An 86199-nucleotide genomic window follows, 5' to 3' on the forward strand; every position below is an offset into this window, starting at 1 on the left:
GAAGTTTCTTTCTATTTTCCGTAAATAAGGTGCCTTATAAAAGGCTCTTTTTTTTGCTTTTATTAGAAGAACAGCGTAATGAATAAAGTTTACTTTTCTCGAGAAAAAGACCCCATTTTAGGGCCGAGTTTGAGGTAGAGTAACAATCGCCATGAATAGCTAGTGCTTATGTTAGGAGATCTTTCGTATTTCTTCTTCCAAGTGATCATACAGGTTGGCCAATAGTTGGCTATAACTGCCCTTAATTTTTTCGTAAATCAGTTTAGCTTCACTTTCGTCGTAAAGGTGGGAAGTTTTATTACGGTCTACCATCATATCGATCCATTGGTCTCCGTCCTCAATCAAACCATAGGCAAATGCCTCTCGGATTGTTGCTCTGGGACTTTTTATTTCAGTTATCCCTGTATATTCTAAGAACATTTCCATAAGTTTCCAGCTCAATTCAAAAGTGAACTCAAACCGCTGAATGACACCGTCGTAGACAATATCTGAATCTAGTTGGATTTTGGTAGCTTCACTAAGCCTTGAGGTTGCACGTTTGTAATCATTAAGCTTCTCGTAGAGCCTGTCCTTGTTCATAGATAACCACACCTTCACTTTTTATATTAGAAATTAGTTTTTCTTTTGTTAAACGGTCCATAAAGACAACGTCGATTTTTAAGGGAGTGGGCAATTCCTGTATTGTTTGTACGATTAGATTTTGCTCGGTGGGTGAACTATTGCTTGTAAAAACAGCTAAATCAATATCGGAAGCTCGGTGGTAATCCCCTCTTGCTCTTGAACCAAATAATAGAACTTTTTCAATTTGATCACTCATTAAGCAATATCTTTGTAATTCACGAATAAAGCGGCTTGAAATTCCTGTTGTATTCCAATAAGAATTTTTCACAATACCACCTCGATTCTTTTTATTTTATTTATGTTCCTTTATTTCCACTATATGGTTCATTTAATAAAGAATCAATCATTGAAGCGAAGTTTTTTCATTGTCAATCAGTGCTGGGGTGCATGTATTGATGTAATGCCTTATCCGACCAGGGAGCATACTCTATTTATTTCCAAAATTTCAAAAAACAAAAGCCAAATACAGAACCAGTTCGTCTAATAAGCAGATTGACCAACAAACAAGGGGGTGGCGGCATGCTTGAGTTGATTAGCAGAGCACAAGAAGGGGATGATGAAGCCTTTTTGGAGCTGTTTCAAACATATGAAAATGATTTGTACCGAATGGCGTATGTGTATGTGAAAAATCAGGACGATGCACTTGATGTGGTGCAGGAGACGGCGTATAAGGCGTTTAAAAACTTCGGTTCATTAAGAGAACCGCGGTATTTGAAAACATGGTTATTAAAAATTGCAATCAGCTGTGCGACCGATTTGCTGCGAAAAAATAAAAAGGTCGTCCATTTAAGTCCGGATTATGCTGAGTGGATTGGAAAAGAGTCAGGAGATGTACCGTTGACGATTACGATGCAACAGATTCTTGAAACATTGGACGAGCATGAAAAATCAATTGTGTTTATGAAGTATTATCAGGACTACACTTTTAAGGAAATTGCCGATGTGAAGGAGATGCCATTGGGAAGTGTCAAGACGATGCTATACCGGGCGTTGGAGAAGCTGCGTGTTCAAGTGAAAGGGGCGGATTTGATATGAGCAATGAGATTAAGCGTGAGTTAGAGAAAATTGAAATTCCTGCGGAACTACATAATCGAGTGAAACTGGGGGTGGACAAGGCCAAGCAAGAACAGCTGGACGAGCAGGGAATTCCTCCAAGAAAAGAGACACATAAGAAAAGAAACAAAGGGAAACTTGCCGGCCTTGTTGCGGCTGCACTCGTGGGCGTTACGCTTTCCTCTGGCTTTATCTTTCCGAGCATGAACAAGGTACTGGCAAGCACGCCGTTACTAGGCGGTGTTTATGAGAAGTTTGGCGACAAAATCGGAATGCATTTGGCGGAACAAAACTTGGTCACTGAGCTTGATCAGGAAATGACCAAGAACGGTGTGACGGTCAAGTTAACGCATGCCTACTTTGACGGCGATGTGGTGAGTGTGACTGGGCAAGTGAGTGGTGACCTCGAAAAAGGCAAGAACGAACCGGGAGAAGTCAGCTTGGATGTGAATTTTGATTCTAACAAAGGTGACAGCGATCCATGGTTAAATGGGATGTCAACGGGAATGCAGGAAGCAGAGGATGGTTATGAGTTCCAATGGAAGATGAATTACCCTCATAAAAATATTGAGGAAGAGTTCACGCTGCCAATCACGATTCATTCAATCAAGGGAATTGCTGGCGAGTGGAACTTTGAAGTACCGCTTACGCAGGAAGCAAGCACCGTATTTGATCTTGAGCATGTACAAAAATATGAGGATGTTACTATCAAGTTAAAAGAGTGGAAACAATCGAATGCTTCATCAACCGTTACCTTTGAAACGGTTGCCGCCCATGAAGGGGATTACATCGACTTGTATAAAGCGGAGGACGTTGATGGGAACGTGTTGTTCCATTATGCAAATAATACCGAGCTTTCACGCAGCCAAGAAGATGATGGGTATCACCAAACTCTACGGAAAACTGTGGATCAGATAAAAGAGGGGACTAAAGCGATTACGTTCTATCCTTCTGTTGACATTGAAGACCCAGTCGTGGAGCATCGACTAAATAAAAAGAGCTTCACATTGGAAAGTGAGCGGTCTGATTTAGCGATTAAGGTGAACAGCGTGAAGCAGAAAGACGGTCAGCTAATCCTTGATTATGAGTTCCAAGGGTTGTCTGACAATCTGAGCAAGCATGAGTTTGAGATGATTCATCATAACTTGTCTTATGCATTTACACTGGTAGACAAAGAGTTTATCGATAAAATTGATCCTGAAAATCCAGTTCCGCCTGAGGGACATAGTATTTCAAGGAATGAAGTGATTATAAAGGATAAGGACGAGTACCAGTTCCAGTCCGTGTTTAAGTTGGATGGGGAAGAAACGATTAAGGACTTCACTTTGAAAGAAACCGTTTTGCAGATGGATTTTGATAGTTTTATTCCGGTGAAGGAGTTAAAGCCGTTTACGGTGGAGTTGTCTAGAGATTAATGTAGGTGGGTCAGGCGTGCTAGGGTAGCCTGGCCTTCGATAATTTCTTAGCTTTTTGTGTACAAAAATAACAAGGCCAAATAAATAGCTACCTCATTTTGGTTATAGGTAGCTATTCAATCCTCATACTCATATTTATAAATGTATCTTTTAATCCAGTTAACTACTGCTTCAAACTCAGGGCGATTGTCATCTGCTAATCGCAAGGTCCATTGGAAAACTTCTTCATCGTCTACTAATAAACTATAACCCTTTAAATCACCAAGAAGGTAAATGTTGCTAAATAGGAAGTACGTTTATTTCCATCTGTAAAACAATGTCCGCTGGCTAAATGATAATAATAGACAGCTGCTTTTTCCTCAATGGTAGGGTATCTTTCATAGTCACCATTTCCTTACATAGGTAGAGCTAACTTTGCCTCAAGTTTCCCTTTTTCTCTACCTGGAACACCCCCGAAATCCCGAAGGGCCATATCGTGTAATGCCTCTACATCTTCTACTTGAAGATAATCAAATTCCATTAATTTTTGCTAAGCTTCTCCAGGGCCTTGCCATTCGCTTTTACTGCTCGATTATAACTAGCCTGGATGCTTTTTTTGCGATCAGTGGTTTGTGTGTTTCTGATAGCAGTAGCATTCATATTCTCATCATCCCTTTTCTTCTTCATAAGGTACCACCTCTTATAAGTATATATATATGAGAGGATACCCAATTTAGAAATAATTATTCAGACTATTAAAATTATTTATCCTGCTATTTCTACTTTACACTTTTTTCTTACCAAAAATCTACTAGTCTATGTTCTTTAAAACAAATTTCTAAGAAGATTTTGTTTCGATAAAATCCTGTCTCAAAAGAGGGTAATAGTAGGTTATTGCACATAACCAACTACCAGTTTTAGTGGTGGGGAAGAAACGATTAAGAAATTCACTTTAAAAGATACCGTCTTGCAGATGGATTTTGATAGTTTTATTCCGGTGGAGTTGCCTAGATAAAAGAATGTTGAGGGTGAACGCTTTATTGAGGTTCATCCTCTTTTTTGTGCATACCACTAGGGGTGTTTGTTTGCAGTAGGGTGAATATTTATTCTCCCTACTGCAAATAAACCACTGCTGACGGCGAATAAATCCACGTTAACGGCGAATAAATCCACGTTAACGGCGAATAAATCCACGTTAACGGCGAATATATTGATGCTTGCTGGGAATCAAATAGTCAGATCCAGGTCTGAAGGGGGTAAATACCCTGGTTATTTAGTCTTCAACCTTTAAAAGAATGAAAACTTGATTACATAAACGACGCTTTGTATCTTTTTTTCGATTATAGGACTCTAGAAAGTAAAAAGGGGGTCATAAAACCTAGTATTTTGAATGCAGATGTAGGGTTTTGTGTAAAAAGTCCTGAAATTTAACATATTCCCTATTGAAATGGTAAAAAATACCCTTTATTCTAATAGAGTCGTATAGAAATAAAGACCTATAAAAGGAGAGAGAAGAGATGGGGAAGACGTTTATTAAGATTGCTGTGGTTTATTTTGCAATTGGTGTGTTGTTGGGCATGACGATGGGGATGATTCATGATTTCCGCTTCACGTCGCTACATGCGCATGTGAACCTATTAGGATGGGTATCAACGGCAGTGTTTGGGTTGATTTATTCGGTTTATCCTTTTGCGGCGGAGACCAAACTAGCGAAGTCGCACTTCTGGTTACATAATATCGGGTTACCTGTAATGATGATTGGGTTGCTTTGTGAGTCACTGGGCGTGGCTACAGGACTTCCTGTGATGATTGTCGGGTCACTTGCGGTTGTGATTGGCACATTGATTTTCATGGTGAATGTGTTGAAGAACTTAAACACAGGTTCCGTTCAACGGGCGAACCAGGATTTTAAGGCGTAATAGAGTTCGGTGCTAAAATTGGGCCCAGCTCATTCAGTGGGAAAAGAAGAATTGGCTGAATGGAGTTAAATTCAACCTTAAATAGTGACCAATATAGGAAATTTCGGGAGAAGGCCTGGTTGAGGGCCTTTTTTCTATGTTTTTGGGTAAAAGTCGAACCTTGATTTGAGGTGATTATTTTTTACTCTACGAAAATAGGGTTTGCTCTACGAAAAGTGCCAAATACTCTACAAGATTTGAATTTGTTCTACGAAACTGGACGTTTTCTCTACAAAAACAGCAATTTACTCTACAAACGGGAGTTATTACCAATTCCGGAGGTGGAGGGACGACCTTGCGGTCATGCTCCACGCAAAAGAGGAACAGCATGACTGGCTGTTCCTCCCTAAACAAACTTATTTATCCCACTTATCGACAACAGTTACACCAAGGTTCTGGTAGTTCTGCATTTCGTTGAAGATGCGTGGGGCATCTTCTAATGAAATCGTCTGGGTGACGAGCTGGCCTGGGTTGAGTTTGCCTTTTTCGACCATTTCGAGCATGTTTGGATAGCGTGATGGCTGCATGCCGAGAGATCCGACGAACTGGATTTCGTATTGGACGATTAAGTCCACCGGTAAGGCAATCATGCCTTCCTCGTCGCGTGTGGTTAAGCCGATTTGCAGGTGACGGCCACGTTTGCGTAGGCTCGACACCGAAGACTGACATGTTTGCGCGATTCCAAGTGCATCAATTGATACATGTGCGCCGCCTTTGGTGATCTCACGGATTGCTTCTGGTGCAATCTCATCGCGAGCGTTAACTGTAGCTACAGCACCAAGCTGCTTTGCGAACTCCAATTTATCCTCGCCAATATCTACCGCAATGACGTTTGCTCCTAGTGCAGTCGCAATTTGAATAGCAGACAAACCTACACCACCACAACCATGAACGGCAACCCACTCACCAGCTTTAACTTGCGCTTGGTCGGTGACACCGTGGAATGCAGTCATGAAGCGACAACCCATTCCGGCAGCTTCGACGAACGAAATGTTTTCAGGCAAACGCGTTAAGTTAGTATCGGCATTTGGCACGTGGGCATAACGACCAAAGCCGCCCCAGGAAGAGAACCCTGGCATTAAAATGTTTTCACAGATGTTGTGATGGCCACTTACGCAGTACGGGCAGGTGCCATCGCCGATCGTAAATGGCACAATGACGCGGTCGCCTTTTTGGAAGTTCTTCACGTTTTTGCCGACTTCTTCGACAACACCACTGAACTCATGGCCTAATACATGTGGAAGCGGCAGCTCGATGCCGATCCAATCCCAATCGCCTTGCCATGCGTGCCAGTCACTGCGGCAGACCCCATTCGCTTCTACCCGTAACACAACACCATCTGGTGAGCACTCTGGATCAGGCATCTCTCTTACCACTAAAGGTTTTTTGAACTCTTCTAAGACTAATGCTTTCATCTCATAATTCCCCCTAACAAATATAAATAAGCCATTCGAAAAGAATGGTGGAACACAAAGAAAGCTATGTGTATTCTAAGGTGGGGAAGATAAAGACAATACTAGAAGTTAATATTCAGATTATTCAGTTTACTATATTCTAGTATATCCTTTTTAATTACCAAAATCTAGTATTATACACGACAATTACCAAATTTTTCATTCACTCTAAAATGGAATGGTAGGTAACATGTTTACAGAGGTTGGGAAGTTAAATATTATATAATAGAAGAAACTAGGTAAACGCTTACAAATAAGGCGTGCTATGAGTATGTAAGTACACGCAAAACGAAGGGCCATTTCATTTTCCCTTTACATGGTATGAGGCATTTCCTCTCAATAGAACCGTTGATGGTAAAAATTACACGTGCGAGCCAAGCTAGTTTCCGGGTAACTAAAAAGCACCTGAACCAAATTCAGGTGCTTGTGCTGTATTAATAGAAGCGCTTAAAGCTATCGAAATGCTTTTTATAATAGCTGTTATTCAAACTAGAAATCTCAACTTTGTCGTTGCCGGCATGGATGAACTGATTGTTTCCAAGATAAATGCCGACGTGGGAGATGCCTCTTTTATACGTATTTTCAAAGAATACAAGATCGCCAACGGCTGGCTTGTCTACGTAATAAGAGCGGCTAAAGTAACCTTCTGCCGACGTACGTGACACATCATAACCTGCTTGCTTATACGCGTAATAAATAAACCCGCTGCAGTCGAAACCACTTGGGCTGCTGCCGCCCCATGCATATGGCGTGCCAAGCAGGGATTTCGCAATGGAAATCAGTTGATCTGCATCATTGGAAACTGACGCCACTTCCTCTTTTACAGTCTGAGTAGTGCTTGCTTGAACAACGGTATTGCTGCTAGCTTGCCCAGAAACCTTTAGTGTTTGTCCTGCATAAATTAAATCTGAGGAAAGATTATTTAATGCTTTTAGATTGTTTACTGTTGTCCTGAACTGGGAAGCGATTTTGCCTAATGTGTCACCAGACTTAATTTTATAGGTCGAAGTGGAGGCAGATTTTGATACTGTCGTGCTGCTGCCAGTTGACGGTGTAGCTGCGGCTGTTGTCGTAGATGAACTTGTCCCTGAAGCGGAAACTTTCAGCTTCTGACCAGGGAAGATCAAATCACTCTTTAAATCATTCCAGCTTTTTAACTTTGCCACGGTTGTTTTATGTTTACTTGCAATGCCACTTAATGTGTCACCAGAAACGATTGTATATGTACTTTTAGCAGTAGTGTTTGTGTTCGTGGTTGTTGCTGGACGTTTGTCGCTGCTGCTTGTTGTTGTACTAGTCTTTGAGACTTTGAGCTTTTGATTCGGGAAAATGAGATCCGAACTTAACCCGTTCAAGTTTTTTAGTTGAGGCACTGAAATCGAATGGTTTCGCGCAATATGCGACAAAGTGTCTCCTTTTTTCACGGTATAGGTGTCAGCAAATGCCGTCGAGGCGAATGCTGATGACAGAATCGCGGCCGTCGCGAGGGTTGTGACTTTTTTCTTCATCGTTTTCCAATCACTCCTTTTTCTCGTAGTTTTCTATCAATATTCTATCACAGGTGCCATAGGGAAGGTATAAGTTTCTGTCAAGTGTTCCCGTGATTGCCAGGCTGTTCACAAGAAAAAATGGAAATCTATTTACAAATGAGTTCGAATCTAATAGAATAATGTCATATTGTGTTGGAGGATTAGAGAATTGACTAACCAAATGTCAGAATTGCAAGTTAAGCAAGACGAGTTCTTTGACTTGCTGAAACGAACCTATGAAAAAGGAACTTCAGAGAAAGATATAACCGTTGAACGGTTATTAGAAGATTTGAAGATGGATATTCGTCGAGTGATTGCGAAGTAGGAGCGCTTAATAGCGCTTCTTTTTTTTGATTTTTTAGGTAGAAATGTCTAATTTATGACTTTTGAAAAATCCCTAAACATTTCCTAAACCTAAGCCGATATAATAAATATGTTTTGAAAGGCAAAATCACTGAAAGGTGATGACGCAAAACTATAGGGGCCTCCGCAGGATCTGCAAGGCTAGCCAGTTGCCATCATAATCGAAAGGAGAAGAAATGATGTCAAAAACGTATTTTCTCACACCGGAGGAAAGAGCGCGAAAGAAACAGCGAAACAAGGTTGTTCTATATGCGACTTTAATCCTGTTAACGGCTGTTCTTAGTACAGCGGTGACCATTCTTGCCAATCAGATGTAATCAATAAAAAAGGAGCGGTTCCTTAGTGGACGGCTCCTTTCTGTTTCTATAAAAATAAGTTTTTGCCCTATAAAAAGCTAAAAATCATGAACGAATCCAAATTACCTAAACAAAGGGGAAAATATCGTATTACATTTCCTGAGTTCTTTATCTATAATAACTTTGTTATTCGTTGATTTACCAAGAGGAAGGAACCTTTTCGTTGCTATCAAAAGATCTACTAGCTTTAGAAGGAGAAGGCTCATGTCGAGTTCGTATTATATGACGCCCGAAGAGAGGGCGAGAAAGAAAAAGCGAGACAAAGTGTGCTCAATGTTTCGTTGATCGTCTTAACAGGCGTCTTAACAATGGGTTTTACTTTTTTGTTAGGCAATCTATATTGAGCACAAATGCAAAAGGAGCGACCAATAAAAGTCGCTCCTTTTGCATTTAATCAGCAATAAAGTAATCAAGCAAATACTCATACCAGACTTGGTGGCCTTTTTCATTTGGCAGTGTTGTGCCATCTTGTTCGACAAGATAGTCTTCGATTTCTTTACTTTCAGGATCTGGCCATGCAGTCCAATGATTCAAATAAGGAATCTCTTCTTCTTCGGCAAACTGTTTCAAAGCATCGACTTGAACAGGATAATAGTTGGCGTTATAAAGAGGGTTCGGCGGTTGAAGCAGCATAACATGCTCAGGATTAGCTTCACTTAACCCAGAACGGATAGCCTCAATGTTCTGATGCGAGTTGCTGATCATTACAAGGCCGTTATCCATTAAGGTAAATGGTTCAAGTAAAGTCAGATCTGGTTGAAGTGAGACCAACTCATCCAATTTCTCTTCAGACATAAATTCAGATGAAGTCAGTTCATAACTTTTAACTTCAACTTCAATGGTATCGCCGTAGGCTTCTTCAAGTGAGTGTTTCAACTGTATGCTCCAACCTTCGTCATCTGTACCGAGAGCATTTGATCCGGCTAGTAAAATCGTAAAGGGACGTCCTTCTTCTAAAGCCATTTTGTAATGTTCTCTCGCGGCTTTTGGCCAGTTTTCTGTTAGCTTAAGGAGCTTTTCTGTATCAACCTTCGCTGGTGTTTCCTGTTGTTCCGGTTCTTCCTTTGTTTGTTCTTGGGTATCCGCCTTTTCTGCTGAGACCGATGTTTTCTCTTTCCAATGCAGGCTTCCGTAGATTAGAGTACCTACACAAATCAGAGCGAGCAGCAGAACAAGAAATCGTTTCATCTTGCTATCCCTCATTTCCAGTTAAATGTAAAATCTGCCATTTGCATAAATCTATTTTAAAATCTTGAGAAACTTGTTTTAATAGAATAGTACTTAAGGCACAGAGAAAATGATATAGATATTGAAATTATGACAAATACTGCTATTATTATCAAGTTTTCATGATATAATACTCAAAGATTTGTAGAAAAAGAGCGGAGGAGAAACATGGAAGAAACAATTAGTTTAAAAGAGTTGCTTTTGACCCTAAAAAAACGCATGGCTTTGATCATTGCGATTACTTTAACAGCAGTGATTATTTCAGGAGTAGTCAGCTTTTTTCTTTTAACCCCGATTTATCAGGCATCTACACAATTATTGGTCAATCAAAAGAATGAAGATCAGACGCAATTCAACTCAAATCAAGTTCAAACAAACTTACAGTTGATCAATACGTACAATGTCATCATTAAAAGTCCAGCGATTCTTGACCTTGTGGCAAAAGAATTAGGTACTGGACTCACTTCACAACAATTAAATGGAAAAATCACAGTTGGAAGCGAAGCAGATTCCCAAGTGGTGAATATTTCCGTTCAAGATGAAAATCCTCAAACAGCGGCGGAGATTGCCAACACCATTGCGACCGTTTTTTCAAAAGAGATTGTAAACTTAATGAATATTGATAACGTGAGTATCCTTTCACAAGCCACGGTAACGGATGGGCAAGCTCCAATTAAACCACAGCCAGTATTGAATATTGCGATTGCATTGGTTGTTGGCTTAATGGCCGGCGTAGGTCTAGCGTTCTTGTTAGAGTACTTTGATAACACCGTTAAGAATGAACAAGATATCGAGAAAACATTAGGCATGCCGATCCTTGGCGTCATTTCCGTGATTGACGATAGCAAAATAGAAGGCCGCGCTGCCCGTAAATCAAATGTAAGAGGTGAGTCAATTGGGTCTTAAGAAACAAGGGAAACAAATGCTATTGAATCAAAAACGAAAATTGGTCACACAAATTGACCCTAAATCACCGATTTCAGAACAATACCGAACAATTCGGACGAACATCCAATTCTCTTCTGTAGATGAAGAAATGCAAGTCATTATGGTTACTTCTTCAGGTCCAATGGAAGGGAAGTCTACCACAGCAGCCAATCTTGCCGTTGTGTTTGCCCAACAAGACAAGAAGGTTTTATTAGTGGATGCAGACTTACGGAAACCAACGATGCATTATACGTTTAACCAAACCAATACATTTGGGTTAACGACTGTTTTAGCGGGACAAATGCCGTTAAACGAAGCGGTGAACTCAACAGATGTGCCGAGCTTATCAATTTTAACCAGTGGACCAATCCCTCCTAACCCTGCAGAATTGATGGGATCAAAGAGCATGGAACGGTTCTTAAATGAAGCCAAACAAAAGTATGATGTGATCTTATTTGATACCCCGCCGATTGTAGCGGTGACTGATGCGCAAGTGTTGGGAAATTTATGTGACGGTAGTGTATTGGTTGCCTATAGTGGCAAAACCGACATGGAAGATGCGGCTAAGGCAAAAGACCTACTTTCGACAACGAAATCCAAATTACTAGGAGCTGTTTTGAATGGTAAAAAGCTCCAAAGCTCGGATTATTACTATTATTACGGTACTAAATAATAAAATTACAGAGAGAAAACGCTATTCGACTTTGTTCGACAAAATACACCCTTTGACCTATTGTTGGGTCGGTGGTAGCATAATGTCAGACAGAATTTTCGACAAAAATCATGTGGAGGGATTGTAATGATTGACATACATTGTCATATCTTACCTGGAATGGATGATGGTGCCCAAACTGTTCATGACAGCTTAGAAATGGCGAATCTGGCTGTTCAGGAAGGGATCACAACAATCATTGCAACTCCACACCATAAAAATGGTCGGTATGAGAACCCAAAAGAGTTGATTTTAAATAGAGTAGAAGAATTGAACAGGCATTTCCAACAGGAGAACATCTCCTTAAAAGTTCTTCCTGGACAAGAAACGGCCATTAACGGGGACATGATGGAGGATTATGAACAAAGTCAAATCATGACGTTGAATGGAACGCAGTATGTGTTTGTCGAATTCCCATCCAGTCATGTGCCACGTTATGCGGAAAAGATGTTGTTTGATTTGCAGCTTAAAGGATTAATTCCAATTATTGTTCATCCAGAGCGAAATGCCGAAATCATCGAACGCCCGGAGAAATTGTACAACTTTGTAAACAAAGGGTCTTTAGCCCAGGTTACAGCAGGAAGTGTTTGTGGCAAGTTCGGAAAGAAGATTAAGAGTTTCTCAGAACAATTGATTGAAGCAAACCTCGTTCATTTTGTTGCATCGGATGCTCATAACGTCACAAGCCGAGCGTTTCATTTGGGACAAGCTTATGACTTGATTGAAAAACAGTATGGTGTCGATCAAGTATATTTGTTTACTGAAAATGCACAGCTACTTGCGGAAGATATGAATGTATATAAAGAAATCCCGCAACGGGTAAAGAAGAAAAAGTTCTTAGGTATATTTTGAAATTGAGATTTTGGTTCCTAGAAAGAGATTAGCTTCTATTCAAAGAAACTAGAATAGAAGGTTACGATAAATGATGACAAGAGATAAACGAATGTTTTGCGCATAAGGTTGAAGATGTTCATTTGCAGGGCTTTAGCTCGGTAGCACAATAAAAACTTCAAAAGCGAAACGTAGCGATGTAACAACAGCTTCAGGGTTCTTCCCTGACCGGCGATGTCTCCTGTCCGTTATACATGGAGGCACTCGATTATGCTGTGGGATGCATTTGGGCAATCCTTAGACGCGTTATGTCGTCAGGAGCATGATGTGAGGGTGGGTTTGATGCCCAATAATACATTCAATCATTGTAAATAGTTAACGAAAGAATAGGTTAAAAGAACATGCTCTTTCGTTAACTATTTACATAAAAATAGGGATTGTTTAATTAATTAAATTTGAGGATTGTCCAGCTCCAGTGCCCTAACGGCTAGTGTCCTTCCCTCTCCGCCCTACGATAAGTCAACATCGAATCGCCTCCGGCTCTTCGTGTTTCCTTTATCGCGTTCAACGGGCAGTAATTACACAACTGCCCGTAAGAGCCCGATTGATTTTTCTAAGGGCTAAAGCCCAAAGAAAAATCTTATCTCAGTTGGAGAGCTCCAGGCCATACGCCGCTGAGCAGGGCACTTCCGCTTTTCGATGTTCAGCTTTCACAGGTTGTTCCACTGTATGAAGTTGGACTTTCTTTTTGTCTTTTTTCAATTGTTACCTATTAATAAGGAGGATTTTGATGAGTTATCGCAATCGAGTGTTAATGTTAGCTGGTTTGGATTCATTGATTGTGCTTTTTGCTATTTATTTAAGTTATGTACCCCTTCATCCATCAATTGAAACCTTCAGCTATCAACAAATTGTTTGGAGTACCGCAGTCTTATTGGTGCTTCACCATGTATTTGCTTCGATTTTTCAGCTATACAACAAAGCGTGGGAATACGCGAGTGTTGGTGAAATTGTTAGTATCGTTCAAGCGGTGAGTTTCTCCATTATCGGGCTTGCGGTATTTCAACTATTCTTAGACTTCCCAGTGTATTGGCGGGCCTTGTTTACCGCGTGGACGATCCACGTAATTCTAATCGGTGGATCGCGATTTATTTGGCGGATGTTCCGTGATCGCTATATAAGTAAAAAAGAAGATATGGAAAAAGTATTAATCATTGGCGCTGGCCAAGGAGGAACACTTGTCGCGAGGCAGTTATTAGGTAATCCTGAGCTTGGGCTAAAACCTGTCGCGTTTATTGATGATGATTTTCGTAAATATAAGCTGCAAATTCTTGGGATACCAGTTGTCGGTACATCCAAAGGAATCGTCGACGCGGTAGAAAAATACGGAATTGATAAAATTGTGATTGCAATTCCGTCCTTAAGCCGGAAAGAAATCAATCGGATTTTCGACGAGTGTGCGAAAACAAAATTAAAAACACAGATTATGCCAAAGATTGAAGATATCATGATTGGGAAAGTACCTGTCAGTCAGTTCCGTGATGTGGAAGTAGAAGACTTATTAGGACGTGAGCCAATTAAGTTAGATATTGAGGGTATTTCAGAGTATGTGTCAGGTAAAACAGTATTAGTAACAGGTGCAGGTGGATCAATTGGATCTGAAATTTGCCGTCAGATCTGCCATTTCACTCCAGGAAAAATTGTTCTTGTCGGACATGGGGAGAACAGTATTTATTCCATTGATATGGAGTTGAAAAATCTCTATCGGGATTCCATTAAGATTGTTCCTGTTATTGCAGACATTCAAGACCGTGATCGCATACTTGAGGTAATGCAAGAACATAAGCCAGATGTGGTATATCATGCGGCTGCGCATAAGCATGTGCCGATGATGGAATATAATCCAAGAGAAGCTGTAAAGAACAATGTGTTTGGAACGAAGAATGTGGCAGAAGCAGCGGATGCATCTGGGGTTAAGGCCTTCGTAATGGTTTCTACTGATAAGGCGGTTAATCCAACGAATGTAATGGGTTCGACAAAGCGGATTGCGGAAATGGTGGTTCAAGATCTAGCAGACCGGAGTACGACGAAGTTTGTTGCGGTTCGGTTTGGGAATGTGCTTGGTAGCCGTGGAAGTGTTATTCCGTTGTTTAAGAAACAGATTCAAGCTGGCGGACCCGTTACCGTTACACACCCTGATATGACAAGGTACTTCATGACAATTCCTGAGGCTTCACGATTAGTGATTCAAGCAGGGGCACTTGCTCGTGGAGGAGAAATATTTGTCCTAGATATGGGTGAGCCTGTTAAGATTGTGGACTTAGCAAAGAATTTAATTACTCTTTCAGGTTATTCAGTAGAGGAAATTGGGATTAAGTTCTCCGGTTTACGCCCCGGTGAAAAGATGTTTGAAGAGTTATTAAATGAAAAGGAAATCCACCCTGAACCGATTTTCCCTAAGATATTTATTGGGAGAGCATTACATGAGCAGGATGAGGAAGTACGATACCTTCTCGAAAACTTCGAGGATTTCACGACAAATGATTTAAAAGAGTACGTGATCAACTTGGCTAATCGTAGAGAAACTAGGAAACTCTTGGTTGCTAAGTAATATATACATGTTATAAATCTAGAAAAGGGATTGGAGAATTTAAAATGAAAAAAGTACGCAAAGCCATTATTCCGGCTGCAGGATTAGGGACGCGTTTCCTACCTGCAACAAAGGCGATGCCAAAAGAGATGTTACCAATTGTGGACAAGCCTACAATTCAATACATCATTGAAGAAGCAGTCGCTTCAGGTATAGAGGATATCATTATTGTTACTGGTAAAGGTAAACGTGCGATTGAGGATCATTTTGATTATGCCCCAGAACTTGAGATGAATCTAGAATCTAAAGGGAAATTTGATATTCTTGATCGAGTGCGTTACTCTACGAATCTTGCCGATATTCATTATATTCGGCAGAAAGAGCCAAAGGGTTTAGGGCATGCGGTTTGGTGTGCACGGAAGTTTATTGGAGATGAACCATTTGCGGTCTTATTAGGGGATGATATTGTTCAAAGTGATACCCCTTGTTTAAAGCAGTTAATCAATCAATATGAAGAAACTCATTCTTCAGTAATTGGTGTTCAAACTGTAGCTGATAATGAGACACACCGTTATGGGATTGTTGACCCTTCCGTTCAAGAGGGTCGCAGATATCAAGTCGAGAACTTTGTGGAAAAACCGGCCCAGGGGACAGCCCCTTCAAATCTAGCGATTATGGGTAGATATGTATTAACACCTGAAATCTTTATGTACTTAGACCAACAAGAAACTGGTGCTGGTGGGGAGATTCAGTTGACCGATGCCATTCAAAAGCTGAATCAAATCCAGCGTGTGTTTGCTTATGATTTTGAGGGCAAACGATTTGATGTTGGCGAGAAGAGTGGGTTTGTAAAAACAACGATTGAATTTGCTTTGCAGAATGAAGAAATCCGGGAAGAGTTAATGGAATATCTTGAAGAAGTGTTGAAAAAAAGTCGTTTAGAAATATAACTCTGAAGCTGTTAGGTGATGGTTTGCTGCTAGTAAATTCCTCTTAGAATGGTATCATCTATCCGTAAACAACTATGGATGGTGATTTTAGGTGTATCCTGATGTAAAAGCATTCAGTGAGGAGAATTCAAAGAATGCAGGTTTTACTTTAGTGGAAATCCTTGCAGTTCTCGTCGTTTTAGGGATATTAACAACAATCACAGTGCCTACTGTTCTGTGGATAATTGAAAATTCTCGGGAAGATGTATTTATGTTGTGACGGGGAAGTGAAATGTAGCATTCATTCTGAGTCTAACGATGACCCGGTGAAGAGAATGGTGATGGGAATGCTGTTCCTTTTCTATGATGTTGGATGAGTATGTTTGTTTAAGAGATTTGTGTATGGATTGTGGGGCAGTATAAGAGCGTTTAAGAATTTGATCTATGGAAAATTAGTTTATATTGCCCTTACGCTTGTGTTCAGGAATATTGATGATTGAATGATATATGTGAACACTATCGTAGTTAGATTGAACGCTAGAAACATTGCGGGATAAGGGTTTGAGTCGATTTTAGTGAGATTTATAGATTGATTGAATGGTTTATATAATAGGAAGAAACTCGTTTTGGATGACAAATGCAAAAATATCTATTTCTTATTTGCATGGTAGATTGAATAGATATTACGAGGTGGCTATCGGAAGTAGATAACGATTTTAGTGGTTTAGAAGTTGATTGGAGTTATAGTTTTGAGGATTCCAAGTGAGTCCTAATCTACTAAAATATTAACTTAACAAGGGAAGGAAGTCTAGATGATGGAGTCGACAAAAGTGAAAGAAAGAATATTCCTATCTTCGCCACATATGAGTGATGAAGGTTTTGAAATGCAATACGTACAGGAAGCTTTTGATACAAATTGGATTGCGCCCCTTGGTGAAAACGTAAATGGATTCGAAAGAGAGCTTGCTGAAAAAGTAGGATCTAAATCTGCTGCTGCACTTTCCTCAGGGACTGCTGCTATTCATTTGGCTCTTAAAGCAGCGGGAGTTGGAGAAGGGGATATTGTATTCTGTCCAACACTTACTTTCTCTGCTACTGCAAATCCGATCATATATCAAAATGCTATTCCTGTATTTATCGATAGTGATTACGAAACTTGGAATATGAGCCCAAAAGCATTAGAAGAAGCTTTTGAAAAGTATCCAGAAGTAAAGGCAGTGCTGGTCGTTCATCTATATGGTTTGTCTGCAGATATGGACAAAATTATGGAGATTTGTAAGAAACATAACGTAGCGGTTATAGAAGATGCTGCTGAGTCTCTAGGTACCTACTATAAAGGTAAGCATACTGGAACTTTCGGTGACTATGGCATTTTCTCTTTTAATGGAAACAAGATTATCACAACTTCCGGGGGTGGAATGCTTGTTTCTAATAATGAAGAAAGAATTGCAAAGGCAAGATTTTGGGCCACTCAATCCCGAGATCAAGCAAGACATTATCAACATAGTGAATTAGGATTTAATTATCGGATGAGTAATGTAGTTGCTGGGATTGGTAGAGGTCAGCTTAAGGTGTTAGATCAGAGAGTTGCCAAAAAGAACTATATTTTTGAGTTCTATAAAAGAGAGCTAGCTGGACTTGAGGGTGTTGAGTTCATGCCAAGTAATAAGTGGAATGAACCAAACTACTGGTTAAGCTCAATGACTTTGACAGGTAAGGTAAGGCCAATCGGCATTATGGATGCTCTTGAAAAAGAAAATATTGAATCAAGACCTGTTTGGAAACCAATGCATATGCAGCCATTCTTTAAGAAATATGATTTTGTTGGAACGGGTGTTTCAGAGAAGCTGTTTGAGAATGGTGTATGTTTGCCGTCTGACACAAAGATGACGGATGAGGACTTAGAAAGAGTTGTTAAGACTATTAAAGGGTTGTGGTTAGAATAATGAAGAATTCCAAAGGTGGTATTTATAAAAGGTTTGTAAAAAGACCGATGGATTTTATACTTTCTTTAATCGCTATTATTGTTCTTAGTCCAGTATTTTTAATAGTTGCTTTACTTGTTAAAACGAAGTTAGGTAGCCCTGTGCTATTTAAGCAGAAACGACCTGGGCTTAAAGAAGAGATTTTTCTAATGTATAAGTTTAGGACCATGACGGATGAAAGAGATGATAAAGGGGAGCTACTACCTGACAGTGTTAGATTGACGAAGTTTGGTAAGTTACTACGTTCTACATCTCTTGATGAACTACCGGAACTTTTTAATATTTTGAAGGGTGATATGTCAATTATAGGTCCAAGGCCATTATTGGTTAAGTACCTTCCTCTTTATAATGAGCATCAAAAACGACGACATGAGGTTAGACCTGGGTTATCTGGCTTAGCTCAGGTAAGTGGTAGAAATGCTATTAGTTGGGAAGACAAGTTCAATCTAGATGTAAGGTATGTAGAAAATGTGAGTTTTGTTAATGATTGGAAGATTATTTTTTATACTATTAAGAAGGTCTTTGTTAGGGAAGGTATTAACTCAGAGACTGCAGCAACAATGGAGTACTTTGAAGGTAGTAAGGTAGGGGACAATAAATGAATGAGATTAACATATTAATTTTAAGTGCTGGAAGACGTGTAGAACTGGTACAGTGTTTTCAAAAAGCAGCGAAAAAACTAAATGTAAAAAGTAATATTGTAGCTGGAGATTGTTCTAATACAGCCCCGGCTTTATACTTTGCAGACAGAACTTATAATTTACCGCGTATTTTTGAACCTAATTATATTGGTGCAATTATTGATGCTTGTAATCAAGAAAATATTTCGTTAGTAGTGCCGACGATTGATACAGATTTGTTATTACTTGCAGAGAATAAAAGTTTTATCGAGGAAAAAACAAATGCAAAGGTATTGATATCTGATTATAAAGTGATTGAGATATGTAGAGATAAAATCAATACGCAGAAATATCTAGAAGATAATGGTTTTGGAATTCCTAAGATGTATACAGATGAAGAAATTAGGACTGGTAATTTAAAGTTTCCGCTTTTTATAAAGCCAAAATCCGGAAGCTCCAGTATAAACATATTTAAAGTGAAAAATAATAATGAATTAAACATCTATAAGGATATTGTTAACGATCCTATAATTCAAGATTTTATGGAGGGTGAAGAGTTTACGGTTGATGTATTCCTGGACTTTGACAGTAATATTATTTCAATTGTTCCTCGGTTAAGGATAGCTACTCGTAGCGGTGAGATTTCTAAGGGGAAGATTATAAGAGATAGGGAGATCATTGATGATGTTACTAAGTTAATGAACGTACTTAAGCCTATTGGTCATATAACAGTTCAACTTATGAAAACAGATAAAGGAATTGAGTATATTGAGATTAACCCAAGATTCGGTGGAGGGGCACCAATGAGTATTATGAGTGGTGCTGATTCTTCTGAAAATCTTTTTAGATTGCTGATGGGTGAAAAGCTAGAGTATAACGAGAATTATAAAGATAACCTTACTTTTTTAAGATTTGACAGTAGTATTTGTTTAGATGAAAACATGGAGTTATTGTGATGGTACGAGCAATAATATTCGATTTAGATGATACTTTAATTTCTGAGAGGAAGTATATTGAAAGTGGTTATCGACATATTGCAAACTTATTAAGTAATAGGTATGACAAGGCTGCTACAGAACTGTATGAATTGTTAATCGATTTATTTAAAAACAATCCTAGGAATGTTTTTAATAGAATTCTTGATACATTAGGTGTTACTTATACCAAAACCGAAATAATCGATCTCGTAGAAGAGTATCGAAACCATTTACCTAGTATTGATTTTTTTAATGATGTATTACCTTGCTTAGACTTATTAAAGCAAAAAAATGTAAAAACGGGTGTTATTACAGATGGGTATGCTAATGCTCAGCGTAATAAATTGACGGCTATAAAAGCAAATAATCATTTTGATGAAATTATTGTAACAGATGAATTGGGAAGAGAGTTTTGGAAGCCACATCCTAAAGCCTTTGAAATTATGAAAGAAAAGCTGGATGTAGAATTTCATGAAATGATTTATGTCGGTGATAATCCTGAGAAGGATTTTTATATAAGTAGCATCTATCCTATAAAAACAATTAGGATTTATCGGAATGGAAATTGCATCTATAGAGATAATCCATATCTAAATGATATTAAGGAAAATTACTCAATTCATAGTTTAAGTGAATTGAATTCAATAATAAAAGAAAAAACTATAAACTACATCAAAAAATAGTTCCGAATGGAGAGTCAGTAACTTGAAATGAAAATACTATATGTTACAACTATATCTAATACTGTAAATGCCTTTTTGATTCCACATATTAAGCTTTTAGTTGAACAGGGACATCAAGTTGAAGTTGCTTTTAATGTGGTTCAGGACGTAAGCCCTGATTTAATTGAATTAGGAATTAAAATTCATAATGTAGACTTTCAAAGATCCCCGTTACAAAAGGGTAATTTACTTGCATACAAAAAAATACAACATTTAGTCATGGAAGAGGGATTTGAATTAGTTCATACTCACACTCCAATTGCATCCTTCATAACTCGAATGGCTTGTAGAAATACTCCGAATACAAAAATATTATATACTGCTCATGGATTTCACTTTTATAAGGGGGCTCCATTCAAAAACTGGCTAATTTATTATTCTATGGAGAGAGTTGCTGCAAAATACACAGATGCAATTATTACAATCAATCAAGAAGACTATATAGAGGCACAAAAATTAAAATTAAGAATAGCTAAAAACATTTTTAAAATACATGGTGTTGGGATTGATATAGGTAAATTTATAGATGTGGATTTTAATAAAAAGGTAAGGCTGAGAAAGGAATATGAATATAGTACTGATGATTTTATATTATTTTATGCAGCCGAGTTAAACTATAATAAACATCAGGATTTACTTATAGATGTAGTTAGTATTCTAAAAGATAAAATTCCAAACATTAAGCTTTTACTAGCTGGAGAAGGACCATTAACTAAGAAATACATTGAACAAGTTGACAGATTGGGATTAAGAAATAATATTGAGTTTTTAGGATTTAGAAAAGATATACCTAACTTATTAAAGCTTTCAGATATAGCTGTTTCTGCTTCAAGAAGAGAAGGGCTACCCGTTAATATAATGGAAGCAATGGCAACCGGACTACCAATTGTACTAACAGATTGTAGAGGGAATAGAGACTTGGTCATTAATAATGAAAATGGAATACTAGTTGATTTAGAAGATAAAGAAAGCTTTGCTAATGCTATAAAAAAAGTTTTTGATTCTGCAAGTTTAAGAAAAAATTTCAGTAAAAGAAATTTAGAACTTATAAATAGTTACTCTATAGATAATGTCATTAAGGAGATGAGGTTAATATATAATAATTTTTTATAAAATTTTATTTAAACTCTTTATGTGCGGATATTACTTAACAAAAGAGGAGAGCCATGAAATTAACTTATTGGAGTTTTTTAATTTTTATTATACTAAAGCAATTTTATATTTTTGAATCAGGGGGGGTGCAGCCGGGAGATTTATTCTTTTTACTTTCTTTATTTTTATTTCTTTTTACTAAAAGAAATAAAGAGATAAAAATAGATAATGTAGATCGTCTTTTGTTCTACTTCATAATTAGTATTATATTAATAAATGGCTTTTATGCTGCTTATCATCAAAGAATAGACTTTGTCTTATCTACATTGCACTATATATTTAATTTCCTAGTTGTAATTCTTTTTCGGCAATACGCTAAAGATATGTCATTTTTAGTAATGCTATTTAAAGCATGTAAACTTAATTTATGGATTCAATTATTTGTATTTTCTTTGGGTTGGGGAGAGTACTATGCTGGAGTTAGGTACATGGGGACTTTTAATGATCCGAATCAAATGTCCTTTTTTTTATATATTACATTAATGATTATGTACCTTATTTCTGAGATTATTAATAAAAAGATAAGTCTAATTTATTATTCGATAGTTACATTTTTAATTTTCCAAACTGCTTCTACGGGGATGTTTATTGCATTATTTATATTTATATTTTTGCTTATAATTTTTAAATTGCGCTTTAGTATATTAAAGAAGATCAATGCAAAAAAAATACTAATATTTAATATTGCACTTATAGTATTGATTTTGTTTGTGTCAACAACTCCAATTAATATTAAAAAGTTTTCAGAAGATAATTTTTTGTTCCAAAGAGTAGAGGAGAAAATGTCAAAAATAGGTAATGGCAACTATGCGACAAATTATAACCAGACGAATCTTATAGAAGAGAGAGGGATAGATAAATTATTTGTTTATCCTGAACGTCTAATTTTAGGTGCCGGTCAAGGCTACTATACGAGATTTAATCTCGCAGCACACACTGGTGAAATTCATTCAACAATCCCTAGTGTGTTGTTCAGCTACGGAATTCTCCCAACAGTTTTGTTGCTATTGTGGTTTATAAAGAATGTTAGAAAGGTTTCATTTGTTACAGTTTTAGTGTTTACTCCATTATTAGTGGAAAGTTTTACATTGTTAAATCAAAGACAGCCTTTTTTTTGGATGCTATTTATTCTAGCATTTATATATTCAAAATGTAATGATACCCAACAAAGTGTTTATTTAAGTGACACTATTCATAAATAAAGATTGTGTAGTTGGAGCTTTTAAGAAATGATAGTCTAATTGTTTGTCACAAATGAACAATATTTTTTGAATTTTCATAGGGAAATTAAAAGTAATTTTATAAGTGAATTGCAAATAAACAATTTTTTAAGGGAAGAAAGGAGATGTATGATGAGGTATTTGTATAGTGCCTTCATACAATATTAACATGAAATTATTATTTGTACATGATGGTGAAAAACTAAAAGAAGATAATCAAGGAACATATTACACAGATGGTAGTTATAATCAAAAAGTTTGGGATAGATATCTTGATATTTTTGAGGATGTAAGTGTGATTTTCAGAAAAGATCCTAAAATATATGATCCGGAATATGCGAAAAGTAAGTTTGAGTTTTTTGATAAAGAAAGAATTAATTTTATTGAAATTCCTACTCTTTCAACATCAATCTCATCATTCTTAAGTATTAATCAGAGGGTAAAGATGGAGAGGGTTATTAAGGATTCAGTTATCCAATGCAATTACTTAATTGTTAGATTACCAAGTCATGCAGGAAACATTGCTGTCAAGTATGCAAAAAAATATAAAAAGCCATACCTTATTGAAGTAGTTGGTTGCCCGTGGGACAGTCTGTGGAATCACAGTCTTAAAGGGAAAGCCTTAGCACCGGGTGCATTATTTTCTTTGCGAAAAACTGTAAAGGATGCTCCTTTTGTCATTTATGTAACCAACGAATTCCTACAAAATAGATACCCAAACAGTGGAAAAAATATAGGTTGTTCTGATGTAACTTTAACCGAATTTGATGATGGTATTATTAAAAAGAGGTTGGATAAAATTAACCAATTTTCTAATCAACAAAATTTAGTTATTGGAACAACCGCTGCAGTTGATGTTAAATATAAAGGGCAGCAGTATATAATTGAAGCACTGAGCTTTTTGAGGAAACAGGGTATTACCAATATTGAATATCAACTTGTAGGTGGGGGTAATAAGAAATATCTGGAAACAATATCTAAGCAATTAGGTGTTGAAGAACAGGTGAAATTCTTAGGTACCTTGCAACATAGACAAGTTTTTGAGTGGCTGGATCAGCTAGATGTATATGTTCAACCTAGTCGTCAAGAAGGGCTACCAAGAGCACTAGTAGAAGCTATGAGTAGAGGATTACCAGCTTTTGGGGCTAAAACTGGAGGTATTCCAGAACTAGTGGAAGATGAATATATATTTAGTAATACCAAAGATTATATCAATGAAATATGTAGAATTATTACGTCTTTAAATAAAGATGTCATGATTACCCAGGCATTGCGGAATTTTGAAGAATCTAAGAAATATGATAAACAAATTATTGAAAAACACCGTAGTAATTTTCTGTATGATTTCTTTGAAAGTGGTAAAAAGGAAACTAGTTAAATAGGTTATATTTAATAAGTCTAGTGAAAATGCACCAAAAACTCTTATAATTAATATTAATTTTAGTACAGCAGTAAAATGAAAACTGTTAGGATACATTGTAGAGGAGAATTATAATGAGAAAAATTACGATTTTCAATACATGGGTAACAAGCGAAAATACAGGAGATAGAATAATTATGGACGCTTGTCAGGAAATTATTCACGAAGTCTTCAATGACTCAATATATGTCGAAGTCCCCACTCATACAAAAATGTCAATGCATTCACACAACTTAATGCAAGAGTCTAGTTTAGGAATAGTTTGTGGTACCAACCTTTTAAAACCCAATATGCTAATTAGGAGATTGTGGAAAATAGGGCTACTAGATACTCTCTTTATTAAGGATGCTGTTTTATTAGGTGTTGGATGGCAAAGCTATTCAAAGGTTACTTCTCTATTTAGTAGAGTATTGTGGAGGCGTGTGTTAAGCGAGAAATATATACATGCTGTCAGAGATGAATATACTAAGGAGAAACTTCTAGAGATAGGAATAAAAAATGTTGTTAACACAGCTTGTCCAACGATGTGGAAATTAACAAAAGACCATTGTAAAAATATACCGCAAAATAAAGCGGAAGATGTAGTTGTAACTTTAACAGATTATAATAAGAATCTTTCTGCAGATAATTTAATGTTAGATATCTTATCCAAAAATTACAAAAGAGTGTATTTATGGCCGCAGAGTTATGGTGATATCTTGTACTTGGATGAATTAAACTTACCAGAGAATTTACAAGTAATTTCCCCGAATCTAGAGTCCTTCAATAAAATCCTAGAAAAAGATGTTGACTTTGTCGGAACTAGGTTACACGCAGGTATTAGAGCAATGCAAAAAATGAAAAGAACAATAATAATAGGTATAGATAATAGAGCAATTGAAAAAGAAAAATTCGGGCTAAAGGTTTTAAAAAGAGAAGATATCAATCGATTGCATGAAGTTATTAATCAATCATTTGAAACAGAAATATTTTTGCCTTTTGATGAGATCGATAAATGGAAGAGCCAATTTAAGACAACTTTAAAAAACAATGAAAAACATTTGCTATTTAGAGTAAAGGATAGTATCAAGGGATTCTTGAAAGGGATTATAGGATCTGCTAAGGCCGAGAAGGTAGGGAAATAATGATATCTTACCTATACTTCAAATATATAAGTGGAAAAAAGATTATAAAAAAATTGAATGATTCTAAAAAGATTGACTTTAATAACAATATTGCTGTAGCAATTTCTACGGACAGTACTTTTTTAAAGCAAACTAAAATTTTTATAAGATCACTAGAAAATGCATTAATGAAGGTTAATTTGTATATTTTAAATGTAAGTTTAAAAGAATTGGAATTAGAAGAAATTATACAAAGTTCCCCTGCTAATGTTGATGTAATGGTTATAAACATTAATGATGAAAGACTTGATAACTTAAAAGTTTCTAAAAAATGGCCTGTAGAGGCTTGGGCAAGAATTCTTATTCCAGAGTTAATTGATGAAGATGTGGTATTATATCTTGATGTAGATTGTGTAGTTACAAATGAGTTAACTTCAATAATTCAGATAGTAGATAGTGAGTTTTATATAGGTGGTGTAAAGTCTCCTTATTATATTAAAAACAAAGTAAATGGTATTTATTTAAATAAGGCGATTAATAGTGGTGTAATGATTATGAATTTAAGTAAGTTAAGAGAGTTTGAGTTTACTGAAAAAATTCTAGAATTCGCCGATAATTATAATGATAAATTAGTTATGCCAGACCAAGACGCGATTAATTATGTGTGTAGGGATATAATGGAAAATATTGATCCTAAATTTAATGTTATGAATTTCTTCTTTTCAAGTTCATTTAGCGAATTGAAAAGTAAATATGGTGAGGTTATATACAATAAAGAGTTGTATGAGTATTCAAAGAATAACCCTTCTATAATACATTTTAACGGTGGGCCTTTTAAGAGACCTTGGCAAAAAGGGATTCTAAAACATCCTTATAGTAAATTATATGAACACTATAACAAATAATGTTTTTTTAATTACATTGTTGGGTGAAATCTATATTTATTAGTAGATTAAAAATCACAATAGAATTATTATGTACACATCTTTAAATAAGTATTATAGGAGTAACAGTTAATGAGACGTAACTTTGTTTTAGAATTAAGTAAAGCACCATTCGTACGAAATGTAGTATTAATGGCTACTGGTACTGCTGCAGCTCAAGTTGTTACAATGGTGTTTTCACCTTTTATTACCCGTCTTTACGGACCAGAGGTATTTGGGGTTTTAGGTGTGTTTATGGCAATAGTTGGAGTTGTTGCTCCAATAGCTGCTTTAAATTACCCAATCGCTATTGTGCTTCCAAAAAGTGATAGAGATGCCAAGGGATTAATTTATATTTCTATATTAGTTTCATTAATAATAGTAGTTTTAACATCAATTATTATAATAGTATTTGACTCGTTAATTGTTAAAATATTTAGAATTCAAGCAATAGAACCGTTTTTATATTTAATACCTGTTGTAATATTGTCTTCTGCCCTATTTCAAGTAGTTCAACAATGGTTAATTCGAACTAAGCAATATAGAGTTATTGCTAAGTTTGCATTTCTACATGCTATTATATTGAATGCTAGTAAAGTGGGGATAGGTTTGTTAAACCCTGTAGCAACAGTTCTAATTATAATTTCAGCCTTAGCTAACGCATTACATGCATTGATGCTTTATGCAGGTTCACCCCGAACCAATGGTGGTAATTTACTAGAAAAATATAAAGTCACAACATTAAAATTACTAGGTAAGAAATACATTGATTTTCCGCTATATAGAGCACCACAAGTTTTTATAAATTCAATATCTCAAAGCATTCCTATATTACTATTATCTAGTTTCTTTGGACCTGCTTCTGTTGGATTTTATTCTATAGCTAGGACAGTATTGCAAATACCTACTGGACTTATTGGGAAATCATTAAGTGATGTGTTATATCCACGTATTGCTGAGAAAGCCAATAAAGGAGAGAGTTTTACAAATTTATTAGTAAAAGGAACATTAGCACTTGTTGCTTTGGGTATTTTTCCGTTTGGAATTGTTGTCGTTTTTGGCCCCTGGTTATTTGGTTTTGTATTTGGCGATGAGTGGGTTCTTGCTGGAGAATATGCGAGATGGATGGCGTTATGGATGTTTTTTTTGTTTATAAATAGACCAAGTGTTAGTGCAATTCCAGTATTAAATATGCAGAGTAGCTATTTAATATATGAAGTTATTAGTATTTTATTTAACATCCTAGCCCTAATAATAGGGGTATATTTTTTTGAAAACGACATTATCGCAATTTTATTATACTCCGTAAGTGGTTCTATTACTTATATATATTTAATAATATGGGTGATCCAATCTAGTAAACAATTTAGAAGTACTAGGGTATAGGTATGTTTAAAACTATAGAATGAGCATCCTATGTTTTAAAAATCAGTTAATGTTTTACCTACAAGACTTTAGAAATATTTAACTCTATCGAAAAGGTAATATTTGCGGTTTAATAAGTCCTATTCGAAATAAACTAAAATTAAAGTGGGTGTTAAAATACTATGAACATCCTAGTAACCGGCGGTGCCGGATATATAGGTTCACACACTTGTGTTGCACTACTAGAAGCTGGCCATTCAGTCATTATTGCTGATAATCTATCTAACAGTAAGCGTGAGACTGTTATGAAAATCATGGATATAGCTGATAAAGAAGTAACCTTTTACGAGATTGATGTAACAGATGCAGAAGCTGTTGATATTATATTCAGAAATTACAAGATTGATGGAGTTATTCATTTTGCTGGTCTTAAAGCGGTTGGTGAATCAGTAGAAAAGCCACTTGAGTATTATTACAATAATATCGTGAGCACGATGGTTCTAACAAAAGCTTGTAAGATATATGGTGTCCATCGATTTGTATTCAGCTCATCTGCAACAGTGTATGGAGATAACAAAGTACCTTTTATAGAAACAATGGATCTCCTACCAACAACTAATCCTTACGGCGAAACGAAAGCCATGAGTGAGCGTATTCTTACCGATATAGCAAATGCAAACCCTGCTTTTTCATTATCAATTCTTCGATATTTCAATCCTGTAGGTGCCCATGAGAGCGGACAGTTAGGTGAGGCACCTAATGGTATTCCAAACAACCTTATGCCATATGTAACCCAAGTTGCAAAAGGTAAACTTGAGAAATTACGTGTGTTTGGAAATGACTACCCAACGGTAGATGGCACAGGGGTTCGAGATTATATTCATGTGGTAGATCTTGCTGAAGGCCATGTTGCTGCATTGGAAAGCCTTACTGAAGGTGTTCATGTTTATAATTTAGGGACTGGAAAAGGTACTAGTGTACTAGAATTGGTAAAAGCTTTTGAAGAAGCGAATGGTATAGAAGTTCCTTATGAAATCATCGATCGGAGACCTGGGGATATCGCTTCATGCTATGCGGATGCTTCAAAAGCAAAGAGGGAACTAGGCTGGACGGCAAAGCGAGATATTTTAGCGATGTGCCGGGATGCTTGGCGGTTTGAGAAGAATTATAAGGAATAGTGCGACTTAGTAATTTGCCCGCTGAGCTTAAATTGCTGGCGACTATATATGTCAAACTTAATTTTTATGAATTTAATATTTGAGCCATCGCTAAAATTCTAGAAATACCATATGAGGAACAAATTGATAAAGTAGGTCCAAACTTTGTTTCTTGATACTCTAATTCTTGGAGATAGCTACTATCATAAATCCTATTTTCGTAAGTTGATTAACCCCTTCATTATACGAAGCATTTTTCATACCTTCCACTCCTCCAGTTAACTTCCATTTTGAAGAGGTCATCATAGTGTAACTGAGGTTATTCTGGAAAAAAGTGTTCATCTTTATCTAGCAAAAACTGCTGTCTTGCAGTTACAATATATTACAGGCCATCATGGATCATTGCTTTATTACGGTATTTTAATCCTATAGGGGCACATGAGAGTGGGGTAATTGGAGAGGATCCCAATGGGTATGCCTAACAACCTTATTGCCATATATCACTCAAGTGGCAGTAGGGAAACTGAAAGAATTACAAGTGTTTGGGAATGACTATCTAACAGTAGATGGGACAGGCGTAAGGGACTATATTCATGTAGTGGATTTGGCTATGGGACATTTAAAAGCATTAGAGAAGGTCATGTCCAGTAGTGGAGTAGAAGCTTATAATCTAGGAACAGGTAAGGGGTACAGTGTACTTGAAATGGTTAAAGCTTTTGAGAAAGCATCAGGTAGACAAGTCCCTTATCGTATCGTTGATAGAAGACCGGGCGATGTAGGAATCTGTTACGCAGATCCATCTAAGGCTAAGAAAGAACTAGGATGGGTAGCAGAAAGAGGAATTGAAGAGATGTGTCGGGATTCTTGGAGATGGCAGGAGAAGAATCCGAATGGATTTGAGAGTAAGGTTTTAGTTTAATAGCAATATGATACTTTGAAACAATACTTTATAATAGACTTCTATAGCCCCTTTTAACCAAGGGGCTATAATTTTTGGAACTACACCTAAGTTGTGAAAGAGGGATTAAATAGGGTTTCAATTATCAAGGAAACAGATTGAAGCTGGAAAATTGCTGCGGTATAAGGTTTAATAAAATGTAATGTACTAAATGGGGCGATATTATGTGGGAGAAAATTGAAATCTACTTCTTTGATATTATGGGCTTGCTGATACCGGGGTTGATTTTTTTAACGGGTATAATCTTTACAACCCTATTTTTAATATCTGAAGAGGTAATTTCAGAAATTCAAAGTGCTTTAAAAGATATAGTATTATTTAAGGCCTTATTTGAATTTCACAAAGAAATACTAAGTCATTTTTGGCTAATAGTAGTATTTTATTTAGTAAATGCATATTTATTGGGGCATGTAATTAAAGTTATTTCAAAGGTTTACTATTGGATGTTTAGATTAATATTTGATGAATTTATTAACAAAATGGTTTTCTTTATATATAACTGGGGCGTCATCTTAGTTAAAAAAATTACAAATTATCTATTATCTAAAAAACCTAATTTTACTGAATATAAATCATTGGATGTATTCCGATTTATAAATGAGTATTTCAGAATGGTAAAGAAGTTTATAATCTATAATCTTAAAGTTGTATTTGTATTTAAGACTGAAGATTATGAAAAAGAAAACAAGGTCTTACTTGTTGAATCGATGAAAATGATAAATAAAAGATTCAATACAAAGTTTCCAGAAGAGTGGTATTCAGTATATAAATTAGCAAAAATAATAATCTATCATGAGAGTATAAAGAATATGAATGATACTTTTCTAGCTAAATATAATTTTTATCGGTCTATGTCATTTATATCATTTATACAAGTCCTAGTCTTATTTATATGTTATCTAAATCCTCAGTACTTCAACCCGTACTCTAACTTTATTATTGTTGGTCTATTAATAATAAACTTTGTCTTTTGGTACACATTTCATGAAAAATTTAAAAGGTATTTTAAACTTTGTGGTAATGAGACCTTGGTTTCTATTTATTATTATTTAAAGAGTACGGAAAAAGCTTAGGTAAACTAATTAATGGGACGTATATTCCTTTCAGGAGGACCCTTAATTGAAAGTCTTAAATGTAGTAATTCCTATATTTTTAACATTAGCTAGTGTATTTATTCCCATTAATGCACTAAATACAAAAAGTAATTTAGGTAGAACCTTTTTTACGGATGAACAAAAGATAAAGATTAAATACTTTAATACGTTTCTCTTTTCATTTTTGATTTCTGTTTCAATTACTTATTTTTATCGATTCTTCATATTGAATGGGGGAACGGTGCCTGTCACTCCTCGACTTTTCTTGTTTCACGGAAATGTTCCACGGGTTAAAGGCCTTCTTTTATGATATAGGGGGCTTTTTCCTTGGCTATAAATATTTTAGTTTCTGAAGGAATTTGGTGGTTCATACTGAACCATATTGTTAGATTCATTACTCATTATTTGTCTTCTAGGTGTAGCAGCCGTTCTTACTTCTAACGTAATCCAATTACACTTGACATATTAAAACAGTAACTTGGTTGACTGCATATAATCTATAGGGTTATAAAAAAAACTCAAAACTTAAAAGCCCCACTTACATATGTGAGTGGGGGGCGCTTGTTCAATCATATTAATAATCCTCATAATCCCTTATATTGTAACTAGATTTATATTTAAAGCCCCCTGATGAATTATGGCTGGAAGAAGTTCTTGTTGAATTCCTTCCTTTTGGTGCAAAATTCTCCTTTTTGTATTTGTTCTTAGTAGCATAATGGTTATACTTTTTCTCATTTTTTTTTACTGCTTTTGGTTTGTTTTTAGTTGGTAACTTCTTTTTAGGTTCAAGATTATCCATTTTATAGAGGTCAATCATTAAGTCTTTTATCTTTGAACGAATTATCTCAATACGTTCCTTGACCAAATAATTCTGTAGCTTTTTTTGTTGGTCATTCAACCTATCATAAATAGCGGTTAGCTCGAAAATAAGGTCAATCTTCTCTTTATTCAATTGTCTCTCCCCCTGAAAAGTATATGATTGTATCAAATAATTAATTCTATATAACGAACGATATATCCTGCGTAAAACAGTGGAACAGTGACTGTAACCACTCGACTTTTCTAGTCTCACAGGAATGTTCCACGGAAGTGTATATTTGGCCACTTATAAATGTATAAATGACCAGACTTTTTATGAATGGAAAAGGATCCAAAATACGCACGTGGTATATATAAAACGTGCCTATTTTAAGATCCTTCCTTTTATTTCTATATGTGTTATAGCCCCTGTTATTGCCATAAACGGATTTAGATGCTATTAAATGAGTGCCCTTCACTTTCTAATATGATTTTTGTCTTTTCGATGGAATGAGTTTTAACCAGTAGGTAATCTGTATATAGGTTGAAATGGCAAAGATACTGATATTATTTTCAGCCAAAGGATTGGCTAAAGACGATAATATTCCAGTTAAGCTAAAGTCTAAAACCCCCTCTACTTTTATACATACCAATCCTTTTCTACATCCTTTAATCCCTCATTGGTTGGTAAAGGGTTTGAGTGCCTGTCACCACCCGAGTTTTGTCAAAATTTGTAGAATGATAAATTAATAAATCCTGAGGTATGTAAATAGATCTCGGGCTTTTTAAATGTTTACTTTAAGTATTACTAGGTTTCTTATATTGGTACCGTGCACTGTCATACCCTGAACAATGTATCTTTATTCCACAAAAAAGAGAGGACCAAGTACTTACTACTCGGTCCTGTTCGTGTTATTGTTCTATTTTTTCAATGGATACACCTGGGATGGATATTTCTCCACCCATTGTAGATTGGTAAGTAATTAGACCAGCAGATAATCCCATAATTGTGATTACATCATCTTCTAATACTCTTGAATCAATAATGGAAGAATCAAATTCTCCAAAAAGAATAGTATCATAATCATCATTAACCGCTAATCTTATTTGAGTGGTAACGTCACCCTCCATTACTTGAACAACTTTCCCCTTGAATTTTACTTTTTCCGAAATATAATCATCCGGTGTTCTTGCTAGTTGATCATATGTAATACCTGTTTCATACCCTTTCTTTTCTTTCTCCTCTGCCAAGCGTTTTTCTTCGGCTGCCTTTGCTTCAGCTTCTTTACGTGCAGCTTCTTCCTTTGCCTTTTCTTCTGCTAAACGTTTTTCTTCAGCCGCCTTAGCTTCGGCCTCTTTTTGTTTCCGTTCTTCTTCCTTCAAATTGAAGAATGGTTCAGCTTCTTTTACTTTCGCTTCTAATTCTTCAATCTTAGTTTCATATTCCTTTTTTGTCGTTTCCAGGCTGTCAACCTGTTCATTTAGTTCGACATTTGCATTAACGACGGTACTTAATTCATCTTGGGAAGGGCCTCCAGCCGATCCAATCCATAGTGCGAGAAGGGCTATAAGAATATAGCGCCAATACTTTTTAGAAAATGACAAAATACGACTCATCTGTTTAGACTCCTTTTCAGTAAAATAGGACTATATTATAGTACTATACTACTATATATGAAATTAATAGTATACAATAAAAAGGGAATTTATTGTAAGTATGGATTGAGTGTCACTGTCACGCCCTGATTTTTATTGTTCCATATGGTGTTGCACGGAGTCCGGTGCCTGTGGTCACACCCGAGTTTTGTCGAGATTTGTAGAGTGATAGGGTGGGTGGTTTTACACTGTCTGGGAATGGTATCTCCTCGATTTTCTGCGTTTTCCTTACGCTTATTCGTTGTCCGCTAAGCCGGAGCAAACCCAATCTTTAACGCTGCAGTTATGATAAAATAGGACTAAAAAAATTGTAGGTGAGGATATGCACTTGTGCGAGCGCTGTGAATCGAATAAGGCAAAAGTTAGTTTGCAGATGGAAGAGACAAGCATGTACTTATGTACTCATTGTTATAATGACCTCATGGCGGAAGAACTCGAGATTGATTTAGAGCCGCTTCCAGAAACTTTTTCAATGAAGGATTATAAAGGGGTAAATCGCACCTTTTGCGTAGATAGACGAATTCATCCGAATGGCATTTTCTTGGAAGCAGAGGAAAATATAGAATTTGGCTACAAATTTGCTGTCCATGGTGAATTGGACAGCAATCAACAAGAACTACTTAACAAATTAATTGAAAAGGCACGAAAGGGTACTGGGGAGCAACAAGTTGAAACACGAGTCTTTCCGAGCGGACAGGCATACCATGCCATGATTAGTGATCAACTCACCGGGCTTATTGAGTATGATGAAACCTCTGACGGCACTCCACTTGTTATTCTTGATGGACAGCCATTTACATGGGAGGAAGTGGGGAAGATGCTTATGACGTACGAGGGTTTCCAGATAAAATTGAATCTATATGATCCTACAGATGATATAGAGTGAGTGTTTAAGACAGACCCTATCGTGCTCCGATTTTTTTATTATATAAAACATTCTACTGGGACAAAGCCTTCTTTTTTTGATAAAGGGGGCTTTTTCTTATGCTGAATATTTTTTTGCAGGAATTTGGTTCCTGCTGTCGAATCATTGGGTAGAGTCCTCATTATTAATGTCTTCTAGTATATCTGCTTTTTTCTTCATTCAGGGTTTTATTCCATCCTTTTTCTTTCTTTAAACTTAAAATTAAATAGTTGGAGGTCTTTTTGTGACGGTTAAAGTATCAAGTATTGGTCTTAAGGGTCTAGAGGGCTATCTTGTGCAAGTGGAGGTTCGGATTACACCTGGGACGGAGTCGGTGGTTATTGTGGGTTTGCCGGATGCGTCTGTGAAAGAGTCGCGGGAGCGGGTGATTGCAGCTCTGAGTCATTTTGGTGTGGATGTGACGGATCAGAAGGTGGTGGTTAATTTATCTCCTTCTGAACAAAAGAAAAACGGTCCGTTGTTTGATTTGGCCATTGGGATTGCTGCCTTAAAGGAGCTAGGTGTGATAGAAAAAGAGATTCCTAGAGATACAGCGTTTATTGGGGCATTGTCTCTTGATGGAACCATCGAAAGAGCTGAGGGGATGCTGCCGGCTCTCGTTTCTGCAAAAGAACTTGGTGTGAAACAAATCTATTTTCCTCATGATCCATTGATTCCAATTCATATGTTCGAAGGAATGGAGTGTGTGGTTGTTCATCATATTGAAGAGGTCGTCAACCACTTGGCTGGACAATGTCGTCTATCTTTCCTTCCACCGCATGAACATACAGAGCCCATTCTATTCAAGGAAGAACCCTATCCAAAAGATTTTGTACATGTGATTGGACATGAATATCCTAAACGAATCTTGGAAATCGCGGCTGCAGGAGAGCATAATGTATTAATGAGTGGTCCACCTGGCTGCGGGAAAAGCCTGCTAGCGGAAACCTTTCCGTCGATTTTTCCTTTGCTAACGACTAAGGCACAGTTAGAAGTGATGAGTCTTTATCAGGTGGCGGGAGAAAAACGAGAATCTTATCATCATGTTCCATTTCGACACCCTCACCATTCCGCATCTGCGGTTGCAATTATTGGGGGCGGTTCCTCACCGCGACCAGGGGAAATCTCGCTTGCTCATCATGGGGTATTGTTCCTTGATGAGATGGCCGAGTTTACAAAAAAGACGTTAGATATGCTGCGCCAGCCCCTCGAAACAGGAACTGTCACGATCAGTAGAGTCCATTCCACTGTTACCTATCCCTCTTCATTTCTGTTAATTGGAGCCATGAACCTGTGTCCATGTGGATATTTAGGGTCCAATCACCACTATTGTACTTGTTCAGAGAAACAAATCCTTTCTTACCGCCATCGCATTTCTGGGCCTGTTTATGACCGTATGGATATATTGTTATCCTTACAGTCCGTCAATTTAGATCAGACAGGAAAACAGCGAGAAACCTCGGCTGATCTTCGGGCTAGAGTGGAAAAGGCACGCGAACTCCAGTACCAGCGTTACCAGGTGGAAAAAACGAACGGAAAAGTACCGTTTGAAAGGTTAACAGAAACGAGTCCACTAACTCCTGAACAACAACGGATGCTGATGAAGGTAGCGGCAAAGCAAAACTGGAGCAATCGTGTTCAAGTCAAAATTATTCGCCTCGCCCGAACGATTTCCGATTTAGATGGGGAAGTGAAAATAACGGATGGTTCACTTTGGGAGGCTTGTGGTTTGAGGCGGTTGGGCGTGCAAAAACAGCAAAGCATCGCGAGGGAAACCTAATGGGCCGTCCGAAACGCATTTTTTTACCTAATCGTTATTATCACGTTGTGTGCCGCGGGAACCGACGAGATCCGCTTTTTCGAAATGCAACCGACTTCGAAGCCTTCTTCCATATCCTCCAACAGCTTCATGAAAAGTACCCTTTTGAAATGGCGTCTTATTGTTTTATGACAAACCACTTTCATTTTCAAATTTGTAGCCGAGAGACATCACTATCAAAGCTAATGGCGCTAGTGAATAAGCGATATGCCAACTATTACAATACAAAATATCGCATCTCCGGACATGTTTTTGAGAAAAGATTCTACGACAAGCTGATTGACGATAAAGAAGGGATGCTAGAAGTGAGTCGGTATATTCATTTAAATCCCGTTGAAGCAAGAATGGTCAAAAAGCCAGAGCATTATCCTTGGAGTAGTTATGGTTATTATTTTTATCCTTATCCTCAATACATTCCGCCACGGTTTATGAAATTGAACAAAATCACTGATTTTTATGAAGGAACGGAAGGAGAGAAGAGGGAGAAGTATTGTGGGAGTGTAGTTAGAAGTGCTTATCATACACCTGAGGATTCATAGTATATGAAAGAATCATATAAGCTGTTCTTGTAGAAATTTTGGTTGTGATTGCTGATGAATGAAGGATTTTATTTATGTTAGAATGAAAGATGAAAAGTGATCCCTTTACATATTAAGAGGCTAATCATCTTCTAGAAGGGAATTATTTTATAAGGCTCTTTTCTCAAACTTTGTTGCTTCTGATAGATATAAATAGAAAAGAATAAGCTGTGTTTTCACTGAATAGTAACTTTACATCAGGGGAAAAGAGTCAGTAACCTTAGTACGAACGCACAAAATGGCTTATCCGGCGTTAAAATCGGCTTTAGAATTTTAACAACAATCTTTACGAAAACAGCCTTTTATAAAGCAGAACGATTATTAGAATAAAAGTGTAGATCGTCTTTCCTTAGATGAAGCAATGCTTGTCTACAGCGCATAGATATAAAAAATGGAGAGGGTTGTATATGAGGTTTATTCATTCAAATGATCATCACCATCATTGTTGTGGGGTTAATGGCAATGGGCATGATTCATGCGTGGAACGGAGAAGGGCAGGTTGAGGCCAATTATTTGCTGATCGTGCTTGCCACTGTGGGAGCTTTAGGTGGGGTCGCATTTGCTTTATATGGATGGTATAGCACAAGGAACTTCCTAGGATCATTAACAAGGAAGTGGCTAAAGAGGTTAAGAAACTCGATCAAACGTATCAAGAAAAGCTCTATAGCCAGCAACAGGCATTACAAAAAATGAATGCAGTATATGCATGCGATACAAGATACAGAACAAAAGATCAGGCTACTAAAAGAAATTATTAAGTTGGATGCATCCATGTATAATGTTTATAATACGTTGGCTTATGAATATTGGTATATCAAGAGGGACCTAGATCAGGCTGAACAGTATTTTAAAGAATACCTTCAACACCACCCAAATAATTATCAAACCTTGTCTGACTTAGTATTTTTATATATTGATTATAAAGAATGGCGATTAGCGTTAAAGATATTAAAAGAGACGTTAAGTGTGAGGCCAGAAACCTGGAAGGATTTTGACCGTGATCCTAGGATTGAGCCTCTAAGAGAAGAGAAACCTAATGAGTATGAGGACGCCTTGAATATTGGGAGAATGCACCCTTCTGAATAAGGATGAATACATTCATGTGTCCGTATGAACAGGACTATCATTATTTCAAGGGGGAAATAGTGAGACCTGAGTTCTTGTCCGCAGAACTCAGGTCTTTTTGTAAATTTTATGTCGAGGTTGTTATTGCTGCTACCAGTTGCTGTTTAGTACGAAAGTTCAATTGGTAGTTAAGAAAATGGGTTTCCATTCCATCAACGACCAATCCCATAATCAGCAAATAGTACTGAAATTGGTAGGAGGTTTGTTGTTGAATTCATTCGATTGGACTATTCATCTTGATCGTCTGTATCCACAATTCTAATAATCTCATTGGAGTCTGAAACTTTGAGTGACTCTGCAATCTTCCGAATATGGTCAATATGAATAAATTCTCTCTTTTGATTCGCCAGTTGACTTAGAGCTGCATGGCGAATGTCTGTTAACCTACTCAATTCTCTAATAGAAGAAATCTTACGTGATTTCATTAATTCATATAGAGTTATCCGAACTTCTTTTCCCATAGCTCTCTACATCCAATCTAATAGGCTTATATAGAAAAACTATCATATAGGAAATCTAAAGGTGGTACGCCTACGCGTACCATTTTTAGATTAGGATGGCGAAAAGATGAACTCTTCAGTATAAATGGTTCAAATGTCTGAAAAAACACCTACTTTCTTAGAAAACGTTCCAAAAAGGGGGACTTTTCAAACTCATTTTTTGCATTTCATAATGTGGATTAACGAAAACATTATCGGTCATTAAGTTAAACTATAAAGGGAGGGGAAGAGTAAAACATCTCCTCCCTTTATTTGTTCAGCTGATTATACTTGCTCCTCTTCCGCAGCTGTTCCACTCACCCAATCATAAAAAGGCACAGGACGTTCTGGAATCATCATGTGAATGGTTTTTCTGCGATTTTTCCGATCGAATGCATGCACCATGTTGAGAATTGCTGCTCTAGCATACGGTGAAATCTGTTCACTAGGTATATCCCTGTTTCTACCTGTCTTCACTGTTTCCTCGACAAAGGTGGCAATCAATGTTTCCCACGCTTGTTTGCTCCATCTTTCAGGTGCGTAGAGAGGATAAAACTCATGAGAGGCGAGTGTTAGAGCTTGTTTGAAATTTTCCTCTTCAAGGAAAGGATTGTTTGGTTCTTGTAAATTAACAATGTTTCTTTTACTCTTCTGTATTTGTTGCCTCTTTATTTCTTTTTCTTTATTTAATAGTTGTTGATTTTGGACTGTCGGAGTCTGACTGTCCGTTTTGGAATGTCCAAAATCTACATTCGGAATAGACACAACAAAATTCGTCTCCGGTAGTAAATGTTGGAACGGAGCACTAATATCTCGAATACATAAGCCATTATCTGTAATTTCGGTTATTCTTGCACTTACTTCTTCATCCATGAAAGGGACATCTGATACATGATAGGAGTGAATGGTCTTGCTTCCGTCTCGGTATGTAATATGGACCCAATACTTCTTTTCCTCAAGTTCGGCAATTGCATTGGTAATTGGCCCGCGTCCAAATTTTCGGTAGAGATGGGTCTTTTGGATTTGCCAGTTGGCTGGCATGGACATTAAGTGAGCAATTAAGCCAATGGAGCGGATATCCGATAATGAATTTTGTAACACGTGGTTCTCGATCTGCGCAAACTGTGATGTTTTTTGACGTTTGATAATTCCGTTCATTTGAGTCTCCTTCTAGATGGGCCATCTATTGTATGATTTTTGGTTTGTGTCCGTGGAGAGGGGAGTCCCTCCTAAGAAAGGCTCCCCCTCTTTTTATAAAAGCTATTTTTTATCTTTTGTTCTTCTTTTCGCTGGATCTAGTATAAAATGAATGGTTTTAGTATCCGAGCCTCTCGTCATTTTTTCGAGTTGTTCAGCTGTTTGAAGCTTGGTGTTGAAGGAGTATAGTCGATTTGGAATAACAACATGGCTCCCATTGATAAAGTAAACCATCGTTTGGTTGTTGAAAGAGATGGTTCTTTTAATCTGCAGGGGGTTCAACCAGATGGCGTCTTCATGTTTATGTGAACGCGTTGGGAACACGACAATTCGGTGAATAGGATTGACCATAATCGGACACATGTGGATATCGCCCAGTAGCTTCCTAGATGTTTCAAGTGCTCCACGATAATTAAAGCCGATTGACTGGATACTGGCATTCAGAATCTCGATGGGGGATTGGTCCACCATGAACGTCCCGTTTGTATCGGTAACTTGCGCGCAAAACTTTCCGCAGCGGTCATATTGGCCCGTCATGTACATAAATTGTGTATCGATGAAATAGTGGTTTTTCATAATCACGAGGTTGGCTCCTTCAAAAGTTGATTTTGTTGTAATCGATTTCAAATTGGTTTGAGTGCAGGTTAAAATGTCTGGCTGTTTTGAGGCAGTGGTAAAAATTAAATTTCTCTCAACGTAAGGCTATGTTCTGCGTGGGATTCTAGTTGAAACTTTTATTCTTGAGGGTGTTAACTTTAGATGGAGGAGGATGACCCATCACTGCATGATTAGAAGGGTTTATTCTCATCATCTGTGTTTTCAATCATTCCGAGAAGGTAAGGACTTCACGGAATGATGAATAAGTCCTATGAAAAATTTACCATAAGAAAAATGGCTAGATGGAACGTCTATGCGTACCATTTCTTGTAAAATTATGTCGATATGTTGAAACTAGGGAAAGGATGGAATAGAAGAGGGAATGGAGGGGAAATGGCTTTCCTTCACAGAGGAATCATTCAGGTTCTGGATAGAGATATTTGAGAAACGGTAGTTATAGATGATAGGTAATGGTTGGTACCTGACTCCCTTTCACACCAATATAAGGTATTAAATAGTTGCAATAAAAATAATATGAGACCGATTGTAGTGATCAGTTTTACTATCTTAGTAAGAAAGGAATGGATGGGTACCCTTGAATCACCTGTCACGAATCTTTCAACTACCCTATAGTCATTAAGAACCATTTAGAGAGAATCATTTGTTTTAGAAGGAGACTCTCGTTTATACTATTAATGTCAGAAAATTCAATAAGTAAAAAGGGGTTGATGTGGAATGTTGAAAAGAAGGCTATCTGTTTTCCTCATCTTTGTGTTGTTCCTGTCTATTTGCTCTGGTGTTGCAGCTGAAGAACCTACATATGAAGTGAAAAGTGGCAAGATGATGTTTGAAGGGTATGAACGTACCTATAAGTACTATGTTCCTTCGACGTATACAGGAAAGAAGGCCCTTCCTTTGATGCTATCCTTCCACGGATCGGGGAGTAGTTCGGACGGACAAATTTTACTAACCGACTATCATAAGCTTGCTGAGAAAGAGGGGTTCATCGTTGTTTTTCCGGATAGAACAGTAATCAATGAGAACGATGAAGTGATTATCCCTGAAAACAATGAATTTAATCCTAGTTCTCCTATCACCAGAAGATGGAATACGGGGACAGCAACAGGGACACTGGCAGGGATTGATGATGTGGGGTTTACCTCCGCTTTGATTGATCATTTTGATGCAGCCTTTAATATCGATACAAGCAGAGTCTATGCTACAGGCATGTCCAATGGAGCGATGTTTTCAAACCGTTTAGCTGTGGAGCTTTCCGACAAGGTTGCGGGGATCGGCGCTGTCACTGGCCAATTAGGTTCTATGTACGCAGACAAAACTCCTAAAGCGCCAATTACCGTTGTTCATGTCATGGGGGATACCGATCCTGTTGTTCCGTATGAAGGAAGACCTGGATCCCTTCTATCCGTCGATGAAACAATCGATTACTGGAAACAGGCAAACGGTACTGTATCAAAAGCTAGAGTAACAGAACTGCCGCAAACCGTAGAGGGAGACCCGACAAAAATCTTCCGTGAAGTGTATGGCGGTGGAAAATATGGTACGGAAGTCATTTTGTATAAGGTTGAAGGTGGCGGACATACCTGGCCAGGAGGTCCACAGTATCTCAAACCGAACCAAATTGGATTAACAAGTTACCACATCCATGCAAGTGAGGCCATTTGGAATGAACTTAAGACTCATAAACTAGCTAAATTGAAGAATCATAAATAATGCTCGAGAATGGATCCCTCTTTCTGGTGATAGGGGGATTTTTTATGGTGAAAACTTGAGAAACAATTTACAAAGGGGTTTTTAAGAGGAGTTGGCATTGGTTTGTCAATTTATTTTTCATAGGACTTCAACGACTTTTATCAAATGTGGCAGAATTATGTCGAAAGAACACGAACGCTTTTTCACTCCAGATTGGAAATTTTATGGTAAAATGTACCTATACATGGATTAGAAAAAGGCAAACTTCTCGAAAGATTAGGACGCAAAACTACAGGTCTAAGGTGAATCCACTAGGACGGCTGGGTTGCCTAAAATAGTACATATTTTAGGAGGTTATGATGGTTACAGCAGTGTTAGCACAAGAACTAAACCTAGACCTCGAATGGGTGGAACTCATCAACGAGGCCCTGGACCTGGGAATCCCTATTGAGGAAATTAGAGTGTTTCTTAATCAATAATTATTGGACCTTATTGGGTCCTTTTTTCGTTTTGTAAGACATTTGGTTGTGGTCTCTAGTAATGGGGCGTCAGAGTGAGTCACAAGGACACCCCGAGTTTACTTGTTTCACAGAATGTTTCCCGGTAGTATACCATAATTAGTTTAGGTCTTTTTATGTGTAAAGAGGCTCTTTTTAGACCAAGAAGTAAAAATTCCGCCTCTACTTTGAAGGATATTGTGTGAATATGTCGAAATGATTTGGTTGATTCTATATTCTCCCTTTTCTTTAGGGACCCTGTGTCTGCCACGCACCGATTACTGGGTTTTGTCTAAAGAGATTGATGGCGTTTGTTCGCCTAGAGAATAGCATCTTTAACTGAAAAGCTTGTTAAGAGAAGGGATTAAAATGGTCATGGTTATTAAAATTTTAGTAGATATCATTAAGGAATATTCTAAGCAGATTAATTTCCCTATCCTTTTCATTTTATCGGGTTTTATTTGGGGCATTTATTTAATTTGGATAGGGAGGGAAATACCAGCTAACCTTCTTCTAGGGTTAACGGTCTTTAGTATTTTTTTAGCCATTTATGAATATTTCAAGTTACATAAATTGAAAAATGAAACTCATGGAAAATTTGAGAAGGCAAATAAGTTTGAAACTCCGCAAAGAGTATTGCTAACGATTGGTATCCTTGTTTCTCTATCCCTTATCGTATTCTATGATTTTTTCCTAGTGGCATTAGAACAAGCTTTGAATGACTATGATCTCTCTAAAGAAGAGATTGTCAAAAGAATTGGTGATACAGGAACGCTGCTTGGTCCTGCATTGGTCATTTATACCGTAGGAAAGAACTCTGAAATACGTAAAATAAAAGAAAAAGCGTCCAATAACGAAGTGAAAGTGCAAAGTAAGCCCAGACCATCAAAAAGAAAAAAGAAGAAACGGTAAAAAGGGATCGTGTATGATCACCTTGGGAAACGGTGCCTGTTACGACAAATGGTTGGACTATTGTGGGTCGGGTTTACATCGATTTTAATATTCTGCAAGATGTGTTACCTTGGCATCTTATTTTAGGGAAAGGTCCTCTTTTTTATAGGAGGGCCTTTTCTCGTTTTAAAAGCTTTAGTGAGTGAAAGAAGACTGAGTGTAGTGGATGAATACGACAGTTTCTTATTGATGAAAGCCACAGCCACGTTTGGCAAGGCCAGCTACGGGGCTCTTAACTGGTCAAATCTATAAGCGGAACCGTGTTTGTCCAGCGTTGAATAGAGCGTTAGCATTCTACTACGCCAACCGGGATAAAGAACCTATCCTCATGTTTTAGGATAGTAAAAAAGAATGATAGTTTATTGATGAATATTAGAAGGCGGGTCGTTTATCTCATTACATTTGGTTTAATTTTACTAATATGGTAAATATTTCTTGATTGCCGTTGTCTCTTTAAATATACTAAAAACTGACAAAAATCACCAATAGGAGGTAATCATGAAAAAAATTGTAGTGCCCTTTTTAGTGGCTGCAGGATTGTTATTCGTCGGCCAACAGGATGTAGGGGCAAAAGACTTAACAGAGATCAAATCAAAAAGAGGGTTTAATTCCATCCAATTGGAGACGGAAAATCTCAAAGGAAACTATATCAAAGTTTATAGGGATGGGGAGAAAGTCTGGGAAGGGAATAAGAAAGAATATGTGGATGCAAATCTAGAACCAGATTACTCGTATACATATAAAATCGGTGTCTATGATAATGAAAAACTAGTAGATATTGTATCACACCGAGCTAAAACGAAAAAAGAAAAGCCAACAAAGGAAGATAAGGCTACAGATACTACATATTCTGAAGAAACGGATCTAGTCTCTACAGTTGGAAAGGATTTTGTCACATTAGAATGGGAGACAATTCCTGATGATGACGGGATCTATGAAATTTACCGAGATGGAAAGTTATTGGATCAAGTTTCAACTACAAAATACACTGATTCTACAGTGAATAATGGTCAAGATTATTTATATGAGATTGTTTCCTCTAAAGAGGTATCAAACAAGCAGAAAAAAGAAATCAAAAAGCAATTAAAAGAGAATGATATCGACTATTCGAAAATCGATAAAGAGTATTTATTTAATGAAGTGAAGACAGTAGGAAAAGTAGTTGAAACGGTTGAAGAGATTTCAGAAGCAGAATTAGAAACAATTGATGTTCCAGAGGAATTTGTGGAAGCTCCGATTCAAACTTTAGGAATTCCAGACGTGGGAGCAGAAGTTCCGGCGTATATATTCCGATACCAAACCTTTATTCCTTTTGCGTCAGTGGATAATCCAAATCAACTCCATGAAACACTAATTGGGAAATATGGAACAAGACTAAAAGGGGACAATAGAGGATACGATCCTTTTTCAAATAAATATCGAACGAGAGTAGATGTTTTTGCTGATTGGTGGTACCCCGATTTATATGCAGACCGTTTAGTAGGAGAAAGTGTACTCTATGACTCTTCTGGTAATGTTTTAATGCGAGATACTGAAAGTAATAGTGGAATTAAAGTAACTAAAGATTTAGTGTCTAGTACAAAAATGATGTGGAGAGTCAATCATGATGTAGGTATTCCTTTTCACTCCTCTTATCCAAACATCACCTATTATTATGAGGGAACCGTCTATAAAAACGGTACTTTTAGCTTAAGAGGATCACATGATAAAGCTCCGAATCATGAACTTTACGCTGGAAATGCCTATACGGATATAAGACCTTTAACGGCATATACCTATGCTGTTGGAAGTACTTTGGACTTTGGATATTTAGCTCCTGGTACTCCTCAAAAATATTTTGAAGTTAGTATGTAATGAATATTTGTAGGAGAGCCAGATCCTGGTTCTCCTTTGTTATTTAGATTCATTTAGAAAAGGAGTTTATATGATTAAAGAAATAAAGCATAAACTTATTGCTGGGTTTTTCACGGCCCTGAATTCAGGATTCATCTATTATTTGGTTGAATCTAAAGGCGCTGAGGTAGTGACTAACCAAAGTACTTTAACCAATCTAATTGGTGCTACGGTAAAGATTTTAGCGTACTCATTTATTTATGTACTACCCATAATTTTTATTATTGGAATCCCAATCTCGATTCTCATTGATTTTCTTTTAAAAAAGGTTCGTTTGGATCAAAGCATTTTCTCTTTTATACTTCATATTTCTGTCTTTGGTTTAGGAATCCTTTTATATTGGGGAATCACCCTTGGTCTAAATAATATTAGTTTTATTTCTGAGCCAGAACTGGTTTATAACTTATTTATGTTTGTATATACTCCAGGTGTCTTTTGGCTGATAAACAATCTGTTAAAGAAAACAAAGGCTTAAAACCTTTTGAGGAGTGTGCTCTACTGTCACCTCCCCGTTATTAAATTTCACTGTTCGTTAAGGCCTTCTTTATAGGAAAGGGGGCCATTTTCTATTTGCCCAGCATAAAACCTTAGGTGCATTACTGGTCATGTAGATAAGTTGAATTGCATTTGTCCAGCATGGTTTAGATTGTTAGCATTCTTTTACCGCAAAAGTGGAAGGCAGGTGGGACAAGGGACCTGTCCCCCTTGTCCCACTCTCTTTGTTGATTAGCTTCGGTATGTTGGTGATCGCTTTTCTGGACTTTACAAATAAAGATAAGGACCAAGACTCCTGAACACGCTGAGAGGCGTGTTATTTTTTTTGTATGTGGAAACGGTTCTGGAAATTATCATTCCTGTGATTAGGATATGAAACTGTCCCTTGTCTTAACAAAATAGTGTGTAGCATGTGCGTACAAATTTTTCTATTGGATGGATTGTTTTTGGAGAGTAAAGTGATTGAAGAAAATGAAAGGGTTGTCCGAGTGAAAAGGTACGAATAAAAATGATTTATTGGTAAATCCCCTTCATTTATAGGTTTTACGTCCTCTTTATACAACTACTTTTAAGGATATCCAAAAACATAGCGTGATCGCCTTAGATAGCTAAACTAGAATAGCTTTGCATATTGTACGTACATAGAAGGGCGTTATTTTGTGAAAAAAGGATGACCTTACGCTGGAATCAAACTGTTTGTCATTGACATGTACGTATAGGTTAAGTAAGATATTGGTAATAGATGAATGCGTTTTCAGTTAACTGAAGATTGCGTTTATATAAAATACTAAGGGGTGATTCTTACATAAATTACACAGGGATACTTAGTTTGTTTAATGGACAAATAATCTAAAGGTGGGGGTTGCAAGTGAATAGAAAAAGTCTTTCGATTTTTAGTGTTCTGCTATTATCTTTGGTTTTTGTACTAACAGCATGTGGCGGTGGCGGAGGAAACAGTGCGGAACCTGCGAGCTCTGATGATACAAAAGTGGCTGGTTCAGATCTTGAAAATGCAACAGAATTAACTTTTTGGACTTTTGCGGGAACACACGCTGATTTTTATGTAAATGCTGCTGAAAGATGGAATGAACAAAATCAGGATAAACCAATCAAATTAAAGGTTGAAAATTATCCATTTGACCAAATGCACAATAATTTATTGATGGCCTTGCAATCTGGATCTGGGGCACCTGACTTGGTGGATATTGAGTTAGCGAAGTTTCCGAACTTTTTAAAAGGGGACATTCAGCTAGAATCTCTGAATGATTTGATTGAGCCTGAATTAGATAGTTTCATAGCAGAGAGATTGGATATTTACTCAAAGGATGGAAACTACTATGGAGCTCCAACGCACTTAGGTGCTTCCGTTGTCTACTATAATACCGATATCATGGAACAGGCTGGCGTCGATATCGATTCAATCGTTACTTGGGATGATTATGTAGAAGCTGGGAAAAAAGTAGTGGAAGCGACAGGAAAGCCAATGACAACCATCGCGACAAACTGGTATGGAATTTGGCCGTTTGTTGCCCAAAGAGGTTCGGACTTCTTTGACGAAAATGGAGAAGTGACTTTAGACAACGAAAAAAATATTGAAACCCTTCAATTCATTGATGATTTAGTGAACAAGCATAAAATTGCTGAAATTGCTCCAGGAGGACAATACCATTCAGAGGAATTCTATGGAGCGATGAATCAAGGTAGTCAAGCGTCATTAGTGATTCCGATGTATTACATGAAGGATTTCACCACTTATATGCCTGACCTCAAAGGGAAAATCCAAATCCGTCCGATGCCGAAATGGTCTGATTCTGATTATCAATCGGTCACAATGGGTGGAACAGGAACGGCTGTTACGAACCAATCTGAACATGTTGATTTAGCGAAAGAGTTCTTATACTTTGCGAAGTTGTCTAAAGAAGGAAACATCCAGTTATGGAAGGAATTAGGTTTTGACCCTCCACGTTGGGATGTTTGGGAAGACCCACAAATGAGGGAGGATAATGAATATTATCAGTACTTCCACGATGATATTTTTGATATTTTACTAGCTATTCGTGAAAATGTTGCCGGTATTCGTTTATCTGAGTATACCCCTGACGTGTTAACCGAAATTGATACAAATATTATGCACAGTGTTCTTAGAGAACAAAATCTTACTCCAGAAGAAGCATTAAAACAATCAGCTGATACGGTAAGGCAGAAAGCTGGTAGCAAAGAATAAAGATGGAATGGGCAGGGTAAAACCTGTCCATCTATCTCATTTTATAATGTTAGAAGGGATAAAATGGCCGAGTTAAATGCGAATAACAGGAAAAACACGCTGCCTTTGGTGAAAGAAAAAAAGGGAAATAAAGTGCTGAAATTCTTTAACTCCCAAAAGGTAGTGCCGTATATTTTTGTGTTTCCGTTTATTGTTTCCTTTGCAATCCTGACCTTATATCCTACGATTCAAGCAATAATCATGAGCTTTCAGAGGATTTTACCAGGTCAAGTAGAATTTATCGGGTTCCAAAACTACGAAAGAATCTTTAATCAGGCTTTTTATAAGGCATTAACGAATTCTACCGTCTATATGCTTCTTACGGTGTTGATCTTAGTCACGATTCCAATCATTTTAGCCATGCTGCTAGATTCTAAGTTAGTACGGTTCAAAACGTTCTTTCGTTCTGCCTTATTTATACCAGCATTAACCTCGATCGTTGTTGCCGGTGTTATTTTTCGATTGGTTTTTGCAGAATCAGAGAATGCGATTGCGAACCAAATCATCGGGTTTTTTGGCTTTGAACCTGTTAGTTGGCAATTTAATGCATGGTCAGGGATGTTGATCATGGTCATTATGGCTTCCTGGAGATGGATGGGAGTCAATGTTCTATACTTTTTAGCTGGGTTACAGAATATTCCTAAGGAGTTGTATGAATCCGCTGAAATGGATGGGGCGAATCTCTTTCAAAAGTTTCGGCACGTTACGCTTCCATTTTTAAAACCAATCATTATTTTTGTTACAACCATCAGTATTATTGGTGGTTTTCGAGTATTCGAAGAAAGTTATGTGATTTGGGAAGGAAACTCACCAGGAAATATTGGGTTAACACTTGTTGGGTTATTGTATCAGCAGGGGATTCAACAAAATGATATGGGCTTTGGTGCCGCGATTGGTGTCGTGCTCCTCCTGCTAATCTTTGTAGTTAGTATTATTTACTTGTTGATGACAGGTGCATTTAAAAGAGGTGACGAGTAGGATGAAGAAAAACAATACCTTAACAAAATGGATCTTTAATATCCTCTTTATCGTGGTAGCGTTCATTGCCTTATTTCCTTTATTAAGCTTAATCATCTCCTCGTTTCGCCCATCATCCGAATTAATGAGAAACGGGATCACATTCTCCATCAATTGGAATGAGCTCTCGCTAAGCAATTACACGCATATTTTCACCCAATCTCCTGACTATTGGGCCTGGTATGGGAACAGTTTGATTATTAGCTCCTTAACGATTGTATTATCGTTATTTTTCTCTTCGATGGTTGGCTATGCGATGGCGGTCTATGATTTCAAGGGAAAAAATTTGCTGTTTCTATGTGTACTCGTCATCATCATGATTCCGTTTGAAGTCTTGATGCTGCCCCTTTATCAATTGATGATTGATGTTAATTTAATCAATACGTATATCGGAGTCATGTTGCCGTTAATTGTTGCACCGACGGCTGTGTTTTTCTTTCGACAATACGCCCTCGGGCTTCCAACTGAATTGATGGATGCTGCTAGAATTGACGGATGTACAGAGTATGGCATTTATTTTAAAATAATGGCGCCATTGATGCTGCCTTCTTTCTCCGCAATGGCCATTCTCCAGGGATTAAACAGTTGGAATAATTTCTTATGGCCACTACTGGTGATCCGTTCTAATGATTTATTTACATTGCCAATAGGGTTGGCCACTTTGTTGACGCCTTACGGAAATAATTATGACACCTTAATTGCTGGAGCGGTCATGACGATTCTCCCAATTATTGTTCTCTTTATTTTCTTCCAACGATATTTTGTTGCAGGTTTAGCTTCAGGTAGTGTAAAAGGATAATTTCGTGATAGAAAGGTGAAAAAGGATGAGGAGCCAGAAAGTTGTACAATCTCTAGACAGATTCTTTACCTGGATTACTCGTTTGGTCGTCATCAATGTCTTATGGGTTCTTTATACCTTGATGGGGCTCGTTGTTGGGGGGATATTTCCGGCGACCATGGCTGTTCTAAAGATTTTCAGAAAGTGGATCATGGGGGATCAGGAAGTTCCCATTTGGAGGACTTTTAAACAAGAGTACCGCCAAGCATTTATTCAATCGAATGCAGTGGGGTGGATTCTTACATTTGCAGGGATGATTCTTTATCTAAATTATTTAGTGATGAAAAGCATGGGCGAGATGAACATTGTTTTTTATGTTGCGTTTTACCTATTGGTTTTGTTTTACCTGAACTTGGTTATCTGGTCGTTCCCGCAGTTGGCTCATTATAATGGAAAGATTCGCGACTTTTTTCGAAATTCCATCATCTTGGGCTTTGGACGGTTCCACTATACGATGCTGATCGTGGGTTATATTTTTATCGTCTTGTATCTTTCGTTAAGGTTTCCTGGTCTTCTCCCTTTTTTCACGATTAGTATCGTTACATATGGATGGATATGGCTTTCCATGACTGTTTTTCAAAAGAGTCCGCTAAAATTGATGTTAGAAAGGTGAAGAGAATGACTTACAAGGCAAAGATGATCATCGATAAATCTTATAAAATATCGGAAGTAAATCCGCGAATTTATGGATCTTTTATTGAACAATTAGGGCGTGCGGTTTATGGCGGAATCTATGAACCTACTCATACGAGTGCGGATGAGGATGGTTTCCGTCAAGATGTGATGGAGCTCGTAAAAGAATTAAACGTGCCCATTATTCGTTATCCTGGTGGGAATATGGTTTCTGCCTACAATTGGGAAGATGGAGTTGGACCGAAAGAATCAAGACCGAAACGTTTAGATTTGGCCTGGGGATCGTTAGAAACAAATCAAGTTGGCACAAATGAGTTTGCTACATGGGCTAAGAAAGTGGAAGCTGAAGTCATGATGGCTGTTAACCTAGGGACGCGTGGCATCGATGCTGCCCGAAATTTAGTTGAATATTGCAATCATCCAGGAGGAACGTATTGGAGTGATTTAAGAAAAGAGCATGGCTTTCATGAACCTCACCAGATAAAAGTCTGGTGTTTAGGAAATGAAATGGACGGTCCTTGGCAAATTGGTATGAAAACGGCCTATGAGTATGGCCGGCTTGCAGCGGAAACAGCCAAAGCTATGAAACTAGTAGACCCTACTATTGAATTAGTGAGTTGTGGAAGTTCAGGTTCCGGCATGGCCACTTTCCCTGAGTGGGAAGCACAGACGCTGGAGCATACGTATGAATATGCGGATTATATCTCTCTTCATCAATATTATGGGAACCGAGATGGTGATACAGCGAACTATTTAGCGAACACCTTAGACATGGATAATTTTATTAAAACGGTCATTGCGACTTGTGATTATATGAAAGCAAAGAAACGCAGCAAAAAAACGATGCAGTTAAGCTTTGATGAATGGAATGTATGGTTCCACTCAAATGAGCAAGACAAGGAAGTGGAGCCTTGGTCTGTCGCTCCACCTTTATTGGAGGATATTTATACCTTTGAAGACGCGATTCTCGTAGGGAGCATGCTCAATACCTTGCTAAAACATTCAGATCGAGTAAAAATGGCTTGCATGGCACAGTTAGTGAATGTGATTGCTCCGATTATGACCGAAACAGGTGGGGGCATCTGGAAGCAAACGATCTTCTATCCATACTATTATACTTCTGTCTATGGACGCGGAACGGCGCTGCATTCCATCGTGGATTCTCCTAAGTATGATAGTAAAGACTTTACGGATGTCCCATATTTGGATCAATCGGTTGTTTTTAATGAAGAAAAAGAAGAATTGGTCATTTTTGCGGTCAACCGAAATTTAGATGATACCTTGTTGGTGGATGTCGATATTCGTTCATTCGAAGGATATGACTTAGTTGAACATGTCGTGCTTGAAAATGACGATCCAAAAGCGATCAATACCATTCACTCTGAACAAGTGAAACCACACAATCGTCGTGATTCTTCTGTTGAAAACGGGACATTGACGGCTGTGTTGCCTAAGTTGTCATGGAATATGTTGCGATTGAAGAAAGGTGAAAAGTGATTATATGGTGAAAACACCCCGCTCTGGTTGGGAGAGTGGGGTGTTTCTATGAGGTGTTTGACTAAGAAATAGCCGTAGCTCCTTTTCGTAGAGACTAGCAGTTTTTATGTCAACAAGCTTTCAGATTCGCTCTTTTTTCTAGCTGCGGTCGAGCTTCGAATCACCAGTTCTGGTTCGTATATGATTGAGGATGGAACATCATTAGATGGTCCATTTTCGATTGCGTTCACAATCCATTTTGCTGCATCTTGACCCATCTCTTCTTTAGGGTGTTTCACACTCGTCAGCTTAATTTCTGATGCTTCTGCTAATAAGGAATCATCAAATCCAACGTTGGAAATTTCCTCAGGGATTTTGATGTTTAGTTCTCTTAATAAAGAATAATGTATAAAGCAATCTCGTCAACCTCAATGAGATGAGGTATACAATATTTGGCGTACTTACTATCTCCCGCGTATCCAAAATTTTCATAATGGTCGCTTCGTGATATGATTAAATTTAAGGGAAAATAATGATCATGATGTATTATATTGAAAGGTATGAATGGCTGTGGATAATCTAGAGTTAGGAAAAGCAATTGCTAAATATCGGATAAAGAAGAATTTTAATATTAAACAATTAGCAGAAAAAACGAATGTCTCATCATCCATGTTGAGTCAAATTGAAAGAGGACATTCCAATCCATCATTAAACACGCTGAGATTGATTGCAGATGCATTAGAAGTGCCATTGCTTAGTTTTTTTACCCAATCTGGTAATAGTAAGGATTTAATCACAAGAGCAAATTCTAGAAAAAAAATCGTATTTCCGCCACCTCAAAATATGGAGTATATGTTGTTATCCCCAGATTTGAGCGGTGCCATTGAAATGGTTCTAATGAAAATACCGCCGCATTCGAATTCAGCTGAAAATCCGATTGTTCACATTGGAGAAGAAGTTGCATACGTACTAGAAGGCAGCATCCTGTTACAAATCGGTGATGATCTGGAGACTTTACATACTGGGGATAGTGTAAAAATCCCACCGGGTGTACAACATAAATGGGAAAATACGACAGATAAAGAAGTAACGATTATTTTTGCTGTTACCCCTCCTACATTTTAATAAAGATCCTTTTTTTGACCGTTCGATTCCTCCTGTTATCCAGTGTTTTTTATGCACAAACAGGAGGAAACGAGCGGTTTTTTTATGGATTGAATTAAACTATAGTAAATTAATTAAATTATAGTTAATTTTTTTCTTGATTCCTCCTAATTAAAGCGCTATCATTAAATTGCACTAAATAAATTAAATAATATTAAATTTTAGGTTGGGGTACTTTAAATCCTATCTTGCAAGAATGGTAGATGGTATTTTGGAGGCATTTCTATATCTGAATCTAGATAAGGATTGGAACAGGATGATCCGCTGCGGGAAAGGATATTTCAACCTCTATTTTGAAATGTCGTTGTTGTTTGTGAGGCGGAATCATCTATTACTCCACAGGATTGAAAATGGCATGGCTGCCGGAAAGACAAGAATCATGCGATGGAGAGGGGGAAATCAGCACTAAAGAGGTTTATGTAACTGATCTAAGGTTCAAAATAGCCTAGTTCGGTTCGTGAACAAACATAATGGCACCCTAAATAACAACATGTAGGTTGCTGTCAGTTTTTGTAACGACTTTGAAAGACTATTTACACATATGAAAATCAAAAAATTTACAATTGGTAGCCAACTCACTTCCGTGAGATTGGCAGATCATTGTTATCTCTTTGGCTCAAGGTTAGCCAAACAATCGCTTTAGACACACAAATAGAATGATATCTTCTGCTTCGTGCGGAGTGAAAGGGATGAATAAAATGCCAACAAGTGCAATGATGATGCTCGTTTTGTTTTTATCTATTGTCTTACTAATCTTTCTAATTCTTAAACTTAAAGTACATCCGTTTATTTCACTCATTTTAGCTGGTATTTTTATCGGGATCGCTACAGGGATGTCTCTAACAGATATTATTGCTTCCATAGAAAAGGGAGTCGGGGGGACGCTTGGCTCGCTCGCTGTTGTCATTGGTTTTGGAACCATTTTAGGGAAGATGTTAGAGATCTCTGGTGGTGCTGAGCGCTTAGCGCGAACGATGCTCAATGCTTTGGGAGAAAAACGTGCGCCTTGGGTCATGTCACTGATCGGGTTAATTGCTGGTATCCCAGTTTTCTTTGAAGTAGGTTTCGTATTACTATTTCCAATCATTTTCATTGTTGCTAGACAAGCAAAGATGTCTCTCTTAAGGGTTGGAATTCCATTGGCGATCTCATTGATGGTTGTTCATGCCATGGTTCCTCCACATCCTGCGGCATTTGCGATTACTGAAATGTTGGGTGCAGATGTTGGGAAGGTTATCTTTTATGCGCTTCTTATCGGAACACCTACTGCGATTATTGCAGGTCCAATCTTTTCGAAGTTCATTTCTCGTAAGTCTAAGATAGAAGATAGCAATGAAGTAGAAGTACAAGCCCCGACACCAGATGAGAAACTTCCTGGGTTTGGCATTACTTTATTTACAATTCTACTCCCTTTATTCATTATGGTAGGGAAAACAGTAAGTGATTTATATCTTACAGAAGGTTCGTTTTCTTTCAATCTAGTTACCTTCCTAGGGAACCCTATTATCGCTTTGCTTATTTCCGTATTTGTCGCTTATTACACTCTTGGACTTTCTCGTGGTCTAAAGATGAAGGAACTATTGTCTCATACAGAGGAAGGATTTAAATCGATTGCATCGATTTTGTTAATCATTGGTGCCGGTGGTGCTTATAATGCATTTTTAGTTGATAGTGGGTTGGGTACAGAGTTATCGAATGTTATGCAATCGTTAAATATGAACCCCATTATTCTGGCTTGGCTCGTAGCCTCCATTTTGCATCTTGCCATCGGATCTGTGACGGTCGCCATGCTTAGTGCTGCGGGGATTGTCGGTCCATTGTTGGCTGTTTATCCAGATTTGAGTCCGGAAATTGCTGTTCTCGCTATTGGTGCTGGAGCAATTGGATGGTGTCATGTCAACGACTCTGCTTTCTGGCTTGTAAAAGAATATCTGGGGTTATCGTTACCAGATGCATTTAAAAGCTTCACGGCTGCGACTGTTCTTGCGTCAGTTATTGCCCTTGGAGGGGTATTTGTTTTATCACAATTTATCTAAGCTTTTTTCATGGAAAGAATTAAAAGTGAAAGGAAGATGATCAACATGGAAAATCGGATGATCGAAGGAAAAACGATCAAGCAATGGGAAGAGGATTATCCTTTAATGAGCAGGATCATTTCGACTGAAGAAGTGTTCTGGACAAATTCGAAGTATGAAAGTTTTGAAGATGCGATTAAAAAGATTTCTTTATCAGAGAAGGACGTAGAAGATGCAGAAGAAAGATTAAATCGCTTTGCTTCCTATCTAATGAAGGTTTTTCCAGAAACGAAAAAAATGAATGGGATTATTGAGTCACCGATTGTTTCCATTCCTACCATGCAAAGCAAAATGGAAGAGACCTTTCAGCAAGAAATTTTAGGCCAATTATTGCTCAAATGTGATAGTCATCTCGCTATTTCAGGATCCATTAAAGCAAGAGGCGGCATTTATGAGGTTTTAAAACATGCCGAAGATTTAGCGATCGCGAATCACATGTTAACAGTGCAAGATGATTATTCGATCCTTGATAGTGACAAATTTAGAGAGTTCTTCTCTAAATACTCGATTGCCGTAGGATCAACTGGAAACCTTGGACTTAGTATTGGAATCATGAGTGCGCAATTAGGGTTTAAGGTTTATGTTCATATGTCAGCTGATGCAAAGCAATGGAAGAAAGACCTTCTCAGAAGCAAGGGTGTTACGGTCGTTGAGTATAAATCTGATTATAGTAAGGCAGTAGAAGAAGGTCGAAAACAAGCAGAAGCCGATCCAAACATGTACTTTATTGATGATGAAAATTCGGTTAACTTATTCTTAGGATATGCTGTTGCTGCTTCTCGATTGAAAAATCAATTAGAAGAAATGAACGTTGTTGTCGATGAGGATCATCCATTATTTGTTTATTTGCCATGTGGAGTTGGCGGCGGACCTGGTGGAGTAGCATTTGGGTTAAAGCTCGTTTTCAAAGATCATGTTCATTGCTTCTTTGCCGAACCAACCCATTCGCCATGTATGGTGATCGGATTAATGACAGGTATGCATGACAAGTTATCTGTACAAGATTTTGGGATTGATAACATTACGGATGCGGATGGGCTTGCTGTTGGCAGAGCTTCAGGCTTCGTTGGGAAAACGTTAGAAAACCTAATAAGTGGATCCTATACTGTACAAGATGAACAGTTATACGCACTCTTAAGTATGCTATCCGACACAGAAAATATCCAAATGGAGCCTTCTGCTTTAGCTGGGGTTCATGGTCCCATTCAATTATTCAGAGAGGAAGCTGGGCAAAAGTATATTGAGAGTCGCCATTTAGAAGATAAAATGAAAAATGGAACACATATCGCTTGGGGAACAGGTGGCAGTATGGTTCCAAAGGATGTCATGGAAGCCTATTACCAAAAGGGAAAAAGGACGGAGTAGGACGGTGCCCGTTGTTGCTAAAATGATGAGAAAAGGGAGAAACACTCCGTGTTATACGGAGTGTTTCTTTTTTTACCTCTACGATTTAGATCGTCTTTTACCAAGGTCGTGTTTTTATTTATCTCGGTTTTTGACCAATTCAGTCGTGACTTCTAAACCCCGACCAGTATCAATACTGCTGTCGCCAAAGGTATAGACTGTGGTGTATTCTGACGGGATTTTCTTAGAAATAATGGCTTTCGCAAAAGGACTGATTTTTCCTTTATAGACCTTTTCGAACTCACCATCATCTGTTGCAATGTCCGAATTTAATAGGTATGTAGCCATATGTTTGTGGCTTCTGCTCGATAAATGGTATTCGTCATACGTGTAGAAATCGTCAGGTTCCCAACCAGCGGTTTCAGGTGCATAGTATTTGCTGTCGAGTGAGTAAAGGCCATAACCACCGTAGATTTCTTCCGCTTCGGTGGTAGGGAAGATATCGCTGTTGTCTTCAGAGACGAATCCGTACCCATAAGCTGGTACAAAGTCGGAAATTAAATAAAAGCCCATGCTTTTGTATCCGAATTTTTCAAAACCATGTTTTTCAATATTTTCACGTAAAAGTTGATTGTGGCCGTAGATGACCTCGACATCGTCGGGTGTGGTGTCCAAAGCAAGGTATTCTTCGATCTTCTGGACCACCTGTTGGTTTCTCATTTCATCAAAGCTTGTTAAATCTTTACTTTTGTTCACAAAGCGGTTCGGCATCAAAATATATTTGGCGCCACCTTCTACAAGGTTCTGGACCATTTCAAGCGCATAGTCACTTGAAAGTTCTGCTGCACGTTCTGCTCCTAAATCTTTGATGGCATAAGCATCATTTCCGCCGACACTGATGATATAAAGGGCATTCGGATCGGCTTGTCCATTCACATCTGCAAGAAATCTTTCGGTTTGTTGGACGCCGCCCCAGCCTTTTAACCAAGTGGACCAGTTGGAGCGCTCATCATCTGCGCCTTCCGTACCAGTCAGGACTCCAGTAAAAGCCCCGCCAACCGCATAATTGGTTAGATTCCCATAATCCCCAGCCAATTCATTCGCAAGATACTCCGCGAATACTCGGCCGTCCGAATAGCGGCCATTCCAGTAGTACTTGGACTCTGCTTTCACATACATTCCGTCCTCTGGATCAAAGCCTTCTGCTGGTTGTGCGGCCATGACTGCGGGGGACACGACCATAGTGGAAAGAAGTGCAAATAGGATCGTCATTAAAGCTTTTTTCTTCATATTCTTTCCTCCTAATCTATTATTTTATGGCTCTATATGCTGAACACATAAAGTTCAATGTAACATACAGGATTCATAACCCCTAAAGGAGGATTTATAAGAATTTTCGATAAATATGGAGAGATTTTGAGAAAATACGAGCTAAATGGCAGGTAACCATATTTTTTAAAATTGTTAGAAAATTTTATTTTGGTTAAACTTTTAACTATGTGTGTTCTTTTTTGTTGTTTTATGAATCTGACGGTTTACACCCCGAGTTTTTTCTATGCGAGCTAGAGGTGTCCCGCCTCAGTAGATAGGGAATTCCTATTGATTCTACTAGCTCTTTCCCCACAACACATTTTCATTCTTGACGCAATAGAGTTATCCAAGCTAATATAACCTCGGTTACATTGTTTAGTGAATTATGGTAACAATTAAAGAGGTAGGAGTTTCAGTTATATTAGAAAGGTTGATCAATATATATATGAAAAAAGTCATTCTGGATGTTGACACTGGAATCGATGACGCTCTCGCGATTATTTATGGGATTGAAAGCAAGCGGCTCAACCTTTTAGGAATTACCACTGTTAGTGGAAATGTTCCACTCCATATGGTGACCAAAAATACAAAAAAAGTTCTGAGTCTGATTGGACGTGAAGATATCAAGGTCTATGCAGGTGCCAATCGCCCGCTGATTCGAGAACCTGAATATGAATATAGTGTTCATGGAAGTGATGGGATTGGCAATGCCTTAGGTTATTTGGAGGTTGATGAAGCAGTGGAACCAACGTTTGCTCCTGACTTCATTATTGAACAAGCCAAAAAACATCAAGGTAAACTGACGCTGATTATGGTCGGGCCTGTCACGAATCTTGCCCTTGCGTTGCGAAAAGAACCAAGAGTCGCACAATGGCTCGACAAAGTCATCATCATGGGTGGAATTGTTTCGCAAGCAGGGAAGGGGAACAAACTACCAAACTCGGAATTTAACATGTTTGCTGATGCGGAAGCCGCTTCGATTGTCTTCCATTCTGGAGCGGACATCACACTAGTAAGCTTAGATGTGACAACAAAAACTCTTTTGACACTTGAGCATATCGAGGAATTAAAGGGCACTAAATATTATGATTTTGTCCTTAACAGCACAAAAGTATTTAGAAGCTTTACTTTTACAAAATTTGGAGTCAACGGTTGTGCGTTGCATGACCCATTAACAGTTGGTTACGTTTTAGACCCGACCTTTTTAAAAACTGAAAAATATTTCGTTGATATCGAAACGGTGAGCCCATTGGGGTATGGGCAAACCATTTGCGACTTTAGAGGATTATGGAAAAAGAAACCGAACGTCAATATCTGTGTAGACGTAGATTCAGAACGATTCCTAGATTCGTTTATAAGTACGTTAAAGGACGTGGAGTAATTTTTTACAAGAGGTTAAGCAATGGGGGGACCTGGCTTAACCTCTTGTCATTTTTTGTAGAAAAGGTCCCTGTGACGCCCCGGTTTTTCTTGTTTCACAGAGATGTTCCACAGATCGGGTTTATGATTCCTCCCCCGCTGTAAGGTCGAGTACAAACTTGCTAGGGATTGCTCTTCCGGCAGGGATTGCGTCGGCGGATAGCCTAGTTTTATAATCAGGCTTTTGGTTCTCACAATATTGTTCGATTTCTTCCACTGTTTTTAACGATTCATTTTCCCAGTTTTTTAGAATGCCCACAACATAGGTTAGCCTGCGCTTGTTATTGGCACATGCAATCTGCATTGCTTTTAGTATCACTGCTTTTGGCTGTGAAAAGCTCGAATCATCCAACCAACACAATAGCTGCTGCTTTCCGTTGATGTTCGTAACCCCAAAGCCATTTTCGTCCCAAAACGCAATGATTTCTTTTACATCTTCTGATATGGAATGGGCCAGTAAGGGAGTTTCGTTTTCTATAGTTGGGTCCATGGCTAGTTGGTCTTTTTGACTATGAAGGGTAAAGCCACTTGGGCAAGTTTGCTCCATTTCGTTTTCTTCTGTTATGTATAGGTTGTTGTCTTCTTGTTGATTGACTTCCTCGATCACCATCATTTCTTCATTTTTACAATAGGCTTCATATAAGTCCCGAACGTCCTGCTTGCGAATGGCTTCCGCCACATACTGGATCAGTGAGCGATCTTCGACTTCTTTTAATTCCGCAGAAATACAATCCATGACGGGTCTGCCGCCTTTATGGAAATGATCTTTTCCCCAGTTTTTAATCGCGAGTTCTCTTGTTTCCGGATTGTAGCGAATCAATTTGTAATGTTGGATGAATCGATCCATTAACGCATGAACCGTTTCAATCGAATAGCCCAAATCAAACGCCATTTGCTTTTTCGTAATAGGGTAGATTCCGATTTGAGTTGTATTTGGGTTTGTCTGGAGATAAAGATAAAAATACTTGTCCTCTGGGGTCATCTCCTCCATTACCATCGGATTGCTCCAAAAATTCGTATGTACCACTCGATATTTTGCCATTTTTACTCACGACCCTTTCCATTAGGAAAATTCCTTACATGATTTATATAGGGTGGAAGGGGAGAAATGGATAGGGGTTATTTAGGGAGTTGTGGAGGTTTTTTGACAGTGGGTCATGCCATGTCACAAATCAGCCGATGCCTGTAGCGCACCTAGTGGATATATTATAAATCTAATCTGTTCCCCAGGGTATCAAATGGACTATTCGAAAAGACATGCATGTGGGACCCAGTCCCTCGAGTTATATTTAAAAGACTTATTTACTACCAAAATAACCCAAAATAGTACTATGATAATAGTATAAATGTAATGTAATATATACATAGGCAAAATGATTTTAGGGGGGAAAGTATGCTTTCTTGGTTAAGTAAGGATTTGAGAAAAAAGATGGTTAAAAATTTAAAGCCAGATCTTTTGGAAAAATTAGATGAGGAATACGAAGAGCTGCTTCAAAAAAGAGAAAAAAAGGTAGTTTATTTAGAATGGGTTAAATTAATTGGTATCTTCCTATTAATCTTATTGGTTATTGAATCAGCTGCATATATTAGCCTTACCCTTATTCAAGTTGAAAAAGGAACGTTTGGGGACTTCTTTAATGGGATTATTTCTCCTTTTATCAGTATTGGTGCGCTTACTGCCGCTTACCTCGCTTATAAAAGTCAGAGTTCTCAACTTGACCTTCAACAGAAAGAAGTTAAATTACAGAGATTTGAAAATCACTTTTTTCAGCTTTTAGGCTTACATAATGATATTGTAAAAAGTATGACTTATGATGAAGATGGTTTTGATCAGCCAATTAACGGGAGAGAATATTTTAATAAAATCTATGAAAAATTAATAAGGATTTACAATAACAATCCAAATCCTAAGAATAAATATTCGACTATGATGAATGAAATTGATAAAGGAGAAAATGATCAACTTCTTCACTATTTTAGAAATCTTTACCAAATATTTAAATTAATTGAAAGAAACAGTGCTGAATTTGACCAGGACGAGCTCAAACAATACGTTGATATCATCAGAGCTCAGTTAACACCAAATGAGATTGCAATTTTATATTTTAATACAAGGTATTACGGGAAAGATGATTTTGATGAAACTCTGCAAAATTTCAACTTTTTTCGGGACGGTTTTACACCAGAGTCTATAGAGGATTCTTTCAAACAAGATGCAGCTAACAGGCCCGAAAAAAAAAACGAGAGTTAGGTCGGAAGAACGAAAACGGGACAAGCGTGATTAAACCGAGAATAGGGGATGGAACCATGCTCCTTCATGAAACAGATAGAGAATCCAATTCTTTCGAGAATCGTATGGAGATGACCTTAGCCTTTAGTAAACGATATAAAATGTCCATTGCAATTTGTTATTTAAGGATGGTTTATCCTGTAGACATTTCAAGTGATAGGGAATTCAACTATCTAGAATCGTTAAATAATACGATCAAGAGTAGAATGGAACGGACCATCCGTGACATCGATACCGTAACAAAAGTAAATGATACGGACTTTATTATCGTAATTGCCGATGTGAATGAAAATGATGCTATGGATATTATTTATAGGCTGTTAGATTCCGTAACCAGTCCCATTACCCTTGAGAAATCTCAGTATAGTCTGCAGGCCAATATTGGTGTATGTTTTTATCCTTCAGGTACTAAAAATGAATCTGAACTTCTTAGCCTCGCAAAAATGGAAATGTATCATGCGCAAATAACAGATCAAGCGATTTCTATTTTTAAAGGTGAATTGGATGAAGCAGCCAAAAGAAAGGTAATCATTGAGAATGATTTACGGTATGCACTGAAAAATAATGAACTACAGACAGTTTTTCAACCACAGTATGATATAAAAAATAAAAGGGTTTGGGGATTAGAAGCACTGATTAGATGGAATCACCCCTTAATAGGTGAAATCATGCCGAGTGAATTTCTCCCCCTTGCTGAAAACGAAGGTCTTTCTATTGAGTTGTATTACTGGATCTTAGAAGATGTTTGCAGAAAAAAGGGGGCATTGGACGACAATCATTTGAAAGTGGGAATCAATCTTTCGGTCAATCAACTCATCTCAGATGAATTCGAATTAAAGACGATGGAAATCATCAATAAATATGATATACAGCCAGACCAAATCGTTATTGAAATTACAGAGGATATCCAAATATACACTGTAAAGAAGGCAGTACAAAGAATTAAATCTTTGAAGTCTAAAGGATTTATGATTGCATTGGATGACTTTGGGAACGGCTATTTTTCATTTGCGGATTTTGTCAATCTTCCTCTTGACGTTATAAAACTGGATAAGGGATTTGTCTTGACCTTAATAGAAAATAATAAATTAAGGGCTGTGATTTCCCCTATTATTGAAATCGCTCATAATTTGAATTTTATGGTTTTGATTGAAGGGCTCGAAGAACAGGTGCAATTAAATGAATGGAAGTCCCTAGGAACGGATTTAGCACAAGGTTATCTCATCAGCCGGCCTATGTCTTTAACTGACTTTCTCCCTAATAAAATTGAAATAGAGAGCAGATTAGAATAGGTAAAGATAGTAAGGAACGTCTCACAAGGTATTGTTAAGAAAACATAGTAAAAGAAAACCCGAGTTCTCATAATTGAACTCGGGTTTTATCTTTCAAGAATCCTTCCACCCATCTCTTAACCACTATTTAGCAATGTTAAATATCCGAATGTTGGGCTAGGACAAGGAACTTCCACTACTTTATTAGAAATGTTGAAATGGAACCTCTAATACGGTTTATATAACCAAACTTACAATGATGCCGGAGAGGATGCTGACAAGTGTTGCACCATATAACAGTTTCATGCCAAAACGCGCGACGATGTTCCTTTGTTTTTCATTTATATCTTTGAATGCCCTGTAATAATCCCAATGGATGAGAAGTTCGCAAAGGAAACGAGAAAGACCGAAAGAATTCCCATTGTTCGGTCTCTAAACTGATAATGCCTCCGGCTAAATCCATCATTGCGACAAATTCATTGGTTACCTGTTTCATGGCCATAATTCCTCCAGCATTAATGGTCTCTGATAAAGGACGCCCATAATGAAAGCAATTGGAGCGAAGATAAAGCCTAATAGTTGCTGGAAAGAGATGCTAAACAATAGTTCAAACACATGGTTGAATCCCGCCATTAAAGTGATGAATCCAATGAGCATGGCCCCGACGATAATGGCCACCTTAAACCCTTAAACCCATCTTTTGGGTTTTAGTTTGTGCTACTCAAATGATTGGTTCAGGAAATGGGGAGGTTGATGCAAATAGTCGTTGGATTAGTATGTATGAGGTTTTCGATACCTTGGTTATTTTCTATATTTGGACGATAAGCTTGTTGTTGTTATTCTTTTTTCTTTTCTTTTTCTTTTTCTTTTTGCCAACGTATCGTGCAACGACTCGGGAACGGATCGTCTTTTTATTCTGTTGTTTTCCTGTTCGATGACTCCTTCTACTTATAATATAGATTAACCCATTGATAATACCGAATATGTAAACCAGGCGTTGGAGGAATTTTACTTATGCTCAATCCTTAAAAGAAGAAATGAAACTATCATCTATCTCTCTTGAAGTCAATGGGAAGATGTATTTTATTGAATAAATGCTTTATCTATGCATGGCTATTGCATAGTTTCTAGGGTCATAGAGGACAAGAAATGGTTGCTTGGTTCCTTGTAAATGAACGATGTTTCTTTTCCTTATTGAATGAAGTGCTCATCCATTCCTTTAAAGTTAGTCGGATGAGTGCTTTTTTTATTATCCACGAATGTACAAAATGATGACAGCTTCAGGGAACCCATATATAGCAATCGAGTCACAGATAAAAATAAGCTAAAAAGTCATTTTGTTAAGGGGATAAAAGAAGAACTGGTGGCCCTGACAATATGAAATTGTCACGGAAAAACTCATAGACTGCTCTGATTGTCCTCGACATATCTCTAATAAAGGAACACATCACAGGTATATACTCAGAAGGTAAACCTCTATATGTATTTCACCATGTAAGAACAGGGTAATAAGTCTTGCTAAACTTAAACTGTATCCCTTTAATCAAACTCCTTCACAACTTCGGCAATCCCACCTCTCATTCATGTGCGTGAACCACCAGTACATTTGAATTCACATTGTTGTCATTCCCCATCGAAATGGATCTAGTGAAAGAGTTCACTCCATTTATCCCTGCTAGTAGGTTGTCCATGCCTTGTTCCTGCACCCAAAAGCTAAGTATGCTACCATAAAAGAATTATTCATGAGTGCCTTCCTTATAAATCTATATCTGTGTTGAGTTTTGGACGAAGAAAATTTGGGGATTAACAATGGAAGAAGTAATATTCCAATCACTTCAGGGGGAAGTTAACCGATGTGGGATTGGGATATTATGTAATGAATTTATTACCTTTTTAAAAATTGAAGCATCTGAAGGGAGAGATTTACCATGAAACTGTATCAAGTAAGAAAAGGACAATTTGTCTATTTTAACAATGAGTTGCACAAGGTGTATTCTGTGAAACCTATCTACAAACAGTCTGTCCATCTGATCAAATTGAAAGATTTGTCTCAGCATTTAACCAATGCCTCAAAAGTTGAAAGATATATTCCCAAACATCTTGACAGCTTTATTTTCAACCATAAGGCTTATACCCTTCACAAGGAGAAACAGGCTGAAGAAGGGGACTTCATCTTAATTACGAATCCAAGTCCTGATTACATGGATCACTATTCCTTAAACGAGATTGAAATTGTATCGTCTGTTGAAAGCAAAGGGGTTATCACGACAAGAGCGAATGGGGTCAAACATATTGAATATTTATTGATGGTCCCGGGCCGTGATCCGAACAGTAACCCGATCGACTATTTAGATAAAAGTATGGTCGATAATGATTGGATGAGCAATGATTCTGATCAACCTGCAGAAGGTGAAATGCCAACGATCGGGGATGTATATAAAAAACGAGATGGTGGTTCTTCCATTGAAGCGATGGTTGTAGCCATCAACGACAAAAAAATCTTTTTGGGCAACAATATCGAACTCTCCTTGAATAAGTTAAACGAAGGATGGGAGTATCAATATAGTCTCCTAGAGGACTGATTGTGGGGGAGGCATGTCATGAACAGCAAGAGCTTGAAAGGTGGATACGATGAATAAAGTAACAATGGTTTTTACGATTTCTGTTATTATTGCCGTTTTATTTGTTCTCTGGGGGGCCTTTGCGCCTGATCAACTGGCAAGTGTAACAGGCGATATCCAACAATTTCTTCAAACGAATTTTGGTTGGTTTTATCTGATCGTCGCAAGTGTCATCTTGGTTTTCGCGATCTACTTAATCTTCTCTAAATATGGGAAAATTAAGCTTGGCAAGGACGATGAAGAGCCTGAATATGGTCTTATTAGTTGGTTTGCCATGTTATTCAGCGCTGGTATGGGCATTGGGATTGTTTTCTATGGGGTGGCTGAACCATTACAGCATTATTTGACCCCGCCATACGGCGATCCTGGTACAAAGCAGGCGGCAAGCGATGCCATGCGGTTTTCTTTCTTCCATTGGGGACTGCACCCTTGGGGAATGTATGCCGTGATTGCTCTCGCCCTCGCTTATTTTAAATTTAGAAAAGGGGCACCTGGATTAATTAGTGCCACATTTTATCCGTTAATAGGAGATCGAGTAAAAGGATGGGTGGGCAAGCTTATTGACATCATTGCCGTTTTTGCAACGATTTTTGGTGTTGCCACGTCCTTAGGGCTTGGTGCGGCGCAAATCAATGGCGGTTTACATTATATCTTTCCTAACATCCCAATTAGCATAATGGTTCAATTTATTATTATAGCGATCGTTACGGTCTTATTTATCTTGTCAGCGATATCTGGGTTAGGGCGTGGAATAAAATGGCTTAGTAACTCGAATGTTCTTGTTGCGATTATATTGATGCTATTTTTATTATTTGCGGGCAATACAGGTTTCCTGCTCAATTATTTCACAACGACCCTCGGGAGTTATCTTCAAAATCTGGCGGATATGAGTTTGAATATCTCGCCATTTGACGAGCAGCATGGCGAATGGATGCAAGCTTGGACCCTGTTTTATTGGGCTTGGTGGATTGCTTGGGCTCCATTTGTCGGGACCTTTATCGCCCGTGTTTCAAGGGGACGCACAATCCGTGAGTTTATGATTGGTGTTTTAGTTGTTCCAACCATTTTCTGTGCATTATGGTTTTCCGTTTTTGGCGGAACGGGCATCTATTTAGAACGAATCATGAATGCGAACCTTGGGAACGTCATCAACACTCAAGGGGTCGAAGTATCGTTATTTGCGGTATTGGCGCAATTCCCATTGAGCACTTTTACGTCTATATTAGCGATTATCCTGATTAGTACATTTTTTATTACGTCAGCAGACTCCGCAACCTTTGTTCTAGGTATGCAAACGACAAACGGAAGTTTAAATCCGCCAAACATCACGAAAGTTATATGGGGAATTCTTGTCTCTGCAGCGGCGTTGATTCTGCTTTGGTCCGGTGGATTGACCGCCCTGCAAACAGCGTCCATTATCGCTGCCTTCCCATTTGCGTTTATCCTCATCTTTATCATGTTCTCGTTAATGAAAGCCTTTAGAGAAGAAGTCAAAATAAGGAAACGATTAGAACGGAAAAAACAACAACAGTAAAACATTAGCCGTCTGATGAGAATTCATTAGACGGTTTTTTGTTTGTGTGCAGGTGCTTGGATCGAAAATTGTCGAAAAAGTCACAGTGACGCCCCGATTCTTGTCGCCTGGTTCGGAAGCGGATTGTTTTTTTTCGTTAAGTATTGGGGAACTTCGTCTGAAAATATAAGGCATTTGACTATTTCTCTTATTGGTCGAATGCTTTATTTTTTGGGTACCTAAATCCCTTGTATATCTGCCGGATTTGATTGTGTGATGTTTTAGGGGAGGGTGGTAAACAGGGTGGGGAACCGTCCTTTTGGTGGATGTGATACGGAAGGAGATGGATGAATCCTTAGCCTTTGAAAGATGTTGTTTAGAGAAATCGTAAATCATGAAGCAGCAAATGTTTATTCTAATTTCTTTCGTTTTAACACATATCCACTCACAATTTGATACAGTCCAAACAGTAAGCTTAGAATCAAAATCGCGATCCATGAATACTCATGCGGAACCAAATAATAAACACCTGCAAGAAGGACCAAGAAAATTAGGTAACCGATATGAAAAGCCTTTTTAAAAGTCATTATGACATCCCACCCCAGTTTTTATTCTTTCATTTTAGATGTACCTCTATTTGGATAAAAGTCATGTGTGATTTTGTCGTGGAAACTCCGAGATTTAATCAACTGTTTTTGTGTCAGTTCCGGGTAATAGGACTTGATAAGACGTTTTGTTTTCCCATTTAAACAACCAAATGCAACTCCAATTGTCATGTTTCGTTACATCTGAGAGGTGCTATTCAGTTCATTTATCTTTTGATTAGTGATTTCAAGGTAATCATCTTTCTCTAAAAGCTCAAAGGCGTTAAAGGCATATTTTAAATGTTTGATGCCCTCTCTTTTATTGCCTATTTCACTCAATGTGATCCCTTTTTGATAGAGTAACTCTCCAAACAAGTAACTGGAATGATGTTTCTTACATTGTTCCAAACCTTTGTTACAATAGAATAATCCATCATTATATTCGTTTATACTATACAAAAGCTTAGAAAGGTTGTAACTAAGCCTGATTGAGATTGTAATATCATCAATGAGTATGGATTTATTAAATACCTCGATGGCCTTCTCAAATTTGCTTTTAGCATCCACCCATTGTTCTTCTTCTGAATAGATGATCGCTAAACTATTTAATATTTGAAAATCTTGCTCCGTATGCTGAATAGAGTCTTTCATACTAGAAGCCTCGCGTAATATTTTAACTGATTCATGAAATTTCTGATCTAAGTAATAAACGGCTATTCCCTTATGCCATTTTAAAAATTGCTTTTCTTCAATATCTTGAAAACTAGGGTGCTTTTCGTATTTATCTACCAATCTCTTTACTTCTCTATAATCCTTTGCTGAAATGGCCTTTCTAATTGACTTCTTTGAAGATGTAATAAAATGATATTGATCTTTATAGACAATATTCAAGAAATAAGCTGGGCATATTCCTAGTTTTTTCGAAATTTTAACAAGTGTATCTACATATGGGCTAATTTGTCCTGCCTCTATTTTACTAATTTGAGACTGACTACAAATCCCTTCAGCAAGTTCCTTTTGACTAATATTTAACCGAACTCGTATTGAATGGATGGTATTCCCCAAATGCTTTAAGTTTTTCTCTAACATATTACTCTCCTCACATGAAATATTCATAAAAGAATACGAATTAAAGCAAGATTAGGATATAAAGACTACTGGCGAGGCTATTATACATTTTAATGTAAAATACCAAATCAAAAAAACTAATACTTATGGTATAGTTTTTTTTTGGAAGGAGGCGATGAACATGGAAAAGTTAAAAAAGATCGTTTTTCGTGTACTGGCAGTAACTACATTAGCCTTTAGTACTTCAGTTTATGATTCAGACTCAACTACACACGATGGCGTTGGTGGCTTTGTCATTCAGAGAGATTTACCCTATGAGCATTAATCCACGGTAAATACTACTATTATTATAGTAACAAAAGAGTTTAAATAAGGTAGCAGTGAGGGCTAAATAAGATTAAAATAAAAAGCGGCGACCATAGGGATTCACTTTTTCATCACTCTTGGTCGCTCATCTTACCACGACCTTCATAACAAAGATAGGACAATCTTATCAACCGAAATCGAACAAACTCGATCTACATCCTTATGAGTAAACAGTTTTTCCAAGTTAGCACTGATTGTGCCTTTCTTCAGAGAAGAAAAGCGAAAATTCGTCATGAAAGATAGCCTTGTTATCCTAACGGATACAGGGCTTTTGTATTTTCCGTAATAAGTTAAACATGACGAACTTCTATCCGATCATGGCAGCGGCCGTATTCCAAAAGTCATTTGCCATGTTGATACAACGATTTTGTTAGGCTGGCTCATTAAATTTGCTTGAATCAGCATACCACAATCTTTCTCAAAGTAATGAAAAAATTCCTAAATGAATCGTTGAATGTGGAAACAACGAGAATTGTTCGTCTTCCTTAAAATAGCAGGGTAAAAGGGCCTTAAATCCCAAATATATACAAAATGAGAGTGTGCTATATTTTGAGTATAAGCTCTGATCACCCAGATTTAACCAAACAAGGTTGTTAAAACTGGTGGTGTAGCCAAGCGGCAAGGCTAATTTCTGCAAAACCTTGACCCTTGGTTCAAATCCAGTCACCAAGAACGCAGTTTGAAGACATGATCCTATTTGAAGAATTATTATAGGTCAAGAAATTACAGTTCGATTAAAATCTACATAGTTGTTATCGGAAAGCTTGTAATCAACAGGTATCTCTTACGAACTTATGATAAAACAATCATTCAAGCATCCATTCACAACCAAATCCTATTTGAAAAATAGATAGGGTCATTTTACCATTTTACTTGAAGGGAGGTGAGAACATGAAAAGAAAAGCACTAACATTTGCGTTAATAGGACTTTTAGCCCTTGGTGCTCTTGTACCAATTACAGCAAAAGCAGCAGAGTCATGGGATTATGGGTACAATAAATCAACCATGCAATGGTATAATTATTACTGGCATTCTTCTTATAAACATTATGGAAGTATTACAAAGAACGGTGTTACTTACTTTGGTCCAATTGCAAATGCTGGATATTGGTCTAAGTTAAACCTAGATTATAACGGACCATATGCTGCGACTTATAACAAGCATATTTCGTTCTGATAGCTTTTAAAGGGGGATTTATTCTTTTAATAAATCTCCTTTTACTATTTAAGGTGGGAAATAGATGATTGAAATTATTAATATGAATAAAACGTTTAATCAAAGAGAGATCTTTAAAGACTTTCATTTAGAAGTAAAGCCTGGAGAGTTCATTGGAATCGTTGGCAAAAGCGGGAAAGGAAAGACCACGCTTTTAAATATAATCGGTACGTTAGAGGAGCCAGATTCAGGGACGATTAAAATAATGGGGAAAGAGCTTACGAATAAAAAAACGAAAAGGCTATTATTACGGAACGAATTAGGGTTTGTCTTTCAGAACTATGCTCTAATCGATAATGCCACGGTCAAAGAAAATTTAGAGATCGCTCTTAAACATAAAAAAATGAAGAAAACCGAGAAGATGAATGCTATTTCTTTCGTATTAAAAGAAGTGGGGCTCGAAGGATATAGCGATAAAAAAGTTCATACCTTAAGTGGGGGAGAACAACAACGTATAGCGATTGCAAGGCTGCTACTTAAAGATCCATCATTGATTCTAGCAGATGAACCAACTGGATCATTGGACATTGAGAACCGAGACATTATTGTATCGTTATTTCAGAAATTACATAAGCAAGGAAAAACGATTATCATGGTTACACATGACAAAGATTTAACAAAATTTTTCTCAAGAACCATACACTTATGAGGTGAAGGATATGAAAAAATTAATTTTTCTCCTTTTTGTTACCTCCATTATCATTGTCAGTTTTTTATCTATCAAACAATTTGAATACCTTCAGTTTCAATCCTTTAACAATGTAGATCAGCAAGAAGAGTGGCAGATCAATATAGAATCAGGGGCACATCAAAAAAACAAATCGGAAAACTTCCAATTATTAAAGGCTGCAGCGTTAGAAGCAGAAGTGAATTTACAACGAATATCGTATGAAAGAGATGAAAGAAATAAAGATAAAGTCGTTTATTATGTCGTATTATTTGATCCGGAGCAGTACTTTGAAAAGCTGAAATTAAAGTCGGGCAGATTTCTGGATGTAAACAGTGGTTCGGAAGAGTTTCTCTCCACCGTTCAGACGAATCATAAGGACCAGGTAGGACAACTAGAAATCTTCCGTAGCTTTGATCCAATAGAAATACGACCAATGAGTGCAGCTGAAAAAACAAGGGATATCAAAGGAACTTACACGGTAAGTGGGAAGAAAAATGCAGACAAGTTAAAGAATAAATTGGCCGATTATGGATTTACTGTTGACGTTTCAAGCGAGCAAGGCCATAGCTTAATGACTCATTACCCCTACCAAGATATGTTGAATAAAGCATCTGTCATTTTATATTTATTAATCTTGCTTGCACTGTTATACGATGTAACGATCAACTATAAAGACATAGCAGTAAGAATGATGTTTGGCCATAACTTTTGGCAAATCGGATCCTATCTATTAAGGAAGTATATGAAAATTTTCCTTCTTTCTTTAACGATTGGGTTCTTAGGGTTATTATTCTATTTGTATTTTTATAATCAATTCCAAGAATTATCTCTTTTTTTGATATTCTGGTTAAAAAACATGATTCCTTTCATTATTATCATCACCGTCATTTTTATTGCTACTTGGATCGGAACGAAAAGCATCCATATCTCTCAAATGATTAAAAATAAAAAACCGATTAAGTTATTGTTTCTTCTAAATATAGCCGTTCGGTTTATCATCTCTATTTTTCTTGTTCTCGGATTACAGCAAGCACTAAGCACTTTATTTGGGTTAAAAAACACGGTAGACACACAAGAAAAATGGTCCCTGTTGAAAGACTATTCCTATTTAGGAGTAATAGCGAATAATGACCCAGGATTGTTTCGTTTTCTAGAAGAAGAAAAACAGAGAGAACAATTTCAACAGTTTTATAAAGAACTTGAGTCGCAGAGGGCCTTCTTTATTTCACCATCGGCGTATTACTTAAATGGATCTTCAGACATGCCCCTAAACCCTAATCCTTGGGGAATGGATGGCATGAAGGTAGAAATTAATAAAAATTATCTATCTATAAACCCTATTTTCGATACGAACAATAAACAGGTCGTCTTTTCGGACCATGTAGAGAAAAATGTCATAACGGTTCTTGTGCCAATAAAATTTAAGGAGCATGAAAGTGAGATTAAAGCATCCATCATAAACGATTACAAGGGGATCTATCATTTGAAAGAAGAGGAGTCTGTACTTGTTGATATTCTTTATGTTCAGAATGAGCAATCCTACTTTACTTTTTCGACAAATATGGCCGAGGATAAACACTATGAAATTCTGGATCCCATTGCTGTGATCGTCAATCATGAATTTGATCCACTCATCCTAGCTAACCATATTTCGATGGGATATGGATACTATACCAAGAACAGCGGAAATGAACATCCTTTCGCCATGACTCAAGATACATTAACAAAATATGGTTTGGAGGAAATTTGGCAACCTATATCCGTAGCCTATTCAAGTGTTGAATTAAAACTAGCGAATGACAAAGAAGTACTTCAATTAAGTACTGCCTATTGTGCACTATTTTTACTGTTGGGTATTCTCTTACTGTTTTTTTCTTCCATGTATTATTTAGAAATAAACAAGCAGGTCCTCGCATTACAATGGATATTTGGTTATAGCTTTTTTGAAAAGCATAGTTTCGTTTACCTTGTATTATTAGTGTTTTGGAACTTTGTCTTTATGATTTGTTTTTTCATTGCTAGTGACACATTATTACTCATTAAAATAACGATTGGGCTTGCCATCTTTGATCTATTTTTGGTTAGTTTGATTTTGAGTTTAAAAGAATATCGTACGACGAAGCAAATCCTTATAGATAAATAGGAATATGAGGAAGGAGGTTTACTAGATGTCTAATAGAAAAATATGGGCGAGTGTATTAACGATTATTCTGGTTTCATCGTTAGGTATTTACCTTTATTCTTTCTTTATAAATGGAACAGAAGGAACAAATGATAGGAGTACAGCGGGTGACACTCAACAAAATAACAGTAGCGATACAAGACCGCACATAGAGATGGAAAAGGACTCTGAACAAGCGAAAAACCCACCAAGCCCGAAAGAAAATAAATACTATATTATCTACATTGAACATGGCAATGGCTCCGGTTCCTCTTTTGTTCCATTAAAGCTTAATCCTGGTTTCACAAACGGAACTGATTTTAATGTGAGTATTTCATTTGATGACAACGGAAACATCATAAATGGCGAAAAAATCATTGTTGTCCGCGATTTCCTAATTTCAAATGAAAATAAAGAAATGATTAGAAAGGTTGCAGGAAAAGATGATTATGAAGAAGCGTTAAAAGAAATCGAAGACCGTGTAGAGGAAACGAAAAAGAATTTAGAAAAAGAAGGTCTATTATAAATTTAGGAATGGAAACAGCTTATCTTCAACGTACCCTGTTTAATGGATTCATTAAAAATAGGACAACAAGGTCTTCTTAGCATAGGGAGATTTTGACGAAATGAAATGGCTGTTTTCAGTTTAAAACTAGCTTAATAGAATTGTTGTTATCTGGAAAAGAAATGAAGTTTTAGAAAAGGGCCTTCCAAAGAGAGGGAATTTCTTTTATGGAACCGTACGATTTCATTATGTGATGATTCAACCAAATATGAATCATTATAAAGACACTCAGGAGAACCGTTCAATTAATTTCATGGGAAGCCATGGATCAATCGAATGGTTCTTTTTTATTGTGGGAGACTAATTTATTTAAGTGGGGTTCCGAAACACTGTCATCAGTTGTGGAACCTTTGTTGTGAAACAAGAGAAAACGGGGCAATAGGCACTGTTCCTTCTAACTTATGCCTGTTGCCCCTAGTCAAGACGCTTCTCCTTGCTTAATAGGGTTGGACTTTTCTTATCTACTAAGGTTAAGGATAAGAGTGTGCTTAAGTTTTAATTGTTCACCTTGCCACGCTTTTTCTGCATCTGTTTTTCATGTGCACGCTGGTGAGCGCGATGACGGTCTTCTTCCACTTCACTAGACATTTGGATCCCCATTGGCACTGTGGAAGTAGCGATTTCCTTGATTCCGTCTTGGTTCTTTTCATATATAAAAGAAGCTCGAGTGGAAATGTCCGCTCCTGGCTGTTTGACGTAAGGAAGCACACGGTAGTCGGCGCGCCATTGTTGTGGCGTGACCCGGCAGCGAACATAGCCGCGGAAATTGTTAAAGAACTTGATATTTGGGTTTTGATCTAACGTTTTTTCGGTATCGGCGCGCCAGTCGGACCCGTCTCCGCCAGAAGAGATTGAGGTACCAACAAATTCTGCTCCGAAGATCGGCGCATCTGGGTTGTTGTAATCAGTCATTAGGTTGGAAGCCCAGCTCGCATGAACATCTCCGGTCAGCACCACTAGGTTGTTCATGTTTTTCTCTGTGACGAAATTGGTGATGCGTTCGCGAGCGGCAGGGTAGCCATCCCAAGAATCCATGCTGAATCGTGGCGCATCAGTTGTCCCAAAATTCCGCTGCGCAAAGAACACTTGCTGCGCGAGCACATTCCACTTGGCGGACGAGCTTCCAAGGTGGTTGAGCAGCCATTGTTCTTGTTCTGCGCCAAGGAGTGTCCGGTTCGGGTCTAATGATTCCGAGGAATGAGGCTTGCTGCCATCGCCATTGGCTTGATCGTCGCGGTATTGACGCGTATCCAATACATAGAAAGAAGCTAAATCCCCATAGTTGAAATCCCGATACAATTGCATGCCGCCTTCATGTGGAAGGGAGGACTTGCGAAGCGGCATATGCTCGTAGTAAGCCTGGTAGGCAGCGGCCCGGCGTTTGATGAATTCCTCCACAGATTGGCCTTTTTCAGGAATGATATTGGCATAGTTGTTCTCAACTTCATGGTCGTCCCAAGTCACAATCCAAGGGAACGCCGCATGGGCCGCTCTCAAGTCGGCATCCGAGCGATATTGTGCATAACGGTTGCGATAATCTTCAATCGTGATGATTTCCTCGCCCTGATGGGTGCGGACATTGCCACCGGATGCGACATATTCATTTGCCCCATATTCATAAATATAATCGCCCAGATGGAAAACAAGGTCTAAGTCTTCGTTGGCCATATGCTTATAAGCTGTAAAATAGCCATGTTCAAACTGCTGACAAGAGGCGAATGCAAAAGTCAGGCTTGAGACAGGGTCGCCTTTGGCTGGAAGGGTTTTTGTTTTCCCAACCGGGCTGAGCTCGCCTCCACTTTTAAATCGGTAATAATAAACAGTTTTCGGCTTCAAGCCGGTGACTTCGACATGGACAGAATGGGCAAGAGCTGGAGAAGCCTTTTCGGTCCCACGCTTGATCACATTCCGGAAGTTTTCATCCGTTGCCAACTCCCATTGCACAGGTACGACATTCGCCGGCATCCCACCACCATTGAGCGGATCCGGAGCCAACCTTGTCCACAAGACAACGCTGTCTGATAGCGGATCGCCGGAGGCTACCCCTAAAGTAAATGGATAATTGCTGAAACTAGGCGCAGCGTCTACGGAAAATCCACCTAACGACTGAGCGATTGTTAGCCCCAGTGAAAGCCCGGCAATCTTACCGGTCGTTTCAAGAAAGCCACGGCGGTCCATATTCTTGCTTAACGTTCCTTCATTCAATTTCTTCATTATTTCCTCTAAAGGTGTTCGATCATTCGTCATTTTTTTCCCTCCTTGAAAATCTCTATTCGGTACAAATTATAGAGGGCGATTTTTAAGGGGATGTAAATATTTGTAAAGGGTTGGGTGGGAGTTAAAAAGAGAGAAGGGGAGATTGGAGTAGGACTTGGGTAATGAATGATATCAACTTCCATTTTTTTATCGATAAATAGTTTCATTTTCATACGATTGACTTATGACAAAATAGGCGGTTTTTCTTGGGGATTCTTCATAAATTTTTAACGGAGTTTTACAATTTTCGGGACGGAGGGACAGGCACCGTGTCCCGCTCTCTATTTTGAGGTATGTGGTTTGCCGTATGAGGGAGGAGAGAACCGAATTGTTTTATAAAGCCAACTTGTTTCAGTCCCTAAGGTGATAGTTGAGCCAGGTAGGCAGTAGTTTAACAGAGTATTAGATGCCCGTGTTCACGTTAAATCTGGAGGTAAAAATCATACAGGTGTTAAGTGTCTATTACTTTTCCCCTTTATCTAATTTCTAATTTTCGAAAGTATTTACATAATCAAGAAGGATTCTTTTATTATAGCGCCGAAAGGAAGGGGTTGGTCATTCTATAATGTGTGAGAATGGAAAGAAGTATCTTTAACATGTGAAAGGGGAAGAGATGTTAGACTACCAATTTTATAAAAGAGAAGATCGTGATGAGACTATTATTTTATTACATGGTATGGGTGGGAGTTCTAAGATTTTCTATAAACAAATTCGTTTATATCAGGAATCCTTTAATGTCTTAGCTATTCATTTGCCTGGTCATGGAGAATCTCCTGATATTCAATATTATAAAGAGCCATTCAATTATGATTTGGTGGTTGGAGAAATTTTGAAAACGTTGGATACTTTGCAAATTAGAGAGGCACATTTTATTGGCATCTCCTTAGGTTCCGTTGTGATTCACCATATTCTTCAAACCCATCCGGACAGAGTGAAAAGTGCGGTAATGGGGGGATGTGTCACTAGATTTAATGTTTACGCTAAAACCTTATTTCATATAGGGAATATCAGTAAGAACTTTGTTCCATTTATGTGGATTTACCGAACATTTGCCCATATTATGATGCCGAAAGTGAATCATAAGAAATCCAGAGATATCTTTATTCATGAAGCGAAGAAAATGAAAAGAGAAAATTTCTTATCATGGTTTAAAGTAATTGGTCAAGCAGATGTAACATACAAACACGTTCAAGAGCAGAGTGGGGGTATTCCAAAGTTATACATATCCGGTCAAGAAGACCACATCTTTGTACATAAACTATTGAAAGACATTGAAGGCGACAAAAGTGCTAGAGTCTTAATTATTGAAAACTGTGGGCACGTTTGTAACATTGAGAAGCCAGAGGAATTCAATGCTGCCTCACTCAGGTTTTTGAGGGAGCACTTGGCAGGGGTTGAGGTAGCGATTTGATTATTGGTAAATAAATAGAAGGTGCCAGGCACCTTCTATTTATTTTCCAGGGACAAGGGACCTGTCCCTATGTCCCTAAAACAATTCAACCAACAGTAGTGCTACTGCACCTAATATGGTCGCATCGTCTCCAAGTTTTGTAACGGTGACGGTTGTTTCCTTGGCTTTTGCTGTTAAGGCTCGATTTTGAATGGTTTCGAGGATCGCGGGCATGAGGAATTGCTCGCTTTTCATTACGCCTCCGCCCAGTACAATTTTGCTTGGGTTGACGAGGTGGATTAGGTTGGTTAACCCAATGCCGATGATTTTTCCGGTCTCTTCTAATAGTTGCACATTGGCTTTATTCCCGGATAGGGCTTCTTCATAGATTTGTTTGGCTGTTACTTCACTTAGACCTGGATTCTGTTTCTTTGCTCTTGCTACGATGGCTTCTCCGCTTACAAAGGTCTCGAAACACCCTTGATTGCCACACTTGCAAACATCTCCATGCAAATCGATGGTCATGTGGCCAAGTTCACCTGCAATGTCTTGGGCGCCATGATACAACTTTCTATTAATCACAATCCCAGCACCAACACCACGGCCAATGTTGACAGCGACCATGCTGTCTACGTCGTCATGGCCACCAAACCAAGACTCTCCGAGGGCCATCGCGCGGGCGTCATTTTCGACTTTTATCGTCCAATTGAACTCTTTGCTTAATTCCTCTCGAATTGGGATGTCGCGTAAATTTAAGTTCGGAGCAATCAGGGAGGTACCGTTCTCGATGTCCACTACGCCATGCATCGCAATCCCAATTCCGATGATCCGCTCTTGATCGATTTTGGTAAGTCTTAAAATCGCATTTATCTTTTCCTTTAAAAGGTTGATGAACTGTTCATTTGTTATGGGGTTTTTGAAGACGCTAGAGGTTCTTTTGATAATCGCTCCTGCTAAATCGGTTACCACACATTCGACCTTTTCCGGACTTACATCGACACCGATGACATGGAAGGCATGGGTGTTAATATGCAACATGGTTGGCTTTCGTCCGCCATTCCCACTCGACTCGCCAAGGCTGCTTTCCATGACAAGCTCGCTATCAATCAGCTCTTTGACAATGCTGCTTACGGTTGGAGGAGTAAGGCCTGTTTCTTTGGCAATTTGCGCCCTAGATATAGGTTGTGAGGTGCGAATTTTATTTAAAATAATCTTCTTATTCACGGATTTCATCAATTGAAAGGTACCACGCTGCATGGAAATTCCTCCATTTTCGTCAATCTCTAGATTCATTCTATCATAATTCGTTATATTCACTTATTGGTTGTCAGTCGTGCTTGCTTTGAGGGCTCTTTTCTCAATCTTTGCTGCTTTTTACTAGTAATAATCTCTTTATGAAAACAGCCTTTTGAAAAAGAAAAGGGACTTACCGAAATGGCAAATCCCTTTTGAACGTTTGTCGATCGATTAAGCCGCAATGCCGATTGGTGAGAAGATGACATACAGAATCACCATGATGGCAATAGCCGCAAAACCAACGGGATAAACAATTTTCCATGGTGTTAAATCCACTTCTTTCTTATCTTCCAAGACAAACTCTGTGTCGCGTGGCTTGAACTTCCCGATAATGAGCATAAGAGCGGAACAGACCACAAAGAGAATTCCGAGGATATGCAGGTAATGCAAGCCTGTGTCCCAGAAAAGCTGGGTAATCGCATAGGCCGTAATAAAAACCCCAAGGGCAATTTTAGCCGCAATCGCTGGTACCCGTTTCGTTAAGTATCCGATGATCAAAATGGTGAAAATCGGAACATTGTAGAAACCGTTTACCATTTGGAAATATTGGAAGAAGCCTTGTGGCATCAAATCAATCAATGGTGCCATACACATCGCAAAGATTGCGATAAAAGTACCAAAAATCTTTCCGTTGCGGATCAACTGGCGGTCCGAAATTTTCGGTTTTACATATGGTTTGTACACATTCAGCATGAATAATGTAACCGTTGAGTTCAACCCAGAGTTAAACGATGATAGAATCGCACCGAATAACACGGCTGCAAAGAAACCAACAAGTGGCAGTGGCAACACATGATTCACCAGTGCGGAATAAGCATTGATCGGGTCCAATTTGTCTCCAAGTAAGTTGAAGGCAATGATTCCAGGAAGAATCAAGATAACAGGTCCAAGCATTTTTAGAAATGCGGCAATCAATAAGCCTTTTTGACCTTCTTTTAAGTTCTTGGCAGCAATTGCCCGTTGCATAATATGTTGCGCCGTACCCCAATAGAATAAGTTTACTAGTAGTAGTCCCGTAAACATCGTTGAAAAGGGAAGAGGTTCGGATTCTTTCCCAATTGCGTTTAGTTTTTCAGGTGTATTTTCCATAATCGTTTGGAAGCCGGCAATCGGGGATCCATCTCCTAAGAAAGCTAAACCGAGAATTGGGATAATCATTCCACCAATTAACAACCCAACTCCGTTGATCGTATCAGAAACGGCAACGGCTTTTAATCCACCGAAAATGGCGTAGATGGAACCAACAATTCCAATCGCCCAAACGGTGATCCACAACGCTCCGGTGTCACTTACACCAAACATTTCTTGGACATTAAACATTTCACGTAAGGCGACCGCTCCTGTATAGAGAATCGGTGGCATCAAGTTTAAGATATAACCGAAGAGAAATAGAATTGTGACGAATAGTTTTACGCCTGCATCAAATCGGTCTTCTAGGAAGTCCGGTATCGTTCGAATTCCACCTTTTAAGTAGCGGGGGAGTAAATAAAACGCTACCAAAACAAGGGCAAGCGCAGAACCAACTTCCCAACCCATACTGGCAATACTAAATTCATAGCCTTCGGCGTTTAAGCCAACAAGTTGCTCGGTTGATAGATTCGTTAACATCAACGATCCACCAATGACCCATCCCGTTAAACTACGGCCGCCTAGGAAATACCCATCCGCCGTACTGAGATCTTCCTTGCGTGTTTTAAAATAAGAAATGATTGCAACTAACGCGGTAAAAAAGATAAAGGAAGCAATAGTAATAAAACCCATACATGAACCTTCTTTCTAGGAGTGAATTTGGGACGGAGGGACAGGCACGTTGTCCCAGCCTTCAATGGTTCTGCTCTGGATGGGGTAAGTGGGAAAAGGGCCTATCTTCGTGTCCTGAGTATTTAATGAGAATAATAAGATCGAACTCTACTAAATCGCTTACAAAATAGGTGTTTATAGGGTTAGAGTTTAAGTGGCAGCTTCGTGATCACGACCTTTTTTTTTTGGAGTTATTGTTTGTAAATTAAATTAATTAACTATTAAGTATCCTATCAATTTGTTTACAGGAGGTCAATAACTTTTTTAAGCGGTTTCATAGGTGAGCGTGTGGTCACTTGATTTTTAAGAAGGAACAGGAAACTTCCTATTGGAATGGGTACCAATTTTTTATTACGAAATAACAAAAACGATAGGCAGTAGCTCCAGCGGTTTTGTTTTACTTTGGAGGAAATGCGCGAATGCCTGAAAGGATCAGGACAATTTTATTCAAACGTTTGTTTAGTAGATTTGTGGAAAATTATTTTATGGAAATGAGTATTCTACTACATTCCAGGCAAAAAAAAGCAGTTTTATTCGCGGTTACCCCCAATTTATTCGCTATAGGGAGAATAAGGTGAGAGGGATATCCACCGTAGAGCGAATAAATGACGGTTCGAGCGCTAGATATTCGCCGTTAACCCCAATTTATTCGCTGTAGGGAGAATAAGGCAAAAAGGATATTCGCCATAGAGCCAATATCCCCAGGGATGAAAGGAGGTTACAATGCGTTTTTGGCGGAAAAACAAATCAGTCAGTTGTCCGTTTTGCTATGACGCATGCCGCTGTCCACACCGGTCGAGGATTGGTGGTATTCCATCTAATCCTTACAGGAAGTCTACTAAGTTAGTTGGGGCCGGGAAACACTTTCGTTCTTTTTTACGAGCTTGATGTGTTTTTTAGAATTTTCACAAGTTTAACCCCATCTTAAACCTCTCTTTACATTCTTATTTTAAAATGAGTGGAGCTTTACTAGGAATGAATGGGAGGCAATCATATGAAGAAAATGAAAAAGGGATTATTGACAGGCTGCTTTTCTCTAGCAATGGCGGCTGCCTTTATTGGGACGCCTGTTACGGCGAGTGCGGACAAGCTTAAGGAAGGGGAGACCTTTGAACTTACGGTTCTCCAAACGAATGATCTTCATGGTCATTTGGATGATCTGTTCACGCGGGAGGATGGAAGTGTTCATCACAATTCAATTGCGAAGTACGCGACGATCATTGAAGAAGTGCGCGCTGAAGAGGAGAATGTGCTTCTCGTCGATGGCGGCGATGTTTTCTTGCGTGGGGAATTTCAGGAAGGTCAAGGTGAGTTAGAGACGTCTCTTTTAAAAGCGATGGACTATGATGCGATGGTGATTGGAAACAACGACTTCCGCGTATACCCTGCTGGCGAGGGAACGCCGGAAAGCCGTTATGAACAGTTAAAGGATTACCACCGGAATGTCAATTTCCAACTTCTTGCCGGGAATGTCATTGATAGGGAAACAGGAAAGTACATGCAGAACGTAAAGCCTTGGAAGGGATTTACTTTCGATGGGGTAAAAATCGGGATGATTGGACTTACCTCGATGAAGCCTGAATTGCGCGGATGGAATGATGTTGCCGACCTTGATTTTATCGAACCGGTGGATGCGTTGAAGGGATTGCTTCCAGAGGTAAGTGAAAAATCGGATATCCAACTCGTCCTTTCTCATGCAGGAAATGATGAAGACCACAAGCTGGCTCAAGTTCCAGGCGTTTCAGCGGTCATTGGCGCAGATACCCACAAGATTATCCAAACACCTGAGTATGAATTCAACGGGGAGTGGATGGTGCCGATTACTCAAGCTGGTGGTGAGCAAGAACATTATTTAGGTCGGCTAGATTTGACGTATGAAGTGATAGACGGCGAAATGACGTTGGTTGAATCGGATGGGATGTTGTATGATGTTACAGATGTTCCGGCTGATCCGGAGATTCAAGGGATGATTGATGAGTATCGGGCGGAGATGGTGAGTGGGGAGTAGGGAGTAGGTTGTGAACTGACTACAATTATAGTAGGAAACGCCAAGGCAAAATTCATTGCTTTGGCGTTTCTTTTTAATATTTCAATTTGGAGAAGGGAGGACAGAGAGAGAGGCTCTCTCTCTATTATCATGTTAAAGTTATCAGTCCTTATTCCTAAATTTATTCACAATAAGCATATTTACCTATGCTACAATTAAATAATAAAAGCGGTTTCTTTTTCAGCCTAGGAGGGTTTGTATGGATTATGCTTTGAAGTATATAGAGGATATCAAAAACGAAGTTAACCATTTGAAACGAAAAAACTCCTACCGAGAACTTACACCAGAGAAAAAAATATAATACATCAGGAATTTATATTGGTGGCTTTATGTCTGAGAAAATGTTACCTCCGAGTGTAAGCGATGTGGACATGCATGGGTAATACGAAGTGATAGGTTATTGGCTCGAACTTATTGTCCGGTGTGTAAGAGAAAGGCAGTGTAGGAAGGGTAGAGAGTTCCAGTATCATATGAGAGGGTCTTTTAGCCTAGGGCTAGGTGCTATAAGTTAAATAGAATGGACTTCCGTGTGATGATTAAGAGAATTTAATGAGGGGGACATATAAAATGAATCCACATCAGGTAAGTGTTGCAGCCGAATCTTATACAGCAACTCTTTTTGCTTGGGCTGACTTTGATGTTTCTGTACAGTATGGAGCCAATCAACCAGAGTACGATTTAGTGGTTGTATGTGGTGAGAGAATGCTTAAGGTTTCAGTAAAAGGTAGTAATGATGGTGGCTGGGGTTTAACCCAGAGTCATAAAAGAGGTAGGACTTACTCTGAGGCCATTGATCTTTGGGTGAATAAACATACACAAAATACCATAGTTAGTTTGGTTCAATTTAAAAATGTTGACTTAGAAAAAGGTGAAGCACCTCGAGTATACTTGGCAACTCCAAAGGAAATAGGGGAGGAAATGAAAAAAAGCCGAGGGGGACATGGAAACACTGTTCTTAGAGAGCGACATATCTGGCATAATGGAATAGCTAAAGGCCACACTGATGAAATTCCTGAAAAGTGGAAATTTAGTAGAGAGAGAATAGAAGAGTTTTTCAGACAAAAATAGTTAAAAATTTAATTGAAGGGGAGTAAACCATATGAAAAAAATAGCAATTCTCATTATTGCTCTTTTTACAGGCGGTGTAATGTTTAATAGTTTTGGAGGGAATGTGTCCTTAGCTGGGAATGAGCAAGGATTAAGGCATTTGATCGAGCAACAGCAGAGTATAATACAGAAGCTGGAAGGTGAGCTCGCGGAAAGTAATAACCAAATTGAAGAACTTTCTAGTACTGTTGAGGAATTAAGCGATCTTGAAGAACGCCTTACTAAATTAGAAACTTCAACTCCTGATTCCCAAGACTACGATGAACGATTGAATAAACTCGAAAAGGACTTAGAGTATACGAAGGTTGTCTTAAAAATTGATGGTGCAACCATTCAGCAAGATATAAAAGATATGATAGAGAATATAGGTAGACAATTGGATTGGTCCAACGGTGATTTAAGGCATTGTGAGAACGTAGATCCTAATTATTGTAACGGAGACTTTAGATTAATTGGACAAGTTTACGAAATAAATATATCTAATGATTTATATAATTATATGGATTACATTTCTGAGGAAGAACTTCGAAATCAAATTAATAAGCTTTATGAGAATAAAGGAACTGAATGGAACAAGTATTTAAAACCTGCGGGGATCCATGTAGTCATAAAGTATAGAGGGAATATCGTAATGGACACGACAGTTCAGTTTAATTCTTAGTATCACTAATACTATTGATAGGTGAATATGCAGAGGCAGAGGGAGGACTTTTTATAAGGCCTCCCTCTTTGCAGTTAAGGATGTCTGAATTGAGTGTATGGAACATGAATTGATAGACTTTGAATCAACGGAGGTAGCCAGTTTTAATAGTTTCATTTAAAGCCTCTCAAGTTATGGCTTTTAACTTTACATTCTATTAAAGTCTACGTTGTCGGACACCACCAGACTTTGTAAGACATTTCCGAATTTTCAACACAATTAAAAAGTAGTTTGCTATAATTGGGGCAAATAATGGTTGAAGGGGAGGAAATGGTGTGGTCCAGCCGTTATCCAAAAGTGAAGTCCATCAACTGATGTCGCTGTTGAGTGATGAACAGAAGACATTCATTGAGCGTTATAGTAAACAAAGTAAGAAAAGCAAATGGATAGAGGCGATTGCTAGAAGAAAAGGAATGGTCCTCTCTGAGGATACTCCATATGAGGAAATTGAGCCTTTAATTGAGGACTGGATTCTTGTTGACATCATGGACAGTGGGTATGGGAATAGAGACTATGTTTGTGAATGCGGTCGAGCATTACGGTACCAGTACCGAGTTTTACATAAAAAAGAAGGAAAGGTTTATGGGTACGGTAGTTCTTGTTTTGAACACCATACAAATCTTTCCCCCGAAGTTGTTAAGGATATAAAAAGCGGGTTTCACTCTGTTGATTTGGAACGGGATGAAATCCTGATAACATACTTCCGAGGTACCGATTGGAGTCTGGAGCCGTATCTTCATGTCGATACAATTCCTAGTGAATTCCGGAAACAACACCGCTTAGAACTACCTTTAACGGTAAGACAACGTTCGAAGGTCATTCGTTTGGCGGAGGCATACAAGCAAAAGAAACTTTGGAATAAAGGGTTTGGACAACTTGATGATTACCAAAAAGAAATCTTTTTCACTATAGAGAAGGATGAACAATGGGAGATAATCAGGAAAATAACACAATTAGAAGAAAATGATTATCCGGAACTCCCTGCTGAATTCCAGGATGAAGAAGTCCTTCGTTTTTATTCAGCGGGTTTGCCTCTATTGGAAAGGCATATGGAGTTCCTTGAAGACTATCGTTTGCAACAAATCCAAAGTGAGAAAAGGACCTTAATAAAACGTGGGGCTGGTGGATTGCCGAAGAGGTTTCAATATAGGACGGGGCTAGATCCTTCGATTCATTCTAGCACAAGATTGGATTATCAAACTTTAATCGAACGTCACCTCGAAACTCTAAGGTCTGTACGTGAAAATGAACATCGAATACCTGAAGGGCTAAAAAAAGATTGGATTAAGGTTCAGCAGCAAGTTAGAGACTTAAAGAAAGAGCTGAATATTGATTACTCCAATTTTAAAGTACTGGTAAACAATCTCTGTTATGCCTTGCAGGTAGAACGGGATGAGTTTTTATAATTTATGTATAAGTATTGAATGAATATTTACGATACCTAGGTTTGGACCTGTTCGCAAGATAAAAGTTTATATTGGGGATATCTTTGTAATGAATGGAAGGGACAGATCTGTCCCTTTTAATCTGCTTGAATCCCAATCAAATACTTTGTCCTAGGCAAATATTGTATCTCATATTCCTGATTTGTGGATAGGTCGAGACTGAAATCCGTATTTGTTCGAAACTTTTCTCCCGTAGTACTTGTGTAAACATACTCGTCGGGTGCTGCATATCTCCCGTAATCGCGGATCACTTCATAGTCTTGTAGGATAATGGTCTGTTCTGCTGGTCCTTCTGAGTAATAGTTTTTTACCTCTGTTGCATCATCCACCCAACCTGACCCTAGAAGTAAATATGAAAAACCAAAACAGAAGATTGCTAGGAAGGCAGCGGGGGCGACTAGTTTTTTGGGTTTGGCTGCTTTTTTCGTCATGATGGCATAGGTGCTGCCGAATAGAATAAATAGACCAAAGAGTAAGCACACACTCCCCCAAAACCCTATAACGATGACATCTTTTATGAAGAAAACAATGAATGGGGCCTCTCCTTGAGTTAAATTCTTAATAAATAACATATCTGTTATAAAAATGCTAATTAATAATAGAATGGCCAAAACAGCAGATATGGATATAAATAGAATGGGTCTAAATACTAATTTCTCTTGGTTTTTCTTTCCGGTCTTCGAATTCTTTCGATTCTTTTTCATTTCATTCTCCCCACTCCCATGATGATTTTGATAAAGGAAAAGGTACTGTGTTATAGATTTTTTGTGTTTCCATCGTATCAATTAGAAAGAAGCACAACATGGGTACAATGACCGATTATGACAAAGTCACAGCGTATAATGGGAAATATGTCAAGAAAGAAATATGATTAAAAAAGACCGACCTTAAGTAAAACCCCTAAATACAATTTTTTTTAGTAGGTTCATCTATCACAGACTCTTATCATAGAGCT

The 86199-nt window shown here is 38.0% G+C and carries 80 protein-coding genes, 3 pseudogenes and 2 riboswitches (1 of these 85 running past the window's edge); of the genes and pseudogenes, 59 read left to right on the forward strand and 24 right to left on the reverse strand.

Annotated features, from left to right (window positions below):
• Positions 1 to 28, forward strand: partial view of a MerR family transcriptional regulator gene (locus tag M3182_RS14545; protein ID WP_251558664.1) — the final stretch only. 695 nt of this gene lie to the left of the window's left edge; the window shows 28 of its 723 coding nt (coding positions 696-723); its start codon lies beyond the left edge, outside the window; its stop codon occupies positions 26 to 28.
• A 143-nt stretch (positions 29 to 171) separates the two neighbouring features.
• On the opposite strand, the gene M3182_RS14550 is transcribed toward M3182_RS14545, so the two are convergent.
• Both M3182_RS14550 and M3182_RS14555 read right to left on the reverse strand, forming a co-directional pair.
• Entirely contained in the window at positions 172 to 579 is a 408-nt protein-coding gene (locus M3182_RS14550) for a nucleotidyltransferase substrate binding protein (RefSeq protein WP_251558666.1), read from the reverse strand.
• Positions 548 to 889, reverse strand: a complete 342-nt coding sequence (locus tag M3182_RS14555; RefSeq protein WP_251558668.1) for a nucleotidyltransferase domain-containing protein — start codon at positions 887 to 889, stop codon at positions 548 to 550. Before M3182_RS14555 ends, M3182_RS14550 begins: the two co-directional genes overlap by 32 nt.
• 251 nt (positions 890 to 1140) lie before the next feature.
• Between M3182_RS14555 and M3182_RS14560 the strand changes: the two genes are divergently transcribed.
• The gene (locus tag M3182_RS14560; protein ID WP_251558670.1) at positions 1141 to 1656 is read left to right on the forward strand and encodes a sigma-70 family RNA polymerase sigma factor; all 516 of its coding nucleotides are present in this window, start codon (positions 1141 to 1143) and stop codon (positions 1654 to 1656) included.
• Positions 1653 to 3089 carry a DUF4179 domain-containing protein gene (locus tag M3182_RS14565; RefSeq protein ID WP_251558672.1) on the forward strand — a complete coding sequence of 479 codons (1437 nt, stop codon included), beginning with the start codon at positions 1653 to 1655 and terminating at the stop codon, positions 3087 to 3089. Before M3182_RS14560 ends, M3182_RS14565 begins: the two co-directional genes overlap by 4 nt.
• A gap of 253 nt (positions 3090 to 3342) precedes the next feature.
• Here M3182_RS14565 and M3182_RS26515 read toward each other — a convergent pair.
• The 3 genes and pseudogenes from M3182_RS26515 to M3182_RS14570 form a co-directional block, all read right to left on the reverse strand.
• A pseudogene (locus tag M3182_RS26515) lies at positions 3343 to 3459 on the reverse strand (Fic family protein); the annotation flags it as partial.
• A gap of 24 nt (positions 3460 to 3483) precedes the next feature.
• On the reverse strand, positions 3484 to 3609 hold the full coding sequence (locus tag M3182_RS26200; RefSeq protein WP_285868213.1) for a hypothetical protein: 126 nt from the start codon (positions 3607 to 3609) through the stop codon (positions 3484 to 3486).
• A complete protein-coding gene (locus tag M3182_RS14570) occupies positions 3609 to 3755 on the reverse strand; it encodes a hypothetical protein (RefSeq protein WP_251558674.1) in 147 nt (48 codons plus the stop codon). The genes M3182_RS26200 and M3182_RS14570 overlap by 1 nt, the downstream gene beginning before the upstream one ends.
• A gap of 830 nt (positions 3756 to 4585) precedes the next feature.
• Here M3182_RS14570 and M3182_RS14575 point away from each other — a divergent pair.
• The gene (locus M3182_RS14575; RefSeq protein WP_251558676.1) at positions 4586 to 4987 is read left to right on the forward strand and encodes a cbb3-type cytochrome c oxidase subunit I; all 402 of its coding nucleotides are present in this window, start codon (positions 4586 to 4588) and stop codon (positions 4985 to 4987) included.
• 395 nt (positions 4988 to 5382) lie between these two features.
• On the opposite strand, the gene M3182_RS14580 is transcribed toward M3182_RS14575, so the two are convergent.
• Together M3182_RS14580 and M3182_RS14585 are read right to left on the reverse strand one after the other, a co-directional pair.
• Entirely contained in the window at positions 5383 to 6441 is a 1059-nt protein-coding gene (locus tag M3182_RS14580) for a zinc-dependent alcohol dehydrogenase family protein (RefSeq protein WP_251558678.1), read from the reverse strand.
• Positions 6442 to 6914: 473 nt separating this feature from the next.
• Positions 6915 to 7988: a C40 family peptidase gene (locus tag M3182_RS14585; protein WP_251558680.1), complete on the reverse strand. Its 1074-nt coding sequence runs from the start codon at positions 7986 to 7988 to the stop codon at positions 6915 to 6917.
• A 190-nt stretch (positions 7989 to 8178) separates the two neighbouring features.
• Here M3182_RS14585 and M3182_RS14590 point away from each other — a divergent pair, with 190 nt between their 5' ends.
• Together M3182_RS14590 and M3182_RS14595 are read left to right on the forward strand one after the other, a co-directional pair.
• On the forward strand, positions 8179 to 8334 hold the full coding sequence (locus M3182_RS14590; RefSeq protein WP_251558682.1) for a YwzD family small protein: 156 nt from the start codon (positions 8179 to 8181) through the stop codon (positions 8332 to 8334).
• 109 nt (positions 8335 to 8443) lie between these two features.
• Positions 8444 to 8529, forward strand: a riboswitch (cyclic di-GMP riboswitch).
• Between the two features lie 19 nt (positions 8530 to 8548).
• Entirely contained in the window at positions 8549 to 8689 is a 141-nt protein-coding gene (locus M3182_RS14595) for a hypothetical protein (protein ID WP_251558684.1), read from the forward strand.
• Positions 8690 to 9118: 429 nt separating this feature from the next.
• Here the strand turns inward: M3182_RS14595 and M3182_RS14600 are convergent, their stop codons facing one another.
• Positions 9119 to 9916, reverse strand: a complete 798-nt coding sequence (locus M3182_RS14600) for an SGNH/GDSL hydrolase family protein (protein ID WP_251558686.1) — start codon at positions 9914 to 9916, stop codon at positions 9119 to 9121.
• 207 nt (positions 9917 to 10123) lie between these two features.
• On the opposite strand from M3182_RS14600, the gene M3182_RS14605 reads away from it, so the two are divergent.
• The 19 genes and pseudogenes from M3182_RS14605 (at position 10124) to M3182_RS14695 (ending at position 30619) form a co-directional block, all read left to right on the forward strand.
• Positions 10124 to 10861: a YveK family protein gene (locus tag M3182_RS14605; protein WP_251558689.1), complete on the forward strand. Its 738-nt coding sequence runs from the start codon at positions 10124 to 10126 to the stop codon at positions 10859 to 10861.
• A 16-nt stretch (positions 10862 to 10877) separates the two neighbouring features.
• Positions 10878 to 11555, forward strand: coding sequence for a CpsD/CapB family tyrosine-protein kinase (locus M3182_RS14610; protein ID WP_251558813.1), 678 nt, complete (start codon positions 10878 to 10880; stop codon positions 11553 to 11555).
• Between the two features lie 126 nt (positions 11556 to 11681).
• A complete protein-coding gene (locus M3182_RS14615) occupies positions 11682 to 12446 on the forward strand; it encodes a tyrosine-protein phosphatase (RefSeq protein WP_251558691.1) in 765 nt (254 codons plus the stop codon).
• A 769-nt stretch (positions 12447 to 13215) separates the two neighbouring features.
• The gene (locus M3182_RS14620) at positions 13216 to 15036 is read left to right on the forward strand and encodes a polysaccharide biosynthesis protein (RefSeq protein ID WP_251558693.1); all 1821 of its coding nucleotides are present in this window, start codon (positions 13216 to 13218) and stop codon (positions 15034 to 15036) included.
• A 44-nt stretch (positions 15037 to 15080) separates the two neighbouring features.
• Positions 15081 to 15965, forward strand: coding sequence for a UTP--glucose-1-phosphate uridylyltransferase GalU (gene galU / locus M3182_RS14625; protein WP_251558695.1), 885 nt, complete (start codon positions 15081 to 15083; stop codon positions 15963 to 15965).
• A gap of 91 nt (positions 15966 to 16056) precedes the next feature.
• A complete protein-coding gene (locus M3182_RS14630) occupies positions 16057 to 16224 on the forward strand; it encodes a type II secretion system protein (RefSeq protein WP_251558698.1) in 168 nt (55 codons plus the stop codon).
• A 550-nt stretch (positions 16225 to 16774) separates the two neighbouring features.
• Complete coding sequence (locus M3182_RS14635) at positions 16775 to 17890, forward strand: DegT/DnrJ/EryC1/StrS family aminotransferase (RefSeq protein WP_251558815.1); 1116 nt, start codon at positions 16775 to 16777, stop codon at positions 17888 to 17890.
• On the forward strand, positions 17890 to 18531 hold the full coding sequence (locus tag M3182_RS14640) for a sugar transferase (protein ID WP_285868219.1): 642 nt from the start codon (positions 17890 to 17892) through the stop codon (positions 18529 to 18531). The genes M3182_RS14635 and M3182_RS14640 overlap by 1 nt, the downstream gene beginning before the upstream one ends.
• Positions 18528 to 19505, forward strand: a complete 978-nt coding sequence (locus M3182_RS14645; RefSeq protein WP_251558700.1) for an ATP-grasp domain-containing protein — start codon at positions 18528 to 18530, stop codon at positions 19503 to 19505. The genes M3182_RS14640 and M3182_RS14645 overlap by 4 nt, the downstream gene beginning before the upstream one ends.
• Positions 19505 to 20209 (forward strand): HAD family hydrolase, encoded by a 705-nt coding sequence (locus M3182_RS14650; protein ID WP_251558702.1) that lies wholly within the window; start codon positions 19505 to 19507, stop codon positions 20207 to 20209. The genes M3182_RS14645 and M3182_RS14650 overlap by 1 nt, the downstream gene beginning before the upstream one ends.
• A 27-nt stretch (positions 20210 to 20236) precedes the next feature.
• Entirely contained in the window at positions 20237 to 21361 is a 1125-nt protein-coding gene (locus M3182_RS14655) for a glycosyltransferase family 4 protein (RefSeq protein WP_251558704.1), read from the forward strand.
• 53 nt (positions 21362 to 21414) lie between these two features.
• A complete protein-coding gene (locus M3182_RS14660) occupies positions 21415 to 22602 on the forward strand; it encodes a hypothetical protein (RefSeq protein ID WP_251558706.1) in 1188 nt (395 codons plus the stop codon).
• Positions 22603 to 22768: 166 nt separating this feature from the next.
• Complete coding sequence (locus M3182_RS14665; RefSeq protein ID WP_251558708.1) at positions 22769 to 23998, forward strand: glycosyltransferase; 1230 nt, start codon at positions 22769 to 22771, stop codon at positions 23996 to 23998.
• Between the two features lie 116 nt (positions 23999 to 24114).
• Positions 24115 to 25164, forward strand: coding sequence for a polysaccharide pyruvyl transferase family protein (locus M3182_RS14670; protein ID WP_251558710.1), 1050 nt, complete (start codon positions 24115 to 24117; stop codon positions 25162 to 25164).
• Positions 25164 to 26048, forward strand: coding sequence for a glycosyltransferase family 8 protein (locus tag M3182_RS14675; protein WP_251558713.1), 885 nt, complete (start codon positions 25164 to 25166; stop codon positions 26046 to 26048). The genes M3182_RS14670 and M3182_RS14675 overlap by 1 nt, the downstream gene beginning before the upstream one ends.
• 111 nt (positions 26049 to 26159) lie before the next feature.
• Positions 26160 to 27452 carry a lipopolysaccharide biosynthesis protein gene (locus M3182_RS14680; protein ID WP_251558715.1) on the forward strand — a complete coding sequence of 431 codons (1293 nt, stop codon included), beginning with the start codon at positions 26160 to 26162 and terminating at the stop codon, positions 27450 to 27452.
• Between the two features lie 161 nt (positions 27453 to 27613).
• Positions 27614 to 28609, forward strand: a complete 996-nt coding sequence (gene galE, locus M3182_RS14685) for a UDP-glucose 4-epimerase GalE (protein ID WP_251558717.1) — start codon at positions 27614 to 27616, stop codon at positions 28607 to 28609.
• Between the two features lie 371 nt (positions 28610 to 28980).
• Positions 28981 to 29507, forward strand: a pseudogene (locus M3182_RS14690) (GDP-mannose 4,6-dehydratase); the annotation flags it as partial.
• Positions 29508 to 29710: 203 nt separating this feature from the next.
• Positions 29711 to 30619, forward strand: coding sequence for a hypothetical protein (locus M3182_RS14695; protein ID WP_251558720.1), 909 nt, complete (start codon positions 29711 to 29713; stop codon positions 30617 to 30619).
• A 595-nt stretch (positions 30620 to 31214) separates the two neighbouring features.
• Here the strand turns inward: M3182_RS14695 and M3182_RS14700 are convergent.
• The 3 genes from M3182_RS14700 to M3182_RS14710 all read right to left on the reverse strand — a co-directional run bounded on the left by M3182_RS14700 (position 31215) and on the right by M3182_RS14710 (position 33055).
• Positions 31215 to 31592 carry a hypothetical protein gene (locus tag M3182_RS14700; RefSeq protein ID WP_251558721.1) on the reverse strand — a complete coding sequence of 126 codons (378 nt, stop codon included), beginning with the start codon at positions 31590 to 31592 and terminating at the stop codon, positions 31215 to 31217.
• 328 nt (positions 31593 to 31920) lie between these two features.
• Positions 31921 to 32091, reverse strand: coding sequence for an ACT domain-containing protein (locus M3182_RS14705; protein WP_251558723.1), 171 nt, complete (start codon positions 32089 to 32091; stop codon positions 31921 to 31923).
• 259 nt (positions 32092 to 32350) lie between these two features.
• A complete protein-coding gene (locus M3182_RS14710) occupies positions 32351 to 33055 on the reverse strand; it encodes a toxin regulator (protein WP_251558725.1) in 705 nt (234 codons plus the stop codon).
• A 361-nt stretch (positions 33056 to 33416) separates the two neighbouring features.
• On the opposite strand from M3182_RS14710, the gene M3182_RS14715 reads away from it, so the two are divergent.
• The 5 genes from M3182_RS14715 to M3182_RS14735 all read left to right on the forward strand — a co-directional run bounded on the left by M3182_RS14715 (position 33417) and on the right by M3182_RS14735 (position 37481).
• Positions 33417 to 33980 carry a DUF7686 domain-containing protein gene (locus M3182_RS14715; RefSeq protein ID WP_432806710.1) on the forward strand — a complete coding sequence of 188 codons (564 nt, stop codon included), beginning with the start codon at positions 33417 to 33419 and terminating at the stop codon, positions 33978 to 33980.
• 262 nt (positions 33981 to 34242) lie between these two features.
• Complete coding sequence (locus M3182_RS14720) at positions 34243 to 35778, forward strand: YifB family Mg chelatase-like AAA ATPase (RefSeq protein WP_251558729.1); 1536 nt, start codon at positions 34243 to 34245, stop codon at positions 35776 to 35778.
• Entirely contained in the window at positions 35778 to 36356 is a 579-nt protein-coding gene (locus tag M3182_RS14725) for an REP-associated tyrosine transposase (protein ID WP_251558731.1), read from the forward strand. Before M3182_RS14720 ends, M3182_RS14725 begins: the two co-directional genes overlap by 1 nt.
• A gap of 465 nt (positions 36357 to 36821) precedes the next feature.
• Entirely contained in the window at positions 36822 to 37088 is a 267-nt protein-coding gene (locus M3182_RS14730; protein ID WP_251558733.1) for a hypothetical protein, read from the forward strand.
• Between the two features lie 9 nt (positions 37089 to 37097).
• On the forward strand, positions 37098 to 37481 hold the full coding sequence (locus M3182_RS14735; RefSeq protein ID WP_251558735.1) for a tetratricopeptide repeat protein: 384 nt from the start codon (positions 37098 to 37100) through the stop codon (positions 37479 to 37481).
• Between the two features lie 266 nt (positions 37482 to 37747).
• Here M3182_RS14735 and M3182_RS14740 read toward each other — a convergent pair whose 3' ends face one another.
• From M3182_RS14740 to M3182_RS14750, 3 genes are all read right to left on the reverse strand, one after another.
• Entirely contained in the window at positions 37748 to 37981 is a 234-nt protein-coding gene (locus tag M3182_RS14740) for a helix-turn-helix domain-containing protein (protein ID WP_251558737.1), read from the reverse strand.
• 303 nt (positions 37982 to 38284) lie between these two features.
• The gene (locus M3182_RS14745) at positions 38285 to 39157 is read right to left on the reverse strand and encodes a hypothetical protein (RefSeq protein WP_251558740.1); all 873 of its coding nucleotides are present in this window, start codon (positions 39155 to 39157) and stop codon (positions 38285 to 38287) included.
• Between the two features lie 102 nt (positions 39158 to 39259).
• Positions 39260 to 39772 carry a competence protein ComK gene (locus tag M3182_RS14750; RefSeq protein ID WP_251558820.1) on the reverse strand — a complete coding sequence of 171 codons (513 nt, stop codon included), beginning with the start codon at positions 39770 to 39772 and terminating at the stop codon, positions 39260 to 39262.
• A 756-nt stretch (positions 39773 to 40528) separates the two neighbouring features.
• On the opposite strand from M3182_RS14750, the gene M3182_RS14755 reads away from it, so the two are divergent.
• From M3182_RS14755 to arfA, 11 genes are all read left to right on the forward strand, one after another.
• Positions 40529 to 41524 (forward strand): CE1 family esterase, encoded by a 996-nt coding sequence (locus M3182_RS14755; protein WP_251558742.1) that lies wholly within the window; start codon positions 40529 to 40531, stop codon positions 41522 to 41524.
• 227 nt (positions 41525 to 41751) lie between these two features.
• Positions 41752 to 41836: riboswitch (cyclic di-GMP riboswitch) on the forward strand.
• Between the two features lie 23 nt (positions 41837 to 41859).
• Complete coding sequence (locus tag M3182_RS14760) at positions 41860 to 41982, forward strand: anti-repressor SinI family protein (RefSeq protein ID WP_432806711.1); 123 nt, start codon at positions 41860 to 41862, stop codon at positions 41980 to 41982.
• 393 nt (positions 41983 to 42375) lie between these two features.
• Positions 42376 to 42912: a hypothetical protein gene (locus tag M3182_RS14765; protein ID WP_251558744.1), complete on the forward strand. Its 537-nt coding sequence runs from the start codon at positions 42376 to 42378 to the stop codon at positions 42910 to 42912.
• 537 nt (positions 42913 to 43449) lie between these two features.
• Complete coding sequence (locus M3182_RS14770) at positions 43450 to 44805, forward strand: DUF3238 domain-containing protein (protein WP_251558746.1); 1356 nt, start codon at positions 43450 to 43452, stop codon at positions 44803 to 44805.
• Positions 44806 to 44875: 70 nt separating this feature from the next.
• On the forward strand, positions 44876 to 45319 hold the full coding sequence (locus M3182_RS14775) for a hypothetical protein (protein ID WP_251558749.1): 444 nt from the start codon (positions 44876 to 44878) through the stop codon (positions 45317 to 45319).
• A 196-nt stretch (positions 45320 to 45515) separates the two neighbouring features.
• Positions 45516 to 45638 (forward strand): putative holin-like toxin, encoded by a 123-nt coding sequence (locus M3182_RS26610; protein ID WP_490715555.1) that lies wholly within the window; start codon positions 45516 to 45518, stop codon positions 45636 to 45638.
• Between the two features lie 569 nt (positions 45639 to 46207).
• Entirely contained in the window at positions 46208 to 47563 is a 1356-nt protein-coding gene (locus M3182_RS14780) for an ABC transporter substrate-binding protein (RefSeq protein ID WP_251558751.1), read from the forward strand.
• Between the two features lie 63 nt (positions 47564 to 47626).
• A complete protein-coding gene (locus M3182_RS14785; RefSeq protein WP_251558753.1) occupies positions 47627 to 48580 on the forward strand; it encodes a carbohydrate ABC transporter permease in 954 nt (317 codons plus the stop codon).
• Between the two features lies 1 nt (position 48581).
• Positions 48582 to 49418: a carbohydrate ABC transporter permease gene (locus M3182_RS14790; protein WP_251558755.1), complete on the forward strand. Its 837-nt coding sequence runs from the start codon at positions 48582 to 48584 to the stop codon at positions 49416 to 49418.
• A 25-nt stretch (positions 49419 to 49443) separates the two neighbouring features.
• A complete protein-coding gene (locus M3182_RS14795; protein ID WP_251558757.1) occupies positions 49444 to 50070 on the forward strand; it encodes a YesL family protein in 627 nt (208 codons plus the stop codon).
• A gap of 5 nt (positions 50071 to 50075) precedes the next feature.
• Positions 50076 to 51587: an arabinosylfuranosidase ArfA gene (arfA, locus tag M3182_RS14800; protein WP_251558759.1), complete on the forward strand. Its 1512-nt coding sequence runs from the start codon at positions 50076 to 50078 to the stop codon at positions 51585 to 51587.
• A gap of 104 nt (positions 51588 to 51691) precedes the next feature.
• On the opposite strand, the gene M3182_RS14805 is transcribed toward arfA, so the two are convergent.
• Positions 51692 to 51976, reverse strand: coding sequence for a substrate-binding domain-containing protein (locus M3182_RS14805; protein WP_349775457.1), 285 nt, complete (start codon positions 51974 to 51976; stop codon positions 51692 to 51694).
• Between the two features lie 154 nt (positions 51977 to 52130).
• Between M3182_RS14805 and M3182_RS14810 the strand changes: the two genes are divergently transcribed.
• From M3182_RS14810 to dsdA, 3 genes are all read left to right on the forward strand, one after another.
• Positions 52131 to 52691: a helix-turn-helix domain-containing protein gene (locus tag M3182_RS14810; RefSeq protein WP_251434139.1), complete on the forward strand. Its 561-nt coding sequence runs from the start codon at positions 52131 to 52133 to the stop codon at positions 52689 to 52691.
• 728 nt (positions 52692 to 53419) lie between these two features.
• The gene (locus M3182_RS14815) at positions 53420 to 54766 is read left to right on the forward strand and encodes a GntT/GntP/DsdX family permease (protein ID WP_251558761.1); all 1347 of its coding nucleotides are present in this window, start codon (positions 53420 to 53422) and stop codon (positions 54764 to 54766) included.
• A 45-nt stretch (positions 54767 to 54811) separates the two neighbouring features.
• A complete protein-coding gene (gene dsdA, locus M3182_RS14820; protein ID WP_251558762.1) occupies positions 54812 to 56170 on the forward strand; it encodes a D-serine ammonia-lyase in 1359 nt (452 codons plus the stop codon).
• Positions 56171 to 56284: 114 nt separating this feature from the next.
• Here the strand turns inward: dsdA and M3182_RS14825 are convergent, their stop codons facing one another.
• On the reverse strand, positions 56285 to 57439 hold the full coding sequence (locus tag M3182_RS14825; protein WP_251558766.1) for an SGNH/GDSL hydrolase family protein: 1155 nt from the start codon (positions 57437 to 57439) through the stop codon (positions 56285 to 56287).
• A gap of 466 nt (positions 57440 to 57905) precedes the next feature.
• On the opposite strand from M3182_RS14825, the gene M3182_RS14830 reads away from it, so the two are divergent.
• Positions 57906 to 58841 (forward strand): nucleoside hydrolase, encoded by a 936-nt coding sequence (locus M3182_RS14830; protein WP_251558768.1) that lies wholly within the window; start codon positions 57906 to 57908, stop codon positions 58839 to 58841.
• Positions 58842 to 58961: 120 nt separating this feature from the next.
• On the opposite strand, the gene M3182_RS14835 is transcribed toward M3182_RS14830, so the two are convergent.
• A complete protein-coding gene (locus tag M3182_RS14835) occupies positions 58962 to 59921 on the reverse strand; it encodes a DnaD domain protein (protein ID WP_251558770.1) in 960 nt (319 codons plus the stop codon).
• Between the two features lie 351 nt (positions 59922 to 60272).
• On the opposite strand from M3182_RS14835, the gene M3182_RS14840 reads away from it, so the two are divergent.
• Positions 60273 to 61130 (forward strand): putative phage abortive infection protein, encoded by an 858-nt coding sequence (locus M3182_RS14840; protein ID WP_251558772.1) that lies wholly within the window; start codon positions 60273 to 60275, stop codon positions 61128 to 61130.
• Positions 61131 to 61186: 56 nt separating this feature from the next.
• On the forward strand, positions 61187 to 62461 hold the full coding sequence (locus M3182_RS14845) for a GGDEF domain-containing phosphodiesterase (protein ID WP_251558774.1): 1275 nt from the start codon (positions 61187 to 61189) through the stop codon (positions 62459 to 62461).
• Positions 62462 to 62677: 216 nt separating this feature from the next.
• Here M3182_RS14845 and M3182_RS14850 read toward each other — a convergent pair.
• Positions 62678 to 63127 (reverse strand): annotated as a pseudogene (locus M3182_RS14850) (nucleoside transporter C-terminal domain-containing protein); the annotation flags it as partial.
• A 1241-nt stretch (positions 63128 to 64368) separates the two neighbouring features.
• Between M3182_RS14850 and M3182_RS14855 the strand changes: the two are divergent.
• Complete coding sequence (locus M3182_RS14855; protein WP_251558776.1) at positions 64369 to 65022, forward strand: hypothetical protein; 654 nt, start codon at positions 64369 to 64371, stop codon at positions 65020 to 65022.
• A gap of 49 nt (positions 65023 to 65071) precedes the next feature.
• Complete coding sequence (locus tag M3182_RS14860; RefSeq protein WP_251558778.1) at positions 65072 to 66595, forward strand: glycine betaine uptake BCCT transporter; 1524 nt, start codon at positions 65072 to 65074, stop codon at positions 66593 to 66595.
• A 389-nt stretch (positions 66596 to 66984) separates the two neighbouring features.
• Here M3182_RS14860 and M3182_RS14865 read toward each other — a convergent pair whose 3' ends face one another.
• Together M3182_RS14865 and M3182_RS14870 are read right to left on the reverse strand one after the other, a co-directional pair.
• Positions 66985 to 67161, reverse strand: coding sequence for a hypothetical protein (locus M3182_RS14865; protein WP_251558779.1), 177 nt, complete (start codon positions 67159 to 67161; stop codon positions 66985 to 66987).
• A gap of 195 nt (positions 67162 to 67356) precedes the next feature.
• Positions 67357 to 68247: a helix-turn-helix domain-containing protein gene (locus M3182_RS14870; protein ID WP_251558781.1), complete on the reverse strand. Its 891-nt coding sequence runs from the start codon at positions 68245 to 68247 to the stop codon at positions 67357 to 67359.
• 160 nt (positions 68248 to 68407) lie between these two features.
• On the opposite strand from M3182_RS14870, the gene M3182_RS14875 reads away from it, so the two are divergent.
• The 5 genes from M3182_RS14875 (at position 68408) to M3182_RS14895 (ending at position 73164) form a co-directional block, all read left to right on the forward strand.
• Complete coding sequence (locus M3182_RS14875) at positions 68408 to 68551, forward strand: hypothetical protein (RefSeq protein ID WP_251434162.1); 144 nt, start codon at positions 68408 to 68410, stop codon at positions 68549 to 68551.
• 932 nt (positions 68552 to 69483) lie between these two features.
• Complete coding sequence (locus M3182_RS14880) at positions 69484 to 69768, forward strand: hypothetical protein (RefSeq protein ID WP_251558783.1); 285 nt, start codon at positions 69484 to 69486, stop codon at positions 69766 to 69768.
• Positions 69769 to 69832: 64 nt separating this feature from the next.
• Positions 69833 to 70456: an ABC transporter ATP-binding protein gene (locus tag M3182_RS14885; protein WP_251558784.1), complete on the forward strand. Its 624-nt coding sequence runs from the start codon at positions 69833 to 69835 to the stop codon at positions 70454 to 70456.
• A 10-nt stretch (positions 70457 to 70466) separates the two neighbouring features.
• Positions 70467 to 72620, forward strand: coding sequence for a DUF1430 domain-containing protein (locus tag M3182_RS14890; RefSeq protein WP_251558786.1), 2154 nt, complete (start codon positions 70467 to 70469; stop codon positions 72618 to 72620).
• Positions 72621 to 72645: 25 nt separating this feature from the next.
• On the forward strand, positions 72646 to 73164 hold the full coding sequence (locus tag M3182_RS14895; protein ID WP_251434173.1) for a hypothetical protein: 519 nt from the start codon (positions 72646 to 72648) through the stop codon (positions 73162 to 73164).
• Positions 73165 to 73698: 534 nt separating this feature from the next.
• Here M3182_RS14895 and phoD read toward each other — a convergent pair.
• The gene (gene phoD / locus M3182_RS14900; protein ID WP_251558788.1) at positions 73699 to 75450 is read right to left on the reverse strand and encodes an alkaline phosphatase PhoD; all 1752 of its coding nucleotides are present in this window, start codon (positions 75448 to 75450) and stop codon (positions 73699 to 73701) included.
• 622 nt (positions 75451 to 76072) lie between these two features.
• On the opposite strand from phoD, the gene M3182_RS14905 reads away from it, so the two are divergent.
• Positions 76073 to 76870, forward strand: coding sequence for an alpha/beta fold hydrolase (locus tag M3182_RS14905; protein WP_251558790.1), 798 nt, complete (start codon positions 76073 to 76075; stop codon positions 76868 to 76870).
• 75 nt (positions 76871 to 76945) lie between these two features.
• Here the strand turns inward: M3182_RS14905 and M3182_RS14910 are convergent, their stop codons facing one another.
• A complete protein-coding gene (locus M3182_RS14910) occupies positions 76946 to 78106 on the reverse strand; it encodes an ROK family transcriptional regulator (protein ID WP_251558792.1) in 1161 nt (386 codons plus the stop codon).
• Positions 78107 to 78316: 210 nt separating this feature from the next.
• A complete protein-coding gene (locus M3182_RS14915; protein ID WP_251558794.1) occupies positions 78317 to 79906 on the reverse strand; it encodes a solute:sodium symporter family transporter in 1590 nt (529 codons plus the stop codon).
• A 1033-nt stretch (positions 79907 to 80939) separates the two neighbouring features.
• Here M3182_RS14915 and M3182_RS14920 point away from each other — a divergent pair.
• The 4 genes from M3182_RS14920 (at position 80940) to M3182_RS14935 (ending at position 85205) form a co-directional block, all read left to right on the forward strand.
• The gene (locus M3182_RS14920) at positions 80940 to 81953 is read left to right on the forward strand and encodes a bifunctional metallophosphatase/5'-nucleotidase (protein WP_251558796.1); all 1014 of its coding nucleotides are present in this window, start codon (positions 80940 to 80942) and stop codon (positions 81951 to 81953) included.
• A gap of 606 nt (positions 81954 to 82559) precedes the next feature.
• Positions 82560 to 83060, forward strand: coding sequence for a hypothetical protein (locus M3182_RS14925; protein ID WP_251558798.1), 501 nt, complete (start codon positions 82560 to 82562; stop codon positions 83058 to 83060).
• Positions 83061 to 83091: 31 nt separating this feature from the next.
• The gene (locus M3182_RS14930) at positions 83092 to 83760 is read left to right on the forward strand and encodes a coiled-coil domain-containing protein (protein ID WP_251558800.1); all 669 of its coding nucleotides are present in this window, start codon (positions 83092 to 83094) and stop codon (positions 83758 to 83760) included.
• A 314-nt stretch (positions 83761 to 84074) separates the two neighbouring features.
• Positions 84075 to 85205, forward strand: coding sequence for a hypothetical protein (locus M3182_RS14935; RefSeq protein ID WP_251558802.1), 1131 nt, complete (start codon positions 84075 to 84077; stop codon positions 85203 to 85205).
• Positions 85206 to 85321: 116 nt separating this feature from the next.
• Here M3182_RS14935 and M3182_RS14940 read toward each other — a convergent pair whose 3' ends face one another.
• Positions 85322 to 85948, reverse strand: a complete 627-nt coding sequence (locus M3182_RS14940; RefSeq protein ID WP_251558804.1) for a hypothetical protein — start codon at positions 85946 to 85948, stop codon at positions 85322 to 85324.
• Positions 85949 to 86199: the final 251 nt, after the last annotated feature.

The organism is Mesobacillus maritimus, assembly GCF_023715205.1.
Lineage (GTDB): Bacteria > Bacillota > Bacilli > Bacillales > Cytobacillaceae > Mesobacillus_B > Mesobacillus_B maritimus_C.

What these genes read in the sequence shown, in the direction of transcription:
- M3182_RS14875 (WP_251434162.1), top strand. Translation starts at nt 68,408, where the DNA reads ATGGAAAAGTTAAAAAAGATCGTTTTTCGTGTACTGGCAGTAACTACA.
- M3182_RS14710 (WP_251558725.1), bottom strand. Translation starts at nt 33,055, where the DNA reads ATGAGTCGTATTTTGTCATTTTCTAAAAAGTATTGGCGCTATATTCTT.
- M3182_RS14655 (WP_251558704.1), top strand. Translation starts at nt 20,237, where the DNA reads ATGAAAATACTATATGTTACAACTATATCTAATACTGTAAATGCCTTT.
- M3182_RS14865 (WP_251558779.1), bottom strand. Translation starts at nt 67,161, where the DNA reads ATGACTTTTAAAAAGGCTTTTCATATCGGTTACCTAATTTTCTTGGTC.
- M3182_RS14725 (WP_251558731.1), top strand. Translation starts at nt 35,778, where the DNA reads ATGGGCCGTCCGAAACGCATTTTTTTACCTAATCGTTATTATCACGTT.
- phoD (WP_251558788.1), bottom strand. Translation starts at nt 75,450, where the DNA reads ATGACGAATGATCGAACACCTTTAGAGGAAATAATGAAGAAATTGAAT.
- M3182_RS14745 (WP_251558740.1), bottom strand. Translation starts at nt 39,157, where the DNA reads ATGAACGGAATTATCAAACGTCAAAAAACATCACAGTTTGCGCAGATC.
- M3182_RS14550 (WP_251558666.1), bottom strand. Translation starts at nt 579, where the DNA reads ATGAACAAGGACAGGCTCTACGAGAAGCTTAATGATTACAAACGTGCA.
- M3182_RS14895 (WP_251434173.1), top strand. Translation starts at nt 72,646, where the DNA reads ATGTCTAATAGAAAAATATGGGCGAGTGTATTAACGATTATTCTGGTT.
- M3182_RS14795 (WP_251558757.1), top strand. Translation starts at nt 49,444, where the DNA reads ATGAGGAGCCAGAAAGTTGTACAATCTCTAGACAGATTCTTTACCTGG.
- galU (WP_251558695.1), top strand. Translation starts at nt 15,081, where the DNA reads ATGAAAAAAGTACGCAAAGCCATTATTCCGGCTGCAGGATTAGGGACG.
- M3182_RS14715 (WP_432806710.1), top strand. Translation starts at nt 33,417, where the DNA reads ATGCACTTGTGCGAGCGCTGTGAATCGAATAAGGCAAAAGTTAGTTTG.
- M3182_RS14890 (WP_251558786.1), top strand. Translation starts at nt 70,467, where the DNA reads ATGAAAAAATTAATTTTTCTCCTTTTTGTTACCTCCATTATCATTGTC.
- M3182_RS14880 (WP_251558783.1), top strand. Translation starts at nt 69,484, where the DNA reads ATGAAAAGAAAAGCACTAACATTTGCGTTAATAGGACTTTTAGCCCTT.
- dsdA (WP_251558762.1), top strand. Translation starts at nt 54,812, where the DNA reads ATGGAAAATCGGATGATCGAAGGAAAAACGATCAAGCAATGGGAAGAG.
- M3182_RS14640 (WP_285868219.1), top strand. Translation starts at nt 17,890, where the DNA reads ATGAAGAATTCCAAAGGTGGTATTTATAAAAGGTTTGTAAAAAGACCG.
- M3182_RS14560 (WP_251558670.1), top strand. Translation starts at nt 1,141, where the DNA reads ATGCTTGAGTTGATTAGCAGAGCACAAGAAGGGGATGATGAAGCCTTT.
- M3182_RS14790 (WP_251558755.1), top strand. Translation starts at nt 48,582, where the DNA reads ATGAAGAAAAACAATACCTTAACAAAATGGATCTTTAATATCCTCTTT.
- M3182_RS14600 (WP_251558686.1), bottom strand. Translation starts at nt 9,916, where the DNA reads ATGAAACGATTTCTTGTTCTGCTGCTCGCTCTGATTTGTGTAGGTACT.
- M3182_RS14735 (WP_251558735.1), top strand. Translation starts at nt 37,098, where the DNA reads ATGCATGCGATACAAGATACAGAACAAAAGATCAGGCTACTAAAAGAA.
- M3182_RS14750 (WP_251558820.1), bottom strand. Translation starts at nt 39,772, where the DNA reads ATGAAAAACCACTATTTCATCGATACACAATTTATGTACATGACGGGC.
- arfA (WP_251558759.1), top strand. Translation starts at nt 50,076, where the DNA reads ATGACTTACAAGGCAAAGATGATCATCGATAAATCTTATAAAATATCG.
- M3182_RS14905 (WP_251558790.1), top strand. Translation starts at nt 76,073, where the DNA reads ATGTTAGACTACCAATTTTATAAAAGAGAAGATCGTGATGAGACTATT.
- M3182_RS14675 (WP_251558713.1), top strand. Translation starts at nt 25,164, where the DNA reads ATGATATCTTACCTATACTTCAAATATATAAGTGGAAAAAAGATTATA.
- M3182_RS14870 (WP_251558781.1), bottom strand. Translation starts at nt 68,247, where the DNA reads ATGTTAGAGAAAAACTTAAAGCATTTGGGGAATACCATCCATTCAATA.
- M3182_RS14620 (WP_251558693.1), top strand. Translation starts at nt 13,216, where the DNA reads ATGAGTTATCGCAATCGAGTGTTAATGTTAGCTGGTTTGGATTCATTG.
- M3182_RS14930 (WP_251558800.1), top strand. Translation starts at nt 83,092, where the DNA reads ATGAAAAAAATAGCAATTCTCATTATTGCTCTTTTTACAGGCGGTGTA.
- M3182_RS14835 (WP_251558770.1), bottom strand. Translation starts at nt 59,921, where the DNA reads ATGGCAAAATATCGAGTGGTACATACGAATTTTTGGAGCAATCCGATG.
- M3182_RS14770 (WP_251558746.1), top strand. Translation starts at nt 43,450, where the DNA reads ATGAAAAAAATTGTAGTGCCCTTTTTAGTGGCTGCAGGATTGTTATTC.
- M3182_RS14765 (WP_251558744.1), top strand. Translation starts at nt 42,376, where the DNA reads ATGGTTATTAAAATTTTAGTAGATATCATTAAGGAATATTCTAAGCAG.
- M3182_RS14680 (WP_251558715.1), top strand. Translation starts at nt 26,160, where the DNA reads ATGAGACGTAACTTTGTTTTAGAATTAAGTAAAGCACCATTCGTACGA.
- M3182_RS14925 (WP_251558798.1), top strand. Translation starts at nt 82,560, where the DNA reads ATGAATCCACATCAGGTAAGTGTTGCAGCCGAATCTTATACAGCAACT.
- M3182_RS14830 (WP_251558768.1), top strand. Translation starts at nt 57,906, where the DNA reads ATGAAAAAAGTCATTCTGGATGTTGACACTGGAATCGATGACGCTCTC.
- M3182_RS14615 (WP_251558691.1), top strand. Translation starts at nt 11,682, where the DNA reads ATGATTGACATACATTGTCATATCTTACCTGGAATGGATGATGGTGCC.
- M3182_RS14855 (WP_251558776.1), top strand. Translation starts at nt 64,369, where the DNA reads ATGAAACTGTATCAAGTAAGAAAAGGACAATTTGTCTATTTTAACAAT.
- M3182_RS14775 (WP_251558749.1), top strand. Translation starts at nt 44,876, where the DNA reads ATGATTAAAGAAATAAAGCATAAACTTATTGCTGGGTTTTTCACGGCC.
- M3182_RS14580 (WP_251558678.1), bottom strand. Translation starts at nt 6,441, where the DNA reads ATGAAAGCATTAGTCTTAGAAGAGTTCAAAAAACCTTTAGTGGTAAGA.
- M3182_RS14885 (WP_251558784.1), top strand. Translation starts at nt 69,833, where the DNA reads ATGATTGAAATTATTAATATGAATAAAACGTTTAATCAAAGAGAGATC.
- M3182_RS14570 (WP_251558674.1), bottom strand. Translation starts at nt 3,755, where the DNA reads ATGAAGAAGAAAAGGGATGATGAGAATATGAATGCTACTGCTATCAGA.
- M3182_RS14785 (WP_251558753.1), top strand. Translation starts at nt 47,627, where the DNA reads ATGGCCGAGTTAAATGCGAATAACAGGAAAAACACGCTGCCTTTGGTG.
- M3182_RS14760 (WP_432806711.1), top strand. Translation starts at nt 41,860, where the DNA reads ATGATGGTTACAGCAGTGTTAGCACAAGAACTAAACCTAGACCTCGAA.
- M3182_RS14660 (WP_251558706.1), top strand. Translation starts at nt 21,415, where the DNA reads ATGAAATTAACTTATTGGAGTTTTTTAATTTTTATTATACTAAAGCAA.
- M3182_RS14740 (WP_251558737.1), bottom strand. Translation starts at nt 37,981, where the DNA reads ATGGGAAAAGAAGTTCGGATAACTCTATATGAATTAATGAAATCACGT.
- M3182_RS14730 (WP_251558733.1), top strand. Translation starts at nt 36,822, where the DNA reads ATGATCATCACCATCATTGTTGTGGGGTTAATGGCAATGGGCATGATT.
- M3182_RS14595 (WP_251558684.1), top strand. Translation starts at nt 8,549, where the DNA reads ATGATGTCAAAAACGTATTTTCTCACACCGGAGGAAAGAGCGCGAAAG.
- M3182_RS14915 (WP_251558794.1), bottom strand. Translation starts at nt 79,906, where the DNA reads ATGGGTTTTATTACTATTGCTTCCTTTATCTTTTTTACCGCGTTAGTT.
- M3182_RS14845 (WP_251558774.1), top strand. Translation starts at nt 61,187, where the DNA reads ATGCTCCTTCATGAAACAGATAGAGAATCCAATTCTTTCGAGAATCGT.
- M3182_RS14565 (WP_251558672.1), top strand. Translation starts at nt 1,653, where the DNA reads ATGAGCAATGAGATTAAGCGTGAGTTAGAGAAAATTGAAATTCCTGCG.
- M3182_RS14825 (WP_251558766.1), bottom strand. Translation starts at nt 57,439, where the DNA reads ATGAAGAAAAAAGCTTTAATGACGATCCTATTTGCACTTCTTTCCACT.
- M3182_RS14815 (WP_251558761.1), top strand. Translation starts at nt 53,420, where the DNA reads ATGAATAAAATGCCAACAAGTGCAATGATGATGCTCGTTTTGTTTTTA.
- M3182_RS14670 (WP_251558710.1), top strand. Translation starts at nt 24,115, where the DNA reads ATGAGAAAAATTACGATTTTCAATACATGGGTAACAAGCGAAAATACA.
- M3182_RS14610 (WP_251558813.1), top strand. Translation starts at nt 10,878, where the DNA reads ATGCTATTGAATCAAAAACGAAAATTGGTCACACAAATTGACCCTAAA.
- M3182_RS14605 (WP_251558689.1), top strand. Translation starts at nt 10,124, where the DNA reads ATGGAAGAAACAATTAGTTTAAAAGAGTTGCTTTTGACCCTAAAAAAA.
- M3182_RS14920 (WP_251558796.1), top strand. Translation starts at nt 80,940, where the DNA reads ATGAAGAAAATGAAAAAGGGATTATTGACAGGCTGCTTTTCTCTAGCA.
- M3182_RS26200 (WP_285868213.1), bottom strand. Translation starts at nt 3,609, where the DNA reads ATGGAATTTGATTATCTTCAAGTAGAAGATGTAGAGGCATTACACGAT.
- M3182_RS14695 (WP_251558720.1), top strand. Translation starts at nt 29,711, where the DNA reads ATGTGGGAGAAAATTGAAATCTACTTCTTTGATATTATGGGCTTGCTG.
- M3182_RS14810 (WP_251434139.1), top strand. Translation starts at nt 52,131, where the DNA reads ATGGCTGTGGATAATCTAGAGTTAGGAAAAGCAATTGCTAAATATCGG.
- M3182_RS14860 (WP_251558778.1), top strand. Translation starts at nt 65,072, where the DNA reads ATGAATAAAGTAACAATGGTTTTTACGATTTCTGTTATTATTGCCGTT.
- M3182_RS14940 (WP_251558804.1), bottom strand. Translation starts at nt 85,948, where the DNA reads ATGAAAAAGAATCGAAAGAATTCGAAGACCGGAAAGAAAAACCAAGAG.
- M3182_RS14840 (WP_251558772.1), top strand. Translation starts at nt 60,273, where the DNA reads ATGCTTTCTTGGTTAAGTAAGGATTTGAGAAAAAAGATGGTTAAAAAT.
- M3182_RS14575 (WP_251558676.1), top strand. Translation starts at nt 4,586, where the DNA reads ATGGGGAAGACGTTTATTAAGATTGCTGTGGTTTATTTTGCAATTGGT.
- M3182_RS14650 (WP_251558702.1), top strand. Translation starts at nt 19,505, where the DNA reads ATGGTACGAGCAATAATATTCGATTTAGATGATACTTTAATTTCTGAG.
- galE (WP_251558717.1), top strand. Translation starts at nt 27,614, where the DNA reads ATGAACATCCTAGTAACCGGCGGTGCCGGATATATAGGTTCACACACT.
- M3182_RS14585 (WP_251558680.1), bottom strand. Translation starts at nt 7,988, where the DNA reads ATGAAGAAAAAAGTCACAACCCTCGCGACGGCCGCGATTCTGTCATCA.
- M3182_RS14755 (WP_251558742.1), top strand. Translation starts at nt 40,529, where the DNA reads ATGTTGAAAAGAAGGCTATCTGTTTTCCTCATCTTTGTGTTGTTCCTG.
- M3182_RS14645 (WP_251558700.1), top strand. Translation starts at nt 18,528, where the DNA reads ATGAATGAGATTAACATATTAATTTTAAGTGCTGGAAGACGTGTAGAA.
- M3182_RS14910 (WP_251558792.1), bottom strand. Translation starts at nt 78,106, where the DNA reads ATGCAGCGTGGTACCTTTCAATTGATGAAATCCGTGAATAAGAAGATT.